The sequence below is a fragment of the Antarctobacter sp. genome (assembly GCF_034670325.1).
Lineage (GTDB): Bacteria > Pseudomonadota > Alphaproteobacteria > Rhodobacterales > Rhodobacteraceae > Antarctobacter.
This window is the reverse complement of the sequence record NZ_JAXMNR010000010.1, coordinates 1-113712: the sequence shown is the minus strand read 5'-3', so window position 1 is coordinate 113712 and position 113712 is coordinate 1. Positions and strand designations below refer to the sequence as shown.

Genomic DNA, 113712 nt, shown 5'->3' with positions numbered 1-113712 from the left:
CGGCTGGCCTTGCGTTCCGCATTGCGCAGCGCCTCTTCGCGCAACCGGTCGATGGAAAAGGCGCGTTGATGAATCTGGGTGCCGATCACCTGTTCGAATTGCCGTTTCAGGTTTTCCATCACCATGAAGGTCGGATCGCCATGCACCAGAACGCGGATCCCGCCCGCCACTTTCAGCGGTTCCGGCAAGACCTGGATCGGTTGGATCGAGCGGGTCGTCATGTAGGACCCGCCGAAATAGTAGTCGCGGTCCTCGGCCGTGCCGGCTTCGGTGCCAAAGTAGGTCTCGGTCAGCCTGCGGATGCGCCCTGCCACCCGCGCCCATTGGTCCAGCAGCTTGTCGCTGGGGTGCATCGAAAAGCTTTTGCCTGATTTCGTCCTTGGGCGCTGGTCGATCAGGCCTGCGTCGATCATCTCCTTCAGGCGCCGGTTCGCCGTTGCGTAGGGCACGTTCGAGGCGGCGATCAGCGACGTCGGCGTGATGATCTTTGCCTCCAGATGCCCCTTGATCACATGCAGCGCCATGCGGAACACCGGATTTGGCGCGTTCAGTTCGATCGCGGCTTCCAACTCGGCCTCGCATTCCTCCAGATAGGCAAGAATGCCCAGCATCTCGCCGGTCGCCGGTTGGGACTGCATCCGGTCTTCGGTATGAGGGCCCATGGCATTCATCTGTCGGGTCGACGCCTTTCCTGCGGTTCGCGGGTCATCGTCCGCCGAACTGTTCAAATCGGATGTTCCGGACCGGCGCATCGCGATACCTCCTAAAGTGTTCAAAATGGCTGACGCAGCGTAGCGCCAAAGTATCCAGAATGGACTTTGTTTTGTCCATTTTGGACAATTTGAAAGGGTGTCGAAGGGCGCGAATGGCTCACATTCACTGCAATCGTCCGGTGCGCCGGATGATGATTCCCCCGGGAGGTGGGGGATTGGACGTCTATGACAATCCGGGAGGAAACTGGAATGAAACTTCGTACCGTACTCTGCGCAACCGCAGCGTCTCTAGCACTGTCCGGCGCAGCCTTTGCCGAAAGCCATGCCAGCTACAAGATCGGCATCACGCAGAACAACGTCGGCGTGGACAGCTATCAGACCACCTATGAAAAGGCCTTCATCGCCGCGGCAGAGGCCAACCCCAATGTCGAGGTCGTCGTGCTGGACGGCGGCGGCGACGTGGCCCGCCAGATCGCCCAGATGGAGGATCTGATCCAGCAGGAAGTTGATGCGATCATCATCTGGCCGACGAATGGCGAGGCCGTGATCCCCGCGGTGCGCAAGGCGCACAAGGCCGGTATCCCGGTCATCGTTACCAATTCCAACATTGCCGACGCCGGGTTTGACTTTGTCAGCTCCTTCTCGGGGCCCGACAACATCACCCAGGGCGCGCGGTCGGCCGAGATCATGTGCGACAAGTTCAAGGACATGGGCATCGAGGATGAGGCGCAGGTGGTGCACATCACCGGCCAGCCGGGCTACACTACGGCAATCGAGCGCGCGAAGGGCTTTGACGACCGTCTGCCCGAGGTCTGCCCGAACGTGACCGTCTTGGAAACCCAGCCGGGTGACTGGAACCGCGAAAAGTCGCAGCAGGTCATGGAGGCCTTCCTCGTCAAGTATGACGATATCGACGGCGTCTATGCCGGTGATGACAACATGGGTGTCGGCGCCTTGAATGCGGCCAAGGCCGCCGGCCGTGACGGCATCATCTTTGTCGGCGCCACGAACTTTGCCGTCGGCTACGAGGCGATGGAAGCGGGCGAGTACTGGGGGTCGATCTACCAGTCGCCGGTCGATGACGCCGAGGCGGCGCTGAAAACCGCGCTGGACGTTCTGAACGGCGAAGACGTGCCGTTCCTGAACTACTTCGATACGCCGAAGATCACCCAGGACAACATGGGCGATTACACCAAGCCGGTCTTCTGAGACCACTTTGGAAACCGGGCGCGGTCTGCCGCGCTCGGTTTTTTACGACAATTCAAGACATTTTTGGGAGATCGCCATGGGCCGCGTGTCTGGACGATCCTGCATTGTCACCGGGGCGGCCCAGGGGATCGGGCGTGCCATCGGCGAGGCTTTGCTGGACGAGGGGGCGGATGTCTGCTTTGCGGACATCGCCGAACACAAGGTTGCCGAGGTGGCCGAGGCAAACCGGCCACGCGCCGCGCAGAACGAGGCCCAGGTGACATACGCCCATGTCGACGTGACCGACCGGTCCGCCGTTCAGGCCATGATCGCCCACACGGTGGAAATCTTTGGCAAGCTGGATGTGAAATTCAACAACGCCGGCGTGAATAGGCCGATGAACTTCCTCGACGTGACCGAGGACAACTGGACCTTCATCATGAACGTAAACGGCCTGGGATGCCTGATCGGCATGCAAGAGGCCGCCCGGCAATTCATCCGGCAAGGCTCTTCCGGCAAGATCATCAACACGGCCTCCGTCGCCAGTCGGCAGGGCTTTGACAATGTCGCGCCCTATTGCGCGTCGAAATGGGGCGTGGTTTCGCTGACGCAATCCGCGGCGCGGGACCTTGCAAAACACGATATAACGGTCACGGGCTTTGCCCCGGGCGTGGTCGCGACCGAAATGTGGGAGCAGGTCGACCGCGATCTCATGGACATCGGCGCGGCACAGCGCCCGGGACAGGCGATGGAGGCGTTTTCCTCGGACATCCTGAAGGGCCGCGTCGCGACACCTGCAGATATCACCGGGACGACCACGTTCCTCGCGTCGAAGGACAGTGATTACATGACCGGTCAGATCGTCATGATCGACGGCGGCATGACATTGGTCTGAGGTCCGGTCGAAAGGAGCGGAAAGCGAAATACTTGCCGGACAAATTGCACACGGCCAACGACCTTAGGGAGGGGATCATGGCTACACTCACCAGACAACAGATCGGAACCGTTCTGGCCCGTCAGGGCATCCTGATTGCCTTTGCGGTCTTCATGATCGCCTTTACCCTCGCCAACCCCAAGTTCCTGACCGTCGACAATCTGTTCAGCGTTGTCCGCTCGTCCGCGATCCTAGGGGTCATGGCGCTGGGCGTGACCTTTGTAGTCATCAGCGGCAACCTCGATCTTTCGGTCGGGTCGATGATGTCCTTTTCGACCATCGTCGTGCTGGACCTGCATGACAAGATCGGCCCGCTGCTGGCCATTCCCGCCATGTTCGGCATGACCCTCTGCCTGGGGGCTTTCATCGGTTTCCTGGTGGGGTATCTCAGGCTTAACTCGCTAATTGTTACGCTGGGGATGCTATCGGCGATCCACGGGCTGACGCTGACCTATTCCGGCGGTCAGAACATGGACATCGCCGACAAGGAAGGCACCTGGTTCGCCGTCTTCGGCCAGGGCTCGGCGCTAGGCATTCCGGTACCGATCCTGATCTTCGTGGGGCTGGCAGCCCTGCTGGGGCTGGTGCTTGCCAAGACCGCCTTCGGGCGCAAGGTCTATGCGGTGGGCGGCAACGGGACGGCGGCGACCTTTTCCGGCATCCGGCGCGCCCGAACGGTCTTTACCTGTTACCTGCTTTCGGCGGGCTGCGTGGCAACGGCCGGCGTCATGCAGGCCAGCCGCTCGCTGGGGTCGCAGAACACGGTCGGGCAAGGGATGGAACTCGAAGTTCTGGCGGCGGTGATCCTTGGCGGTGCATCGCTTCTGGGCGGGTCCGGCACGATCTTCAAAACGGTGATCGGGGTCCTGATCCTCGGGTTCATTCAGAACGGCCTGCTTCTGCTGGGGCTGCAATTCTACGTCCAGTTCGTTGTGACCTGGATCATCATCATCCTAGCTGTCTGGCTCGATATCGCGGCCAAGCGCGGCAGGCTCTGGTCATCGATGGCGTAAGGGGAGGGGAAACATGCAATCGGGAGCATTGTCCAAGGCGCTGAAAAGCGGCGCCATCTGGGGCTTCATCGTGCTGGAGCTGATCTTCTTCAGCATCGCGGGAGAATACCTCTCGCTCTCCGAAAAGGCGTTTATGGACTGGGAAAACATGCTGCTGCTGCTCAAGCAGTCAGCGCCCATCGGAATCATCGCCATGGGCATGACGATCGTCATGGTGAACGGCAATATTGACCTCAGCGTTGGCGCCACCTTTGCCATTGCCGCGATCGTCTTGCTCGACAGCATGACCTGGCCAATCTTTGCCGGTCTCGGCGACTGGGTGATCCCGGTGGCCTGGCTGCTGGCCTTGCTGGTTGGCACCCTGTTCGGGGCGCTCAACGGGCTGATCGTCTGGAAAACCGGGGTCGACGCCTTCATCGTGACGTTGGGGTCAATGCTGGGCTTTCGCGGCATCGTCTTCATGTTCAACGGTGAAAACCCGACCAGCCACCTGAACTGGACGCTGGTGGATTTCGCCGAGGCGGAGTTCCTCGGCCTTGCCACAGCGTCGTGGTTTCTGCTGGGGGTGACGCTGGTGATATGGTTCGTGATGGCCCGCACCGTGCATGGCCGCAACGCCTATGCCATCGGCGACAACCGCGAGGCGGCGGTCAATGCCGGCATCCGGGTCGGGCCGCACATGATGATCAACTTCGCCATCATCGGCTTTCTCGCAGCGCTGTCGGCGGTGGTCTTCTACTCTGAATCCGGCTCGGTGAACCCCAACGACGGGCAACTATACGAACTTTGGGTCATCACCGCCGTCGTGCTGGGCGGCACCAAGATTACCGGCGGCGCGGGCAATGTCATCGGCACCTTCGGCGGTGTCATCGCCATCCAGCTCTTGCGCAAGGGACTTGGCCATATCGGGGCGGATACCTCGACGGTCAACCTCGTGATCGGCCTGATCCTGATCGTTGTTCTGGTTCTCGACCGTCAGTTGAACATCAAGGGCAAAGAGGAGCTGAAGGTATGACCGAACCGGTTCTCAGACTCGAAAACATCGTCAAGACCTTTCCCGGCGTCCGTGCCCTCGATGGGGTTTCCTTTGCGGTCATGCCCGGTGAGGTCCACGCGCTGATGGGCGAAAACGGCGCGGGCAAATCCACCCTGATGAAGGTTCTCGGCGGCATCCACCAACCGACCGAAGGCGCGATCTACATGGGGTCCGAAAAAGTCGCCATGGCGGGGCCGCTGGAAGCCAAGGCCAAGGGCATCGTCTTCATCCACCAGGAACTCAGCCTTGCCGAGGAATTGAGCGTGGCCGAGAACATCTACCTGGGGGAATTGCCGCGCAAGAGTTTCGGGCGCGTCGACTGGGCTACGCTGACGGCCCGGACGGACGCCATCCTGAAAAAGCTGAACGTCGGTTTCGACGCCAAGACCCGTGTCGGTGACCTGTCGATCGCCAACCAGCAGATGGTCGAAATTGCCCGCGCGCTGACGGTAGATGCCAAGGCGGTGATCTTTGATGAGCCGACAGCCTCGCTAACCGATGCGGAAAAGGTCGTGTTGTTCGACGTGATCTCCGATCTGAGGGCCTCGGGTGTCGGGATCGTCTACATTTCCCACCGGATGGAGGAAATTTTCAAGATGACCGACCGCATCTCGATCCTGCGGGACGGTCAGTACCAGGGCACGGTCGCCACTGCCGAGACGGACGAGGAATCCGTGACGCATATGATGATCGGCCGCAAGCTCGACCTAAGCCGCAATGCCTCTCATCATGAAATGGGCGAGGTCGCGCTGGAAGTGCGGGGCCTCAGCTGCGGCAAGCTATATCAGGACATCGACTTTTCCGTGCGGCGCGGCGAGGTGCTGGGCTTTTACGGGTTGGTGGGGGCCGGTCGGACCGAAATCGCAGAGACACTCTTTGGCCTGCGCGCGCCCTCTGCCGGGCAGATCCTGCTGGACGGCGAAGAGGTGCGCATTCATTCGCCGGTAGACGCCATCGCCCGGGGGATCGGCCTTGTCCCCGAGGATCGAAAGGGGCAGGGTCTTGTACTGGGCATGAACTGCCGGGACAACATGACCCTGCCGCAGGTGGATGATCTCAAGGCAGGCCCGTTTGTGGCCGAGGGCGCAGAAATCGCGATTTTCGATCAGTATCGCGACCGGCTGGACATCCGCACACCCGGCTGGCGGCAAAAGGTCGGCAACCTGTCGGGCGGCAACCAGCAAAAGATCGTCATCGGCAAATGGCTGTCCATGCATCCCAACGTGCTGATCGTGGACGAACCCACGCGCGGGATCGACGTCGGTTCCAAGTCCGAGATCCACAAGCTGCTGCGCGATCTTGCCGCCCAGGGCTATGCGGTGGTGGTCATCAGCTCTGAAATGCCCGAGGTGCTGCACGTCGCGGACCGGATCGTGGCCATGTATTCCGGCCGGATCATGCGGACCTTCACCTCTGAGGAGGTGACGGAGGACAGCTTGATTCAGGCCATCTCCGGCCTTGGCGGCGAACACGTGGCCTGACGCAGAACTCAAATCTTCCAGACTGGAGACATTATGAAACTGCTTCGCTACGGCCCGGCCGGGGCCGAGAAACCCGGCCTTTTGGACAAGGATGGCAATGTCAGGGACCTGTCGAACGTGGTCCCCGATATCTCCGGTGAAACCTTGCGCAGCGCCGCGCTGTACGCCTTGAAAGAGATTGATCCTGCCTCTTTGCCACTTGTCCCGGGAACGCCGCAGGCGGACCTGCGCCTTGGCCCCTGTGTCGGCAACATCGGCAAATTTGTCTGCATCGGCCTGAATTATGCCGACCATGCAGAAGAGGCCGGAATGCCCATCCCGGAAGAGCCGATCATCTTCAACAAGTGGACCTCTGCGATTTGCGGACCAAACGATCCAATCCAGATCCCGCGCGGCAGCGTCAAGACGGATTGGGAGGTCGAACTCGGCGTCGTCATCAGCGACCCCGGCGCCTACATCAAAGAGGCCAACGCTATGGACCACGTCGCGGGTTACTGCGTCATCAACGATGTCTCCGAGCGCGATTTCCAGCTGAACCGCGCCGGGACTTGGGACAAGGGCAAAGGGTGCGACACCTTCGGTCCCACCGGTCCCTGGCTGGTGACCCTGGACGAGGTGAGCGACGTGAGCGATCTTTCCATGTGGCTCGACGTGGACGCAGAGCGCATGCAGGACGGCACGACAGCGACACTGATCTTCAAGATCCCGAACCTGATCGCCTATTGCAGCCAGTTCATGAGCCTACAGCCGGGCGACGTCATTTCTACGGGAACTCCGCCTGGTGTGGGCATGGGGCAAAAGCCCGCGCGCTATCTGGCTGGCGGAGAGACAGTCTCGCTGGGCATCGACGGCCTTGGCGAACAGCGGTCCTTGGTGCTGGCAGCAAAAACCTGACATTTAGCATCCAGAACCATGAAGCGTCTCCAGAATTCCGGGTCGGTTGGTATGAGCATAGGAAGAGAAGAAAACGAGGTCACGTCCGTCAAGCTGGTGTGATTTCCCAGATGGCCTGAGGTCATGATCAGGCGGCTTGGGTTGTTATGCTGAGAATGGGATCAATCTCCTCGTGGTCGATCTGGGCGAACGCCTCGACCTGGATGTAGCGGCTTGCAGTCTGCCATTCGTCGTTCTGCTCGGACAGGACGGCACCGATGAGGCGGGTGATGGACGCCTCGTTGGGGAAGATCCCGACGACGTTGGCTCGCCGCTTCACCTCCTTGTGCAAACGCTCGATAGGGTTCGTGCTGTGCAGCTTGGTCCGATGCTGGCGAGGGAACGCCATGTAGGCCAGGACGTCTTGCTCGTTCTCATCCATTAGATCCGCCAGTTTTGGTCAGCGTGAGCGGAGCTGGTCGGCGACACGGCGCCAGGTTTCCCCTGCGGATTTTCGATCGGGTTAGTCGAAATCCTGGCAGATCGCGGCGACGACAACGGTGTGCTGTCCGCAGGAGACATGTGCGAGGGCGTTGCGCATCCAGTGGAGGCGACAGGTCTAGTTCGTATTGGCAACAGCGGGAACAACGTCCTTTTGGGCCGAGGCGGCAACGATACCATGAGCGACGACGGCGGACCACCTGATCGGCGGGCTCAGTGCAGAGGTGCTGGACGGCTCGCCCGGCTGCAGTGACACGATCGACTATTCCGCGGCCACCAGTGCCATAATCCTGGGGATGCGGAACAACACGGTCTCCGGCGATCCGCTGGCTAGCGGCGATACGATCCTCAACTTCGATAATGCCGAGACTGGCACAGGCCATGACCTGATTGCGGGCAATGATCTGGATAACTCGCTGACGGGCAATGGCGGCAACGACTCCATCCATGGCTACGGCGGGGAGGATATCTTGGATGGCGGTGACGGGACGGATGTCATTCGTGGTGTCATTGGCAATGACACGCTGTCCGGCGGGCCAGGGCTGGATTACCTTTACGGCGTAGCTGGTAGCGATATCTTCGTCTTCGGCAGTATTGTCGAAGCGGGCATAGGGGCCCTGCGTGATCAGATCATGGATTTCGTATCCGGAGTGGACTTGATCGACGTTTCCGCAATGGCGTCAGCTGCCTTCGGCTTCCGCGGAGCGGCCGCTTTCGCGTCCACGGGCAACGCCGAATTGAGGCTGTACGAAACCCCCAGCGGATCGACGATTGTGCAGTTGGATGTGGATGGCACCGGAGCGATAGATGCCGAAATCCGAGTGGGCGGCGTTGTCGGATTGGCGGCCAGCGATTTCGTCTTGTAAGGGAACCGGCAAGAGAGGCATCCAAGAATTAAATATTTAAAATCAATAACTTTAAACCCAGAGAAGGTTCGACGGCAGTCGCGTCCGCTCCGCCACTTGCCCTTTAGAAACGGTTCTCCCGATCCGGCTGCGACCGGGTTTTTCCGTTATATTCAAGAGTTATGCGGGCAAAGCTGAGCACCTTCCCCGGCGCTAAGTAGTCCAAAATCGGTCTCTGAGGGCCCGCGTTCTCCGGACCTGATGACTGCGCCCATTTGGTGAATTTATTGCAAGCTGCTGTAACAAAGAAACTTTTCTCACGACGTGCCTAAACACTTCGACCGAAGTCGCGTTCGACCACATGGAACTGAAATCGAACGTAAGCGGTGTCTGCGCCCCACGTTGCCGCTGATGGCGTAGGCTGCCAGGTGATCCCCATCTTATGATGGGGAGTGCTGTTGATTTCCACCCAGAAGTGACCCGGGTTTTCCATCGAGAACTGACCCACCTTTAGGTTATGTTTCGGGGGTCAGGCTTTGGTCAAGGCATGAGTATCCTCCTTGGTTTTCCGCGTAGCTGCGACCGAACTGGCCTTGAAACGGAAGCTGTCGTTTCCGGTCTCCAGGATGTGGCAGCGGTGAGTTAGCCGATCGAGCAGCGCGGTTGTCATCTTCGCATCACCGAAGACGGTGGCCCATTCGCTGAAGCTCAGGTTCGTGGTGATGACGACGCTGGTGCGTTCGTAGAGCTTGCTCAGCAGGTGGAAGAGCAGCGCGCCGCCCGAGGCGGAGAACGGCAAGTAGCCCAGCTCGTCCAGAACCACGAGATCGAGCTTGGTGAGGCTTTCGGCAAGCTGCCCAGCCTTCCCCTTGGCTTTCTCCTGTTCAAGGGTGTTGACCAGCTCGATAGTCGAGAAGAAGCGGACCTTGCGGCGGTGATGTTCGACGGCCTGCACGCCAAGGGCTGTCGCAACATGGGTTTTACCGGTGCCGGGGCCGCCGATCAGGACGACGTTCTGCGCCCCGTCCATGAACTCGCCGCGATGCAGTTGGCGCACCGTGGCCTCGTTGATCTCACTGGCCGCGAAGTCGAATCCCGAGAGGTCCTTGTAAGCCGGGAAGCGTGCCGCCTTCATGTGATAGGCAATGGACCGGACCTCCCGTTCTGCCACTTCGGCCTTCAGCAACTGAGCGAGCATCGGCACCGCAGCATCAAAGGCCGGCGCCCCCTGTTCCATCAAGTCGGTGACTGCTTGTGCCATGCCGTGCATCTTCAGACTGCGCAGCATGATGATGATGGCACCGCTGGCGGGATCATGACGCATGGCGGCCTCCGGCGGTCAGGGCCCGCAGGCCATCATAGCGTTCGACATTCGCCTTTGGCTCACTGCGCAAGGCCAGTGCCTGTGGTGTTTCGATGTCCGGCCCGCCGATCGTCTTTCCGTCGATTAGCCGGTGCAGAAGGTTCAGCACATGGGTTTTTGTGGCGACACCCTCGGCCAGCGCCATTTCCACGGAGACCAGCACGGCCTGTTCATCATGGTGCAGGACCAGCGCCAGGATATCGACCATCCACTGCCCGGCAGGGCATTGCTCAGCAATGTCCCGAGAGGGACCCGGTCACCGCCCGGCTTGCGGAGCATGAGGTCCTGGAGCTGTTTGAAGGCCGGAGGGAATTCCGCGAAGGGCGCACCGTTGCGTAATGCGCCGGGCTTGCGCTGAAGGACGGCCAGGTAATGACGCCAATCGTAAATTGTGCGTGGCGGGAGGTGGTGGCTGCGCTGGATCACCCGCACATGCTCACACAGGATCTGTCCTTCGGCTGCGACCACCAGCCTGTCCGGATAGACGCGGAGACTGACAGGGCGGTTCGCAAATGACGCCGGAACGCTGTAGCGGTTGCGTTCAAAGCTGATCAGGCAGGTGGGCGAGACCCGCTTGCTCAGTTCGACAAAGCCATCGAAGGCGGGTGGCAATGGCATCAGCGCAGCTTGTTCTGCGGTCCAGACGTCGGCAACGTTGCCCGGCGGTGTTCCATGCGGAATGTCAGTCCACAACGCGACACAGCGCTGTTCCAGCCAGTCGTTCAGCGCCACGAGATCGGGAAGCTCGGCATGAGTTGCCACAGACGATGGCGCGCGTCCTGCACGTTCTTCTCGACCTGTCCCTTCTCCCAGCCCGCGGCCGGATTGCAAAACGCTGGTTCGAACACGTAGTGGTTTGCCATGGCAAGGAAGCGCATGTTGACCTGCCGGTCCTTCCCGCGACCGACGCGGTCAACTGCGGTCCGCATATTGTCGTAGATGCCGCGCTCCGGGATGCCGCCGAAAACCCGGAACCCGTGCCAGTGGGCATCGAACAACATCTCATGCGTTTGCAGCAGATACGCCCGGACCAGAAAGGCCCGGCTGTGCGACAGCTTGATATGGGCGACTTGCAGCTTCGTGCGCTCGCCGCCCCCAGCATCGCATAATCCTCGCTCCAGTCGAACTGGAATGCCTCGCCCGGGCGAAATGACAGTGGCACGAAGGTGCCGCGGCCTGTCGTCTGCTGATCTCGCTGCCGATCTGCCCGCCAATCACGCGCAAAAGCCGCAACCCGGTTGTATGACCCGTCAAATCCGAGAACCACCAGATCGGCATGCATCTGCTTCAGCGTCCGCCGCTGCTTACGAGATTTGGCCGATTCCGTCTTCAGCCAGCCAGCCAACTGCGTATTCCAGACGATGGTGGGCAGGTTTTCCACGGGATGATGGGCAAGCATTCCGCGTGATCATGGGCACGGATTCCAGACGATCGTGGGCGGGTCAGACCGGCAGTCTGACCTTAGGAGTTCTTTCCAGAAATGGAGAGGACCCGAATGCCAACGAAACGATTGCTGATGCGCCGAATTCGAGATGTCTTGAGGCTGAAGCTGACCCAAGGGATGAGCGACCGCGCGATTGCCGCGTCGCTGGGCCTGTCGAAGGGCAGTGTGAACAACTACGTGACCCGGGCGCGACAGGCCGGGTTGGAGTGGCCCCTTCCGGAGGGTCTTGATGACGACAGCCTTGAGCTGCTGCTTTTCCCGGACTTGAAGTCACTGCCGACGCCCGAGCGGCCCATTCCGGACTGGTCGTTGGTTGATCGTGAGTTGCGCAAGCGGAACGTGTCGGTGCTCACCGCCACCGAACGCCGTGATCTCCTGGAAATCTTCGAGGACCGGCAGGGTCGCGGCTCAACCATCGTCACAAGCCAGTTGCCGGTCGACCAATGGCACGAGGCCATCGGCGATCCAACTCTCGCCGACGCCATCCTCGACCGCCTGGTTCACAACGCCCACCGCCTCACCCTGACCGGAGAAAGCATGCGCAGAAAGATGACAACCGCAAAACCGCTTGACCAACTTGGGCAAGCTTGATCCCATGAACGCGTCGGTCACCTGCCCAAGTTCATGGAATAGGTGCCCACGATGCCGTGGAATCGCTGCCCACGATCGCGTGGAATGACCGCCCAACTTCTCTGGAATGCGCAAATCATCCAGCGGCAGTAACGTGTGCCGCCGGAATGCAACGATCATTGCCTCCTCTGCTTCGGTGAGAACGGTTGAGCGCGGCTCCTTTGGCCCGGTCTTCTAGTCCTCGACCGTCGCACGCTTACGCCACTTCGCAACGGTCTTGGGGTTGATACTCAGCTCCTTGCTTAGTTGCGCGAGCGAAGCTTGCAATCGCTGTAATGCAGCTCTGACGGCGTGCGTTGTCGTGGCGCTCCCGTGACGGACTTGTCCCAAAATGCTTCCTTCCAAGCCTGAGAAAGGATCGCACCATCAAATCGTGGGATCAAACACCTAGATCTCTAGCTTGTATCCGATATGGGTCGGTTCAAAACCCAGACGGTCATAGAAGCGATGGGCGTCTGGCCGGGCCTTGTCGGTGGTGAGCTGAACCAACGAACACCCGTGTGCCCGGCATTCGCTGATCGCCCAAGCAAACATTGCTTCGCCTAGCTTGCCGCCCCGACGGTCGCTCGCGATCCGCACCGCCTCGATCTGTCCTCGCTTGGTGCCATTGCGAGAGAGGCCCGGGATGAAGGTGAGTTGCAGGGTTCCGACAATTTGCTGCCTGTCCTCGACAACACAAAGAAACTGGTTCGGGTCGGCATCAATCTCCGCAAATGCAGCCAGGTAGCAATCATCTACAGCTGGCGAAGCGTTTTCCCGCGACGCACCAAGCACGTCATCGGCCAGCATCGCGACGATGGTTGGCAGATCGACCTCCCGCGCGGGGCGCATCTTCAATACATTTCCAGACATGCGCCCACCTCCTTTATGTGGATCACCAGATATGACGCCGGAGAGCCGGGTCCTCGCGCGTCACCTCGACCCAAGGCTGGAGGCCGATGTCCTGCATCAGATGCGGTGGCAGGTGACGCGGCACGTGGAGCTGTTTGTGGCGCTTGCGCCGGGCTTCGGGATTGGGTTTGAGCAGGTTGAACATGCGGTTTCCTTTCGTGGTCTTGGAAGGTGGGTGGCATCGCCAACCGCTGGAGGCCCGCCCGCGTTCAGGCACCGAGGACCTCCTGCGGATCATGCGGGGCTGGCCAGCGCGAGGGCCGCACCGAGATAACAGACGGACGCGGCCAGAGCCGTCGCCCAGCGCAGGTGGTTCCAACGGGTCCAGTCGCGCTTGTAGGTCTTCCAGTAGTCGTGCGCGTGCGCGCTCAAGTGTTCGACATGGTCGAGGCGTTGGTTCATCGGTACGTTCCGGCGGCCGGTCACGGCCATCACGCCGAGCACGTAGAGCGCCCCGGCTGCCGCTAGCCAATAGGCCACGGCCCCGCCGATCAGCACGGCGCCCAGAACCGCGAGGCCGAGTGAGGCGAAGCTCATGCCGATCAGCAGGACCATGAACAGCGAGCGATAGACCTCGCGGTTGATCCATTGCATCGCCTCGATCCCGGCCGCGGGCTGCGCCCGGCCGAGGCCGCGCATCACGAAGTCGGAGAACGTGAGGAACACGCCGGCGATGAGGCCCGTGGCCAGCGTGGCAGCGACAAGTGTGATTTCGAAGAGCTCGGACAACATGCGGTTTCTCCTTTGGAAAAGTCGGTTTGAGATGGCGGCGGCACGGAGCAGATGGCCACTGTCGGTGATCTGCTGGTTGAGGAACTTGGCGATGTCGGCCCGGGCGACCGTGAGCGAGAGCCCCCGTGTCGGGGCTGGCCAGCGCGAGGGCCGCACCGAGATAACAGACGGCGGCGGCCAGAGCCGCGCTACAGCGCGGGTGGTTCCAGCGGGTCCAGTCGCTTTTGTAGGTGTCGCAGTAGGCATGCGAGAGGGTGCCCCAATTCTCGACATCGTCGAGGCGTTGGTTCAATGGCATGTTCCGACGACCGGTCACGGCCATGACGTGGAGCACGTTGAGGGCGGCGGCAGGACGTCGAGGGCCACGCCGCCGTGACAGACTCAGCGCGCGGGCTGAACCGTGGAGAGGCTGGGCGCCGGCTTCCAAAGTCGCCGGCGGAAGGCTGCGAGGCAGAGCGCGGCGATGATCAACTCCACGATGAGAGCGCCGATGACGCTGGCGGAGGGCATCCCGTCCACCGCAAGCCCGACCAGCCGTCCGGCCGGAAAGGCGATGAAGACCGTCAGGGCCACAGCCATGGCAACGGGCAGGGCCGCAAGCCGCCAGATGCCGCGCAGCATCAGAAGGCCGAAACCGGCGAGGCCCGCGCCGGGGGCGCGCAATTCGCTGAGCAGGTTCGCGCCTTGGCCCAGCGTGATGCCGTAGCTGGCGTAGAAGGTCTGCGGCGCGCACAGGATCAAAGCGCCGATGGTGAGCGCGGTGAGGCCGGAGACACCGAGCGCGAATTTCTCAAACAGGGTGGGTCTCATGTCATGGTCCTTTCACTGGGGGCGTCACGCGGCGCTTGTCCATGCGCCGGATTTGGCGGCGGCGCGGGCAAAGTCGGCAAAGTCGCGGGGGCCGCGGCCGAGGGCGCGCATCACGCCATCAGTGGTGTGGGCGTTGCGTCCGTCCAGGGTTTCGCGTGCGATGGCGGTGAAGACGTCGGCGACGAAGGGGCCACCAGCCTGCGCGACGTTCGCGTGGAACTCCTCGAAGCTGATTGGGATATGCCGGATCTCGCGCCCGGTCGCCCGCGAAAGCTCACCCGCCATGTCCGCGAAGGACATCAGCCGCGGACCGGTCACTTCGTAGAGTTCGCCCTTGTGTCCCTCCTCGGTCAGCGCCGCGACGGCAACATCGGCAATGTCGTCGATGTCGATGATGGGCTCGGCGACATCGCCGCCGGGCATCGGAAGAATGCCGGCCAGCACCGGATCGCGCAGGTAGCCTTCGGAGAAGTTCTGCGCGAACCAGGCGGCCCGGACGATGGTGAAGTCGACGCCGGAATTGCGCACCACCTCTTCGCCCAGCCGCGCATGATGCTCGCCGCGGCCGGAGAGCAGTACGAGATGCTCGACGTCCATGTCGCGGGCCGTTTCGCAGAGTGACTCCAGCTTTTCCACGGCTCCGGGAAAGGCGAGATCGGGAAAGTAGGTGACATAGGCCGCACGGGCCCCGCGCAAGGCCGGGGCCCAGGTCTCCGGCGCCTCCCAGTCAAAGGGCGTGGCGGAACTGCGTGAGCCGCGGCGCACGGGCAGGCCACGCGCCGCGAGGCGGCGGGCGACGCGGCGACCGGTCTTGCCGGTTGCGCCGATGACGAGGATCGGTTGGTCTTGCATGGGGTGTCTCCCTGGCTTGTGTATCGGTAGCCCAAGGATAGGCGCGGGGATGCTGCGCGGTATTGACCGGCGCTGCCAGCCCTTTGACCGCCGTCGCCAATACGAGCTTCAGCGGTGGGACATATCCTTGCGGTAGGTCGCGGGCGTCGTGCCGACCCAGCGCTTGAACGCGCGGGTAAAGGCGCTCTGCTCGGAGAACCCTGTGAGAAACGCGATTTCGGCCAGGGAATGCCGCTCGTCCTGCAAGAGCCCCTCGGCGAGGTCGCGGCGGGTTTCTTCGGTGAGGCTCTGGAAGTTCATCCCCTGCTCGGCGAGGCGCCTGTGAAAGGACCGCACGCTGAGCCCGAGGCCGCGGGCGATATCAGCCATCTTCGGCGTCCCCTCGCTGAGAGCCTGGGCGATTGCGGCTTGGGCCTGCGTGACAAGCGCGGGCGCCCGGGTGAGCTGGGACAGTTCCGCGTCGAGATGCGTGGCGAGGTATTTCGAGATCCCCTCGTCCCCGAGGATGTTGGGCCGGGCCAGCGTCTCGTCGGCATAGAGGATCGCGTCGAGGTCTGCGCCGAAGCGTACCGGACAGCCGAACCAGTCCTCGTGTGCGGTGATAGAGCACGGGGCGGGATGACTGAGCAGCACCTCCACCGGCGCGAGCGGCACCGGGCAGACCTGCCTTGCGATTGACACGGCGCTTGCAAGGGTCGCCTCGTTCGACAGCCGCATCCCGAGGCGCCGCTCGCCCGCCCGGTGCAGGATGAAGAGCGTGCCCCCAGCCGCCGGCCGCAGTTCGTATTCGACAACGCTGGTCCAAAGACGCGCATAGCGTTCCACACGCCCATAGGACGCCTTGAGCGTCGTTGCAGCCTTGAAGGCCAGCCCAAGCGCTCCGTATTCGTCCGGCCGCATGGAGGCGCCCGTCCGCACCGGCAGGTCGGTCACGTCGATCTGATCGGCGATCCTTTCGAGCATGTCGTAGTAAAGCTCGGCCGGAACCATCTGCCCGGCGTCAAAGGAATCGTCGGGGGCGATCCCGACGCTGGCCAGCATCGCCTCAGCATCGACCTCACCACCCGCCGCGGCGACCACCTTGCGCGCGAAAAGTGACGTCACATATCCCATGCCCGGCATTCTAAGATACGCGTGGTGAGCAGCCAAGCTTGAGGTGGATCTGGGCGCGAAGCGGACTGGATGTCCTCTTTTCGCTAAATCTTGCATGCAGCCTGTACGTGCGGCGAACGACCGCTTTCCTGAAGGTTTTTCGATGCGGGTCGCGGCGCGACGTGGGCGGCCGGGAGGTGGCGGTCCGCGTTGACAAACCTCGGAAGGAGGAAGCCGCAGGGGTCTTGGATCATTTTATGGGGAAAGTGCGCAGGCGGTCGGAGCGGCGGCTGCATCCGGGGTGCGGCTGATGGCGAGCCAGGTGCCCGAGACGATCGCAAACCCGGCCAGTGATCCCGACAAGGCTGTGCGTTTCGGAGTTGCTGCCGCCTTTGGCCGCGCTGGACATGGGAGCGCACACGCTGTTCGGATCGGAACTGCGGATTGTAGCCGGTGCTGCTTCGCGTCGGATGACGGGCGATATGTCATGCGGCCTGCTCCCTGGGTGGCGCGCGCGACATCGGTTTTTGCCCGCGCCGGAAGACCTCGATGATGCGTATGGGGCCGCCGCAACAGGGACAGGGTTCGCGCAGGGTGAGCGGGGTGATCTCGGTCTGTGGTTCCGGCACGGCGACCAGTTCAGGCCGCTGGACGCAGAGCAAGGCGCGGATCTTGGTGATGTTGGCTTTGCGGGCGGCGCTGGCGAGCAGCCCGTAATGCCGGATGCGGTGGAAGCCGTCAGGCAGGACGTGGATCAGGAACCGGCGCATGAACTCGGGCGTGGCCAGCCACATGACCTTTTGGCGATCGCCGGATTTGATGCGGTAATCCTTCCAGCGGAAGGCCACGGTATCGGCATCGGCGCTGACCAGGCGGGCGTTCGAGATCGCGACCCTGTGGGTGTATCGGCTCAGGTAGGCCAGCACGGCCTCCGGGCCGCCGAAGGGTGGCTTGGCATAAACCACCCATTCGGATTTGCGGAACGGAGCGAGCCAGGTGGCAAAGGCATCTGCATGCGTCAACCGTTCGAGATCGCTGAAGAAGGCCAGCTGTCCGGCGCGGTGCAGATCCATCAACCCTTCCAGAAACAGGCGCCGGAACAGCCGCGACAGCACCCGCACATGCAGGAAGAACCCAGGTTGGCAGGCGACCCACCTGGTGCCGTCGGGCGACAACCCGCCGCCTGGCACGATCATATGGATGTGCGGGTGGTGGGTCAGTGCCGAGCCCCAAGTGTGCAAAACGCTGGTCATGCCCACCCGCGCGCCCATACGCTTGGGATCGGCCGCGATGGTTATCACCGTTTGTGCCGAGGCCCTGAACAGCAGACCATAGACCTCCCGCTTGTTCCAATAGGCGATCTGCGCGATCTCGGCCGGCATCGTGAAGACGACGTGGAAGTATTCCACGGGCAGCAGATCCGCGGCACGCGCCTCCATCCAGTCGCGCGCCGCTGGCCCCTGACACTTCGGGCAGTGCCGGTTCTTACAAGAATTGTAGGCGATGTGATGGTGGCCGCATTTGGTGCATCCCGCCACGTGCCCGCCGAGCGCCTCGGTTCGGCAGGCTGCAATCGCCGACATCACCTTGAGCTGGGAGAGGCTGACATGCCCCGCATTGGCCTGCCGCCACGCAGGTCCGTATCGTCGAAAGATGTCAGCGATCTCCAGCTTTGGCCGGGCCACTGGTCCCGGGCGCTATTGCATCCGTCGTCGCAGGGTCTCGTCTTGCAGCAGCTTGATTTGCTCACAGGGGCTGACGGTGCTGCAGATCGTCTTGGTGGCCACATGGGCGTAACGCGCAGTGGTTGTCAGCTTGGCGTGGCCGAGCAACACCTGAATGACCCGCACGTCCGTGTTCGCCTCCAGCAAATGGGTCGCGAAGCTGTGGCGGAGCGTGTGCAGCGTTGCCGCCTTCTTGATGCCCGCCATGTGCTTGGCCGAGGTGAACGCCCGGTTCAACTGGCGCGGCGACAGCGGGTTGATTTTGGGCTTGCCCGGGAACAGCCACCCCTCCGGACGGGAATTCACACCAGTAGTCGCGCAACAACGCGAGCAGATTGGGCGACAGCATCGCTTTGCGATCTCGACCACCCTTGCCGTCATCGACATGGATCAGCATGCGGTCGCTGTCGATGTCCGTTACCTTGAGGTTGCACACCTCGGAGGCGCGCAGCCCCGCCCCGTAGCTGATGCCAAGGGCGGCGCGATACTTGAGCCCGAGGCCGGGAACGGCGGCCAACAGATCGGCCACCTCCTCGACACTTAGCACTATGGGTAATTTGCGGGGTTTGCGGTGAAACTGCATGAATCGTTTCATGTCTTCACGTCCGCAGGTGGTGCCGAAAAAGAAGCGAAGCGAAATAATACGCACGTTGAACGTACTGGCCGACACGCTGTCCTCGGTCATTTTGAGCTGATACGCGCGCAATTCCTCCGGCGTGGCCGTGTCAGGCGGCCGCCCAAGAAACGCCGCGAAATGCTTCACGTTGCGAATATGGGCTTTCTGGGTCTTCTCGGCCAAACCCCGAATGCTCATGTCTTCGATCATCCGCTGGCGTAGCGGGCTTACTCTCTCCTCTGTCATGGGAGCCTCCTGTCTGATGATTGAGAAGGCCCCAATCGTCAGCCAGGTCGCCGAGATCACAAAACGCGCAGACCCCATGAGGGCCGGGCGGCAACATTAGCCAAGCGCGCCAATGCCGCGGAGCGGCTTAGTCCCTCCGCCCATCCTACCGCAGCCGTGCTCAACGCGAACGGCCCGTCGCTGCCTTTCACGGCATGAGCCGTCGCTGCATTGCGGCTTCGCCGAAGCGGACGTTGAGCAATATGGGCAGCATTTCAATCGGTCAGACGCCCAGTACCCTTACTTCTGGATCTCAGGCAAACAAAGGGCGGTTCAGTCGTCTACGGCCCGGGATCGTACAACAGCATCCTGTTTATTTGCCGCAATAGAAGGCTCAATGAGATTGTGGGCCGGGTTCACACCACTATCAAGCAGATACGCACTCGGAGCGTCTGAGACAGGCCATTGCACCCGATTTGCGAAGTCGTCGATCCACGCAATCTGTTTATCGTCGTCAAGCGTATCAAGAATGAAGGTCGGAGTATCAGTCGCCAGTCGCAGTTCCATAATCGCGAAACGAGCAAACAGCATGATCTCAATCATCGTGCGGTTGGCATAGACAGTAATTACTACATGTTCTGGGAATTGCAGGCGCTGATCTACAGCCGCACAGCACGCATCTAACCGTACAGAAAGTTGTTCGAGGTCGGAAACTACGAACGTGACGCACCAAACCTTTCACCACTTCCTATGCATGACCGGAATCCTCATGGCTGAGCAATGCAGTATCCGGCGATCTGGGAGAAAGGCTGAAAATTCATCGTTGACTTTCAAAAAGATCTACATCTTGTGCCGCGCGCCAAAATTCTTTCGATATTATTTTGGTGCTTTATTTTATATATAAGTCAATGGCTTACGTTATTTTTCGGCGAGAGGGTATCGATCAACGTTGACGCGGAGGGTGGCTTTTCCCTATTCATCCTACCAATGGATTCGCAACAGGCCAGGGAGGAGGGGCTGTGGCTGACTCGGGCGATAAACGGTGGAAGTCCGGCTCGGCGCAAGTGGCCGAGGGGATAGGGAAGGCTATCATCCAGGACATCTACGGCGTCGGAGAGAAGCTGCCTCTGGAGGCGGAGCTGGCGCATCAATACAATGCTTCGCGCAACACTCTGCGCGAAGCCATGCGGCTGCTCGCGGCGAAGAACCTCGTGGAAATCGCCCCGCGACGCGGTACCGTCGTTCGCCAGCGCTCGGCGTGGAATGTTCTCGACCGCGACGTACTGGAATGGTCCGCCGACCAGCTGCTCGACGATCCGACTTTCATGGAAGAATTCGTGCGGATGCGCTTCGTGATCGAACCTGCTGCCGCACAGGAGGCGGCGCGCAACGCGACCGACGCGGAGATCGCGACCCTCCGCACGGCCTACGAGACCATAGAGCGGCTTGTCGATCAGCAGGATCTGCCTGAATGCCTTGAGGCCGATCTGGCCTTCCACATCGCCGTTGCGAACGCGACAGGCAACAGGTTCCTGATATCCGTGGCCCATTCGATCGCTTACGCGATGCGTCTCAACTTCCAACGTCTTTTCGAGGCACCCCACAACCTCAAGGACAATCTCGAAAACCACCGCCTCGTCATGGAGGCGATTGCGAACCGCAATCCCCACGAGGCGCATACGGCGGCGCTGGCATTGCTCGCACGCGCGCACGCGGCCACGCGCAACCTTTTCGACGACCCACCATAGAGGCGTCCGTCGACCAACGACCAAACCAGAAAACCATGGAAAATAAGGAGATAACCCATGAAAAGAAACGCACTCGTATCCACCGTTGCCGCACTCGCCGTTCTGGCGGGGCCGGCCTTCGCCGACTATCCCGAACGCCCCATTACCCTGATCGTGCCGTGGTCTGCGGGCGGGGGCACGGATGCCGTCGGTCGCATGATCGCCGAAGGTCTGAGCGGCGAACTGGGCACGCCGGTGAACGTTGTGAACCGCACAGGTGCCGGCGGCATCGTCGGGCACACCGCGATGATCGAAGCCGATCCCGACGGGTATACCATTGGTCTGGCTACGGCGGAAATCACCACCTATGCCGCTATCGGAACTTCTGCGATTTCCGCCGATGGCATGACGGCCATCGGGCTGGTGAACTTCGACGCCTCGGCCTTCAACGTGCGCGCCGATAGCGAATGGGCTGACGCCAAGGAAGCGCTCGCGGCTATCGCGGCCAATCCAGGTGAATACAAGGCGTCGGGCTTCCCCGTCGGCGCGGCCTATCACCTCGCATTTGCCTCTTTCCTCAACCAGAACGGCGTCGATCCCACCAACGTGGTAGTTGTCCCCAGCCAGGGCGCCGCTCCCGGCTTTCAGGAGCTTGTTGCGGGCGGTGTATCCATCGTCCCGTCCTCCCTGCCCGAAGCAGCATCGATGCGCGATGCGGGTCTGGTGAAAACCTTGGCTGTGCTGTCGGCGGAACGTCTGGATGCCTATCCCGATGTTCCGACCGCCGAAGAGGCTGTCGGCAAAGCCTTCGCGGGCGGCACGTGGCGCGGTGTCGTGGGGCCCAAGGGGCTTGACGGCGAGATCACCGTGACTCTCGAAGAGGCGCTGTCCAACGTTTACCAAAGCGAGGAGTTTCAGGAATTCATGGCCAATCGCGGTTTTGGAGTGAGCTGGCTCGGCGCCGAGGACTTTGCCGCGTTCATGACGGAGGCAACGGCAAACAACGCCGATGTCATCGGTAAGCTCGGCCTGCGCCAGTAACCTCAGGGGGTCCGCAAATGAAACTGAATGACGCCATACTCGGGACGGTTTTTATACTGATCGCAGCATTGGTGCTGTTTCAGGTGCGGACCTTTCCCACCCTTCCAAACCAACCCTACGGGCCAGGCACTTTCCCGGGCATCATCGCGGCGGTCATGGCGCTATGCGGCGGCGCGATGATCCTTAACGGTGTGAGATCGCAGGCCCCGCTTGTGACCCTGTCGGACTGGATTCGCACTCCTGGTGCGGCGGGGCGCATGGCGGCGATGCTTGCCTTCGTGGTGCTCTACATATTGCTGAGCAAACCCATTGGCTTCCCGCTGCTCGTTCCTGTGCTCCTGATCGCGCTCCTGTGCATCATGCAGGTGCGCGTGGTGCTTGCGGTGCCAATTGCGCTCGTGACGACTGGGGCCATCTGGCTGCTGTTTGCGAAACTCCTGATGGTGCCGCTGCCTTTGGGGCTGCTCACTGAGGTGATTTACTGATGGACGGATCTCTTCTCGCGGGCTTCGCTCAAGTCCTGCAACCGAGCGTATTCCTGATCATTCTGGGGGCGGCGACCTACGGGTTGCTGATTGGCTCGATCCCCGGACTGACCGCAACGATGGGCACGGCACTGTTGGTGCCGCTGACCTTCTTCCTTGACCCGATCCCGGCGATCGGAGCGATTGTCGCCGCGACCACCACGGCCATTTTCGCGGGCGATATTCCGGGGGCTTTGCTGCGCATTCCGGGCACGCCAGCCTCCGCGGCTTATACAGACGAAGCATATAAGATGCGCCAGAAAGGACAGGTCGAGTTGGCGCTTGGCGTGAACCTGATGTGTTCGACCATCGGCGGGCTTGTTGGGGTGGTGATCCTGATTATGGCCGCGCCGCAAATCGCCCGTTTCTCGCTGGGATTTTCCAGCTATGAATATTTCTTCCTCGCGCTTTTGGGCCTGTCCAGCGCGATCCTTGTCAGCAACGGGCCGCGCGTCAAAGGCGTGCTCTCGCTCTGCGCGGGGCTGATGCTGTCGACCATCGGCATCGATGTGGTGATGGGCATCCGCCGCTTTACCTTCGGCGATACCGAATTGATCGGCGGGATCTCGATTATTCCCGTGCTGATCGGGATGTTCGCGATCACCGAGATCCTGCGCAAATCCGCCGCCCCCTCCGACCTGCCGCCCACGCCGCCCCTGCGGGTGCGTGCGGCTATTTCGGGTGTGCTCGGAACGCTGTGGACTTATAAGGGCGGGGTCGCGCGCTCCTCGCTGATGGGCAGCGCCATCGGTGCCCTGCCCGGAGCGGGGGCGGATATCGCCTCGTGGATTGCCTTCGCCCTGTCCAAGAAGTTTTCCCGCACGCCTGAGAAATTCGGAACGGGCCATCCCGAAGGCATCGTCAGCGCCTCTAGCGCGAACAACGCGGCCCTGTCGGGGGCATATGTTCCCAGCCTTGTCTTCGGCATTCCGGGCGACACGATCACCGCCATCCTGATCGGCGTCCTGTTGATGAAGGGGATCACCCCCGGGCCGATGGTCTTCGTCATGGACACGGGGCTGGTGAACGCGATTTTTGCCGTGTTCATCCTCGCCAACCTGCTGATGTTGCCGCTGGGTCTGGGCGCCATCATGGTCTCGCGCCAACTGCTCTCGCTGCGCCAGAACATCCTGTTCCCGATCATCCTGCTCTTTTGTGTCGTCGGGGCGTTCGCGGCCAACAACACCCTGTTCGATGTCTGGGTGCTGCTGATCCTCGGGCTTGTCGCCTTCGTGCTGGAGGAGAACGAATTCCCCCTGGCGCCCATGATCCTTGCCCTGATCCTCGGACCTCTGATCGAAGAGAATTTCATGAAGTCGGTGATCAAGGCAGATGGCAACCTGCTTGAATTCTTCGCGCGTCCCATTGCGGGCACGCTTGGCACGATCACGCTGCTCCTCTGGGTGCTGATGCTTGTGCTGTCCCTTCGCCAGAGTTTCAAAACACGCACAAGGAAATCGACGACATGACGCGCAAAGTAGTGGTTATCGGCGGCACCAGCGGCATTGGTCGCGCTATTGCGACGGGGTTTCTTGACGCCGGTGATGAGGTCACCGTGACGGGCCATGAGGCGGTGGACGACTTGCCCGATGGTATGGCGCAGGCCGTGTTGGATGTCAGGGATAGCGCGGCTGTGACGGACTTCTTCGTGCCAATGGATCGGCTTGATGTGCTGGTCAATTGCGCGGGCGTCATTCGGCGCGGCGGGGCGGAGTTTACCCACGACGGGTTTGCCGATGTGGTGGATATCAATCTCAACGGGTCGCAGCGCTGCTGCGTCGCCGCCCATAGCGCGCTCAAGGCGGCGTCGGGATGCGTGATCAACACCGCGTCGATGCTGACCTACTTCGGCTCGGCGGTCTCACCCGCTTATGCCGCCTCCAAGGGCGGGATCGGGCAACTCACGCGGTCGCTGGCTCTGGCATGGGCGGGCGATGGCATTCGGGTAAACGCGCTTGCTCCCGGCTGGATCGCCACGCCGCTGACGCAGGCTCTGGGAGAGGACGCCGAACGCTCTGCCACGATCCTAGGACGGACCCCCATGGGTCGCTGGGGGCGGCCCGAAGATCTTGTTGGTCCCGCCATGTTCCTTGCGTCTTCGGCCGCAGGTTTCGTGACCGGAGCAATTTTACCAGTCGATGGCGGATACGCCGCTGCTTAAGAACATAGGGAAATAGACTATGAGTAAACTCTACGATAGTGACGAGGCGCTTTTTGCCCTGATGCGCGAGCGCCTGTTCACGGCCGTTATTGGCGATGTGATGGACGTTATGGGCCTGCGTAAGCAGTTCCTGCCCGCAGGCATTTCGCCCCTGCAGCAGGCCAGCAAGATGGCTGGGCGCGCGATGTCTGTGCTTGAGGCGGACATCTTTGATGACGGGGACGAGGACTCGCGCGGGCCGTTGGCGAACAAGCCTTTCGGTCTCATGCTGGAGGCGCTCGACGATCTCAAGGCGGGCGAGGTCTATGTCGCAACAGGTTCGTCGCTGCGCTACGCGTTGTGGGGCGAGTTGATGACTACGCGTGCGCTTCACCTCAAGGCGGCGGGGGCGGTGCTCGACGGCTATGTGCGCGACGCAGACGGTATCGAAAGCCAAGGGTTTCCGACCTTCTGTCGCGGTGTTTACGCGCAGGATCAGGGGGTGCGCGGCAAGGTCATGGATTTCCGAACCGCCATCGAAATCGACGGCATCCGGATCGAAACAGGCACATTGATGTATGGCGACCGCGAGGGCGTTCTGATCATCCCGAAAGATGCCGAAGAGGAAGTCATACAGCGTGCGTTGGAGAAGGCCGAAACGGAAAACACGGTTGGCGAGGCGATCCGCAAGGGCATGTCCGCCGTCGAAGCGCTCGAAACATATGGCGTGATGTGAGGTGGAACCATGACACAGACCGATGACGAAAAAAGAATGTCCTACCAACTCGAAATGCCCAAATACGCAGCGGAGGATATCGTCATCCCCCACGCCGTGCCGCAGGACGAGCGGGTCTGGGTGCCGCAGGCGGAGAACGTCTATTTCCGCCCCCTGTGCCTCAACGTGTCACAGGGCTATTGGGTGAATGTGCTAAAGGTAACAAAAGGCGGCGTGCTCAGCCGTCACCGCCACCCGCAGCCCGTGCATGGCTACGTTCTCAAGGGGCGCTGGCACTACCTCGAACATGACTGGACCGCCGAAGAGGGTGGCTATGTCTACGAGCCGCCTGGTGAGACCCACACCCTCGTCGTGCCCGATGACGTACCTGAAATGATGACCCTGTTTCAGGTAAACGGCGTGATGTGTTACGTCGACCCTTGGGGCAAGCAGACGGGTTTCGAGGATGTGTTCACCAAGGTCGACATGTGTCGTGCGCACTACGAGGCCGTCGGCCTCGGCGCGGATTATGTCGATCAGTTTATTCGCTAGCCTTTGTGCCCTTGGCGGCCTCTAGGTGTTCCGTCCCGTCATCAGGGCTTTGTCGGGTGTGAATCCCGGAGACAAAATGCCCACAGAAACGGTCTGATGATCTGACCGTCGCGGAGTAAAATTCCGCAGTCTGACACCTGAAGCCGATGAGCGGAGGGTGGGGAGATGCGTTGTGTGGGCTTCTACAACCGTATCCGTCGGGGGTGCCATGTTGATGGTATGAGCAAGAGTGCAGCTGGCCGTCTTTGTGGGATCGACCGCAAAACGGTGGCAAAGATCCTGCGGCATTCCGTGCCCCCAGGGTCTCTGCCCAAGGCACAGGTCGAGACGACGGACCCGGCCAGCTACAAGGTGCTGATGCCCGGGGCCGCGGCATGACCGATCCCCCCGCAGGAACATCATCTCAAGAAGCTGCGTCTGCCGACCTTCAACGGCGAGTACGACAAGCGGGCCCGGCAATGCGCGGCGGAGAACAAGGACCATGTTCACTACCTGCTGCGGCTCTGTGAACTGGAACTGATCTAGCGCGAACGTCGGATGATCGAACGCCGGATCAAGGCCGCCAAGTTCCCGGCGACCAAGAGCCTGGACAGCTTCGACTTCAAGGTCGTCGCCTCACTCAACAAGCCCCAGACCATGGAACTGGCCCGCTGCGCGTTCGTGGACCGGCGCGAGAACGTCATCGCCCTGGGTCCGAGCGGCACCGGCAAGCCCGATGTCGCCCTGGGGCTCGGACTGGCGGCCTGGCAAAAGGGTCTGAAGGATCGCTTCACGACCGCTGCCGCCCTGGTCCACGAACTGATCGAAGCTGCCGACGAACGGGGCCTGCAGCGAATTCAAAAACTGCTGATCAGCCAAGAGCTTCTGATCATTGATGAACTCGGCTTCGTTCCGCTCAGCAAGACCGGCGCCGAGTTGCTGTTCGAGGTCATCTCCCAACGCTACGAGCGCGGCTCCATCGTCATCACCTCAAACCTGCCATTCGACGAATGGACCGAGGGATTCGGCTCAGAGCGCCTCACGGGAGCAATTCTGGATCGCCTGACCCATCACGTCCATATCCTCGAAACGAACGGCGAAAGCTTCCGGCTGCGCAAAAGCCGGAAAGCCCAAACCTGAACTCCACAAACCCAGGACTAAAAGGGCTGGCCTGCGGCCAGCACGCCATGGCACGCGCCAGCTATTTGGAAAGCACGCGCGCCAACGGCCCGACCAATCTTCAGAGCAGCCATTGGCCGAGCCGGCCCTGCGGAACGGCCCGTGGTTAGACCGGGCCGGTGGCGTAGTCGTCAGCGACCTTTAGCTTCACCAAGTCGCAGCCGTTAAGCTCGCCGTCGAAGGCGAGGTTGAAGAGCGCGACGTCAAGGAGCTTCTTCGCAATTTCTTACCTTACGCGGATCGCCCCTGCGTGCTTCGGTATAGGGTGCCGCCTCTGGCCGACGGCGCGGGCCAGCGAGCCCACCTTGCCGAACATGCAGCTGCAGAAATTTGCTACCGCAGCGAAAATCGCGTGAGTATGGACGGCCCTTTGCGGATGAGGTGGATGGCTCCTGCTCCACCCGGCGTCGCAATGCGCCATACTGCAGTTGTCATCGACTGCTGCGAGAGGAGCCACCCAATGACACTTAAGACAGTTGGCCTGGATCTGGCCAAGGACGTGTTTCAAGTTCACTGCGGTTCCGCCACTGGTCGCCGGATCATCAACATGAAGATCAAACGTGCAAAATTGCTCCCTTTCTTCGCGAGCTTACCGCGCTGTGTGGTTGGCATAGAAGCACGTGGTTCAGCGCATCATTGGGGTCGCGAACTGCGCAAACCTGGTCACGACGTTCGTCTGATGCCTGCCGCCTACGTCAAACCCTATGTGAAGCAGGGCAAGACGGATGCAGCAAATGCGGAGGCGATCTGCGAAGCGGTTCGCCGCCCGACTATGCGCTTTGTTGAAACCAAATCCGAGCCGCAGAGCGGACACGCTGCCGAGGCTTTGGCGGACCGGGAGTGGATTCGGACCGCGTTCCCAACACGCTCGACCCGGTCGGTCTTGATACCTTCTGGCGGTTAATCTTGGCGTGAAACCTGCGCCGCCATCGGTAACACCCTCCAAAAACCTGCCGATATGTTGCGCTTAGCTTGATGGACTGCACCAAATCTGCTTCAGAGCCAAAACGGCATGCCCGTAAACACATTCGGGTAAGCTGTTCCAACCATAGGCTGCGCCTATTTGCGCGAATTCTGCGATCCGTATTTCTTCTGGGGCAATTACTGCTCAACAGGAGAGACCAAAATGCAATCACCCACCACCCTGATCAAAGGCGGCCTGCTGGCGGCCAGCCTCGCGGCCTTTGCGCCGTTCGCGGCATTGGCAGCCGATGTGACCATCCGGCTTGGCCATGTCCTGCCGGAAAGCCACAGCTGGCACACCGCCGCGACCGGGTTCGCGGACGAGGTGAACAGCCGCACCGAAGGCCGCGTCCAGATCGACGTTTTTCCCTCTGGCCAGCTCGGCAGCGAGAAGGATGTGATCGAAGGTCTTCAATTCGGCTCGGTTCAGGCCGGTCTGATCGGCTCTGGTTCGTTTCAAGGCATCGAGCCGCGTATGGGCATCATCGAAATGCCCTATGCTTGGGGCACCCGCGAACAGGCGTTTGCCGCGCTAGACGGCGATCTGGGTGTGGCGTTGGCCGACATGCTGGACGGCAAGGGCATCAAGGTTCTGGGCTGGTGGGAAAACGGCTTCCGCAACATCACCAACAACGTCCGCCCGGTTGAAAAGCCCGAAGACCTCGCCGGTCTGAAAATTCGCGTCACGCCGGACAAGGTGCGTCTGGCCACGTTCGAAGGACTTGGTGCAGAACCTGCGCCGCTGTCCTTTGGTGAGCTTTATTCCGCGCTGCAACAGGGCCTGTTCGACGCGCAGGAAAACCCGCTGGCGATCATCTATTCGGCGTCTTTTTTCGAGGTTCAGAAATACGTCTCGCTTTCCGAGCACATCTGGGGCGCGGCGACACTGACCATGTCAAAATCCGTGTGGGACAAGATCTCGCCCGAGGATCAGGCCATCGTGATGGAGGCCGCCACCTCCTGGGGTCTGAAACAGCGTGACATGGTTGCCGCTGCCAATGACGAGTTGATCGCGCAGCTTGAAGCAAAGGGCATGGAGTTCAACGAAGTGGATAAAGCCGCCTTTATTGCAGCGGTCGAGCCGATCTGGGAAAGCCAAAAGGATGTCTATGGCGAAGAGCTTCTGAACATCCTCAACCAGTACCGCAAATGACCCTGCGGCCGGAAATAACAGAAGTTGCATCGGTGGAGCCGGTGCAACTTTATGACTTCTCGCAGAAGGTGCTGTTTTCGCCTGCGGCGCGCGGTGAAGGCTTTATCAAGCTGAGCGTGACCACGGGCAAGAAGGGCGCGAAATCCACCGCCCACAGCCATCCCCGCGACGAGGTGACCCTGACGCTGAAAGGTGAGGCGATCCTGCGTGCCGGGGGCGAGGAATACCAGATGACCGAGGGCACCGCCGTGCGCCTGCCGCCCGGTCTGGATCACACGGTCGAGGTGATCTCGGACGAATGGGTTGTCGTGGCCGCCTATTGCGACGAATGCATGCTCTGCCGCGGACCGGAAGGATTTCTGAAGCCATGACACTCGGGACCGGGTCGCTGCGCGCGGCCACACTCATCGACCGGGCCGCGCGCTGGTCTGGCGCGGCGCTGGTGGCAGCATTTGCGATAATGGTCGTCTACGTCATCATCTCGCGCTACCTATTCTCCTCCACGCCGCGCTGGGCCGAGGAACTGCCGCGGCTGGCACTGGTCTGGCTCACCTTTGTGGGCGCGATCTCGGGTTTCGTGCGCGGCTCGCATTTCCGCGCCGGGTTGCTCGACCTGGTCTCTCTGCCACCGATGTTGCGCCGTGGGCTGGCCGTCCTGGCCTGGCTGGCGATCGCCGTCTTTCTCGCGGTGTTCATCTGGACCGGCTGGAAACTGACGCAGATCACATGGTCGCATCAAACCACCGCACTGTCGCTGCCGGCCGGGATCTTCTACCTCTCGCTGCCGGTCTGTTGCGGGTTCGCCCTTGCGGGCTTGATCCTGAAAGGGGGCCGGGCATGAGCCTTGCGCTTGCTCTTCTTCTCGTGGCCTTCGTGGTCTTGGTGCTGCTGGATGCGCCGATTGCCGTGGCGCTTGGCCTGTCGTCGATGTTCTATCTTCTGATTTCCGATGCCGCGCCGATGATCGTGGTGGCGCAGAGGGCCGTGGCGGGGATCAACAGCTTTACCTTGCTGGCAATCCCGCTGTTCCTGCTGGCCGGTCTATTGATGGTTCACGGCGGCCTTGCCCCCCGGATCATCGCACTGTGTTCGGCGTTGATCGGGCGGCGCACCGGCGGTTTGGCGATGGTGATGATCATCGCCTGCATGATGTTCGGCTCGCTCTCGGGTTCGGGGGTGGCTGACGTGGTGGCCATCGGCACGATGATGCTGCCCGCGATGAAGGATCAGGGGTATGCGCCCGGCTTCTCGGCCTCGGCTTTGGGTTGCGCGGGCTCGCTTGGCACCGTCATTCCGCCGTCGATTGTGTTGATCGTCTATGGCACGGCCACCAACAGTTCGATCGGCCAGCTTTTCGTTGCCGCGATCCTGCCGGGCATCCTGCTGGGCCTCGGGCTGATGCTGGTGGCCTGGTGGATTTCCCGTCGCAACGGCTGGCAAGGAGGCGAGCCGTTCTCCTGGGGGGAACTGGGCCGCGCCGCCAAGGGCTCGATCCTTGCCATGTTGGCGCCGATTATCATCGTGGGTGGCATCCGCCTTGGCATCTTCACCCCGACCGAGGCCGCCGGGATCGGCGTCGCCTACGCGCTGTTCATCGGGGTCTTTGTCTATCGCGCGCTGTCGCTTGCCACCTTGATGCGGCTGTTGCGTGAAACGACTGAAATGACCGGCGTGATCCTGCTTGTCATCGCCTCGGCCTCGGTCTTCGGCTGGATCCTCGCCGCCGAACAGGTGCCGCAGATGGCCGTCAACGGCATCACGCAGACCACAGATAGCGGAACTGTCGCGCTGTTGCTGATGATGGCGGTTCTGCTGATCCTCGGCACCTTTATGGAAAGCATCGCGATCATCCTGATCCTTGCGCCGGTCTTCCTGCCGATCCTTGGCCATTACGGCATCGACCCTGTCTATTTCGGCATCTTGCTGACCATCAACCTCGCCATCGGCGCCAACACCCCGCCCTTGGGCATCGACCTGATGGCCGCCTGCCGCGTTGGGGAAATCCCGCTCAGTGCGTCGTTCAAATACCTGATCCCCTTCCTTGGCGTGATGGTCGGCGTGCTGCTGCTGCTTGTCCTGTTTCCCGCTCTGATTACCGATCTCCCGGGCATCCTGTTCTGATCCCGGCCCTCGAAAGAAAGAAGGTTCTCATGCCGATTACCCCCGATACCCGCGTCGACCTTGACCGCTTCTGGTCCACCATCGAAGCCTCTGGCGAGATCGGCAAAGGCCGCCCCGGCGGGCTTTCACGACTGACGCTGAGCGATGACGACCGGACCATGCGCGACCTGTTTCGCAGTTGGTGCGAAGAGGCGGGCCTTTCGGTCGAAGTGGACGCCGCGGGCAACATCTTTGGCCGCCGCGATGGCGCTGACAACGACCTGCCGCCGATCTTGATCGGCAGCCATCTGGACACCCAGATCAACGGCGGGCGGTTCGACGGGATCGCGGGTGTTCTGGCCGGGCTGGAAGTGATCCGCAGCCTGAATGACGCGGGCCATGTCACGAAGCGCCCCATTGTCGTCGTCGACTGGACCAATGAGGAAGGCGCGCGGTTTTCGCCGCCGATGGTCGCCTCGGGCTGCTTTATCGGCAAATATGACATCGACTGGGTGCATGACCTGATCGGCGACGATGGCGCGCGGTTCGGCGATGAGCTGGAGAGGATCGGCTACAAGGGCGACCTTGCCTGCAAGGCGGGTGAGATCGACGCCTATTTCGAGCTGCATATCGAGCAGGGGCCGATCCTGGATGCCGAAAACCGGCAGGTGGGGATCGTCACCGGCGGCTATCCGGTGCGCGGGATGCGGGCGTCGTTCAAGGGACAGACCTCGCACACCGGGCCGACGCCGATGGACCTGCGCAAGAACGCGTTGGCGGCGGGCGCACGCTGGCTGACGGCCGTGGATGACATCGGTTGGGATTTCGCGGTCCATGACGGCAAGGCCACCGCAGCGCGCCTGACCGCCTGGCCGAACAAGCCGGGGATCCTGTCCGACACCGCCGAGGCCGTCTGTGACGTGCGCCACCCTGATCCGATCACCACCCGCGCGATGGCGGAAAAGATGCGCCGGGCGCTGTTCGAATCCGCCGCGCGCTGTGGCTGCGAGGCGCAGATCGAGGATGAATGGGAATGGGGCGGCGACATATTTGACCACGAGATGATCGACGGCATTCGCGACGAGGCAATCCGCATGGATTTCAACTGGCGTGATATCCAGAGCCAGGCGGGCCATGACGCCTATTTCCTTGCCACCCATTGCCCGACCGCGATGATTTTTGCGCCCTGCGAAAACGGCATTACCCACAACAACGAAGAAAACTGCACATCCGGGGATTTCGTCGCTGGTCTCAACATCCTGTTGCATGCCGTCGTGAAACGGGCCGATAGATGAGTACGTTGATCGGACATGAGGCGCTTGAAGCCGTGTTGGACTGGCCCGATCTGATCGGGCAGTTGCGCGACTGGTACCGCAGCAACGCGGTGCAGGCCCCGGACCGGCAGGTGCTGAGCATTGCCCAGCCTGACGGCAGCGAGGCATCGCTCCTGATCATGCCCGCCTGGGTTCCGGGGGACAGCATTGGCGTCAAGGTGGTGACTTTCTTTCCCGACAACGCTGCCAAGGGCCGCCCGACGATCAACGCCGGCTACTTGCTGTTTGATGGTGAGACCGGGCAGATGCAGGCGGCCTTGGATGGCGATGTATTGACCGCGCGGCGCACGGCGGCTGCGTCAGCACTGGCGGCGGATTTTCTCGCGCGCAAGGATGCCCGAAACTTGCTGATCGTCGGCACCGGGCAACTTTCGCTCGCCGTGGCGGCCGCGCATTGTGCGGTGCGGTCTTACACCTCGGTTTCAATCTGGGGGCGCAGCGGTGAAAAGGCAGTGGCTGTTGCCGAAGCGCTCAGGACACAGGGCCTGCCTGCGCAGGCAGCGCGTGACCTCGGAGCGGCGTGCCGCGCGGCGGATGTGATCAGTACCGTCACCGCCTCCACAAGGCCCATCATCCATGGCGAATGGCTCAAACCCGGCAGCCACCTCGACCTGATCGGAGCCTTCAAGGGCGACATGCGCGAAAGCGACGATCGGGCGATCACGCAGGCCGAGGTTTTCGTCGATCTGAGGGCAGGGGCCTCGTTGGCGGGCGATCTTGCGCAGCCGCTGGATGCAGGCCGGATCAAACCGGACCACATCCGCGCCGATCTGGCCGAATTGTGCCAGGGGGCGCACCCCGGTCGCAAGGATGACAGTGCCCGTACCGTGTTCAAATCCGCGGGCATGGCGCTGCAGGATTTGGCGACGGCCAATCTGGCCCGCGATCACGCCATGTCGGGGTAAAGCGCCAGAAGCTCTTGCGCGATGTCGACGAATCTCTGCTCCGAGGTCGACAGTTTTTCTCTCGGGGCATGAACCAGATAGACATCGGCGCCAATCGTCTCGTCCGTGATCCTGAGCGGCCAAAGATCGCCGCGCCTGATGTCGTCCTGCGCGGTCATCAGCGGCAGGATCCCAATACCCATCCCGGCCACGATCATTCTGCGGACCTCTTCGATGTTGGTGCTCAGCCCGTTGATGCGGTTGCCCAACCGGGTGCCTTCGCGCAAGACTGACATAGGCTCCAGTCCCATGCCTTCGGTGGCGCAGGCAAAACTGATGAAGGGCTCGCGCTGCAGATCACGGAGCGCGACGCTTTCCTGCCCGAACAACGGATGCTCGGCGCCGCAGAAAACACAGAACTCCTCTCGAAACAGGCGGATCGATGGCAGGTTGACCAGCGGTTTGGCCAGCAGACAGAACCCGATCGTGCCACGCCCCTGCTGGATTGAACGGACGATGGCCTGGCTGTTCTGGACCTCGCTCTGAAAGGCCACCGACGGATATCGCTGATGATAGAGCCGCAGCAATTCGTCCATCATCGGTGACACCAGGTTACTGATGATTTGATACCGGACTTGCCCGCGTTCCTCTTCTTCGGCGTCACGGACCAGCAGGTTGATCCGCTCGGCGCTGTGAAAGATATCGCGGCATTCCTGAAAGATCTTGTCGCCGCGCGTCGTCAGTTCAAAGTGGCGGCTGTCGCGAAAGACCAACTGGCAATCAAGCTGCGCTTCTAGCTTTTGCAGGGCGTTGCTGACCGAGGGCTGGCTCAGGCCAAGCCGTTTGGCGGCCTTGGTGATGCTCTGCTCTTTCGCAATCATGTAGAACATGCGCAGCAGGTTCCAGTTCAGGTCGGATTGCAGCTGGGTGGTCATGTTCATGATTCGACTTGTTGTTCGGGTTGGCCAAGAGTGCCCTATTTTTCATCACCCTCCACATAGTCAATGCGAATACCTGTGATCGACGCTGGCTATGGTGCTCAACTGTGCGCATCGTCAGCGTTCGGCTAAGCTTGCCGCTCATTTCATCGGAAAGCGAAAAACATGAACATCACCCGTTTGCACCCCGGCCCGCGCATGAGCCAGGTCGTCACTCATAACAACACCGTTTACCTCGCTGGTCAGGTTGGCACCGCCGGTGCCGATGTCGCGACCCAGACCCAGGATTGTCTGGACGCCATCGACCGTCTTCTGGAGGAGGCCGGCAGCAGCAAATCCAAGCTGTTGCAGGTCATCATCTGGCTGGCAGATATGGCAGACTTCCAACAGATGAACGCGGTCTATGACGCATGGATTGATCCCGGCAATCCGGCGGCGCGCGCCTGTGGCGAGGCCAAGCTGGCCACGCCGGATTACAAGGTGGAGTTCATCGTCACTGCTGCGGTCTGAGCACCGTTTTCGGACCGGGGGTTATACTTGTCATAACCCCCGGCTATTTGACCCATTCGCTCTCTCGCCGCCATCCTTTTCCCAGAAATCAGGCAACAGGACAGGGCATGACATCTCAACTCGACCTCTCGGACATCGAAACAGCGACGCTGGGCCATTTCCTTGAAACCGGCTTCATGGTGCCCGCGCTGCAGGGGCTGCTGCCGGATCGTCGGATCTTTGGCCCTGCGCTGACCGTGCGGATGCAGGGCGACGACGGCGCGATGTTGACCGATGCGCTCTCTGCCGCGAAACCCGGGCAGGTCATCGTCATCGACCGTTGCGGCGACCTGCGCCATGCCTGCTGGGGCGCAGTCACCACTGCCGCGGCCAAGGCGCGCGGCGTGGTGGGCGCGGTGATCGACGGCTTTGCCACCGACCGCTCTGCCCTCGAGCAGGAAGACTTTCCGGTCTGGTGCCGCGGCCGGTCGCCGCTGACCACCAAGCCGCGCGGGCTGGGCGGCGATTTCAACGTGACCGTGGGCTGTGGCGGCGTCTCCGTCCGGCCTGGCGATATGATCCTGGCCGACGAAAGCGGCGTTGTCGTGCTGGACAAGGATCAGGCCGCAACCCACGCGGCGCGCGCCCGTAAGATGCAGGAAGACGAGGTCACAATCATCGAACGGCTGCGCGCGGGCGAGACCTTGGCCGAAATCACGCGGGGCAAAAAGCACCCCGCCTAGAACCGGAAAACCGGCGTAACCCTATTTCACTTTATCCAACTGACAGAGAGACCCATGACTCAAACTGTATCCAGAAAACTCCTCACCGGGATGGCCGCCCTTGCCGCCAGCACTGCGCTGACGCTGGCCACGCCCGCTTCGGCTGACAAGGCGTCCAACACGCTCAACGTGGCCTTCGCCGCCGAGCCCGAGCCGCTCGACACCTACAAGATCGCAGGTCGCCAGGGTCTGATCCTCGCACGGCACATCTATGACGGGCTGCTTTACAAGAACCTCGATACTGGTGAGATCGTGCCCGCGCTGGCGGAATCCTGGGAATTCACCGGCCCGCTTACGATGGAATTCACCCTGCGCCAGGGCGTCAAGTTCCACAACGGCGCCGATTTCACCGCGGATGACGTGGTCGAGACACTCAACACCGTGATCACCCCGGAATATGGCACGCGGTATTCGATCTCGGTCGACTGGATCGACAGCGTCGAAAAGTTGGACGACTACAAGGTGCGCATCAACATGGCCAAGCCCTTTGCCGGCGCGGTCGAGATGCTGGCCGATGCGCTGCCGATCTATCCGCACGAATTCTTTGCCGAAAATGGCTCGGCTGGCATGGCCGCCACGCCTATCGGCACCGGCCCTTACAAGCTGGTGAGCCAAGAGCCCGGCATTCGCTACGAGATGGAGCGCTTTGCGGATCACTACGCGGGCAGCCCCAAATCCGGTGCGACCATCGATAAGATCACCGTGCGCACCATCCCCGAGATGAACACCCAATACGCCGAGCTGATGTCCGGCTCGCTTGACTGGATCTGGCGTATTCCCCCGGATCAGGCATCGCGTCTGGAAGGCCGGGTGCAGATCATCAGCGCACCGATCATGCGTATCGGTTATGTCGGTTTCGCCCCCGAGGCGATGGCAGGCGACACGCCGATTGCCGACAAGAGGGTGCGTCAGGCGCTGATCCACGCCACCAACCGGGGCGCAATCGTCGACGCCTTCGCAGGCGGCGCGTCCAAGGTGCTCAACACGGCCTGCAACCCGGCGCAATTCGGCTGTGAGCAGGACGTCGCGGCCTATGAATACAACCCGGAGAAAGCCAAGGCTCTGTTGGCCGAGGCGGGATACGAAGACGGTTTCGAGTTGGAAATGGTGTTTGCCGCCATGCCCCGCCCGACGGCCGAGGCGGTGGCCGCAGACCTCGCCAAGGTCGGCGTGACACTGGAGCTGAACGAACAGCAGTATTCCTCGGGTATCGGCAAGTGGCGCGCCAAGGAGCTTCCGGCGTTCTTCTCGAACTGGGGTAGCTACGGCATCGGTGACACCGCTTTTATCCTGTCGAACTTCTTTGGCGGCGGCGCGGATGACCTCGTGCAGGATGCCGAACTGGCAGCTTGGTTGACCGAGGCGGACACCGCATCAGACCGCGACGTGCGCGCCGAGAACTACGCCATGGCCGTCAAGAAGATCGCGGAAGAGGCCTATTGGATGCCCATGTACAACTTCAACGTTAACTACGGGCTGTCCAACGACCTAGACTTTACTCCGCATCCGGATGAGTTCGCCCGTTGGTGGGCTGCCAGCTGGAAATAAGCTGACCCTGCCAACGTAACGGGCCGGGCGGTCTGCTCCCTGCCGTCCGGCCCCAATAACGGAAAGATCCATGCTCTCTTTCATCTCCAAACGTCTGCTCGTGGCGCTGCTGGTCTGTTTGACCGTCTCTGCGCTCAGCTTCGGGCTGATGTTCCTGTCGGGCGACCCGGCGATTGCCATCGCTGGCGCTGGCGGCCGGGCCCAGGACGCGGAGGCGATCCGTGTCGCTTATGGCTTTGATCGGCCGTTGATCGTGCAATACCTTGACTGGATCGGAAGTGCCTTGACCGGGAACCTGGGGCAGAGCATCTATTTCAACGTGCCGGTGACCGAGATCATCGGCAACCGTGTTGGCGTCACGCTGACTTTGGGTTTCGTTTCCTTCATCGTCGCCCTGGTGATTGCGGTGCCTCTGGGCATCGCGGCGGCCCTGAGGCCGAACGGCTGGATCGATCGCCTCGCGCTGGTCATCGCCGTGTCGGGTCAGGCGATCCCGAGCTTTTGGCTGGGGCTGATGGCAATCGTCGTCTTCGGCGTCTGGTACGGCATGGTCCCGATTTCGGGCGCGGAGACATGGCAGGGTTACATCCTGCCGGTGATCGTGCTGAGCTATTACGCCATCCCCGAACTCATGCGCATAACCCGCTCGGGCATGATCGACGTTCTGGCCACGGATTACGTCCGCGCGGCGAAAGCCAAGGGACTGCCCATGCACATGGTGATTTCACGCCACGCCCTGCGCAACGCGGTCCTGCCGCTGGTATCGCTCGCGGCGGTGCAATTGGGCCAGCTTCTGTCCGGCTCCATCGTGATCGAGAGCGTATTCGCGCTAAACGGGCTGGGGCGGCTGGCCTGGGAATCGCTTTTGCGCAGCGACTTGCCAGTGGTGCAGGCGATCATCCTAATCCTGTCACTGCTCTACGTGGTCCTGACCACGCTGGCGGACGTTCTGAACGCGGTGCTTGATCCGCGCCTGCGGGGGGCCTCTTGATGTCCGAAATTTCCGTGGAAACCGCCCGCCCCAGCCTTTGGCGCAAGATGCGCGGCAATACCGGGGCGCTGATCGGCGGCACGCTTTTGGCGGTGATCGTGCTGATTGCGCTCTTCGCGCCATTGCTCGCCCCGCATGACCCGATTGCGCAGGATCTGACACGCCGCCTGCTGCCGCCTTTCTGGCATGATCGCTCGGTGCCGGAACACCTGCTCGGGACCGATCACCTTGGCCGCGATTACCTGTCGCGCCTCATCTACGGGGCGCGGGTGTCGCTGGGTGTCGGGCTGGGGGTGATCCTTGTCTCGGGTGCCATCGGCATCACGCTGGGCCTGCTAGCCGGATATTTCGGCGGCTGGATCGACATGGTCATCAGCTTCGTCATCACAACGCGCCTGTCGCTGCCCATCGTGCTGGTGGCACTGGCGGCGGTGGCGCTGGGTGGCGCGTCGCTGACCACGCTTATCACCGTGCTTGGCCTGCTTCTTTGGGACCGGTTCGCAGTTGTCACCCGCGCTGCCGCGCAAAGCCTGCGGCATCAGGAATTCATAATGGGTCTGCGGGCCATCGGGGCCAGCCGCGCGCGGATCCTGTTTCTTGAGATTCTGCCCAACATGCGCGCCACGATTCTTGTCGTCGTCTCTTTGGAGGTCGCAAACGTGATCCTTCTGGAAGCGGCGCTGTCCTTCCTCGGGCTGGGGGTGCGCCCGCCGACGCCAAGCTGGGGGCTGATGATTTCCGAGGGCCGCGACAACATTCTGTTCGACCCTTGGCTCATCGCTCTTCCCGGATCGGCCCTCTGCCTGCTGGTGCTGGCGGTGAACCTCTTTGGCGACGGAATGCGCGATATCACGGGGCCTGCACGAAAATGACCGAGATGATGCTTGATATTCGCAACCTGCGCGTGTCGATCCCTACCGACCGGGGCAAGTTGAACGCGGTTCGCGGTGTGGATCTGCAAATTGCCAAGGGAGAGACGCTCTGTCTTGTTGGCGAGTCGGGCTGCGGCAAGTCGCTGACAGCGACCTCGATCATGGGGCTGCTGCCGCGCTACGCCAAAGTCACCACCGACCGATTTGAAATGGCCGGGCAGGATCTGACCATCAAGACTGATGCCAAGCTGGCAAATCTGCGCGGTCGCGATGTGGCGATGATTTTTCAGGATCCAACCAGCGCGCTGAACCCGACGCTGACCATCGGGCGACAGCTGACCGAAGGCGTGATGCGCCACGAAAAGCTGAGCCGCAAGGACGCCGACGCTCGCGCAATCGAGATGCTCGACCGCGTGGGCATCGCCAATCCGGCGGCGCGGCTGACGCAATATCCGCACGGGTTCTCGGGCGGTCAACGCCAGCGCATCATGATCGCCTCGGCGCTTATGGGGCGGCCCAAGCTGCTGATCGCGGATGAGCCGACGACGGCGCTGGACGTGACCATTCAGGCGCAGATCCTCGCGCTGCTCGGCGAGTTGCAGGACGATCTCGGCCTGTCGCTATTGCTGATCACGCATGATCTGGGCGTGGTCGCGGCCATCGCCAACGATGTCGCGGTGATGTACGCCGGACGTATCGCTGAACGCGCGTCTGCGGCCGATCTCTTTGCCGCGCCGCGCCATCCCTATACCCAAGGCCTGCTTGCGGCGATCCCTGTGCCGGGCGTTACCCCGCGCGGCAGCGCATTGCCTGCCATTCCGGGGCGCGTGCCGGGGCTGATCGGAACGTTGCGGGGTTGCGCATTTCGCGACCGGTGCGCCCTAGCGGGACCAGACTGCGCCAATGACCCGGTGCCACGCATCGACACCGGGCCGGGCCGGTTCGTTGAATGTGTCAAGGCAGCGGAGGTGGCAGTATGACTCCCCCTATGATCCGCATGACCAACATCCGCAAAGCCTATCGCCTGCGCCGCGGCATGTTCGCGCCGACCGAGGAACTGGTGGCCGTCAACGACCTGTCACTTGAGGTGGCCGAGGGCGAGACGCTTGGTCTTGTTGGTGAATCCGGATGCGGCAAGAGCACGGCGGTCAGCATCATGCTGGGCCTGTTGCAGCCCGATCAGGGCGAGGTCGAGATCGCGGGCCAGAAGATCGGCGCCATGCCAGTGGCCGACCGCGTGCGGCTGATCCAGCCGGTGTTTCAGAATCCCAATGCCTCGCTCAACCCGGTCAAGCGCATCCAGACCTTGGTCGGTCAGCCGCTGCGCCTGCACGGCGGCACGAATGTCGACGCCGAGGTCAAGCGGATGCTCGATCTGGTGGGGCTGCCTTCGCGGTTGGCCGATGCCTATCCGGGCGAGCTATCGGGCGGACAAAGGCAGCGTGTCGCCATCGCCCGGGCGCTTATCCTCGGGCCGCGCGTCCTGATCTGTGACGAGCCGACCTCGGCACTGGATGTCTCGGTCCAGGCGCAGATCATCAACCTGTTGCTGTCGCTCAAGAAAGAGCTTGGCCTGACAATGGTTTTTGTCAGCCACAACCTGGCCGTGGTGGAGCATCTGGCCGACCACGTAGCTGTCATGTACCTCGGGCAAAAGATCGAGGAAGCTGGGACCGATGCGCTTTTCGCGGATGCCTGCCATCCTTACACACGTGCCCTGCTGTCTGCGACCTTGTTGCCCGACCCGCAAGTGGGACTGCCGGAGCAAAAGCTGGGTGCCGCGGCGGCGGACCCGTTTGCCGCGCGCCGGGGTTGTCTTTTCGCTCCGCGCTGTCCGGATGTGAGAGAAAGCTGTATCGAAGACCCGCAAGAGCTTCGGAAACTGCGCGATAGCTTTGTCAGGTGCGAAAGGGCGATGTGACGTTTGGTTTCCGCTCCGGCTGGACGTCAGGGGGGGGCTCTACTGCGTGCAACCTAAATGCTAGACAGCAGGACACTTGTCTCGCTGTTGAGGACGCCGTCGACCAGACGCACTTCGCGCAGGACGCTGTCGAATTCTGACAGGTTCTCGACCAGGACTTCGGCGATCAGACTCCAATTCCCGCTTGTCGTATGCATGGCCGTAAGTGCCGTCAGGTTGATGACCTGAGTGGTGTTTCGCCCCCACACTTCGATCATCGTGATCGCGCGGATCTGGTTGATTCCATAGTCCTCGTGGACCCTAGCGATAAAGCCCCAAAAGGCCCCTGATGCCAGAAGTCGGCCGAGCTGCGTCTGCACTGTCGCGCGCGAAACTCCGATGATTTCGGCAGGCTTGGATACTGGGGCTCGCCCGTCCTTTCGCAAAAGGCCGATGGGGGTCATGTCATGGTTGTCGAAGACGAATTTTGTCGGAGAAAGTTTTGCCATCGCGCCCGACAATTTGTTCAAGTTGGTTGTGCAGTTTTCTAAATTGGCGCCAAAATACATGAAAAGTTAGCCGTATTATTTGCAGTTTCAATAATCGGTATTGCCGCTCAGGATCCATATCGAGGTTTATCATGACAGCTTTCGAACCCTCCAGACTTGCTTTTGTGCCCTTCGTCAGCGTCGCAAACATGATGCGTCTCATCCACCGTATCGGCATTTCCGAGATACTCAGCGGTATGGAGGCCTATATCGAAGAGTATTTTCGCCGCTGGGAGCTTTTTGATACAACACCGCGCGTGGCATCCCACTGTGGGGGTCATCGAACTACTGCCAACGTCGGATGGGGCCGTCTATGGCTTCAAATACTCAATGGCTATCCTAAGAATACGGCGGAGGGGGTTCAGACTGTGACGGCCTTTGGCCTTCTGGCCGATGTCCCGACCGGCTATCCGGTTCTCTTGTCCGAAATGACGGAGCTGACCGCGCTGCGGACCGCAGCGACCTCTGCCTTGGTGACCAAGTATCTTGCGCCGGAAGGGGCCGATACAATGATACAATCTGGATCGCGCCGGGTCTGTCGGAGACCGTGAACTTAAGCAAGGATGACGGTTCTGACGAAAAGCGAAATGGCAAATCGCTACTCGCCTGAGGTCCGCGCATGTGCGGCTAGGGTCAGGACCCATTGATTTCCGGGAAGCTGCATGATTCACCGCTGGAAAAACGAGCGATGACGAGTCTGATCTTTTCTGGTTGAGCGATGCGCAGATGGCGCGTCTGGAACCTTTTTCCCGAAGTCCCACGGCAAGCCACGTGTCGACGACCGACGCGTGCTGAGTGGGATTATCTTCATCAACCGCAATGGTTTACGGTGGCGTGATGCGCCGAGGGCGTACGGTCCTTACAAGACGCGCTACAACCGTTGGAAGCGCTGGAGCGATAAAGGCATCTTTGCGCAGATGATGGTTGGTCTGGCTGCCAACCACGGCGAAGAGAAGACCGTGATGATCGACGCAACCTATCTCAGGGCCCACCGGACAGCGACCAGCATGGGCGTAAAAAAGGGGGGGCGTGGACGCCTGATTGGCCGGACCAAAGGCGGCATGAGCACCAAGTTGCACGCCATCTGCGACAGTCAGGGGCGGCCACTCAACTTGTTCGTCACCGCTGGACGGTCAGCGACTACATCGGGGCACGGGCCTTGCTGAGCAGCTTGCCCAAGGTCGAATGGTTGCTTGGGGATCGAGGCCATGACGCCGACTGGTTCAGAGACGCGTTGAAAGACAAAGGGATAAGATCATGTACCCCCGGTCGGAAACAGCGCAAGATCCCTGTCAACTATGACAAGCGCCGCTACAAACGCCGGAACCGGATCGAGATCATGTTCGGCAGTCTCAAAGACCGGAGACGCGTGGCCACACGATACGACAGATGCCCCAAGGTTTTCCTCTCCGCAATCGCACTCGCCGCCGTGGTCATCTATTGGTTATGAGTCCGGAGCCTAGGACCCATCGGGAACATCTCGCCAGCCGAGGCCGAAGAGAATTTTATGTGCACAGCACGACGTGCTCGATATGGTCGAATAAGATGAAGCCAAAGGTCTCCGACAGACCCGGGGCGATTCAGAAACCCCGCCCACCGCAAATGTCGCGTCGTGTCCCGTACCAGAGTGCCGCAACCTTTTCACATCGAGCGCCGATAGCTCCTTGGAAACTCGCGGCATCTTTGCGCCCCTCAACCTACCCACCAAAAAGAATGCGCCGAGCTGCCGCGTCATACAAGGGGTTGCGACGACGCAATTCGCAATATCCCAATAATACTAGGACATATTGCGGCGCCAAGCGACGAACTACGCCGCGACAATAGCGGGCTGAGCCTCCGCCAATATTGACAGCCAATTGACTAACAGGACTTCGGAAATGACTTCTGTCTGGCGTGATTTCCGCACCGGTGTCCCCATCTCTGTCCGAAAGGCAGAAGTGTGGGGCGTGACACAGGCCCTTTTGACTTGGTGTACAGCCCCGGCATCAGAAGGATCGGACTGGGGATGAATCGATCTGGTTCTAACACTCGGATTTTGCCGATTTATTCGCAAAGCGTGAGACCGCCGAGTGTCTTTATCTGGTGTGTGAAGGTATCGTCCGCCATGAAGTCGGCAACATGGTGCCGCGAACGACGCGGTGTCTGACAGCCCGATCACCCGCGAAGTCGGGGCTGGTTGCACATCCGGCATGTCGACCACCCCCCCGATGGCCTCCGTGGGAGGCCCGGCCCAGCGGGGGCGGACGGTCAGTCCAGCGCCTTTTCGATGGCTTGGATCAGAACACTTCTCCCGATCGGCTTCATCAGTCGGATGTCTTCGGGGCGCAAACCGTTTCCATGAACGGTCGCTTCGCTGGCGTAGCCAGACATGAAGATCACTTTCAGGTCGGGACGCAAGGCGCGCAGGGTTTTGGCAAGCGAGGTGCCCTGCAGGGCACCGGGCATCACAATGTCGGTGAGCAGGAGATCGAAATTCTGGTCAGCTTCAAAAATGTCGCGCGCAAGGTCCCCTGAACTTGCGGTTTGGATGTCATAACCGGCTTTGGTAAGGGTGGATTGCAGCACAGCAAGAACCCCGGTGTCATCCTCCACAACAAGTATCCGGGCAAGACCGCGCGACACCGGCAAAATGATTTCCGGATCGACCTGTTTCGAGACATCAGAGGTCAGGGCCTTGAAATAAAGTTTGAACGTGGTTCCAACGCCGGGTTCGGAATAGACCCTGACGCTGCCGCCGGATTGCTTCATGAAACCCAAGATCATGGAAAGACCAAGCCCGGAACCGGAGCCGGGCGGTTTGGTGGTAAAGAACGGTTCAAAGATATCTTCCAGAATGTCTTCCGGAATGCCCTGTCCATTATCGCTGACCGCAAGCATGACATAGCGGCCCGGTTCCATGTCCTCAAAGCGGCTTTCAATATAGTCCTCGTCTATTCGAACATTAGACGTCTCAATGGTCATCTTTCCGCCATTTGGCATCGCATCCCGGGCGTTGAGGACAAGATTCAGGAACGCGCTTTCCGTCGAACTGGCATCGGCCTCTATTTTCCACAATCCCGCCAAAAGCGACGTTTCGACAGAGATATTTGCCGGCAACGTTCGCCCGATCCAGTTCTTGGCCTTTCCGGCCAGATCGTTGAGATCCAATACCTCCAGATTCAGCCGGGATTTTCTTGCGAATGCCAGCATGTTTCTGGTCAGATCGGCGCCTCGACGTACGGCGACGATTCCGGAGTCTATCAGGTCAATCTGGTCCGGCACGTCTATTTCGTCACGCAAGAGCTCCAAGTTGCCCAATATAACGGCCAGCAAGTTGTTGAAATCATGGGCGATACCGCCGGTCAGTTTGCCAATCGCCTCGAGCCTTTGCCCATGTGCCAATGCTTCTTGGGCCGCGTGCTTTTCGGTCGCATCAATCATGATGCCTTCCAGTTCGATGTTGCCATCAAGCGTCTTGACTGGTCGACCTCGATCGGAAACCCACTTTTCGGACCCGTCCTTCAGAATCACAGGGTATTCTATGGCGTAAGGTTGATTGTGTATGACAGCACGACGGAGAGATTTTTCAATTCGACGGCGGTCCGCGTCATCCATATTCAAGGTTGGGAGATTCTGATCATTTGGCCAGCCGGTTGACGTGGCTTCGGGATCGACAAAGAGGTTTAGATAGCCACCGCTATGATACACGCTTGTGAAATTCTTATCATATTTAACCCGGTAAGCGGCCCCGGATATATTGTCGATGATACTCTTCAGCCGTTCTTCTTGGGTTTTTAGTCGATCTTGCAGGTCGGCTTTGTCCGTTATGTCAAGAAGAACACCTGAGATTGCAACAAGCGTTCCTGCCGAGTCGACTATAGGCTCTGTTGTCTCATGCAGTGTGCGGACGGACCCATCGTCCAGAACGACCCGAACGATGATGTCATAACCCGTTTTATTCTTTGTCGCTTTTGCAGATACTTCGGCATACATTTCCCGGTCATCCGGGTGATACCAGTTCAGGTCTTCCTCCCAACTGGAAGACCGCCGAAGAAATTCCTCTACGGAGACTCCGAATATGTCCGCCAGCTCTGGCGAACAATAGGTGCATTTTTCATCTATCTTGTCCCAGGTCCAACTGGCCAGTTTTGCCAGTCGTGCTGCGTTTTTGTATTTCTGTTCGCTGGCGGCAAGGTCCAGTTCATGTTGAACGCGTTGCGTGACGTCCTTGGCTGTTCCCCAGTAGCCACAAAAGTTTCCGTCCTCGTCGAAGGTCGGAACCCCGGCAATCTCGGCGGAATGGAGATTTCCCTCTGAATCCCTGGCTGACACCACAAAATCGAAAATGCGTTTCCGCTCTGCTACGCGTTTTTTCAAGCCATCCCATGTTCCCGCCAAGGGGGTCAGGATCGGAACCTCCCACAGCTTTCGGCCAACATAGTCGGCAGGCATTTGGCCGTCCAACGCGCGACTTCCGTGCAGCCGCTCAAACCTGAACGTGGTATCTGTCTCCCAGAACCAGTCGGTTGCAAGATCGGTATAGAGCTTTAGGCGGTCCTCAAGATCGCGTGCGGCTTTTTCCGCGATGACACGTTCGTTGTGTTCGATCGTAAGGGAAATCAGGCCCGCAACGGCCGTGGCAAAGCTGATTTCTTCGGCGCTCCACAGTCTTGGCTGGCCGGTGTTTTCGATACAGACGACGCCCGCCAACCCGCCGAAGGTTCGCAGCGGACAATCCAGCAATGCGCGCACATTTGAGTTGGGAAGGTAGTCTTGGGCCAGTTCGACGCAACGAGGATCGGTCAGGGCGTCGTTAATGACGACCACCAAGTCCTGAACAACCGCCTTGAGATATGTGGCCGCGTTTTCAGCGGTAAGATCGTCCCCCGGTGCGGTGGCACCTGTTTCGCGGTCCCACATCAATTTGCCGATGAGGGCGTCCTTCGACTCATTCAAAAGCCAGATACCGACGCGGGAGACGCGCAGTGCGTCGGACACGGTCTTGCAGAAGAACAAAAGTGCGTCTTCAAAACCGAGGTCACTGAATTCCCTTTTTGTCAGCAAGTCCCGAAGAATCTGGTCAAAGCCGGAGTCGGACATGGGGGGGACTTGGGACATAAACTGATTTCTCACTCCGCGTCTGTGGGAACCTTCATCGCAAAAGTGGGTCGCGCTGTCGCGCAAAAACTGTTTTCCGCAGCGCGTCCAGCGCGTCCAGCGCGTGCCGTTGTGCGAAAGACGCTGGCGTTGAGCACGAATGGCCCGCATTCGTCAGCAGGTCAGCCTTTACGACGCAGACTGAATTATTGGGGTCATGCGCCTAGGCGCAGTATTCTTGATGGCCGGTCAGAACGGCGGTCAGGTTGTCGCTGAGTTCGTCACACAGATAGCCGCCCTCCTGCACAAAGAGGCAAGGCAGGTTCAGCCCGGCAATCGCCGCGCCAATTCGGCCAAATCCGCTGGTGGTGACGGCCAGGCCCTTGAACGGATCGTCGACAAAGGCATCCAGCCCCAGCGCGACGACAACCACATCCGCACCAAATGCCCTGATCCGCTGGAGCGCCACATCGAGCGTTGCAAGATAGGCGTCGTCCGGTGTGCCACGCGCAAGCGGCAGGTTCAGGTTATAGCCCAGACCCGGACCCGTGCCGCGCTCATGGGCTTGCCCCCAGAAGAAGGGGTAGAACCGCTCCGGGTCGGCATGGATCGACACGGTCAGCACGTCACTGCGATCATAGAATATGCCTTGCGTGCCGTTGCCGTGATGCACGTCCACGTCCAGAATGGCGGGGCGCAGGCCCTGCGCGCGCAACCGCTCTGCCGCGATGCCCGAATTGTTCAGAAAGCAAAAACCACCGGCGAGATCGCCAAAGGCATGGTGGCCGGGAGGGCGCGACAGGACGTAGGCGGATGTCTCACCGCCAAGGATCAGGTCGGCCCCGGTGATGGCGCTTTGCGCGGACCAATAGGCGGCCTGCCACGTCCCTTCGGCAATCGGGCAGGCGGTGTCGGCCTGATGATAGCCCGCCTGACCGACGGCGGATTTGGGATAGCTGTCGGCGCGGTTGGCGGGATGGATGTTGGGAATGACCTCTTCGCCCGCACCCTCGATCCGTCGCCAGCGGGTGTGGATGTTTTCCAGAAAGGTCAGGTACTCGGGCGAATGCAGCGCCGCAATCGGCCCCAGACCCGCGTCGATGGGTGCCTCGACACTGCAACCGGCGGCCTGTGCGCCGGCCAGCAGCCGGTCGATCCGCTCTGCCTGTTCCGGGTTGGGCAGGATGGCACCATTGGCCATGAAATGGCGCGGCTGGTGTTTCCATTGGCGGTCGTCAAAGATGGCTTTCATGTCGGCTCTTTCAGAGGTCTGTGGGCAGTTCGGGACAGGGGTGGTTTGGCTCGCTAAATTGCGGTGCGGTCCGCGCCTTTGAGGTGCAGCATCTCGCGCGCCTCGTCCGCCGTGGCGATGGTGCGGCCCAGATCCTCGACGATGCGGCGGATCTTGGTCACCTGTTCGGCGTTGTTCTTCGCCAGCACACCGCGCGAAATCATCAGGCTGTCCTCCAGCCCGACCCGGACGTGGCCCCCCAGAATGGCGGCCATCGTGACCAGCGGCATCTGGTGTCGTCCGGCGGCCAGAACGGAAAACGTGTAGCTGTCTCCGAACAGCTTGTCGGCGATCATCTTCATATGGGTCAGGTTTTCCGGGTCGGTCCCCATGCCGCCCAGCACGCCAAAGACAAACTGGATGAACAGCGGTCCGCGCACCAGCCCGCGATCCACAAAGTGCTTCAGCATGTAGAGGTGGCTGAGATCGTAACACTCGAACTCGAACCGTGCGCCGCGCTTTTCGCCCAGTTCCTGAAGGATATAGGCCATGTCGCGGGGGGTGTTCTTGAACACCAGATCCTCTGAGTCCGCAAGGAACGGCCTTTCCCAGTCGTATTTCCAGTCGGTGATCTTGTCGATCGCGGGGAAGAGCGCAAAGTTCATGGTGCCCATGTTGAGCGAACACATCTCGGGTTCAGCGCGTTTGGGCGCGGCAAGCCGGTCTTCAAGCGCCATCGTCGCGCTGCCTCCGGTCGAGATGTTCAGTACTGCGTCGCAGCGTTGTTTGATCTGCGGCAGAAAGGCCATGAAATGCGCGGGGTCGGCCGAAGGGCGGCCATCCTCCGGGTCGCGGGCGTGCAGATGCAGGATCGTGGCCCCTGCGTCGGCGGCACCGATTGCGTTGTCGGTGATCTGTTGTGCCGTGATCGGCAGGTGAGGTGACATCGAGGGCGTGTGAATCGACCCGGTGATGGCGCATGTGATGATGATCTTGGACATGAGTGTTCCTTACGCCGCGCCGGAAAATTTGGGGATTTCGGCCATGTAGCTGGCCAGTGACCGATCCAGCCGGTCGGTGATATCGTCCAGTTGCGCCTCATCGACGATCATTGGTGGGCAAACAAGGAAGTGATCGCCAGAGGTGCCGCCGCGGGTGCGCCGCGAATAGATGATCAACCCGTTGTCATAGGCGATATCGACCAGCCGCGCGTGCGCGTTCAGATTGGCGGGCAGGGGGGCCTTGGTGGCGCGGTCTGCCATCAACTCAAACGCCATCAGCAAGCCTTTGCCACGGACGTCACCGATTAGCGGATACCGCTGCATCAACCCGCGCAGCCGGTCGGCCAGTGCGTCGCCCATGCGCGCGGCATTGCCGGTCAGGTCGTTGTCTGCGATCTGGTCCAGCACCGCGCAACCCGCCGCACAGGCCAGCGGGTTGCCGGCATAGGTAAAGCCGTGGATGAAGCCACCCGCACCCATCACCGCCTCGACAATATCGTCGCGCGCGATCATCGCGCCCAAGGGGACATAACCGCCGCCGAATCCCTTGGAGAGCGAGATCAAGTCAGGTGTCACGTCCCAGTGTTCGGCCCCGAAGAACCTCCCGGTGCGTCCACCGCCGGTCATGACCTCATCGTGGATCAGCAGCACGCCGTATTGGGTACAAATCTCGCGGACACGCTGCATGTACCCGGTGGGGGGCACCAGCGCCCCGGTCGAGGCGCCGCCGACAGGTTCGACGATAAAGGCCAGCACGGTGTCGGGGCCTTCCTCAAGGATCTTGGCCTCCAGCATGTTGGCATAGTGATACCCGGTGGCCTGGTCGGTCGGGTCCAGCCCGTCCAGATAAGCGCGCGGGGCAGGGACCTTGGGCATCCGCATCATCATCGGATCAAAGGGCGCGGTCATCGGCGCATAGCCGGTGATCGCCAGCGCGCCCAGCGTGCAGCCATGATAGCTGGGATAGCGCGAGATGACCTTGAACCGCTGCGGCTGGCCCTGGGTCAGCGCGTATTGCCGGGCCATTTTCAGCGTGCTTTCCACCGCCTCTGAGCCGCCGGAGACAAAGAACACCTTGTTCAGTCCTTCCGGTGCCAGCGCCGCCGTCTTGGCGGCCAGTTTCTCAGAGTTTTCGGTCTGAAAGTGAAGCCGATAGCCAAAGGTGGATTTGTCCATCTGGTCGCGCATCGCGGCCAGCACGGCGGGGTTGGAATGGCCGATATTGCTGACCATCGCGCCGCTTGAGCCGTCGATATAGCGTTTGCCGTCAGTGTCCCACATATAGATACCTTCCGCCCGGTCGAGCGTGGGGCGGGGGGATTTCGTCTGGTAGAACAGGTTGGTCATGTCTGTCGAGCTTTCAGCGACTAAGGTGCTTGCGCAGGAAATTGCGGGTGCGTTCGTTTTCGGGGGCGTGGAAGATGACCGAGGGCGGGCCTTCTTCGACCACAACACCCTGATCCATGAACAGGACGCGGTCACAGACGGAAGCCGCGAAATCCATCTCATGGGTGACGATGATCATGGTCATGTGTTCTTCGGCCAGTTGCTTCATGACCAGATTGACCTCTTCGACCAGTTCGGGGTCCAGCGCCGAGGTCGCCTCATCGAACAGCATCACCTTGGGTTTCATCGCCAAGGCGCGGGCGATGGCGACGCGCTGTTTTTGCCCCCCCGACAGGCGTGAGGGGTATTCGTCGATCTTTTCCGACAGACCCACCTTGGCCAGTTGTTCTTCTGCCAGCTTGTTGGCGTCGGCCTCTGACAGACCTTTGAGCATCCGGGGCGCCAGCGTGATGTTGCCGCGCACCGTCAGGTGCGGGAACAGGTTGAAGTGCTGGAACACCATGCCGATGTCCTGACGCACCTGATTGACGTGGGCCTCATACTGGCGATGCGGCAGCTTCTTGTTGATCTGTACGTCTTCCAGCCAGACCTCGCCCGAGGTCAGGGGGTCCAGTTCATTGATGGCGCGCAACAGGGTCGATTTGCCAGAGCCGGACGGACCGATGATGGCGACGATCTGGCCGCGCTCGACGGTCAGGTTGATGTCCTTGAGGACCTCAAGCGTGCCATAGCTTTTGGCGGCGTTCTTGATGGTGACAAAGGCCTGATCGGTCATGGAGGCGTTCCTTTCTCAGCGCGAGGCGGCGATGCGGCGTTCCAGACGGCGCAATCCCGCCTCCAGCGCGAGGTTGACGATGTAATAGCAAAAGGCGGCGGCGAGGTAGAACTCGAACGGGCGATAGGTGCGGCTGATCGCCTGTTGCGCAGCAAGGGTCAGTTCCATCACCCCGATCACCGACACCAGCGCGGAATCCTTCAAGAGCGCGATCATGTTATTGCCCATCGGCGGCACCACGGCGCGGACCGCCTGCGGGATTACCACCTTGCGCAGGGTCTGTCCGCGCGACAGGCCCAGCGTGCGCGCGCCCTCATACTGGCCCTTGTCCACCGCAAGGATCGAGGCCTGAATCAGTTCGGAGTTATAAACCGCAAAGTGCAGGCCCAGCCCGACCACCCCGGCGACAAAGGCAGGCAGGTCGATGCCGATCTGGATCAGACCGAAATAGATCAAGAACAGTTGCAACAGCAGCGGCGTGCCCATGAACAGGAAGGCAAAGGCGCGGAACGGCCAGCGCAGCGACCAATGGCCATAGAGCGCGACAACCGCAAAGACGATGCCGCCGAAAAAGCTGAGCAGTCCAGCGCAGATCGTGATGGCGACGGTCCATCCGGCCCCCATCAGGAGCGCCCCGAAAAAACCGGGCACTACGGTGAAATCAAGACCCATGGCGGCCCCCTGTCGTGCTGTCTGCAACGGTCATGTGATGCGCGCCCGACGGTCGAGCCAGTTGATGCCCTGACCCACGGTGTAAATGATCAGCATGTACAGAACCCCCGAAAGCAGGAACATCTCAAAGGGCTTGTAGGTCGATCCGATAAAGCGTTGCGCGGTGTAGGTCAGTTCCACCACCGAGATCGGGGCGACCAGCGCCGTGCCTTTGATCAGTGCGTTGATGTTGACGCCAAGGGGGCGGATCATCAGGCGCGCGGCCTGTGGCAGGACCACCTTGCGCATCGCCTGCCATCGGCTCATGCCCAGCGTGCGGGCGGCCTCGGTCTGGCCCTTGTCGACTGACACGATGGCACCGCGAATGGTTTCAGTCATGTAGGCACCGATGTTCACCCCCAGCGCGATGGTGCCGGCGGCAAAGGAATCCAGCTGGATGCCCACCTGCGGTCCGCCGAAATACAAGATAAACACCTGAATCAGCGCGGGTGTGCCCCGGATGACGCTCACATAGACCGCCGCGATCCATCGAAAGACCGCCAGACGCGACAGCCGCGCCGCCGCGCCGAGTGCGCCACAGGTCAGGCCCAGAACAGCGGTCAGGACCGACAGTTGTATCGTCACCCAGGCCGCTTCCAGAAAGAAGGGGTAGACGCGCAGGATCAGTTCCGTGTCCAAGTCGGCCGCCTTTCAATGATGGTCATGGCGCGGCAGGATCGGCAACGCGCGGATTTCGCGGATCAGGGCGGTGGTTTCTTCGATCGCGGCATCGAGGAATTTCTTGCCGGTCTCGGCGTCGGCCACCGTCGGGTCTCCCATGGTGCCGTCGGGCGACACCTCGGACCACCAGCGCATCAGCATCGCGCCGCCGCCGCCGCCCGCCAGATCAAGGTTGAAGAACTTGCTGTCCGGGTTGTGCAGATTCTGCGTCGCCGATTTTTCGATATGCACGCGCTCGGGGTGCAGATGCATGTACATCGCGGCCTCGAACTCTCCGGCATGGGCGATGCCGCCGATGTCGGATTTGCGCACCTCGTTGATCCGCGCCGACATCAGGTTCCAGTATGAGGCAGAGACGCAGATGATGCCGGTCTCGATCACCGTCTTGCGCGCGGCAAGGTCAAGGCAAGGATGGTTCGATCCGTGCGAGTTCAGCAGCAGGATGCGGCGGAACCCGTGGTGGGCCAGCGATTTGGTGATGTCGGTGACAAAGGCAATCAGCGTTTCGGGCTGAATCCAGATCACACCGGGAAAGTCCTTGTGGTGTTCGTTGAACCCGTAGGGCACGGGCGGCATCACAAACACCTCATCGGGGGCGGCGCGGGCCACGCCTTCGGCCACGGCCATGCCCAGCACCGTGTCGGTGTCCAGCGGCATGTGCGGGCCGTGATCTTCGGTTGCCGAGACGTTCAGGATCACCACGCGATCCTTGTCGGCATCGCGCACGTCTTCCCATGTCAGATGGCCATAGGTTGTTGTCATGTGGGCAGGTTCCGCAAAAGAAGGGGCCTGCCGAGATTGTCCCGGCAGGCGTGGCAATTCAGCGGATGTCGCCGCCAACCCATTCGTTGGCGATGGCCAGATAGGTGCCGTCCTCCATCATCGAATCCAGCGCGGCCTGCATGGCGGCGGCCAGATCCGGGTTGCCTTCACGGATGGCGATGCCTGCGCCGATGGGTTCGGCTGCGGGGTCGTTGACCATGGCCAGATCGTATTGACCGGCCTTCATCGCCAGCAGCACCGGGATCGAGTCGTTCACGATGGCATCGACCCGGCCATTGTCCAGTTCCAGCAGCAGCTCTGGCAGACCCTTGTAGGTCTTGATGTCATAGCCCTGATCGCGGGCCCATTGTTCATGGGTTTCACCCAGCGTCACGCCGACCTTGGCATCGTCCAGCTGTTCGACGGTCGTGATGTCAGAGCCTGCCTTGGTAAAGATAGCTCGTTTGGTGTTGTAGTAGGGGCCGACGAAATCGATCACCTTGTCGCGCTCTTCGGTGATCGACATGGAGCCGACGACCGCGTCGTATTTGCTGGCCAGCAGGCCGCCGATGATCCCGTCCCATGCGGTGGTGACGATCTTGACCTCCAGCCCCATGCGTTTGGCGATTTCGGTGCCGATGGCGGGGTCAAATCCGACAACCTCGTTCTGTTCGTTGACGAAGTTGAACGGCGGATACTGCCCGCTCATGGCGATGCTCAGAACGCCACGCTCTTTGATCTCGGCCAGTTCATCGGCGCTGGCGGCCATCGGGGCAACGCTCAGGCCCATCATGGCGACGCCGCCCATCAGGACGCTGCGACGGAGGATGTTCATTGATTTTTTCATGTCTGGTTCCCTGTTGTTTTTTCGTTTTTTGGACCGCGCACGGCGAAGCGCGGTCCAAAGACACAGTGACTCACAGGTTGCGCCGCGTTGCATCATAGGGCAAATAGATAAGTGCAATCCCTAAGATAGTTTTGATCTATGCTTAAGCCCTACGCGCAACGCTTTCCGTGGAATCTGGATTGGAATCTGCTGCGCACTTTCATGGTTGTGGTGGATGAGGGCGGCATCACGCCTGCCGCGCATTTTCTGGGCCTCAAACAGCCGACAATCAGCGCGGCGCTGAAACGGCTCGAAGACATCATGGGTCGCAAATTGGTCAATCGGTCGCCCAAGCATTTCAGCGTCACGCCCTGGGGGCGGGTGCTGTATGCCGAGGCAAGCACGATTTTCGGCGCGGTCGCGCAACTGCCGGATCTGATGGGAGGTCTGGAAGAGGAAGTAACCGGCCAGATCAGCATCGCGGTGGCCAGTCACGTGGTGTCGACCCATTTCGATTCGGTTCTGGCGCGCTTCAACGCGCAGTACCCAAGGGTGAGCTATACGATCTCGACCATGGACAGTGAGGATGTGATTGCGCATCTGCAACAAAACCGCGTCACCTTTGGGGTCTGCCTGTTGCAACAGGATCCCGTCGGGCTGGAGGCGCGTGTGCTCTATCGCGAGTTTTTCGGCTTTTACTGCGGACCCTCGCACCGGTTGTATGGCCGCGAGTCGATCGACCATGCCGAACTCAGGGACGAAGACGCGGTGTCCTTTCAAACCGATGAACTGGAGGGGTCATTGTCCGGGGTCGCGCAATGGCGCAGGCGTCTGGGGATGCGGTCAGATCCCAAGGGCCTGTCGTCCAACTTGCCCGAAGTGCGCCGCATGATCGTGGCCAATATCGGGATCGGGGCCTTGCCGGTGCATATCGCCAGCAAGGACGTGCAGACCGGTCTGTTGTGGCAGGTGCCGCCTTATACCGCGCTGCCTGCGGTCGATATTCATGTGCTGACCAACGCAAAGCGCAGCATGAACCGTGCCGAGATGGCCTTGCTTGAAATGTTGCACGACGAAATGGATTCTGTCCCGCTCACCGAGCGCACGTATCACGCCTGATCGCCTGTACGGTCCAATCGGATTTGAAGGGCGGGCATGGTGGTCTGCCAATGGAAAGCCGTCATGGTCTTGACGCCCACCTCTGGCGGGACAAATGCCACGCACCCGGATCAGGCAATGGCATTTCAGGTGCCACGCGCCTGAGACCGTCGACCTGATGGCCGGTTGACGCAGGTCAAGGCAATGGGGGGCGTCTGCACGCAATCTGGTCCGCATCGAAACCGCAGCCTTGTCCCCGGCCCATGTGGCCTGCCCGCCGCAAACGGGAACCGCCGGGGACACCTGCGCCAGCGAAGCGGGGCGAGACATGCGACGACTGTATCGGACAAAGGACATCGGGTTGGCGGGCGTGCTGATCCGTGCTGCCGCATTGGCTCTGTTCTGGCTGACACCCGCCGCCCAGGCACAGGATTTCGTCCCGACCGAGTTTGAGCTACGATTGTGCGACGCGCGGCGGACCTGGGATGTTCTTGAGGCAGAGGTCGGCGATCTCCGGACACTGCGATCCCAAAGGGCCATGACCGCCGATGACGCCGACCGGCTGGTCGAACTGTCTCAGGCCGCTCATGCGGCCAAACTGGCCTTTGAGGCGATGTATTTCAAACCGGATGGCACGGCCTTTTTCATGGCCACCGAAGATGACGTTGACCCGGTGAAATACGCCCGCTTCGACCGCTGGCAGGTCTGGTGCCTCAACCTGACACCGAGCAAGACGCCGTCGGATGTCATGGGGCTCAGGACGGGCGTTTTCTACAAGATCACGCTGTTCATGCCGCAGGCGGCGGACTTCGCGAAATCGCAGGTCGTCGTGTTCAGCGGGCGCAAGGAGGTATTCGATTTCAGCCGCGCGCAGATATCGGGGCGGGCGACGTGGCAGACCACCTTTTACGAGGGCCCCGCCAGTCATCAGGTGATCAAGGCGGTCCTGTGGAAGGTCGAGGACGGCGTATTGGATTATCGCGCCATCGACGTAGGGCAAACGGATGCCGATGGGCGTTTTGCCTTGGTGTTGCCAATCCGGTCTTCGTCCAGTGCCAGCAGGTTGTTTCAAAAGGACATCGCGCGCGGGCTGATCAGCGGGTTCTTTCCTGACGGGTTTATCCCTCCGGCAGGTGACCCGCAGGCGGCGGCGCTCAAGGCGCTGGCCAAGGAACTGCCCCCCAAACGCGATTTCACCAAGTTCTCGATCCAGAGCGTGACCAAGCTTTATGCCGTCTGGAAGGATGCTCAGTGGATTCAGTCGGGGAAGCCGGGCGCACCCAATCTGGACCAGTGGCGGCGCAATCATGCCACGGGGCGGGACAACATCAACGCGCTGGCGATGCTGATCGACGTGGCGACCTCACCGGCCACCGCCCATGCGCAGGTCGCTGACGCGGCGAACAATTGGTACAAACGGCTGACCGGCAGCCCGCTGCCCGGCGTCACCGAGATGACGCCCGCAGAAAAGGCCGACCTCAAGACATATTACGCGCAGGTCTGGGACCACATCGGGTTGACGAAGTTCGTCGCCGAACACGGTTGTTTGCCGGACGAGGATGACATCAGGGGGCTGATCGAATGACCGGTATACGCATGACCACTGTGGCTGTCTGGCGCGCCTGCGGGATGCGCCTGTTGGGCGGGCTGCTTGCGCTGGGGTTGAGCGCGGGTGCCGCCCTGTCGCAGCCCGTCTTGGACGCCGCCGGGACAGAGGATTTCCTGACCGGCTATCTTGCCAATGACCTTGGTCTGGGCGGCGCGTCGGTTGTCGTCGAGGACCGGACCGTGCACATCGCGCTGGGCTTTGCCGATGTGGCCGAGGATGAGGTGGTGGGCAAGCTGGCGCTGGTTCTGCTGACGGCTGGGGCCGCCGCCCACTGGACCGATACGGTTCATGTCACTGGCTATGATCTGGCGTCACCGTTGTTTTCCATGCATGTGCCGACCGCCGCCATCACGGCTTATGTCAATGATGAGATCACCGGCGCGGACTATCTGGCGTCCTGGGTCTTTGCGGGGCTGGACAATCCGCCAGCGGGGGATGCCGCCCCGCCCATCGTTTTGCCGCCCTCTGGTGACACACATGTCTATGCCTACAACTGGCAGGGCTGGAACCGCGCGAATTGGGGTCGCTATCATGTGCTGGGGGCGGGCTGGCATCCGGCGGGGGGGGAAAAGCGCAGTTTCCTGATCTTTGACCTGTCAGGCGTTGATCTGGCCAAGGTGCGCCGGGCCGAGTTGCGCCTCTATCATTATCACACGTCCGGGGATACCGCGCAGCCTTTGGGTGTCTTTCGGGTCGTCGAGGCGTGGCAAGAAGGGCGCGGCACCTACCAGCCCGCCACCCCCGCGCGGGTGGGCGAGACAACATGGGAACACCAACCGGCCTTTGACCCGCGCCCCGTGGTCCGGCTGGACCTGCCGCGCCCGCCAGAACGTCTGATCAAACTGGATGTTACGTCGCTGGTTCAGGGCTGGGCCTCTGGTCTGCCCAATCGGGGACTGATGCTGGGCACGCTGGGGCGTCCGGGACCGGACACACCCGAGGCGATGTACGGTTTCTATGCGCGTGAACACCCGGACCCGGACAAACGGCCGGTTCTGGTGCTCTATGCGGATGCGGGCGCGCCGGAACAGGTGGTTACGGCGGAACCTTCGCACTGGGTGGTGATCGACGGAACCATCTCGGGGGATGCGGTGACCGACTATGAGCTGGAATTTGACGGTGACATCCGTCAGGTTGACGGACCATTAGAGGGGTTTGTGGCGACCGCGACAGGTGACGACCGGATCCTTGGCGATCGGGTCATGGGCCGGGTCGGGAATGGCATTGACGGCTTTCGAGTGACGGGCACGCTGCGGACGCTCACGCTGTCGGCACCCGAGGCGGCGCGTGTTGTCATGGATGGCAAACAGATATGGGCCCCGGTTCCGGCCTCGGCCGCGCCAGAGGCCTATGATGAACCGGCGCGCGGATCGGCAGAGCGCAAGGCGATCATCGACGCGGTGCGCGGGCCGGTGTCCGCCGAGATCGGCACGGCGCTGGTCTTTGACGTCGCACGCCTGCGCAGCGACGGTGCATGGGCCTTTCTGGAGGCCACGCCGCTGTTGCCCGATGGCAGCAAGGTGGATTGGAGCAAGACACCCTTCGCCAATGCCTGGGCGCATGGCATGTTGTCCGAGACCATCTTTGCGCTGCTCTATCATGATCCCGGCGGTTGGCGCGTGGTGGATCACGTGATCGGGCCAACGGATGTCTACTGGTTGAATTGGGTCGAACAATTCGGCCTGCCGGTTCCGGTGTTTTACGACCCCTGACCGGCCTCTCTGCCCTTGGCATCCGGGCAGGATGTGGCATTCTGCGCGCCATTGTCATCGACGTGGGCCATCGCCCGCCAACGGAGCGCCGGGATGGACAAGCTATCCGTCATGAACGCCTATTGCCGGATCGTCGAGCGGGGCAGCTTTGTCCGGGCGGCAGAGGATCTGGGCGTGTCCTCGGCGCTGCTTAGCCGCGAGGTCAAGCTGCTGGAGGAAAGCCTTGGTTGCCTGCTGCTGACGCGCTCCACGCGGTCGATGTCGCTGACCGAACAGGGGCGGCACTATTACGAGGAATCGCGCGCGCTGCTGCGCGCGGTCGGTGAGGTCGAGGACCGCATCCGCGCCGGGGTTGGCAGCGTGCGCGGCCACCTGAGGATCAATGTGCCCTCGTCCTTTGGCCAGATGGTGATTGCCCCCATGCTGCCCGGCTTTCTGGAGCAATTTCCCGATCTGCGCTTTACCATGTCGCTCGACGACCGGGTGGTGGACATGGTCGAGGGCGGGTTCGACCTGTCGATCCGCATTCGCCCGACCTTGCCGGATTCGGCGCTGATCGTGCGACGTATCGGTCACGTGCGGCAACGGATATTTGCGGCCCGGTCCTATCTGGACCGGGCCGGAATGCCGCAAGGGCCTGCGGATTTGACCCGGCACCGATTGCTGGGGTTCATGATGGCCGACCACCTGACACGCTGGACCCTGACCGGCCCCAAAGGTGACACGGTGCTGGATATCGACCCGGCGGTCCGTGTCGGCAACAGCCTTGTCCTGCGGGATCTGCTGATCGCAGGGCAGGGGATTGGCACCCTGCCAGACTTCGTCTCTGACGATCCCGAAGCGCGCGGGTTGCTGGTGCCTGTCCTGCCGGACTATGAATTGCCGGGGCCAGAAGTCTTTGCCGTCACCGCCTCACGTCTGGGCATGGATGCGCGGGTGAATGCCTTTCTTGAACATCTGCAAAAGGCGATGGGCGACAAGACAGGTGGCCGTCCCTGATCATTTGAATGGACGCCGGTGGTGGTCGCGGTCGCCCAAAGTTTGCGGGTCACGGTTATGGCGGTTCGGGCGATCTTGGCTTAGGGCTATACGAACGTATACCCAAGGAGCATACCCATGACCCCGTCAGTGCGCCCAGCCACTCTTGTCGATCTGGACATTCTGGCTGATCTGCTGCTGCGCGATGCAGAGCAAAGGCAGGTCGCCGATCCCATTTTGTGGAAACTGAAGGCCGACGCCCGCGACCAAATCGTCTCGGCCATCAAAAGAGCGATGGAGAGTGAAAACCCGCCGTTTCGCCAACAATGGCTCTTGGCCGAGGCGGATGGCGCTGTGGTTGGGGTGATCCACACGATCCTGTTGCCGGTGCCGCCGATCTACGCGGGTGAATTCGGGGCGCCGGGGTTGATCATGGAAGACAGCTTTGTGTCCGACGACGCGCCGGATGGCACGCGGTCTGTGTTGCTGGATGCGGCAGAGGCCGACCTTGTCGGCGCCGGGGCAAAGGTTCTTGTGGCGTCGTCTGTCGTCGGTGGCGACTGGGCGCAGGACTATCAGGCACGCGCCTATGACTCGCTGACGCTGTATCTGGCGCGGTCTGGTCTGCGGGATGCCCCCGCCGTGACGTCCGTGCGCAAGGCGTCCGATGCGGATGTGACCGCGATTGTGGGCCTCAGCGCAGATCACAGGCAGATCCTGTTGGACCTGAATACTTTCTGGAAACCCCATCCCGACGCGGATACCCGGTTTGGCAACTGGATGGTCCGCAGCCTGACGTTGCCGGATCGCGACATGTTCGTGGCCGACCCGGAAGGAGAGGTTGAGGGCTATGTCATCTCACAACCCGCGACGGCCCTGCATTTCCCGCCCGCGCATGACATTGCCGCGACCGGGTTCATCGACGACTTTCACCATACAGACCTGCATGATCCGACCCGCCTTGACGGTTCCGGAACCGGCGCGTCAGATCTGTTTGCTGCGGCAGAAGGGGCGTTGGCCAAACGGCAGAACGATACGGCGCTTGTCGTCTGTCCCGCGGCGTGGACCTCGAAAAAGGATCTGCTTGAATCCGCAGGGTATGAGACCGCTCTGGTCTGGTACATCAAACGCTAACCGGGGCGTGCATTCTTCAACCAGCGTAAAGAATGACTTGAGAACGGGCCGGTTATTCCCGGCCCCCGTCTGACCGATCTTCTGCATATCGCAATGCAACGCAGGAAAGATCCCATGACCCGCATTCTTGTTCTTTACTATTCCAGCTACGGCCACGTCCGCGATCTGGCCCGCGCCGAGGCTGAGGGCGCGTTGAGCGTGCCCGGCACCCATGTCGATATTCGCCGCGTGCCTGAAACGGTGCCAGAGCCGGTGCGCCACTCGGCGGGCTATGTCGCGGATGCGACCCCGGTCGCGGCCCCGGCGGATATGACGGCCTATGACGGCATCATCTTTGGCACCCCAACCCGGTTCGGCCTGATGGCGGCGCAGATGAAACAGTTCCTTGATCAGGCAGGCGGACTTTGGGCCAGCAACGCGCTGGTCGGCAAGGTGGGGGCGGTCTTTGCCTCGACCGGATCGCAGCACGGCGGGCATGAGGCGGTTTTGCTCTCCGCGCATATCCCGCTGATGCATTTCGGAATGCTGATCGCCGGGCTGCCCTACACCTTTGCCGGGCAGACCTCTGCCGAGGGTATTCTGGGTGGCACGCCCTACGGGGCTGGGACCATCGCCGGGGCGGACGGTTCCTTGATGCCCACGGCGACAGACCTTGAGGGCGCGCGGTTTCAGGGCGCGCATGTGGCGCGGATCGCGGCGCGCATGGCGGCGGGTGCGGCGCGGGAGGCGGCGGCATGACCCTGTTCGCAAAGCCCGGAAACCCGTCGCCCCGGACCGCCCGCAGGCAGTTGCACGGCATGTCCGACCACCTTCTGCGCGACATTGGTTTGAATCCGGATCCGACGCCGCCGCGTGTTCCGCACCCGCACCTTTGGTGACCTGACAGGAGACCCGACATGACCCGCACGACGGATATCGTTCTTACAGCGCTTGCCCCGGCCATCTGGGGCAGCACCTATCTGGTCACGACCGAGGCTCTGCCGCCCGGCCATCCGGTGACCCTTGCCATGCTGCGCGCACTGCCCGCTGGCCTGCTGTTGCTGGCCGTGACGCGCTGCCTGCCGCCGCGCGCGTGGCTGGGGCGGACCTTTGCGCTGGGCGCATTGAACTTTGCGCTGTTCTGGGTGCTGCTGTTCGTGGCGGCCTATCGCCTGCCCGGGGGTGTGGCGGCGACGCTGGGCGCGTTGCAGGCGATGATGGTGATCGGCATGGCGCGCGGCTGGCTGGGCACGCCTATCCGCGCGGGTGCGGTGATCGCAGCGGCCTGCGGTATTGCGGGGGTGGCGCTGTTGTTGCTGGGGCCGGATGCGTCGCTTGATCCATTGGGTGTGGCCGCCGGACTGGGCGGGGCGGCCTCTATGGCGGCGGGCACGGTGCTCACCCGCAAGTGGCAGCCGCCGGTCCCGGCGCTGAGTTTTACCGCGTGGCAATTGACCGCCGGAGGACTGATCCTTGTGCCCCTTGCGCTGTTGCTGGAGCCGCCATTGCCGGCGCTGACCATGCTCAATGTTGCCGGTCTGGCATGGCTTGGCCTGATTGGCGCGGCGGCGACCTATTGGCTGTGGTTTCGCGGCGTTGCAAGGCTGGAGCCGGGGGCGGTGTCCATGCTGGGCATGATGAGCCCGGTGGCAGCCGTCATTCTGGGCTGGCTTTGGTTGGGTCAGGCGCTGACGGTTGTCCAGTTGGCCGGGGCGGTGATTGTGCTGGGATCGGTCCTTGCCGGTCAGTTTGCCAATCGTCCGGGCGCCGCAAGATCACTGGAATCGGTGTCCCTTGGCCGTGTGGCGACATGCAGAAACGGGTGACGCGGTGAGGGGCCGCGCGATGCCGTGGCGTTCATCGCAGATCGGCTGGCCCATCTGTTGTTCCCTTGTCCCTGCATTATTCGGTCCAGGGACCGGTGCCGGGCGACGAAAACGTCGCCCGGCACCTTGGCCGCGCTTGTGATGGGTCTTCGCCATCTATCCTGAGACGAGCACCTCTGGACGTTGAAACCGGAGCAAGGAGAAATCACCGTTCAAGGCACTCTCCAGCCCGGCGGCCCGCGCCATGGACCATGCCAAGGCAAGGTTGCTGCCAAAGACCGGCAGGCCCAATTCCCGCTCAAGCGGTCCGATCACATCGAGGGTCCGCAGGTTGGTGCAGGACAGAAAGATCCCGTCCACATCGCCTTGGCGGGCGACCTCACGCGCGGCGGCCATCACACTGTCGGCGGTGATGCGCGCCACATTTGCCTCCACCTCTTCGCCGAAATGGACGGCGCGCGTCACCCGCAAATCGTCGGTTTCAAAGGCGTCGCTGACCGGCTGCGCCACATCCGCCCGGTAGGGGGACACCAGCCCCAGTCTGCAAATACCCAGGTGTGCGCAAACCGACCGCGCCGCGCTGAGCGGATCGCAGACCGCATCGGTCCGGCGGCCCGACCGGATCAGCTCCGCCACCTGGTCGACGCCGATCAGCGTTGTGCCAGAGGTGCAGCCATAGCCGACCGCCGCATAGCGCGGACTCTGCGGCAGCATCGACGCGGCCTCTGGCAGGTCCAGCGCCATCTGCGCAATCATCGCGGGCGTCACGGCGGCCCCCGCGCGTACGCGGCTGACATAGATTCTGACGGCGCTGTCACCGAACAGCCGAAGAATGTCGCCCTCGATCGTTTCATCCGTCTGCAGGACGATCAGGCCCATGACGGGCGCTCCGGGGGCCGACAAATCATAGGGAAAGTTGCTCATATCTCGATCTCCGGCAACGCGCAGGGGGCGCGGGGCGACAGCAATTCCGGACCGTCGGCGCGCAGGACGATGTTTTCTTCGTGTACCATGATCTTGCCCGGCGCGATCTCGACCGATGGCTCTAGCGTCAGGACCATGTTTTCGCGCAAGACGGTGGTGTCGCGGTCGGTGAACGAGGGCCATTCGGTCAGCGTCACGCCCAACCCGTGCCCCAGCCGCCCGCCACAGGGGGTGGCCCCCTGCGCGGTCAGACTTTCTGTCAGCAGACGGTGCGCATCGCGAGCGGTCATGCCGGGCCGCAGGTGCGCCAGCGCCTGTTCCGTTGCCTCATACAGCGCCGCCTGCGCCCGGCGGGCAGCACCGGACGGCGGGCCGATGGCAAAGTTGCGGTCGAAATCGCAGAAGTACCCTGCCTTCACCGCGCCGGTGTCCAGCATCAGGATATCGCCGCGCTGCAACGGGATCGGCTGCGCCGGAGAGATCACATCGCCATAGCCGCCCGGACCCGCGCCGCCAGCAGTATAGCTGACCCAATCCGCACCGGCCTCCAGCAGGGCGGCCTGAAAGTGCCGGAACACGGTGTCCAGCCGCCGGTCGCTGGCGACGATGGTCGGCACGGCATCAAAGGCACGCCCGGCGATGGCGCAGATGGTGCGGATTGCGGCGATCTCCTGCTCTGACTTGATTTCACGCACCCGTTGCACGGTGTCGGTGGCATCGACAAAGGCGCGCGGTGCCAAGGCGGCACTCAAGCGCAAGTAGTCGCCCAGCGGCATCCGCAGGCTGGTCTCCAATCCCATTGGCAGACCGATGCGGCCATGTTCGGGGACCAGACCGGCCAACGTGTCGGTCAGCAGACCGATGCCGTCATCCACCGGGTCCGGCGCGGGCCATGTCAGGATGTCGCCCACATGACATTCTGCCATCAAAGGCGCGCCAATCTCGGGGATGACCGCCACCGGCGCACCGGTGTGCGGCAAGATCACGAACCACGGTCGTGCGGGGCTTTCCCAGAACCGGGTCAGAAATCCGGTGAGGTAGAACACATCGGCGGGCGAGGTCAGCAGCAACGCGTCCTGTCCCGCGTCGGCCATGCGCGCCTGCATCGCCTGCCAGCGGCGCGCGTATTCGCCTGTGCCAAAACCGGGTCGCGCGTCAGCCATCTTCGGGCCCTTCGCTCAGCACCGCCAACACCCGCGCCTGTGGTCCGATCCCGGGCAATCCGGCGATCAGCGCGGCCAGCCCCGCCCCGCCAGAGGGCGTGGTGGCAAAGCCGTGCCGGTCCAGCAGGGCGACGCCTGCGTGCGCCTCGTCCTCGGAGATGGTCACAAAGCTGTCGGCGTCGCGGGACAGGCCCGCAAGCGCGATCATCGACGGCGTTTTGCAATCCAGCCGCCCCATGCAGGACACCGGGCCGGGGGCGGTCACCGCCTGTCCGGCGCGGATGCTTTCGATCAACGCGGGGGCGGCCTCTGGTTCGACCACGATGATCTGCGGTTCGTCGCCCCAGGCGGCGCGGAAATGCGCAGCCAGTGCGGCGGCCATGCCGCCCACGCCCGCCTGCAACAGGATATGGCTTGGCGGGGCGGGCATTTGCGCAACGGCCTCACCGGCCAGTTGCAAATATCCCTCCATCACCGCCAGCGGCGGGTCGATGTAGCCCTGCCATGAACTGTCGGACAACAGAGTCCAGCCGTTGTCCGCAGCGGCCTGTTGCGCGGCCTCCATGCTGTCCTCATAGGTGGCACCTGCGCGGACGACCTCGGCCCCCTTGGCGCGGAGCCGTTCGGCAAAGGCCTCGGGTACCGTCTGGGCCAGATAGATCACGGCGCGCGCGCCAAAGACCGCTGCCCCGGCCGCCACAGACAGGCCGTGGTTTCCCGCGCTGGCCGCGACATAGGTCTGGCCCGGTGCGGCGTGTTCGGCCCCGTTGGCACTGGCGTCCTTGGCAATCGCATATGCTGCGCCAAGCGCCTTGAAACTGCCCAGGCCCATGCGTCCGCTTTCGTCCTTGATATGCAGGGCCGCCACGCCACAGGCCTGCGCCAGATCGGGTGCGGATCGCAGCGGTGTCACGCCATGTTTCGGGCACTGCTCCAGCAGGGTTGCGACCGGCGCCGGATCGTCCTTGGGCATCGGCCAGTCCGTCAGAAGGCCGGTGCCCCGGATGGGGTTGGGAAAACTCTCGGGCATGGGGCGGCCTCCGGTGACAATGGGATGACCCGCCGAGCGTAGGCGCATTAGAAAGGGCGCGCAAACCACGTCACCGGCAGTCTTGGGGCTGAATTCGACCTGCGCGGCATACGGGCGCTTTGCCCTGCCTTTTTCGGTGTCCGTTGCGCCAATGTGGTTGGCCGGACGGAATGGGCCACGCGCGGCGCGATAGATCTGAAGGCCGCGGTCCCGCCATCATCGGTCTCTGCCCGGCGACCAAGGATAAGATCCTAAAGGATTGGTCGCATGACGCAGGCAAAATGACTGGTGAACCGTTGGCGAATTCAAGCCCGTTTCGCCTCAGGCGGGCTTTGTCGCGACCGCGCTGATGAACAGAATCGCCCCGAAAAACGTGCCGTTGGTGATGCGCCGCGTGGCTTCGGTCTGAAACGCCTCTGACAGGTTTTGCCCGATCTCTGCGGCCTTGGCGGCGGCGTTAACGCCGCGCGAAATCAGTGACCGGAGATAATCCGCCCGCTGCGTCTGGACAAAACCATGTGCGGTGCACTGCGGCGGATGAAACCCCGCATCCTCCATTAATGCGGGCAGTCGGCGCATGATATAGCAATCGTGGATCAAGTTGCGCTGCGTCGCCGTCATCGCCGCCTGTAGCGGGTCGCCGTCAAACAGCGCGACGGTGTTTGTGGCATAGTCCCCGTCAAAGACGGCCAGCGTGCCGCCGGGTTTCAACACGCGAAACGCCTCTGCCAGTGCCGCCGCAGGATCAGGGAGATGAGAGTAGACCGTATGCGCGACCACCAGATCGAAAACCGCGTCCGACTGCCGAGTGTCCGCGGCGTCCCCGGTGGCAAAACGCAGGCCGTCCCGACCGTGAAAGCGGGCGCGCGCACGGACCAATAGTCCCTCAGAGGGGTCGACGCCGGTCAAATGGGCGGGAGAGGTGGCTTGCAACAGCGCCTCGGTACTGGCCCCGTTCCCGCACCCGATTTCCAGCACCCGAGCGCCCGGTCCCGGCAGTCGCCCCATGTAACTGGCGCAGATTTCCTGCATGGCTGGATCTTTGGCCCGGTCGTCCATCGACGCGGCGATGGCGTCAAGGACGGCCTCCGGTTGTTCGGAAATGCTTAGATACAGATCGGTCATGAAATGCCCCCGTTGGGGGCAGTCTAACGCGAACAGCGCTTTTGTGATACGCCCACGCGCGCAGGCAGGCCGTTATCTCAGGCCGTTTCTGTCTGCTCCTCCAGCAGGCAGGCAACCTGTCGACCGTTGCGTGTCACCAACGGCGGTCGGATATGGGCGCAATCGGGGATACGTTTGGGGCATCGCGACTGAAACAGGCAGCCCTTGGGCAGATTCATCGGGCTGGGCAAATCGCCGGTCAGAATCTGCGGCTGCGTGCGAACGCGCGGGTCTGGCACCGGCACCGCTGACAGCAAAGCCTGCGTATAGGGGTGGCGCGGATCGTGGACGAGGTCGCGCGCCGGGGCCATTTCCATCATGCCGCCCATGTACATCACCAGAATGTCGTCCGAGATGTGGCGCACCACACCCAGATCATGGGCGACAAAGATCAGCGTGAGACCCATTTCGGCCTGCAAATCCTTGAGCAGGTTGATCACCTGCGCCTGAATCGACACGTCCAAGGCCGAGACCGGCTCATCGCACAGCAGGATCTGAGGGCGCGCAATCAGCGCCCGAGCGATACCGATGCGCTGGCACTGACCGCCGGAAAACTCATGCGGAAAGCGGTTCATGTTGCGCTGCGGGATGCCGACGCGGTCCAGCATCTCGACCACTTTTTGCCGGCGCTCATTTGCCGAAAGCTCGGGGCAAAAGTAGATCAGAGGTTCGGCCACGATCTCACGGATCGTCATGCGCGGGTTGAGCGAGGCCATCGGATCCTGAAAAATCATCTGCATCCGACGGCGCAGGCGCTGCATCTCGGCCCGGCGGCGATAGTCGATCTCTGCGCCCTCCAGCGTGACGGTGCCGCTGTCGCGCGGACCCAGTCCGGCGATGGCGCGGATCAGGGTGGATTTGCCGCAACCGGATTCGCCGACCACGCCCAGCACCTTGCCCGGCATCAGGTCAAAGCTGACACCGTTGACCGCATGCAGGCGACCGGGCGGGGACCACGGAAACCGCTGCCCCTGACGGTGCGGGAAAGTGACGTGCAGGTCGCGGACGGAGAGGATTGGGTTGGTCATGTCAGGTCCTCCACCGGGCGGATACAGGCGCGCCCGCCTTGCAGGGTTGGCAGGGTCCGGTGGCATTCGGCAATTGCATCGACACAGCGTGGCGCAAAAGGGCAGGCTGTGGGGGCGTCGGTCTGGTTCGGCGGGCTGCCGGGGATCGCCGACAATTCAGCGTCGTCGTCGGTGATCCGCGGCACGGCGCGCAGCAAGCCACGCGTGTAGGGATGGCCGGGCGCGTCAAAGATCGACAGCGTCGGCGCGGCCTCCATCATCCGTCCACCGTATAGCACCATGGTATCCTCGCAGAACCCGGCGACCACACCCAGATCATGGGTGATCAACAGAACGGCGGTGCCCATGTCGCGCTGGATGTCGTCCAGCAGCGCCATGATCTGCGCCTGAACGGTCACGTCCAACGCGGTGGTCGGCTCATCCGCAAGGATCAGGCGCGGTTTGCAGATCAGCGCCATGGCAATCACGATCCGCTGCCGCATCCCGCCCGAGAACTCATGCGGATACGCCTTCAGCCGGTTCTTGGCATCGGGGATCTTGACCGCGTCCATGACCTCCAGCGCGCGTTTGCGCGCGTCGCTGCGGCTGGCTCCCTCATGCAGGGTGACCACCTCACCCAATTGGCGTTCGATGGTCATGTAGGGGTTCAGGGAACTCATCGGATCCTGAAAAATCAGAGCGATTTCCTTGGCGCGCAGGCGGTTCAATTCGGAGGTGGGCAGTCCGATCAGGTTGCGCCCGTTGTACAGGATGTCGCCCTCGACCTCGGCGTTGCGGGCGAGCAGCCCCATGATGGCCAGTGCGATCTGGCTTTTGCCCGATCCGCTTTCGCCCACCAGCGCCAGTTTCTGCCCCTGCGCCATGTCAAAGCTGACATCGTTGACTGCGTGGATCTTGCCGTCGCCGGTGCGGAAACGGATCTTGAGGTTCTGTACGGACAGCAGGGTCATCGGCGATCCTTGGGGTCGAGGGCGTCGCGCAATCCGTCGCCGATGTAGTATAGAGACACCTGAGCGATCACAAAGAAGGCGGCGGGATAACCCAACTGCCACAGGGTGCCGAACGTCATGGTCTTTGCCCCTTCGGAAATCAGCGCGCCCCAACTGGTGTTCGGTTCCTGAATGCCGACGCCCAGAAAGGACACAAGGCTTTCGGCCATGATGACCTCCGGGATGACAATCGAGGTATAGATCACGATCACCCAAAGGATATTGGGGGCAAGGTGTTTGAAGATGATGGCGAAATCGCTCATCCCCAGCATCCGGGCGGCATCGACGAACTCGCGGTTCTTCAGCATCATGACTTGACCGCGCACGATCAGCAGACCGGCGGTCCAGTTCACAAGGATGATCACAATGATCATCTGCGTCAGAGAGCGGCCAAAGAAGGCCTGCCAGACGACGAAGAAGATGATGTAGGGAATGGAAATCCAGATCGTGTAAAAGCCGACGATGATCTGGTCCAGCCGCCCGCCAAAGTAACCCGCCAGCGCGCCCAGCGTGGCCCCCAGCAGCACCGCCAGAGGCCCGGCAACAAAGCCCACCATCAGCGACGTGCGCGACCCTTGTACCACGCGGGCGAACAGATCACGGCCCAGTTCATCGACGCCGAAGTAGTGGCCGTTTTCCCAGTTCGGCCCGCCCTCTGTCTTGATCAGGCCAAGCAGGTTCCAGTCGATCTCTTCATAGCTCCACTGTGCAAAGGCGTGGCCAAAGACGGCAAACAGCAACAGCGCCACCAGCATGAAGATCGAGAACACGGCCAGCCGGTGGCCCAGAAAGCGGCGGCGTGCGTCGGCCCAGAAGGACCGCGATACGATCATCTCTTCGGCGACGGTTTGGGCGAACTCTTGGGAATTCAGGCGTTTCTTGGCGTCTGTCACAGGTTGCTCCGCACCTTGGGGTCGATCCAGGCGTACATGAGGTCAAGCAATAGGTTCAGCGTGAAGGTCAGCAGGCTGTACAGCACCGCAAGGCCCAGCAGCATCGCATAATCGCGGCTATAGGCCCCGTCGATAAAGTCTTGCCCGATCCCGCCGGTCGAAAAGAAGACGTCGATAAAAACCGAACCGGTGATCATGTAGACAAAGACCGGCCCCATGTAGGTCAGCGTCGGCAGCAGCGCGGGTTTCAGCGCGTGCCGCCAGATGATGGTGCGCTCCGGTAGCCCCTTGGACCGCGCGGTCAGGATGAAGGGCGCGTTCAACACCTCTAGCAAGGAGCCTCGCGTCAGGCGTGCAACACCGGCCATATAGGACGTCCCAAGTGCAATCGCCGGCATGACGATGTATTCCCATTGCCCGCCGTTCCAGCCACCGCCGGGCAGCAATCCCCATGACAGGGTGAACAGCAGCACAAGGATCGGGGCGAGGACGAAATTCGGAAAGATCTGGGAAAAGATGGCGAGGCCCGTCATCGTGTAATCCCAGAAGCTGTTGTGCCGCAGCGCCGCGACGATCCCCAGCGGGATGCCCAGCACCAGCACAAAGACCGCTGACCAGAACCCATAGGTCAGCGTCACCGGAAAGCCCTGGGCGATCACGTCGTTCACCGTCCGGTCCTTTTGGCTGAAGCTGGGGCCAAAATCAAAGTGGAAGACGATGTTCTTGATGTAGGTCCAAAGCTGGACATGCAGCGGCTGATCCATCCCGTAGCGTTCCAGCACGTTCTGCATAACTGCGGGCGGCAAGGGTTTCTCAGAGGTGAATGGCCCGCCGGGGGCCAGCCGCATCAGGTAAAAGGAAAAGATGATCAGCACCAGCAGCGTCGGAACGACCGTCAGGATGCGGCGCAGGGTGTAGTTGAACATGAAGGGTCCAGTGCAAAGGGCGTCGGGCGCGAAACCCCGTCCCGGGCCTGACCCGGGACCTCTTGCCAGCAGCAAAAGGCCCCGGATCGGCGACAGGGCAGAGACCCCGGATCAGGTCCGGGGCGGTGGGCCGTCAATTGGCGCTGTCGTGCCTATTCGGCGACCTTGTAGAGGTCCTTTGCGTACCATGTCTGTTCGACGTTGTTGATCGGCCAGCCCTGGATCGCGTCGCTCAGCATGATGTTGGTCGAGTAGTGGTAGATCGGGATCACCGGCATTTCGTCGGCGAGGATCGCCTCGACCTCGGCATAAAGCGGATTGGTGTCCTGCGAGGATTTCGCCTCTGCCATCAACTCATCCACGCGGGCATTGCTGAACTTGCCGTCGTTGTAGCCCGACTGCGAGGTCAGCAGGTCAAGGAAGGTCGACGCTTCGTTGTAGTCGCCGCACCATGCGCCGCGCGCCAGCTCAAAGTTCTGGTTGCCGCGGGTTTCAAGGAAAACCTTCCATTCCTGGTTTTCCAGCGTCACCTCGACGCCCAGCTTTTGCTTCCACATCTGGCTGGCCACGATGGCGATCTGCTGGTGGCTCTCGGACGTGTTGTAGAGATAGGTGAACGACAGTTTTTCGCCGTCCGGGCCGTAACCGGCCTCTGCCAGAAGTTCCTTGGCCTTCGCGTCGCGCTCTGCCTGGGTCATGTTGGCGTAGGCGACCTCGGGGATCTCGAACCCGTCGGTGGCACCGGGGGTAAAGGTATAGGCCGAGAACTGGCCGCCTTGCAGCACACGATCGACGATCACATCGCGGTCCAGCGCATAGGACAGCGCTTGACGCACGCGGACGTCCTGAAACGGCTCTGGCCCGTTCTTGACATTGAAGGTCATGTAGTAGTTGCAAAGACGCGGCAGGGCATAGGCCTCTGTCGGGAACTCTTCTTTCAGGGTCGGGTACTGGCCCGAGGGGATCTCTGTCTTGTCGACCTCACCGGCGCGCCAGCGGGTCAAGCCCTGCGCGTCGTCGCCGATGACCAGTGTCACAACCTTGTCGAGCACGGTCTTGTCATTGTCCCAGTACATCTCGTTGCGCTCACGCACAGAGCGTTCCTTGGGGACGTGTTCGGTCAGGACATAGGCACCGTTGGTGACGATGTTCTCGGGGCGCGTCCACTCGGACCCGTGTTCGTCGATCACCCATTTAGGCGAGGGGAAGGTGGTCGCATGGCTGACCATCTTGGCGAAATAGGGCAGCGGCTGCGACAGTTGCACAACCAGCGTGTGATCGTCAGGCGCCGAGACGCCCAGATCGGTGATCGGCTTTTCGCCCGCGATGATGGCGGCGCCGTTCTCGATCGACATCAGTTCCATGTACCACGCATAGGGCGAGGCCAGCTCAGGTTCGACCGCGCGCTGCCATGCGTAGACAAAGTCACCGGCGGTGACGGGGGTGCCGTCCGACCACTTGGCATCGTCGCGCAGGGTAAAGGTGTAGGTCTTGTTGTCTTCGCTGACGGTGTGGCTAAGGGCGACGCCGGGCACGATCTCGCCCTCGGCGTTCTGGTTGTAGAGACCTTCGAACAGGTCGCGCACAACCTCGGAGCCGTTCACATCCTCGACCACCTGCGGATCGAACGACGAAAACTCGTCCAGCACCCGGTAGGTAAAGACCTGCTCGGCGGCAAGCTGCGTGCCATCGGGGACATCGGCGGCAAAGGCTGCAGTGACCAGCGTGGTCGACAACAGCATCGGAACAATCGCGGAACGAATTTTCATGGTTCTCCCCTTGGTTTGATGATTTGGCCGAAGCGTGCCTCAGTTGACCGCCGAAGCAAAGGCTTTTCTCCGGTGGTCGTGGCACGTCGTCGGGTCAACCATAAGGGGTGTGCCTCGGCGAAAGAGATCGGACTCTGTCTTGGCAAGAAACCGCGTCTATATGTGGTGGCCGAAAATGGTATCCGGGCCGACTATGCCGGGTCGCAAATCAGTGGGATATTGGCCAAGTTGGCCCAGTAGGCGGCGACATCCGGCATGTTTTCAATCATGAGGATCAAGGCCACGGGCCCTGATTCCGAGCGAGTAAGTCCAAGTGCCAAATCGGGATGCGATTGAGGGGTGAAGAAGAGAATTTCGTTGTTTCGTAAAGGATTATCAGGGGTCGCTAAAATGGTGAAAGCCTTGTCCGCAAGCTTGGCCATATTGTCCGGAAGGTCTGCGTCTGGCTGTATCGGCAAAGCGGCCTGACCGGGGCGGAAAATTGCGATCAGAACCTCTTCGGCTGCGTCGATCAGGTGGGCAATCCGGTCAGTGACGGCGCTGTCAAACGGCGTCAGCCCCAGTTGATGCAGGATTGCCGGGCAGGTCAGCCCTGTCTGCGCCGGATCGGGTGCGGTTGCGGGTGGGGCAGTCGAAAACGTGATGATTTGCTCCCCCGGGAACGCCTGCGACAAGAGCGCCGAAACCGGTCCGATATCCGCCGCCAGCAACGAACGACTCAGCAGGTCCGTGGACCCCGCGCGCAACCTTGGGGTGATGTCGATCAGGCGGATCAGGTTTCCAGCGGCGGCCTCCAGCACCAGCAGCGGGCCAGAACCGTCAAGGATCGTCAGGCTGCGGGGCGCAACGCAGGCCGCGACCGTATCCAGCACCGCGCCAAGCGCCTCTTCCGGTGTTGCGGCCTCAACCCTGCGGCCCGAAGTGCCGAGCGCTGCCGCCTTGGACAGGAGGGTGGCAAGATCGGCGGGCAGAGCGTCCCCGGTCATTCCACAGGGTCCTGCTGAAAGAGGTCCAGACCAGTCGCGCAGGCCGCGCCAAGGTCCGCTGACGGCCCGAACAGCCCGCATAACACCTCTGCCGTCTCAACGGGCGATTGCAGAAAGACCCGGCTGCCGGTGGGGCCGGACAGGATGGCGGTGCCGGACGCGGGTAAATCGCCAGCAAAGAGCGACCGGGCCAAATCGCAAAGGTGATCGAGCCGTTCCTGCCCGAAATGCACATCGCTGTTGGACATCAACACCGTGCCCGTCGACAGATCGACCAGCATCAAAAGCTCGCAAGTGGCAAAACCGGCGCGAAACCGGGTAAGATCATCATGGGTCATGGGGCCGCCCTCACGCCCCAGTCATGCCCTGACGTCCGTTAATTTCGCCTTACGACTGGCCCGATTGCGATGACGCTCAGGCGGGCCTATGCTCAGATCCGGCGCGGTGTCCGTGGGATTTGCTGCGTGTGATCCGGCGCGGCACGACCCGGCCGGGGCTTTTGGCACCTGGGGCTGCCCGGTTCTCTGTCCGCGTTTTCGGGGCAGGTTGATCGGCAGGTGGCAACGTGCGGCGCGCGGGCGCGTCCAGCCCTTCGAGCGCGTGGCACAAAAACTGCACAAGGGCACCCGCGCCGGTCGCGGCCAGCACCGCGTCGTCGTCCCGTCCCGCCAGCGCGCCGGTCAGCGAGATCGGCAACACGTCGCGAAACAGCGCCCCGGCCTCACCCTGCACGCGGGCCATGACGCGGGCGCGGTCCCGTTCGGTCTGCATCTGGTCGATGCGGGTGATCAACAGCAGGCTTTTGGTCCAGAGCAGCGGCGGCACCTGTTCCCACAAGGCGGCCTCAGACTGTCGCCATGCCTGATTGGCGGGGGTACACCAGATCGCAAGATCCACCTGTGGCAGGAACTCTGACCAGAAATCCGGAGCCATGTTGGGGTCTGCCGTGCCCGGCATGTCGATCAGGTCACACGCGTGCAGGATGTCCGCCTCCAGCGCGACGGAGATCATGCGCGTATCGTCGGGACGCACCTGTGACCAGTTATCCATTGGCAGCGGTTCCGATGCCCCGTCACTGGCGATGCGCAGCACCTCTGGCGCACCTTGCCTGTACCAGACCGGCGGCAACTGGGTCGCCGTCACCTGCACCGGAGACCTGTCCTGCCCAAGCAACAGGTTCGCCAGCGTGCTCTTTCCGGCGCTGAATTCGCCCATCAGGGCAACGCAAGGTTTGCGGGGTTTCGGGACGGGCGGGGACTCTTGTGTCATCGGACAGACCTCTGGAGGCGGTTCAAGGGGGCGGCAGGCGGAAGATCGACACGGGGCGGGGCAGCCCCCTGTTGTGCCAGTCCCAGCAGGATATCGCGCTGCCCCTGAATGAAGTCGGCAAGTGTCTTGCGCAAAGCATCTGTGAAGGGGGCGGCGCATTGGTGGTGCAGCGTGTCCACCACCGGTTTGGTCTCTTCGTGGATCAGCCGGGCGAAATCCTCTGAAAAGGCTTCATACCCGCGCTGGCGACGCCAAAATCGCGCCCACCAACTGCCGCGCAGATCAAGGGCGATGGTCTGGCCGAGGCTGATCGGCGCAGGTACGGTGGGCAGCGGCGGCGGCGCAATGGACGGCCCGTCTGTGGCCAGCCCAAAGGCATGCTGGTAGAGCGCGCTGATGTCGCTGGCAGCGGTTGTCAGCACATCGGTTCCGGTCTTGCCAGCGCCTTGGGCAAAGACTTTGTAGGCACTGCGCAGCAGCATCCGCAGGCCGGAGGGGTCATAAGTCCAGATTTCCGCCTCGCCAAATTGTTCAAGGTGTTTGACCAGCGACCCGGTCGCCCGACCCAGAAAGGCGCGGCGGGCATTGTCGGTGCGTCCGGCAAAGCTGTGATGGATCTTCTCCAGCCCGGATTCCAGCGCGGCGCAGGCGCGGTCTTCGATCTGATCGAACTGTTGGAGCAGATCCTGCGGCGCGATTTGCAGAGGGCGTGGCGTGGTGCTGCCGCTGGTGTCCGGTTGCGTTCGGGCGGCCAAACCCGTCCGCAGGTTTCCCAGTGCCACGCCAAGCGACTCTTCGATCCGCGCCCCGGGGCCTTTTTCGATCCGCTCTGAAATGGCGTCCCCCAGCACGCGCAGACCGGACAGATGCCAGATGATCTCACGCGGGGACAATTGCGCCATTGCGCCGTCCACATGCGCCTCGGCCCAGGACACCAGCGCCTGTGCGCTGTCCGCGCCCAGATCGCCAAAGCTGCCCGCGACCGCATGGTGTGCCCAGTAGCCGCTGCCAAAGAGGATTTCGGCCTCTTGCGGGCCGTCGAACTTACGCAGCGTGTCGATGATGCTGGCGCGGATCTGCGGCACCGCGCGGACCGGATCGGCGAGTTCGTCGATCCGATTGACAAAGATGATGACCTCACGCGCCTTGACGTTGGAAATCAGCCGGATCAGCCCAAGGTCCACCGAGGACAGCGCCTGCTGCGCCGACAAGACCACCACGCACAGACGGCTGCCGCGCAGCGCGTTGACGGTGATCTGCTCGCGGATCATGAAGGTGTCGTTCACCCCCGGCGTGTCGCGGAGACACAAGGGCAGGGGCAGGTCCGGCCCGGCAAACCACAGATCGGCGGATTTGGTGATATCGGCAAAGCGGCCCTGATCGGGGCTGCCGTCGGCTTCTTCCCAGAAATCGTCGCCAAGGCAGACATAACGCTGGATTAATTCCTGATCAAAGGTCTCATAGTCGTGGGTCTGGCCCAGTAGCATCTGGAACTTGCGCCCCAGCCGTGCCTTTGATTTCTCGCGCATCTCGTCCAGCTGCGCGCGGACCTTTTCCAGTTCGTCCTCGGCTCCGGCACGGGCGGCGATCTCTCCCACCCGGCCGCCTTGACGGATCAGGTTGTCCCATTCCTCATTGGTGAAAAACCGGAACGACGACCGCCGGTCCTGCGGGCGCAGGTGCGGCTGCATGTGCAGCGAAGTGACGACAGAGGTCCACGGATTGACGTCGGCAGGCAGCAGGTCGGGCCAGCCGGTGAGCGCGTTCACAAGGGTTGTTTTGCCGGCCTTCACTTGACCGATCAATGTGACCGAGGGTTCGAACCCACGCAACTGACGGCGCAATTCTCGCGCTTGATGGGCAATTGACTCTTCGCCACATCCCGCCAGAGCGACCAGAGACTTGTCCAGAGCGCCAAGGCGGGTGGCCAGTGCGCCAAGCCCGGAAAACGCCCCCAGCGCGGGCTTGTCCTGAGGGGCTGCGGGGGCCTGCGGTGTCATCTGTCTTGCCTCATGTCTTTTTCGCGGTTTCGTCTGTCGTGGTTCTTTGCGGGCTCAGGCGGCGAGCCGCTCTTCGATGTCGTAGCGGACCTGCAACAGCAGGCGCGCGGCGTCGCCCACCTGTTCCGCGCCGCCCTCGATCCGCAACAGCAGGGCGAGGTCGTGGGCCTCGATCACCTGTGTCGCCAGATCGGGCCATGTCTCATGCAGGGTGTCGAACCCGGCGACCCGGTCAGCCAGTGTCTCAAAAACCTCTTCGAAACGCGCCAAGAGCGTGTCGGCGTCGCCTGCGCTCCCATCTTGAACGCTGTGCATCAGGTCGCCGGCAGCGGTGCGGACCGCCTGAAACAGCCGCGCCAGTTCGCCCGCAGCCTCGGGCGGGACCTGCCGTTCCACGGTCCGCGCAGCGGGATGGGGGATGACGGTGGCCTCGGTTTCCACCTCTGTCGGTGGCGCAGACCTCGTCGGCGTTGGACGGGCCGGCGGGGCACCGTAGCGTTGCAGGAACATCTGGGCAGCATGGATGTCGTGCAGGCTGGCCTCTTGGATGGTTTGGTCAAGGTAGGCAGTCAGTTTTGTATAGACCGCGTCACCAGTCTGGGGGGCGCTGTTGAACTGCGCTTCGAACCCATGCGCGACCAGATTGTTGGCAATATCCCTGACACCTGTGGTGAGCAGGATTGCATGGTTGCGCAGGCTGTCGGGCGCGGCATCCCAGATGCGCCGCTCTGCCTCTGTCCAGTCGACCGTGCACCACAGGGCCATATCCACCCGGGGCGCGGCCCAGATCAGGCCGGCGCGCAGATCCTCGGCGCTGGCCTCGGTCGAGGCCAGCAGAACACTGCGCCCCATCAGCACCGCAGCGGGCGACGTCACCTGCAAAAAGACCGGCTGCTGTGCCAATAGCGCGGGCGTCGGCAAATCTGTCGTCGCAAGCCTGCTGCCGTCTGCCAGTATCGCCGTCGTCGCGGCGCTGGCGCCATACGAGACCTCTACAGTAGGTGGCGCACCGGCCAGCGGGTCAAGGGACAGATCACTCAGAGCGTGCAGCACCGCGCGCTTGCCGACGCGTGGCAGACCAAACAGGCCAATTCGCACCGGCCTGTTCAGCTTTTCGACCAATGAGGCACAATGCGCCTGCGCCCGCGCCGCAAGGTCACCGCGTTGTCGCACGGCGTTCAGATCTGCCAGCGTTGCGGTTTTCAAGGCCGTCTGATCCGTCATGGACCGGCCCTCCGGCCCACAGCGCGCGGGGTTTGCAGGCGGAATGGCAACAGCCGCCGCGCCAGATCGGCGATGTGGGCCGGTATGTGTGCGCCGGACAGCGACGTGGACGCCGCAGGCGCAACCCGTATCACGACAAGCGAGATATTGTCTTGCTGCGGGGCCTTCCGTTCGCGCACGGCATCCAGCAAGGCGCGCGTGACCGCTGCGCTGCCGTCGCGGGTGTGCCGCTGGAGGATGCAGGCGATTGCGGTGTCTTCAAGGACATTCAACCCGTCGCTGGCCAGCAGAACGATGTCACCGGGCGTAAGCGTCAGTGCGTCGGCGGGGCAGTCGATGTGCGGAATCTGGCCGCCGGTCACCGCAGAGGTCAGGCAGTGGCGGTGCGGATGTTGGGCGGCGTCGCGGGCCTCCATCGCGCCGTTTCTGACCATCAGATCCAGTTGGATGGCCATGGAGTGCATTTGGTTCAACTGCCGCAGCCGACCGTCACGATAAAGGTAGAGCGGACTGTCACCGACCGATATCCAGCGCAGCGCGTTGCCCTCTACGGTGACGCACAGCAGCGTGCCGCCAGTGTCGTTGCTGATGCATCCGGCGTCGATATGCTGTTTCAGGCGGGCATTGGTGCGGGCCAAAGCCTCTCGAAAGATCTCTCCGGGCGTGTCGTGCCCACCATCCGCGCGCGCCGAGGCCAGAAAGACCTCGCCGAACATTTCGCTGGCAAGGAGGCGACCGGCAAGATCCCCGTCGTCATGGCCACCCATCCCGTCCGACAGAACCGCGACGCCGGGCAGGTCGCCTTGTGGGAACTGCGCGATAACCGCGTCCTCTTGGCGGCTGCGATCTCCGATGTGTTGACCGCTGGCGGCCTCTGCCACAAGCTTAGCCATCCCCGACCCCCTGCGTGTCCGCGTCAGCCCACGAAAAGCCATCGCCGCATAGCCCGACAAAACGCAGCACGGTCTTGCCGATCTTGATGCTATCGCCGTTTGTCAGTTCCTCGGTGGTCAGGAGCGGTTTGTCGTTGTGACGCACGATGTTGGTCTTGCCGCCGTGGCCGATATAGGTCCGGTTTTCTTCGTCGTCATGCGCGATGGAAATATGTCTCTCGCGAGAGATGCTGGTGTCGCCAAAGTCCAGCGCGACCGTCTGATCCGCGTCGCGCCCGACGGTCGACAGGCCCGCCGTCAGGGTAAAGGACGCGCCGCGGCCCGGCCCCTCGATCACAACGATCCAGCCAATGGGAAAGCGTGGCGCGCTGGCGGTGCCACTGGCGGCGGGGGCGGCGAAGGGGTCCGGGCCAGCGGTCTCTGTATGAAAGCCCAGAAGACGTGTCTTGACCCGCTCAGAGGCTGGACGCTGGGCGGCAGGAGCGGCCAGCCCGGCGGCGCTGCGCGCAAGCGCCGAAGGCGCAGGTTCCGCCTGCGATTGCTGCGGCTGGGACGGGGCGGGACCGGCGTCCGGGGTCGGGGGGTCCAGATCCCAAATCTTTGGCGTGCCGCCAGCGTCGCTCTGGGCCGGCGCGTCCGCTTGCGGGTCTGGCACGGTGAGATCGGCAAGCTCTGCCGCCGAAGGTGTCCATTCCTTGCGGGGCATCGGCTGAGGCCGTTCGGGTCGGGGGACATAGTCACGCGCGGCGCGCGCTTCGTCGATCGCGCAATCCCGGTGGCCCGCAGGCGTGGTCACACGGGCCTGCAATTCTTCCCAAGGATCGATCAGCGGATCGGCGTCGGTCTTGGGCGCAGGTTCCGATACTGGCCGTCTCCGTGCAATCAGGTTCCTGATGCCCTGCATTCTCCGTAACCCTTCTTTCAAACGTTTGTCTGTATGGAGTCGCGCGCGCTGCGAGAGGGCCACGGCAATAGGGCGCTCAGCGAAAACCGGCGCTGCCGTCGTTTCGATGCGGCCGGTTCTTCGACTTCGGACGGCGCCGGGGCAGGCTCTGGTTCGGGGGCCCAATCGGCGGGGTCCTCGTTCAGGATGGCCCAGTATTCCCGTTCCGCTGCGCGTTTCTCGGCCTCCGGGTCCCTGACCGGAACCTGTGTCGGCGCGCGGTTTGGGCGCACTGCGTCTGCCTTGATCGCCTGATGGTTGCTGGCCACCAGTTCGGCGATTTTCAACTCGATCTCGGGATCTTCCTGTGGCGGCTGCTCTGAGGTGGCGGGCGACACTGCGACAGCCACCGAAGGCTGGCGTCCGGCCAGCGCATCCAGCCAGTCATCGGCGCTTTGTAGGCGGTCCTTGGCGAACAGGCTCATGCACTTGTCAATTGCCGCCAGCAGCCGTGGGTCCTGCTGCGGAAAGCGTCCAAGAAGGGGCTGATAGGGGTCCGGTTTCTGCTCGGCCACGGCGGCCAGCCGAAGGCTGCTGTTGGGGGGCGGATGACCCTCGATCAGATGTACGAAGGTTGCGGCAAGGGCGTATAGATCGCTGGACCGCGACTGCGCGCTGCCCGCAATGTAAAACTCTTGCGGCGAATACCCGTCTTTGACCGTGTGGACGCGGGACAGGACGCGGCTGGCCTGTGATGCGCCCTGCCGGGCAGCGCCGAAATCGATCAGGACGGGTGTGCCCATCGTGTCCAGCAGGATATTGTCGGGTGAGATGTCGCGGTGCAGGATGCCGTTGCGATGCACATAGCTGAGCGCCTGCAACAGGATCACCGCAAGTTCGCGGATCGCCTCGGGCGTCAGCGCGTTGGGGCTGTAGTCGATCATGTCGAACAGGTCGGTACCCTCGACAAAATCCAACGCCATGTAGGCGGTGCCGTTGGCCTCGAATATCTGGTGCACGCCGACGATGTTGGAATGCTGCAGATGCGCCAGAGCGCGCGCCTCTTTCTGGAACAGCTCGACCGCGCGGGTGAAATCCACGTCAAAGGTCTGTGACCGCAGGCGCACGGCCTCACCAGCGCGGCAGCAGATCGCGTTGGGAAAACATTCCTTGATGACCACGCGGCGACCCAGACTGTCGCGGGCCAGATAGGTGATCCCAAAGCCCCCGGCGTTCAGGTATTTGTCGATGATGTATTGCCCGTTGCAAAGCGTGGTCCCCGGCGGCAGCCCGTCCCCGACGTGCTGCGCGGCGGCAGAAGCCTGGATAGTCGACTGATGCGTCATACCGGGTCCTCCTGTGCGAATGGGACGGGCTGTGGTCACGTCTAAACGGGGTGTCTTGTAAGGACAGCGTGCGAAGACAGGGAAATTGCGTTGGCGGATGAGGTCAAATCACCAGCAAATGCGGTCCGGGCCGTGTTCGAAAATGGACGAAAACATGTCGCTTGGTTCGAGTAAAATTAAATATTTACAATAGTTTATCTCAAGGGTGATTGCGGATCATCGCGGTTTGCGACTTTTGCGCAATTTCAGCACCAATAGCCCTGCAAGTGTCACCGTCATCGCGGCAGACGCGATCATGCCTGACCAGTCGGTGACGACCTCTGTCAACTCTTCAAGGCGGCTGCCAAAGGCAAAGCCAAGCGTCACGTAGGCGGAAACCCAGATCGTTTCGCCTGCGACGTCCCAAAGCGTGAACCGCCAGCGGGCCAACCGCGCGGCCCCCGCGATCAGGTTGACCCAAGGTCCCAGCGGCGCAAACAGCCATGTCGAGAAAAAGACCCCGACGCCACCCCAACGTTGAACCGTGTCGCGCGCCTGCCCGATCATCTTATGGCGGCCCGTGCGTCTGGCGATGGCGTCGATCATCGGGGCACCGCCCCAGCGACCGATATGAAACCCGGTCTGGTCACCGGCCACGGCCGCCAGCCATGCGATGCCAAGCACCTGCCAAAAAACCAGATCACCGGCCGCCGCGAACCCTCCGGCGGCCAGCATGATCACTGCGGTCGGGATCGGGATCGCAAGGCAGGACAGAAAGGCCGACCCGGCAACGACCCAAAGTCCATAGGTCGATACAAGCGCAAACAGGGTGTCGGTCACGGATGCGCCTCGCGGTGTGCGGCGATAGCGGTCTCTAATTCTGCAATCAACGTCTCTACCGGCACGCCACGTTCGGCGGCGAGTTGGCCCAGCGTGATCCGCCCCTCTCTGCGGTCCTGCGAGAGTGCTAACGCGTCGGCCACCAAGTCCGGCGGCAGGTGCCAGGAATGCGCGACAAAGCGCGGCGTCATCCAGGGCGCGGGCGGCACATCGCGGTGCGCCGGGTCCGCCCAGAAAATCGCGCCCATCACAAACCGGCCTGCGAAGAAAAGCGTGAAAGCACAGGCCAAGACAAAGGCTCCGCTCAACAGCGGTGCTTCCCGCCACATCCGCTTGATTATCCCCGGTCGGGCTGCTGACATGTGTCTCTCCTTTTCGCGCCACACTTGGTCGGCGCTTTGGGTTTCCTCGTCGGGCGCTTGCCGCTACAAACCAGCGAGGCACAACAGGGTGCCGGCGCGACACCATCTTCGAGGATATCCGACATGATACGCAACGGCGGACAACTTTTGGTCGATTGCCTGATCGCGCTGGGCGCGCGCAAGGGCTTTGGCGTTCCGGGCGAAAGCTATCTGGCCGTGCTGGACGCGTTGCACGACACGGGTGGCAAGCTGGATTTCGTGCTCTGCCGCAATGAGGGAGGCGCGGCTTTCATGGCCGCCGCTTGGGGCAAGCTGACCGGCAGTCCTGGCATCTGCTTTGTTACGCGCGGTCCGGGTGTCACCAATGCGTCGATCGGAATTCACACGGCGATGCAGGACAGTGCGCCGATGCTGGTCTTTGTGGGGCAGGTGGGCACCGACATGAAAGGGCGCGAGGCCTTTCAGGAAATCGATTACGCGGCGGTCTTTGGCACCATGGCGAAGTGGGCGGTCGAGATTGACGATGTGACCCGTATCCCCGAGATTCTCGCCCGGGCGTGGAAAACGGCGGTGACAGGCCGCCCGGGACCGGTGGTGATCGCGCTGCCCGAGGACATGCTGACCAGCATGACAGAGGTCGGGCCAATCACCGGCCCCTCGGATATCCGTGAGCCATCGGTGGATGCGGCAACAATTGCGGACGTGGCAGAACATCTGCGCGCGTCCAAGCGCCCGTTGATCCTGATGGGCGGCTGCAACTGGACGGATGAGGGGAGGGCCGCCTTGCAGGCCTTTGCCGAAGCCTCTGACATCCCGGTTATCGCGGCCTTTCGCTATCAGGACCAATTCGACAATCTCTCACCCGTCTTCGTCGGTGAGGCCGGGGTGGGGATGCCGCCCCATGCCCGCCGTCTGATGACAGAGGCAGACACGATACTGGCCATCAACGTCCGCTTTGGCGAGATGACGACCGACGCCTATACGCTGCTGGACGTGCCGGAGCCGCGCCAGAAGGTGATCCATGTCCATGCCTCGGATGCTGAGATTGGCAAGATCTATGTGCCTGCGCTGGGCGTTCAGGCTGGGCCGAATGCTTTTGCCAAGGCTCTCAGCCCGGTGCAGGGCGGCTGGGCCGAATGGCGCGCGCAGGCGCGCGCGGATTTCGACGCAAGCCTGGATTGCCCGCCACAGCCGTCCCCGGTCGATATGGGGGCTGTCATGCGCCACCTGTGGGAGGTGCTGCCAGAGGACGTGATCCTGACCAACGGCGCGGGCAATTTCGCGGTCTGGCCGAACAAGTTCTTTCAATTCGGCCCCAAGGCGCGCCTGCTGGCACCGCAATCGGGCGCGATGGGCTATGGCCTGCCCGCCGCCATCGCGGCGCGCGTGGCGTTTCCGGATCGCATGGCGCTGTGTTTCGCGGGGGACGGTGATTTCCAGATGAACCTGCAGGAACTGGCGACGGCGGCGCAGGCCGGGGCGCACCCCATCGTGTTGATCCTGAATAACGGCATTTACGGCACCATCCGCGCCCATCAGGAACGGCACTTTCCGGCGCGGGTTTCCGGGACAAACATGGTGAGCCCGGATTTTGCCATGCTGGCGCGGTCCTATGGCTTTCACGGGGAACGGGTAGAGCGGACCGAAGATTTTGCCGCCGCGTTTGAGCGCGCGTGTACTTCAGGAACCGGGGCGGTTCTGGACCTTGTGATCTCCGAAGAGGCGCTGACCCCGCGCCGCACGCTGAGCCAAATGCGTGAGGCAGCACTGGCAGCACAGGGCAAGCCATGACCGGAAACCGTGACGAGAAACCCGGTTTCGACCCGTCCACCGACGGGGCGAAGATGGGCTTTGCCGACGCCATGTCCTATGGCGACTATCTGCGGATCGAAACGCTGTTGGGGCAGCAACACTGCCTTAGCGACGCGCATGACGAACTGTTGTTCATCATCCAGCACCAGACCTCGGAACTCTGGATGAAACTGGCGATCCATGAGCTGTCGGCGGCGCGGGACGCCCTGCTGGCGGATGACACGGCGCAGATGTTCAAGATGCTGGCCCGCGTCAGCCGTATCTTTGAACAACTCAACAACCAGTGGGACGTGCTGCGCACCATGACGCCCGCCGATTACACGCGTTTCCGCGAGTCGCTGGGTCCGTCCTCGGGGTTCCAGTCGTATCAGTACCGGCAAATCGAATATATCCTTGGCAACCGCAACACCCACATGATGCAGCCGCACGAACATGTGCCTGAGGTCCGTGCGCTGCTGGAGGCGGAACTGGCGCGGCCAAGCTTTTACGATGAGGTGGTGGCGCTGTTGTTCCGCACGGTCGATGGCAACGACGCCGCCATACCCGCCCTGCAACTGGACACACCGCACGCCGCCGTTCCGGAGATTCAGGCGCGCTGGAAAGTGGTCTACGAGGATATCGATACCTACTGGACGCTCTATGAACTGGCCGAAAAGCTGGTCGACCTTGAGGATTATTTTCGTCGTTGGCGCTTTAACCATGTGACCACGGTTGAACGGGTCATCGGTTTCAAACGTGGTACCGGCGGCACCTCTGGCGTGGCCTATTTGCGGCGCATGTTGGGCGTCGAACTTTTCCCCGAACTTTGGCACCTGAGAGGTGAGCTATGACCAATTTGCCCCGTAAGGAGCTGTTTCACCTGCCTGAGGGCGTGATCTATCTGGATGGCAACTCTTTGGGAGTGCTGCCAAAAGGCGCGGTTGAGCGAATGCATCAGGTCATGACGGCGGAATGGGGGCAGCAGCTGATCCGCGCGTGGAACACTGCCGAATGGATGGCGCTGCCTGCCAAGGTAGGTGACCGCATCGGTCGTCTGATCGGCGCGCCCGCCGGGACGGTCGCCACCGGCGACACGCTGTCGATCAAGGTTTATCAGGCATTGGCGGCAGCATTGAAGATGCGCCCCGACCGGCGGGTGATCCTGTCGGACGCCGGGAACTTTCCCAGCGATCTGTACATGGCGCAGGGGCTGATCGGCACCATCGACAAGGGGTATGAGTTGCGCACGCCCGCGCCAGAGGAAGTCGCCGAGGCGATCACCGAAGATGTTGCCGTGGTGATGCTGACGCAGGTCGATTACCGCTCTGGCCGGATGCACGACATGAAGGCAATCACCGAACGCGCCCATGCGGTGGGGGCCGTGATGATCTGGGATCTGGCCCATAGCGCGGGGGCGGTGCCGGTCGACGTGGCGGGCAGCGGCGCAGAGTTTGCCGTGGGCTGCACCTACAAATACCTCAATGGAGGACCGGGTGCGCCTGCCTTTATCTACGCGCGTCCGGACATTGTTGAAACCATCGAGCCGGCACTGTCGGGCTGGCTGGGCCATGCGGCGCCTTTCGCGATGGAGCCGGGCTACCGTCCCGCCATGTCGACCGAACGAATGCGCGTCGGCACGCCGCCGATCCTGCAACTGGCGGCGCTGGACGTGGCGCTGGACGCGTGGGAGGGCGTCGACATGGCGGACCTGCGCGCCGCCTCTGTCGCGCTGTGTGAGCGGTTCATCACCGAGGTCGAGGCGCGCTGTCCGATGCTTACCCTCGCCTCTCCGCGCGACGCGGCACAGCGTGGGTCACAGGTGTCTTTCGCCTTTGCCGAGGGATACGCGGCGATGCAGGCGCTGATCGACCGTGGCGTGATCGGCGATTTCCGCGCGCCTGACATTATGCGCTTTGGCTTTACGCCTCTCTACATCGACGAGGCGGATGTGGTCGCGGCGGTGGATGTGATGGAGGAAATCCTGCGGGATGAGGTCTGGCGCGAGGCGAAATACCAGGTGCGATCGCGCGTGACCTGACGGCTCAGGTCAGGTCACCTTTTTCCCCGGTCTTGAGCAGCATTTGAAGACGTTTTGACGGGACCGGCGGGCGCGCGGGGGTATGGGGTCCAAGGTCGATCAGGGCGGCCCCGGCGGCAAAACGGACTTCGGGCGGCTGGTCCAGCATGTCCTGCGTAACCAGCAGGCTGTCCGTCCATAGCCCTTCGGCCAGCAACAACTCATGCCGGTCGAACAGCAGTTGCACAAAGGTGGTGGGACTGTCGGAAAGCGCGGAAACGCCTTTTAGTCTGGACAGTTGGGTTGCGGTCACCGTGGCTTCTGCCAAGCCAAGAAGATGGCGCAGACGCACGCCGCCAACAAGGAAACGCTGTTCGGGGGCGACAAGCAGGACATGTTCCGGCACCCCGCGCCCCAAAGCGCCCTTGCGTATTCGGATCGTCGTCACCGGGGCCGTGCCGGGGGCGATCCGACCAGTCCAGCGCAGCGGTTGATAGCCATTGTCGCGTGTCAGGATGAGGTCGCCGGGACGCAGGTCACCGGCCCGCCGCTCTCCGCGCAGGGTCTTGATCCGCGCGCGACTGGACAGACCGTTTGTGATGGCCGCCAAGCAGGGCTGCGCGCGCGCCGGATCCACGCCGGAGTCGTCCGTGACATCCACCGGAAACACGCCGCTGTCCGGAAAAGTGCCACTGCGTTCCATCGCTGCCCCGTATACTGCTTGCCGGTCACAGTGCCCCGCGAAGGGTCAGGAATTTACCAACAAGACAGCGCGAAACGCGTGGGTTTTTAGGCGAAGTTTTTGCGCTCTGGGTCAGGTCCGGATTGCGCCGCCTGAGAGTTCGGTGATTTCCAGCGCCGCTTCGGCCACGCGGCGGCCAAGGTCGGCGACGCGTTCGCCGCTGAACCGGACCGTCGGCCCAGAGACGGAAACCCCGGCACAGGGTTCTCCCTGATCGTTCAGGATGGCGGCCCCGATGCAGGACATCCCGGCATAGCGTTCCTCGCGGTCATGCGACCAGCCACGCGCGGTGATGCTGTGCAGATCGGCGGTCAGACCGGACAGCGTGACATGGGTGCTGGCAGTAAAAGGCGTCAGGGCCATATCCTCGATCAACCGTTGCATGGCTTGCGGGCGCATGGCGGCAAGGATCGCCTTGCCCGTCCCGCTGGCGTGCATCGAGGTGCGCGTGCCGGGCGGAAAGAAGGCGCGGATCGGGTTCGGCGTCTCGACCTGTCCGACAAAGACCACCTCTGGCCCGTCCGGCACGGCAAGGTTCGCGGTCTCGCCAGTTTCCTTCATCAGGCGGCGCATGATGGGGCGGCCGACCTCGACCACGCTGTTGCGTTTGAGAAAGGCGGTGCCGGTGCGCCATGCCTCGATCCCCACGGCCCATTCCTGACGCTCTTCGTCAAAGGTGACAAAGCGGTGGTTTTCCAGTGTGGTCAGGATGCGGTGGGTGGTTGCTGTAGGAATATCGATTTCGCGCGAAAGGTCCGACAGGGTTGTTCCCTCATCCCGCGCCAGCGCGATCAAAACGCCAAGCGCGCGGTCAAGTGCCTGAAGCGTTCCGGCAGAGCTTTCCTTGAAGGCCGACTTGGGGCGGCCGCGGGGGCGTTTGGCGGTGGACATGCCAGGTTCCTTTCGAAAAATGTTTTCGCTGCATTTGCGAAGCCGGTAGAGTGAGAAACTGAAACTGAATTTGAATCAGTGGCTTGAGACGATGATTCCGTAAATGAAAATGTTTTTCAAGAAAATTGCACGGGCGAGTGGAATGCAGGATTATGAGAATGAGAAGGAGATCAAGCCATGACTGACCAGAATCCGGTTTTCATTCCCGGGCCGACCAACATGCCCGACCGCCTGCGCCGGGCGCTGCAGGTGCAGACGCAGGACCACCGCGCACCCGATTTTGTCGACACCTTTGCCCCGGTGCTGACGGATACGCTCAAGGTCTTTGGCTCCACCGCGGGCAAGGCCATTACCTTTCCGGCCAGCGGCACCGGCGGCTGGGAGGCGGCGATTTGCAATACTCTGTCGCCCGGAGACAAGGTTCTGGTCGGACGCTATGGCGTTTTCAGCCATCGCTGGATCGACATGTGCCAGCGGCACGGGCTGGACGTGCAGATCGTCGATGTCCCGTGGGGGCAGGGCGCGCCCGCCGACCGCTTTGCCGAGATTCTGGCAGCCGACACAGCGCATGAGATCCGCGCCGTCCTGACCACGCATAACGAAACGGCGACCGGCGTGCGGTCGGACATCGCCGCCGTGCGCAGTGCGATGGACGCGGCCGATCACCCGGCACTGCTGTTTGTCGATTGCGTCAGCTCGCTGGCCTCGATGCCGTTTGAATTTGACGCTTGGGGCGTGGATATCGCCGTCGGCGGGTCGCAGAAGGGGTTCATGTTGCCGACCGGCATGGCGATCCTGTGCGTGTCGCCCAAGGCGCTGGAGGCGATCGAAACGGCCAAGCTGCCGCGCACTTTCTTTGATTTCCGCGACATGATGAAAGCCAATGCCACCGGCGGTTTCCCCTACACGCCACCTTTGCAGTTGATCTACGGGATGCGCGAAAGCCTGACGATGCTGTTCGAAGAGGGCCTGGAGAACGTCTATGCCCGCCACTTCCGTCTGGCCGAGGGCGTGCGCCGCGCAGTCGATGCTTGGGACATGCACTTGGTCGCCAAGACGCCGGACCTGTATTCCGACACCGTCAGCGCGGTCTGCGTGCCTGAAGGTTTTGACAGCAACGCTCTGACCGATCACGCCTACCGTGCCTACAAGGTGTCCTTTGGCGTCGGCCTGGGAGAGTTGAACGGCAAGGCGTTCCGCATCGGCCACCTTGGCAGCCTGACCGACGTCATGGTTCTGTCCGGTCTCGCCACCATCGAGATGGCCATGGCGGATCTGAACTATCCGATCACCCTTGGCAGCGGTGTCGCCGCCGCGCAGGAGTATTATCGCCACAGCAGCGCCGTTGCGCTGAAATCCGCAGCCTGAGGAGGGGGAACACATGCTGGACGCCATGACACAGGCACATGCGCTGACCATCGACGACATGCGCGCCGCCCACGCGCGGATAAAGCCGCATATCAACTACACGCCGGTGCTGCGCTCACAATATCTGGACGATCTGACCGGCGCGCACTTGTTCTTCAAGTGTGAGAACTTTCAGGAGGCGGGTGCCTTCAAAGTGCGCGGGGCCTGCAATGCGGTCTTTGGTCTGTCGGATGAGGCGGCAAAGCGGGGCGTCTGCACGCACAGTTCCGGCAACCACGCGCTCTCGCTGTCCTATGCGGCGGGTCGCCGGGGCATTCCCTGCAACGTGGTCATGCCGCGCACCGCGCCACAGGCCAAGAAGGACGCGGTGCGCCGCTATGGCGGGATCATCACCGAATGCGAACCCTCGACCACCAGCCGCGAGGCGGTCTTTGCCGAGGTGCAGGCGCGCACCGGCGGGGAGTTCGTGCATCCCTACAACGACCCGCGCGTGATCTGCGGGCAGGCCACCTGTTCGGCAGAGATGCTGGAGCAGATCGACGGGCTGGATGCTGTCGTGGCCCCCATCGGCGGCGGCGGTATGATCTCGGGCACCTGCTTGACGCTGTCGAACTTCGCGCCAGAGGTCAAGATTTACGCTGCCGAGCCAGAGCAGGCCGACGACGCCTATCGCAGCTTCAAGGCTGGGCACATCATCGCAGATGACGCGCCCGAGACCGTCGCCGACGGGCTGAAGGTGCCGCTGAAAGAGAACACCTGGCATTTCGTGTCGCATTTCGTGACCGATATCCAGACGGCCTCGGAGCAGGAAATCATCGACGCGATGAAGACCACGTGGAAGCATCTGCGCATTGTGATGGAGCCCAGCTGCGCCGTGCCGCTGGCGGTGATCCTCAAGAACCCCGACGCCTATCGCGGCAAGCGTGTGGGGGTCGTGATCACCGGCGGCAACGTCGATCTGGACAAACTACCTTGGATGGTGGGTTGAAAACCCACCCTACGCAGGACCGCAGGGCAGAACCCGGCCTGCGTCACCCGACAACAGGAGCAATGACATGAAAGACGTGACCAACCTAGACGATTTCGAAGTCGGCTATGACATCCCCGCCGCCATCGGCATGGATGAGGGTGAGATTCAGACGCCTTGCCTTGTGCTCGACCTCGACGCGCTGGAACGCAACATCAAGAAGATGGGCGATTATGCCCGCGCACACGGAATGCGCCACCGGGTGCATGGCAAGATGCACAAATCGGTGGACGTGGCCAAGTTGCAGGAAACCCTTGGCGGGTCTTGCGGCGTCTGCTGTCAAAAGGTGTCAGAGGCCGAGGTGTTCGCCCGTGGCGGCATCAAGGACGTGCTTGTGTCGAATCAAGTCCGCGACCCGGCCAAGATCGACCGGCTGGCGCGGATGCCGAAACTGGGCGCGCGCACTATCTGCTGCGTTGATGACGTGGCCAACGTGGCCGACCTGTCGGCGGCGGCAGTCAAGCATGGCACCCAGATTGAATGCCTCGTGGAAATCGACTGCGGGGCAGGGCGCTGCGGCGTCACGACTACGCCGGAGGTGATCGAGATCGCCAAGGCCATCGACGCAGCGGAGGGTCTGAAGTTCGCCGGTATCCAAGCTTACCAAGGCGCGATGCAGCATCTCGACAGCTACGAGGACCGCAAGGCCAAGATCGACATTGCCGTGGCGCAGGTGAAAGACGCGGTCGACGGGCTGAAGGCCGAGGGGCTGGAGTGCGATATCGTCGGCGGCGGCGGCACCGGGTCGTACTACTTTGAGTCGACCTCCGGCGTGTACAATGAACTTCAGTGCGGGTCTTACGCCTTTATGGATGCCGACTACGGCCGCATCCACGACGCAAACGGCAAGCGCATCGATCAGGGCGAATGGGAGAACGCGCTGTTCATCCTGACCTCTGTGATGAGCCACGCCAAGGCGGACAAGGCCATCGTCGATGCGGGCCTCAAGGCGCAGTCGGTGGACAGCGGCCTGCCGGTGATCTTTGGCCGCGACGACGTTGAATACGTCAAATGCTCGGATGAGCACGGCGTCGTCTCTGACCCGAATGGCGCGCTCAGGGTCAATGACAAGCTCAGGCTGGTGCCGGGTCACTGCGATCCCACCTGCAACGTGCATGACTGGTACGTCGGTGTGCGGGGCGGCAAGGTCGAAACGATCTGGCCGGTGTCCGCACGCGGCAAGGCCTATTGAGCCACCGGGAACGGCACGGAACGACAAGACGCCGGGTTTGTCCCGGCGTCTCCATTCGCGACAGAAGGACAAGGAAAGATGAAGGACATGCCGCAATCCAAGGAACTCGTGATCGTGGGCGAGGCAGAGTGCGAACGGCTGGTCGGGCGCAAGGATGCTTTCGACGCGGTTCAGGCGGTCTTTGCCGCGATGGCCAAGGGCGACGCCCGCAACTTTCCGGTGGTGCGTGAGGCGCTGGGCCATGCAGAGGCTCTGTACGGCTTCAAATCCGGCTTCGACAAGGCGGGGATGGTTCTGGGGGTGAAATCCGGTGGCTACTGGCCCGGCAACATGGCCAAGGGGCTGACCAACCATCAGTCGACCGTCTTTCTGTTTGACCCGGACACCGGGCAATTGTCGGCGCTGGTGGGCGGCAACTATCTGACGGCGGTGCGCACGGCGGCGTCCTCGGCGGTCTCCATCGCGCATCTGGCGCGCAAGGATGCAAAGGTGCTGGGGATGGTCGGGGCAGGCCACCAGTCCACGTTCCAACTGCGTGCAGCGGTGGAACAGCGCGATTTTGACAAGGTCGTCGCGTGGAACCCGCATCCTGACATGCTGCCCAAACTGGGGGCCGTGGCCGAGGAACTGGGCCTGCCGTTTGAGGCCGTCAGCCGTGAGGACCTGGGCGCGCAGGCGGATGTCATCATCACCATCACTTCGGCCTTTGAACCGCTACTCATGAAGGACTGGATCAAGCCAGGCACCCATATCGCCTGCATGGGCACAGACACCAAGGGCAAGCAGGAGGTCGACGCGGCGCTGGTGGCCTCGGCCACGGTGTTCACCGATGAGGTGGCCCAGTCCATCACCATCGGAGAGGCGCAGCACGCGATTGCCGATGGCAGCGTGACCGAGGATCGCATCACCCCCATCGGCGCGGTGATCAACGGGGACCATCCCGGGCGGTCCAGTGACGATGAGGTCACGCTGTTCGACGGCACCGGTGTCGGCTTGCAGGATCTTGCCGTGGCCTCTGTCGCGGCGCGGCTGGCCGAGGCGGACGGATCTGCGCAGCGCGTCAGCCTTTGATCGCAGAGGACAGGGGCGATTTCGCCCCTGTTCATCGTGCCAGTCCTGGTCAAGTATCCCGTGACAACCGCGCGTGGGCCATGGCCGTGCGCGGACCAGACGACAGGGAGGATTTGGGGTATGGCGGGGACATTTGCGGACCTGATGGCAGCGCATCCAGAGGCGGCACCGGCGATTGGCGCACCGTCAAAGGAGTGGCTCAGCTACGGTGGATTGCGCGCGCTGTCGCAGGAGGTGCGCGGGCAGTTGCGCGCAGCGGGTGTGGGGCCGCAGGACCGGGTGGCGATTGTGCTGCCGAACGGGGCCAGCATGGCGACGGCCTTTGTCACGGTGGCCGGCGCGGCAACGACGGCTCCGCTTAACCCGTCGTACCGCGAGGACGAATATGCCTTCTACCTTGAGGATCTGAAGGCCAAGGCCATCATCCTTGAGGCGGGGTATGACGGCCCGGCACTGGCGGCGGCGCGCCGATTTGGCCTGACGATCCTGCGGCTGTTTGAAGATGCGCAGACCGCGGGCCTGTTCCGGTTGCAGCCCGAAGGCGCTGTCACGGCGGCAAAGGACGGCACGCCGGGGCCAGAGGACATCGCCCTGATCCTGCACACCTCCGGCACCACCTCACGCCCCAAGATCGTGCCGCTGATGCAATCCAACCTTGCCGCCTCGGCGCGGCATATCGCGACGTCACTGGCGCTGACGCCGCAGGATCGCTGCCTGAACGTCATGCCTCTGTTTCACATTCACGGGCTGCTGGCGGCGGTCTCTGGCTCGCTTTCGGCGGGGGCTTCTGTCTTTTGCGCGCCGGGGTTCAACGCACTGAATTTCTTTGCCCAGATGCGTGAGGCGCGCCCGACGTGGTACACGGCGGTGCCGACCATGCATCAGGCGATCCTGTCGCGCGCGCCGCGCAACTCGGATGTGATCCGGGACGTGCCGCTGCGGTTCCTGCGCTCGTCCTCGGCCTCACTGCCCGCGCAAGTCATGGCGCAATTGGCCGAGACATTCGGCGCGCCGGTGATCGAGGCCTACGGCATGACAGAGGCGGCGCACCAGATGTGTTGCAACCCGCTGGACGTTCAAAAGCCGGGATCGGTCGGTGTGGCAGCCGGGCCGGAGGTGGCGATTGCCCATGAGGTCGAGAACCGCCTGATCGACGGCGTGGGTGAGGTTGTAATCTCTGGCCCCAACGTGACGCCGGGCTACGAGGCGAACCCGGAGGCGAACGCCAAGAACTTTTTCGAGGATGGCGGCAAGCGCTGGTTCCGCACCGGCGATCAGGGTGCCTTGGATGCGGATGGGTTCCTCAGTCTGACCGGACGTCTGAAAGAGATCATCAACCGGGGCGGCGAAAAGGTCTCGCCGTTGGAGGTGGACGGGGTGCTTATGGATCACCCCGCGGTGGCGCAATGCGTGGCCTTTGCCCTGCCGCACCCCAAGCTGGGCGAGGAAGTCGCCGCGGCGGTGGTGCTGCGCGAGGGGACACAGGCGACCGAGCAGGAAATACGCGCCTTTGCCATCGAACGCATGGCCGATTTCAAGGTGCCGCGCCGGGTTGTGATCCTGGAGGAGATCCCCAAGGGGGCGACGGGCAAGATGCAGCGCATTGGCATGGCCGAAAAGCTGGGACTGGTTGAGACGACCTGAGCTTTTGCTCCGGCGGCGGCATGTGTGGCTGGCGTCGGAGCCTCCGGCGGGAGGTATTTGGACCAAGAAGAAGCACAAGGTGTGCGAGGGGACGGGATGAAGATCTGCATTTTCGGGGCAGGGGCGATTGGTGGCTATCTGGGCGTCAAGCTGGCGCAGGCGGGCGCGGATGTGAGCCTTGTGGCGCGCGGGCCGCATCTGGCAGCGATGCAGGCCGATGGGCTGAGGTTGATTGAGGACGCGGGCGAGACTTGTGTGTCGGTGCGGGCGTCCGACGATCCGGCAGCGCTGGGCGTTCAGGATTATGTGATTGTGACCCTGAAGGCGCATTCGGTGCCGGCCTTGGTGCCGAAGATGGCGCCGCTGATTGGGCCGGAGACGACCGTGGTCAGCGGGGTGAACGGCGTGCCGTGGTGGTATTTCCACGGCGTTGGCGGGGAACTGGAGGGCACGCGGCTGGCCACGGTCGATCCGGGCAATGCGCAGTGGGAGGGGTTTGGGCCTGATCGGGTGCTGGGTTGTGTGGTCTATCCGGCGGCGGAGGTGATCCGGCCGGGGGTGATCCGGCATGTGGAGGGCAACCGGTTTTCGCTGGGGGAGCCGTCGGGGGAGAAATCGGAGCGGGCGCTGGCGCTGTCCAAGGCGCTTGCCTCGGCGGGGTTGAAGGCGCCGGTTCGGCCGCGGTTGCGCGACGAGATCTGGGTCAAGCTGTGGGGCAATCTGTCGTTCAATCCGATCTCGGCGCTGACCCATGCGACCTTGGATGTTTTGTGTACCGATCCGGGCACGCGGGGGGTGGCGCGGGGGATGATGGGTGAGGCGCAGGAGATCGCGGAAAAGCTGGGCGTGAAGTTCCCCATCGATGTGGAGCGGCGGATTGATGGCGGGGCGGCAGTGGGGGCGCATCGGACTTCGATGTTGCAGGATCTGGACGCTGGGCGGCCGATGGAAATTGATGCGTTGGTTGCCTCTGTTCAGGAGCTGGGACGGATCACGGCGACGCCCACGCCGACCATCGACACGGTGCTGGCGCTGGTGCAGTTGAGGGGGCGTGTGGCGGGGCTGTATGGGTGAGTGTCCACATGTGGCGGCAAAGGTGACGTCGCGTCTTCAATGGCTTGCAGAGGTGAATTTACGTTTCGTTAGGATGTGACGCCTCTCAGGTCCAGCTTTTGGCCCTTGGCGGCGGAGGTGTAGATGGCGTCCTTGATCGCGATGACGGGCAGGTAGCTGCGGGCCGTGTTTTCGGGTGGCTCACCGCTGCGCAGGCAGGACACCACATGGCTTTGCAGGGCAAAGACGCAGTCGCCGCCGAAGGTGCCGGATGTGTCGGGGGGCAGGATCGTCTGGACCTCTAACGTGCCAAAGCGGCGCAGGTGCAGCGCGCCGTCGCCGGTGAGGGTCAGCGTGCCTGTGGTGCCTTCGGCCAAAGCCTCTCCCATGGTGCAGCGGGTATTGGTGGCGGCGTGATCGAGATGGCGGTTGCCGTCGAACAGAGCGCGCGCGCCATTGGGAAAATCGAACAGGATATAGCCTGCGTCCTCACCGGCAATCACCGGGTTCACCTGTCGCAGATCGGCATAGACCGCCGTTGGTGCGCCCAGCAGATAGCGGAAGGTGTCGATCCAGTGGACGGCGGTTTCATGTACCAGAAAGCGCGGCATCTGCTGAAAATAGGGCTGCCGGTCAAGATAGGCATCGGGGCCCTGACCGTCGCCGGGGCGCAGGCGAAAGGTGATCTGCTGAACGGTGCCGATCTCTCCTGCGTCTAGGCGCGCTTTCATCACGCGATACCACGGTTGAAAACGGAAGTTTTCATGGATGACCAGCAGCGCGCCTGCGGCCTCTGCCTCTTGGGTGATGGCCTGCGCCTCTGCCGGGGAGGTGCAAAAGGGTTTCTGACAGATCAGCGTGCGGACCCCGGCGGCCAGCGCGGTGCGGATGGCCTGTGCCTGTGCCGGGGGCGGCACGATCACGTCAAGCAGGTCGGGCGCGGTGTCGGCCAGCATGGCGGCCAGATCGTCAAAGGCGGGGGCGCCGGTGTCGCGCGCCTTGGCGATGTCGACATCGCAGGCACCGACCAGATCGACACCGGCAATGCGCCGCCAGCCGTCATAGTGAAAGCGGCTGAAGTACCCTGCGCCAAGGCAGGCCACCCGCAAGGGGTCAGGGAAATTGCGCGGCATGTGTCCTCCGGTTTTCCGAGCAGCATAGACCTGCGCGAAGGGGCTGCCTACAGTGTGCGCGAGGCAAAGGGAGGAAAGCCGATGTATGCCGTGACCGTCCGTTTCGAGATCAAACCGGAAACGGCCAGCGCCTTTCTGGACCTGATCCGCCAGAACGCCCGCGCCTCTGTCCGCGATGAGCCGGGATGCCACCAGTTTGACGTCTGCACCGACCCTGACAGCCCCGGCGAAGTGTTCCTGTATGAGCTTTATGACGACCGGGCGGCCTTTGCGGCGCATATGACCACGGCGCATTTCATCAGCTTCGAGGCGGCCAGCGCGCCATTTGTCGTCGCCAAGGACGTGCGTTGCTATGCCGAGGTGCATCAATGAGCGACTGGGAGGTCTTTGCCATCCGCTATGCCGACCGCGCCGCGCGGGTGCGGGCGGACAGTTTCATCTTTGACGACAACCACGACGCGCCGCACCCGATGGATTATTACATCTGGTTGCTGCGGCGCGGCGCGGAGGTGATCCTTGTCGACACCGGCTATGACGCCGCAGAGGGACAGGCGCGGGCGCGGCCCATCCGGCTGGACCCGGTGGCGGCGCTGGCCCCTTTGGGCGTGACGCCGGAGGCGGTGACGCAGGTGATCGTGACCCATCTGCATTATGATCACGCGGGCGGGCTGCATCTGTTTCCCAACGCGGTGCTGCATATGCAGGCCGCCGAGATGGCCTATGCCACCGGGCCTTGCATGTGCCATGACGTGCTGCGGATGCCCTTTACCGCCGGTCATGTCTGCGAGGCGGTGCAGCGGCTGTATTCCGGCAAGGTGGTCTTTTACGACGGCGACGCAGAAGTGGCCGAAGGCGTGACGGTTCATTGCATCGGCGGCCATTCGCGCGGCTTGCAGGCGGTAAGGGTACGCACGCGGGCGGGGTGGATGGTGCTGGCCTCGGACGCGGCGCATTTCTATGAGAACCTCTGGCGGCGCAAACCCTTTCCCATCGTCGTCGATTTGCAGAACATGCTGGACGGATTCGACACGTTGGAGCGGCTGGCTTCGTCCCGCGATCTGGTGGTGCCGGGGCATGATCCGCTGGTGCGGCGGCTGTTTCCCGCAGGTCCGGCGGCGCATGTGATCCGGCTGGACCCGGGTCCGCAAGAGGCGATCACACCGGCGCTGTTTACGCCCTGAAATGGCCTGAGACATGCGTGATACCTTTTGAACGCGCGACTCGCATGAATGAAAGAAAAACGTGCAAAGCGCGGTTGGGTGGCTTGACCGAACCACCCCTTATTCTTGCATATCCGGTCAACCCTGCGGCGTCGAAACATGCCGTCGAGGTCTATTCCGGGAGAGAGACATGACACTAGGATTTGCTATTCTGGGCGCAGGCCGGATCGGTCAGGCGCACGCCCGCGCGATCTCGGCCACGCCGGGGGCGCGCTTTGTCGCGCTGTCCGAGCCGATGAAGGCAGCGGCAGAGGACATGAAGGCGCGCTATGGCTGCGACTTGCGCACCATTGATGAGATCGCCGCAAGCGACGATATTCAGGCGGTGGCGATCTGCACGCCCACCGACACCCACGCCGACCTGATCGAGAAGTTCGCCAAGGCGGGCAAGGCGATCTTTTGCGAAAAGCCGGTGGATCTGTCGGCAGAGCGCGTGCGGCAGGCGCTGGCCACGGTCGAGGAGACCGGTGCCAAGCTGATGGTCGGGTTCAACCGCCGGTTTGACCCGGACTTCATGTCGGTGAAGGCGGCGATTGATGCGGGCAGCATTGGCGACGTCGAGATGGTGGTGATCACCTCGCGCGATCCCGGCCCGCCGCCTGTCGCCTATATCAAGGTCTCGGGCGGGATTTTCCGCGACATGACCATCCATGACTTTGACATGGCGCGCTGGCTGCTGGGCGAAGAGGTCACGACGGTGGTGGCGCAGGGGTCGGTTCTGGTCGATCCCGAGATCGGCGAGCAGGGCGATTTCGACAGCGTGAACGTGATCCTGAAGACCGCCAGCGGCAAGCAGGCGGTGATCACCAACTCGCGCCGGGCGACCTATGGCTATGACCAGCGGATCGAGGTGCATGGCTCTGAGGGGATGGCCTCTGCGGCGAACCGTCACGAGAGCACGGTCGAGGTGTCGGGCGGGGCAGGGTACACGCGTCCGCCGCTGCTGAACTTCTTCATGGATCGCTATGCGGCGGCCTACAGCAATGAGATCGCGGCCTTTGTCGCGGCGGTCAAAGACGGCACCGCGCTGCCGACCACGGGCGAGGACGGGCTGAAGGCGCTGGAACTGGCCGATGCGGCGCTGGAATCGGCGCTGACCGGCAAGGCCGTGATGCTGGGCTGATTCTGTTTGCGCGCCCGGGAGGCCGGGCGCGCGCACCTCTACCATTGCGTGTGTTGCGTCCTGCGGGCCTCACTTGCGCGAATGGTAGCGCCGCAACTGGTGCGGACTCCCCCTCGAAAATTGTTTCCTAGTGGATTAATCTGGACATTGAAGTCCGGACCTGCTCCTTTGTGTGCGTGTCTCAGGCCTCTGTGGACAGCGGTCTTTCGACGTCGTAAAACCGACCGCACGGGCGGGAAATGCATTGCGATATAGTGCAGCCTGTGCAAAATTATGCATAAGCCTCGGCACGGCCGGGGTGCGTTCTGAAGGGGAGGTCAGGATGGGCACTATCGTTCCACGTTCAAATCCCCGACAGGCAGGTTGTGCGCACAATTGCTTCGTTGCAAATGCAACGGAGCGGTGTATCACTGCTGACGGGGCAAGGGAGACCCTCGTCGTTCTGCCGCGCGGAACGCAAGAATTAAGGTCATTCAGGGAGGTAAGACATGACCACACGTAGAACAGTTCTGGGAATCGCCGGGGCCGCACTGGCCGCGATGATGACCACCACATCCGCCATGGCGCAGGAGGTCACGCTGACGCTGCACCAGTTCCTGCCGGCACAGGCCAACGTGCCGAAGCTGGTACTGGACGTCTGGGCCGACCGCGTCGAGGAAGCCTCGGGCGGGCGGATCGAGATCGAGCGTTATCCCTCGATGCAGCTGGGTGGCAGCCCGCCCGAGCTGATGGATCAGGCGGCCGACGGCATCGCCGATGTGGTCTGGACCGTGGTCGGCTACACGCCGGGGCGCTATCCGACGACCGAGGTCTTTGAACTGCCCTTTATGGTCGAAGACGCCCGCGCGGCCTCTTACGCCTATTGGAAGATGTTCCAGGAGCACATGGAGAACGACGAATTCGCCGATCTCAAGATCCTTGGCACATGGGTCCACGGACCGGGGATGTTCCACACCAACAAGCCGGTTGTGGTGCCCTCCGATCTGGAAGGCATGAAGATCCGCGGCGGCTCTCGTCTTGTGAACGACCTGCTGACCCGCGTTGGCGCAGAGCCGATCGGCATGCCGGTTCCGGCGGTGTCCGAGGCGCTGTCCAAGGGTGTCATCGACGGCACCACGATCCCGTGGGAAGTGACTGCCGCGCTGAAGGTTCCGGAACTGGTGACCAACCACACCGAATTCGACGGTCCGGCGCTGTATAACCTGACCTTTGTGCTGGCGATGAACAAGGATCGTTACGAAAGCCTGCCCGAAGACCTGCAAAAGGTGATCGACGACAACTCTGGCCTCGCCTTCTCGATCTTTGCGGGCGGCACGCAGGCGGACGCCGATGGTCCGGCCCGCCAGATTGCCGTTGATCTGGGCAACAACATCATCACCGTGTCCGAAGAAGACGCGGCGGAATGGGACGCTCTGGTCAACCCGATCTATGAAACATGGATCGCGGACATGAAGGAAAAGGGCCGCGACGGTCAGGCGCTGATCGACGAAGCCCGCGCCCTGATGGCGGAATACACGTCCGACATGGACACCTTCGCCAAGTAAGGCACTGAAACAGGGGGTCGCGGACAGCAGTTCGCGACCCTTTTTCGAGACAACGAGGGGGGACGCCAGCGATGAACGGTCTGCACCGCATCGTATTGGGACTTGCGCGCGTCATGGCGCTGCTGGGTGGGGTCGTTCTGACCTTGCTGGTTCTGATCACCTGCATTTCGATCCTTGGCCGCGTCGCCAACACCGCCCTGCATTCGGACCTGATGATGTCCGTCGCGCCGGGACTGGCCACTTGGCTGATCGACATCGGCGTGGGCGCGATCCGAGGCTCTTATGAACTGGTCGAGGCGGGCATGGCGTTTTGCATCTTTGCCTTTCTGCCTTTCTGTCAGGTGACCATGGGCCATGCCTCTGTCGATATCTTCACCAATGCGCTGCCGCGCGGAGTGAACCGGTTCCTTGAGTTTCTGATCGCATCGCTGTTTGCCGTCGCCCTTGTGACCATCGCGATCCAGTTGAACGCAGGTATGCTGCGCAAGTTCAGTTCGGGGCAGACCTCGCTGTTGCTGGAGTTCCCGATCTGGTGGGCCTTTGCGGCCAGCCTTGCCGGTGCCGCACTGGCCGCCGTCACATCCGTCTATGTCGCCGTCATGCGGCTGTATGAATTCCTGACCGGGCGCATGATCGCCCCGAATGCCGTGGGAGCGGATCATTGAGCAACCTCGAAATCGGGATCTATTCCTTTCCGGCCCTGCTGCTGCTGATCTTTCTGCGTGTGCCTATCGGACTGGCGATGTTCACTGCCGGCTTTGCGGGGTTCTATTTCGTGATGGGCAGCGCGCGGCTGCCGCTGGCGCAGTTGAAAGACCTGACCTATTCGACCTTTTCCAACTATTCGCTGTCGATTGTGCCGATGTTCCTGCTGATGGGGTATTTCGCCACGCTGGGCGGCATGTCTCAGGCGCTGTTCAAGGCCGCCGAAAGCTGGCTGGGCCATCGCAAGGGCGGCGTCGCGATGGCGGCCATCGGGGCCTGCGCGGGTTTTGGCGCGATCTGCGGGTCGTCGCTGGCGACCGCCGCCACCATGAGCCGCGTGGCCCTGCCGGAACTGAAACGCTATGGCTATGAGGGCGGGTTTTCCACCGCCACGCTGGCCGCAGGCGGCACGCTGGGCATTCTGATCCCGCCCTCCGTGGTGCTGGTGATCTACGCCATCCTGACTGAGCAGAACATCGCCAAGCTGTTCCTTGCGGCCTTTGTGCCCGGCGTTCTGGCGGCCATTGGATATATGATCGCCGTGTCGATCTATGTCCGCATCAACCCCGACTCCGCCGGTGTCCGGGAACCGGTGCCGATGGCGCAGCGGTTCCGGGCCATCATCGACGTCTGGCCGGTGCTGCTGGTCTTTATCGCGGTGGTGGGCGGCATCTATGGCGGCATCTTTACCCCGACCGAAGGCGCGGCCGTGGGCGCGCTGGGCACCGGCGTTATCGCGCTGGTCGGCGGCGGGCTGACGTGGCGGACGCTGCTGGACAGTTTCACCGATACGGCGCGCTCCTCCGCGATGATCTTTTTCATCGTCTTCGGGGCGGCCTTTTACAACCTGTTCCTTGCCCGCACGCGGGTGCCGCAGGAACTGTCAAGCTGGGTGGTCGAGCTGGGCATGTCGCCGATTGCGGTGCTGTCGCTGATCCTTGTCATTTACCTGTTGCTGGGCTGTTTCATGGACAGCCTGTCGATGATCCTGCTGACGATCCCGATTTTCTATCCGGTGATCTCGGCGCTGGATTTCGGCATGAGTCAGGAACACGTGGCGATCTGGTTCGGCATCCTTGTGCTGATCGTGGTGGAGGTCGGGTTGATCACGCCGCCGGTGGGGATGAACCTGTTTGTGATCAACGCGATGGACCCGGAGACACCGATGGTCCAGACCTACCGGGCGGTGATCTACTACGTTGCGTCCGATCTGGTGCGGGTGGTGATCCTTGTGGCCTTTCCGGCGATCACGCTGTTCCTGATACCGGGGTAGGTGGGGGCGTCATGCCGGAGGCCACGCTTCCTGCAGGACTCCTCGTCGCCGATGGCGATACCCCCAAGATCATTTTGAAACCTGAAGAACCCGGAAATGCGGGAGGAGAAAGTCATGGACATCAAGGGTCATGTTGCCATCGTGACGGGCGGGGCAAGCGGTCTGGGCGCGGCGACGGCGCGGCGGCTGGCGGCCGAGGGCGCGCGGGTTGGCATCCTCGATTTCGACGCAGAGCGCGCGGCTGCGGTGGCCGCCGAGATCGGCGGCCATGCGGTGCGCACGGATGTGGGCGACGAGGCATCGGTCGCGGCGGCGGTGGCCGAGATCGTGGACAAGCTGGGCGCGCCGCGGGTGGCGGTGAGCTGCGCGGGCATCGGGCTGGCCGGTCGGATCGTGGGCCGCGAGGGCAAGCTGTCGACCGATCTGTTCGAAAAGACCATCCGGGTGAACCTGATGGGCACCTACTATGTCATGTCGCACGCGGCGCGTGAGATGATGGCGCTGGACCCGCTGGACACCGGAGAGCGCGGGGTGGTGATCAACACCGCCTCCATCGCCTTTCAGGACGGGCAGATCGGGCAGTCGGCCTATGCGGCCTCCAAAGGCGCGATTGCCGCCATGTGCCTGCCCGCCGCGCGCGAGATGGCCAAGCAGGGCGTGCGGGTGATGGCGATTGCGCCGGGGTTGTTCAACACGCCGATGATGGAGGGGCTGCCAGAGGAAACCACTGCGGGCATCGTCGCCAATGTGCCGTTCCCGCATCGGCTGGGCGATCCGGCGGAGTATGGCCAGATGGTCAGCCAGATCGTCGCCAACCCCTATCTCAACGGCACCACGATCCGTCTTGATGCCGGTGTGCGTCTGCCGCAGCGCTGAGGAGAGCGTCATGACCCAGTATCGCGCGCATGCCGTCACCCGCGAGGACCGGGCCGATGGCTCTATCCTGTTGCGGTCGGGCTATGAGATGTCCCGACCCGCGACCCGGACCGGCGACTGGCTGGACCACTGGTCCGAGATCACGCCGCATGCGGTGTTTCTGGCCGAACGGTCGGGGGCGGGCTGGCGCGAGGTGACCTACGGTGAGGCGCGTGACGCCGTGCGCCTGATCGCGGCCAGCCTGCTGGAGCGCGGCATGAACGCCGACACGCCGATCCTGATCCTTTCCGGCAACGGGGTGGATCACGGGTTGCTGACGCTGGCGGCGCAATACGTCGGGGTGCCGACCGTGCCGCTGGCCGAGCAGTACGCCCTGATCCCTGGCGCTTGGCCGCAGTTGGAACACTGCGCGCAACTGGTGAAACCGGCGATGGTCTTTGCCGACGATGGCGCACGGTTCGCCACGGCGCTGGCGCATGACCTGTTCGACGGGGTAGAGCGCGTGGTGGCGCGCAACCCGCAGGCGGGCGCGACAGAGCTGACCGCCATGCTGCGCGCGGGCGACGGGCTGGCGGTGGCGGCGGCGGCGCTACAGGTCGGGCCGGAGACGGTGGCGAAATACCTGATGACCAGCGGGTCAACCTCACACCCCAAAGGCGTGATCACGACACAGGCGATGATGTGCGCCAATCAGGCGCAGATCGCCGACGCGCTGCCCTTTCTGCGCGCCCGCGCGCCCCGGATCGTCGACTGGCTGCCGTGGAACCACGTCTTTGGCGGGTCGCACAATTTCAACATGATGCTGGCCAATGGCGGCGCGCTGTACATCGACGGCGGCAAGCCGATCCCGGCAAAGATCGCCGAGACCATCGAGAACAACCGCCTGATGAACGGCACCATGGCGTTCAACGTGCCGGTCGGTTTTGCCATGTTGCGCAATGCGCTGAAGGCGGACGCCGACCTGCGGCGGCAGTACTTCGAAGACCTCGATATGTTGTTTTATGCCGGGGCCTCGTTGCCGCAGGATGTCTGGACGGATCTGGAAGAGATGGCGCGCGAGGTGCGCGGCGAGGCGCCTTTGATGAACTCCTCTTGGGGGCTGACAGAAACCGCACCGGCCTGCCTGATCCAGCACGAACCCACCACCATGTCCGGCATCATCGGCGTGCCGATGACCGGGGTCGAGGTCAAGCTGATCCCCGACGCAGACCTGCGCTGCGAAATCCGCGTGCGCGGGCCGAACATCATGCCCGGCTACCTCAACGATCCGGCGAAGACGGCAGAAGCCTTTGACGATGAGGGGTTCTTTCGCACCGGCGACGCGGTGAAATTCGTCGACGCGGGCGATCTGACCAAGGGTATGCGCTTTGACGGGCGCATCTCAGAGGACTTCAAGCTGTTGACCGGCACATGGGTGCGCGCGGCGACGCTGCGTCTGGAGCTGATGATCGAATATGCGCCTTTGGTGCAGGATATCGTGGTCTGCGGCGCGGACCGGGGGGAGGTGGGATTGATGATCTTTCCCTCGGCAGAGGCGCTGGCGCTGGCGGGTGACACGCAGGACCACGGCGCATTGATGAGCGCGGCCTTGCGCGACGCCCTTGCCGCGAAGCTGGCGCTGCGGACGGATCACGGCTCTGCCGCGCGGGTCACGCGGGTGATCGTGCTGGCCGAGCCGCCCTCGCTGGGCGATGGCGAGATCACGGCCAAGGGCAACCTGAACTACCGCAAGGTGCTGTCGCGGCGGGCGGATCTGGTCGACCGGCTGTATAGCGCGAATGATCCGGCGGTTGTGCAGCTTTGACAGACATGCGGGAGAGGCGATTTTTCGACGAAAAATCGTCCCTGCCTTGATCTGGGACAAAGACCGGCACTTAGCAGCAGCTATCCTTGGGGTTCGACTCTTCTGATGCGAACAGGAAGACCCCCATGCACGCAGACCGTCTGATCGGCCACGCCCCGCGCAGCCGCGCCTTTGGCGAGAAACTTCATTCCACCCCCGGCACCTGCATCGGGTGCAAGGATTGCACCGGGCTGTGTCTGGCGCTGATCGAAGTGCTGATGGTTCCGGAAACGGTTTTGGGCCGCGACTGAGCCGCTGACCGCACGAATTTCGCAAAGACCTGCAACATTGCGCGCGTGACGTGGCGTCGTCACGGCAAAAACCGTTGCTTTCCAGCGCGATCCAATTCCTTTATGCACTATAGTTCATAGCATTGGGCATAGCGCGAAAGGGATCGCAGTGGCGGTGGAATTGCAAGGACAGGGCGCGGCGGATGACGCGGTAGCCACGCTGATGACCCGCGTTGGCGGGCGTGTCCGGCAGGTCCGTGAACAGCGCGGCATTTCGCGCCGCGTCTTGTCCGAAACCTCTGGCGTGTCGCCGCGCTATCTGGCGCAGCTTGAAAGCGGGGCGGGCAATATCTCGATCGGGCTATTGTACCGGGTCGCCGAGGCGCTGGATTTCCGCATCGACTGGCTGTTGGGCGAAGAGGACCCCTGGACCTCGGAGGCCCTGCAAATGGCCGAGATGTACCGTCAGGCTGAGAGTTCGGTGCAGGGGCAGGTGCGGGCGCTGCTGCTGGACGGCGCGCCCGGGGGACGGCGGGCGCATCGGATCTGCCTTGTCGGTCTGCGCGGCGCGGGCAAGTCCACCTTGGGGCGGTTGGCGGGGGCTGCGCTGGACCTGCCTTTTGTCGAGTTGAACCACGAGATTTCCGAGGTCGGCGGTATGCCGGTGGCCGAGATCATGGCGCTGTACGGTCAAGAAGGCTTTCGCAAGCTGGAGGCGGATGCGCTGGACCGGGTGATCGCCACGCATGAGCAGGTGATCCTTGCGGTGGGCGGTGGCATTGTCGCCGAACCCGCCACCTACAACCGGCTGCTGTCGCATTTCCACACTATCTGGCTGAAGGCCGCGCCAGAAGAACATATGGCGCGGGTGCGGGCGCAGGGCGATGAGCGGCCCATGGCGGGGCAACCCGAGGCGATGGGGCAGTTAAAGTCCATCCTGCAGGCGCGCGAGGCATTGTATGAGCGCGCCCACGCACAACTGAACACCTCTGCCGCCTCTCTGGACGACACGCTGGAGCGGCTTTTGGCCCTGATCGCGAAAGAGAAATTCCTTGGCTGAGACATTGGTCGAGCGTCTGCGCGGCCCGTTCCGGGACGCGGCAGAGGCGGTGTTCCTGCACGGGTCGACCCCTTGGGAGGTGGATGAGGCGCTGGAGGCATTCGGGTTCACCGAGGGGCCGTTTGCGGCGGAGGATCGCATCGGGCTGGAACTGGCGTGGGCGCGGCAGGGGGCGGACGGCGGGCCGATCCTGCGGCGGATGATGGAACTGGGCAAGCTGGGCCGCAAGGCCGGGGCGGGCTGGTATCGCTATCCCGGCGGCGGCGGCAAGGTGGACGACCCGATTGTGGCGGACCTTGCGCTGGAAGAGGCGCATTTTCACCGGATGACGCGGGTGGATTATTCCGAAGAAGAAATCCGGGCGCGGCTGTTGGCGGCCTTGGTCGTGGCGGCGGTCGAGTTGCGCGGGCAGGGCATCGGCGCGGAAGAGATCGACCGCGCATCGGTCGAGGGGCTGGGGTTTCCGGCGGATAAGGGCGGTGTGCTGGTCTGGGCGCGGGCGATGGGCGCGGCCCGACTGGGTGCGATGATCGGTCCGGTGCGGGACGAGGGCCGGGTGCCGCTGCGCCCGGCGCGCTGGCTGGATGACGGGCGGTGGCCTGCGGGCTAGTTCAGGTCCTCCAGCAGGCGACCGTGGCGGCGGGTTTCGGCGATCACCGCGCCAAAGGTGGTCAGGCCGCGCGCCTCCAGCATCGGCAGCATTCTGACCAGAACCTCGGCAGTGGCGCGGGCGTCGCCGAGCGCGGTGTGGCGCAGTGCCTCGGGGATGGTCACGTCCAGACGCGCGCAGAGCGCGTCCAGCGTGTGGGTTTCCGACGCACCGAACAGCACCGCCGACAGCAGGACAGTGTCGAGGATCGGGTGATCCCAGACGACGCCCATCCGGCCCTTGTGACGTTGCAGAAAGGCCATGTCGAAGGGCGCGTTGTGCGCCACGATCACCGAATCCCGCGCAAAGCCGTGGAACTTGCGCCCGGCGCGGGCAATGCCGGGCTGTCCGGCGACCATCGCGTCGGTGACCTTGTGCACCTTGGTCGAGGCGGGGGGAATCGGGCGACCGGGATCGACCAGTTGGTCGATCACCTCACCGGGGATGATGCGGCCGTTTACCACCCGCACCGCACCGATCTGCACGATCTCGTCCTTGTGGGGCAAAAGGCCGGTCGTTTCGGTATCGAAGACGGTGAATGTCAGTTTGCCGATTGGCGTTTCGTCGAGGTTCGAAGCGCCGCGGCGCTCCATCAGGTCGAAATCATAGACCAACGGGCGGGCGGCCTCTGGCGGGATCTCGATATGGGCGGCGTCGATGATCATCATGAAACCACCGCCCTCGACAGGTTTGAACCGCGCGTCATAGCTTTGCTTGCCGTCGAGACCGTGCAGCGCGCGGCTGACATCCTTGCCGGCCTTGTTCATCGCCTTGCGTGCCGCCTTGACGCCCGCGGGATCAAAGTAGTCGGCCAGCGGGGCGTTCAGACGGGGGACGGCCTGCTGGGCCAGCACCTCGGCGGCCTGACCATCATAAAGCACGATCTGGTCGTCGGCGTTGATCAGCAGCGTGGCCACCGGGATTTCTGTCAGCAGTGCGGTCAGTTGCGCCTTTTCGGCGGCCAGTCGGGCGGTCGACGAGGCAATTCGTTCGGCGGTCGAAACCGCGTTCTGGGACAGGGCAGAGGTGATGGCATCGGCGGCGGGGGCAAGATCGCCCAGATAGCGGGCGCTGCCAGTGTCCACGGTGCTGCCTGTCCCGGCATGGGCGCGGGCGCGCATCTGGGCGGACAGCCGTTCAATCGGTTTGGCGACATTCTCATCGAACAGCAGCCAGACGCCGGTGCAAAGCGCAGCAAACCCGAAACTGGCGAGAATACCGGCAAAGACAAAGCCGTTGGCCGGGGTGGTGGCAATGGCGCGGGCATGGCCGACCCAGAGCGCACCCAGCACGATGCCGACGCCGCCAAGCGCCAGAAGGCAGAAGAACAGAAAAATCCGCAGGCGCAGGCTGAGCTTGCTCATGGGATCAGACCTCGGCGCAGACAGTCTTGACGACCGGATCGTCAGGGCCGACATCGCGCCACAGCGGCGGCGAGCCATCCCCCAGAACCGGATCGGCGCGGCGGAAGCCTGTGCAATCGACCATGACCTGCACGATCTGGTTGGGCCGCCAGCGCCCGTAGAAATAGAGGTTCACAAGGTACAGCCCCTCTGTCTCGGCGTTCTTGAGCGGGCTGCCGGTGTCGACGGCGACAAAGCGGTCGGTGAGCGGAAAGAGATAGGTCCACGGCCGCCAGAGCGCACGGCTTTCGACCGTCTGGGCGATGCTCAGCCCGTCGGGCAGGCTTTGTGCGGTGCGGTTATACCAGCTGTATTCGCTGGCGATCCCGGCGGTCAGCATGGCCGCCCCGGCCCCCAGCGGCACGATCCAGCGCGGCAGACGGCGACCGGTCAGCGACGACAGGATCATCATGAGACCCGCGCCGACAAATCCCGCCACAAAGACGGCGATCAGTTCCAGAAACATCTTTAATCTCCTCCTCGGGGCGCGGGTTATGTCCCGTTTGCCCCCTTGTGGCCTGTGCCGTCGTGCTAGCCAAGCATCCCCTTGCCGTGACCTACCGCCGATTGCAGCGATTTGACCACGACAAACGCGTTTCGCAAATGACTCCGCTCAAAATCGGACAGGTCTGCGGGCGCAAGATAGTTGTCCGGTGCCCCGCCTGCTTTGATCTGACGCGCCTGATGTTCCAGCCGAGTCTCGGCGATCAGGTCGTAGGCATCCAGCAGGTCTTGCCCGCCGGACTGGCTGAGCACGCCTGCGGTTATCGCGCCTTCAAGCCGGGCGCGGGTGTTGACCGCTGCCAACGATCCTTGCAGCGCGTAGACGCGGCCAAGGTCGACCACCGGCACAACACCGTTGTGTTTCAGGTCCAGCTGGTTCTTGTGCTCACCCGACCGGATGGTGGCAAAACCGCGCAGCAGGCCAAGGGGCGGCGTGTGTTTCAGCGAGTTCGAAATCATGTGCGCCACAAAGATCGAATTTTTGGCCGCCTTGGCAAGGGTCTGGTCCTGAAGGTTGTCGAACAGGGTCGCGGTGCCGCCGATGGGGCGCAGGTCGAACATCACAGAGGCCAGCATCTGCGCCTCCGGGACCGGTTTAGAGATCCACTTGTCGAAATACCCGCGCCAGACGCGCAGCGGTTGGCACCAGCGCGGGTTTGAGGCCATCATCTCGCCGGGGCAATAGACATAGCCGCAGGTGTTCAGCCCGTCGGTGACGATTTGGGCGAGTTTCTCAAAATAGGGGCGCATGTCTTCGGTGAAATCGTCTTGCAGGATCAACACGTTGTCCTGATCCGATACGCCGGTTTGTTCCTGTCGTCCCTGACTGCCGCAGGCGGCCCAGAGATAGGGGACGGGCGGCGCGCCGAGGTCCGCCTCTGCCAGCGTCAGCAGGCGGCGGGTGGCGGTGTCGGCAATGTCGGTGATCAGGCGGGTGACCACCTCATGCCGGTTGCCGCCTGCCACCAGTTGCACCAGCAATTGCGGGATGCGGGCAGTGACGCGGGCCATATCCTCTGCCGTGCGGGCATGGGCCAGTTCCGAGACCAGTTCCGCCGAGGTCGTCGCCTGAAAGCGGGTAAGGTCGGTCTGGGTGACCATCCCCACCAGCTTGCCCGCCTCGACGACGGGGACGTGACCGATGCGGCGTTCCATCATCATGTGCAACACGTCAGAGCCGATGGCCGAGGGCGGCAGTGTCAACGGATCGGCGGTCATGATGTCCGACAGGGGGGTGTCGTAGGACAGCGCGCCGCCGACCACCTTGCCCGAGATGTCGCGGATGGTGGCGATTCCGCGCAGCACCTTGCCTTCGGTGATGCAGACCGATGAAATGTGGCGCGACTGCATGAGCTGCGCGGCATCGCGCACCGGGGTGTGCGGCGGGCAGGTCAGCGGGGCAGGGGCCATCAGCGTCTCGACCCGGGTGGTCGACAGATCGGCGCGTTTGGGTTTCGCGGGGCGCTGGCGGTCAAAGAACTTTTTCACCGCAGGCTGGGTGTCCATAAGGTGCCGGAACTCTGCCGGGGGCAGCACCAGCAGGCGCGTGTCCTCGCGGGTGCGCGCCGAGGTGGCGGCCAGTCCATCGCGGACAAGGCCGCGCTCGCCAAAGCTGTTGCGCGGGCCCAACAGCGAAATCTGCGCGCCGTTGCCGTCGCGCACTTCGACAGCGCCTTTGTGGATCAGGTAGAGGCCGTCCAGCGGCTGGCCGAGGGTATAGATGTTCTGACCGGCCTCCAATGTCTGCTGGTGGAAGGCGGGTAGCAGTTCCTCCAGTACCTGCGGATCAAGCGCATCGTAGGGATGGACAGCGGACAGAAAGCGATGAAGGTCGGCGCGGTCGATGGGCATGGGTCATCCTTGCGCGGGAATGGGGATGTCCCGCCCGGCATGGGCCGGACGGGACTGTGTGATGATTGGGCGGGACTGGCCCGCGGTCCCCGTCCCGGCGCGTGGGCCGGAACGGGATGGTCTTAGTGGTCGGCTGCTGCGGCACCGGCACCGCGCGGGACGCGCACCGATTCCACCAGCTCTTCGATCTCTTTCGGGATCGGCTGGGTCATCTTCGACACCGTGAAGGCGACGCAGAAGTTGATCAGCGCACCGACGGCCCCGAAGGAGGTCGACTTGATGGTGCCCAGCATCGGGTTGGCGTCGGTAAAGCTGTTGGTATCGGGGATAAACAGCCAACCTTTGTGCAGGAAGATGTAGATCACCGTCACCAGCAGACCCGAGACCATGCCCGCAACCGCGCCTTTGTTGTTCACCTTGGTAAAGATGCCCATCATCAGCGCCGGGAAGATCGAGGCCGCCGCAAGACCAAAGGCCAAGGCCACGGTTTGCGCCGCAAAGCCCGGAGGGTTGAGGCCAAGGTAGGTGGCCACGGCAATGGCAACCGCCATGGCAACCCGTGCGGACATCAACTCGCCCTTTTCCGAGATCTGCGGGTTGATAGAACCCTTGATCAAGTCGTGGGACACGGCGGAAGAGATCGCCAGCAGCAGGCCAGCCGCTGTGGACAGCGCGGCGGCAAGACCACCTGCTGCGACCAGACCGATGACCCAGCTGGGCAGGTTGGCGATTTCAGGGTTGGCCAGAACAAGGATGTCACGGTTGAAGTTGGTCAGCTCGTTGGCATCCCCCCAACCGGCGGCTTCCATCTTGGCCACGGTGGCTGCATCGGCATCGTTGAAATACGCGATCTTGCCGTCACCGTTCTTGTCTTCCCAGCCCAGAAGGCCGGTCTTTTGCCAGGTTTCCATCCAGTCATAGCGGGTGTCCCCCTCGATCATCTCAACGGAGACAGGCTCACCGGCGGCGCCATTGGGCCACATCATGTCGGTGATGTTCAGGCGTGCCATCGCACCAACAGCCGGGGCCGTCAGGTACAGCAGCGCGATGAAGACCAGCGCCCAGCCAGCGGACCAGCGTGCGTCAGCCACGCGCGGCACGGTGAAGAAGCGCATGATGACGTGGGGCAGACCGGCGGTGCCGATCATCAGCGACAGGGTAAAGAGCACCATGTTGAAGGTGTCACCGTGATGCGCCGTGTACTCGTTAAAGCCCAGTTCGGCCACGATGGCGTCCAGCTTGGCCAGCAGAGGCTCGCCGCTGGCGGCATGATCGCCAAACAGACCCAGCGCGGGAACCGGGTTGCCGGTCAGTTGCAGCGAGATGAACACAGCCGGAATGGTGTAGGCCATGATCAGCACGACATACTGTGCGACCTGCGTATAGGTCACGCCCTTCATGCCGCCGAAGACCGCGTAGGCAAAGACCACGCAGGCACCGATCAGCAGGCCGGTTGTGTTGGAGACCTCAAGGAAGCGGCCAAAGGCCACGCCAACGCCGGTCATCTGACCGATCACGTAGGTGAGCGAGGCCACCAGCAGCGCGATCACTGCCACGACCCGTGCGGTCGGCGAATAAAAGCGGTCGCCGATGAATTCCGACACGGTGAACTTGCCGAACTTGCGCAGGTAGGGCGCAAGCAGCAGCGCCAGCAGCACATAGCCACCGGTCCAGCCCATCAGGAAGGTCGAGTTGTCATAGCCGGTGAAGGCAATAAGACCGGCCATGCCGATGAAAGAGGCCGCAGACATCCAGTCCGCCGCCGTGGCCATGCCGTTGGTGACCGGGTGAACGCCGCGACCGGCGGCGTAGAATTCCGATGTGGAACCCGCACGGGCCCAGATCGCGATGCCGATGTAGAGCGCGAAAGACGCGCCAACAAACAGCAGGTTGATGGTAAACTGATCCATAACGTCTTACTCCTCCTCGACGCCGTATTCACGGTCGAGCTTGTTCATCCGCCAGGCGTAGAAGAAGATCAGCGCCAGAAAGACGATGATCGACCCCTGCTGGGCAAACCAGAAACCCAGATCGGTGCCGCCAACCTGAATGCCCGCGATCAACGGGCGCAGCAGGATGCCAAAGCCGAAAGATACCAGCGCCCAGATGATGAGGCTGATGACGATAATGCGCACATTGGCCGCCCAGTAGCCCGCGTCGGACTTTGCCTGTTCAGCTTGTGAAGTGTGATCCGCCATGATGCGGTTCCTCCTCTTTCCTCCAAGGAACCCGCCGCGCAGGGAACGCGGCGGGCAGTTCTTTCGGCTCCGCTCAGGCGGTCGCCGTCTTTACGATCGCGGACAGCTTGCCCGCGATATCGTCGATGTCGCCCATGGCGTTGATGCCGATCAGCGCGCTTTGGGCGGCGTAATGTTTGATCAGCGGGGCGGTTTGGGCGTGATAGGCGTCAAGCCGCGAGGCCACTGTCTCGGCGTTGTCGTCGGCGCGGCGGTTGAAGTCGGTGCCGCCGCACTTGTCACAGGTGCCGCTGGCCTTGGGTTGCTTGAAGGCGTCGTGATAACCCTCGCCGCACCCGGCGCAGGTGTAACGGCCCGAAATCCGCGTCACCATGGCGGCGTCGTCCACCTCCAGACTGACGGCGGCGTTGATCTTTTGGCCGTTTGCAGCCAGCAGATCGTCCAGCGCCTCGGCCTGTGCGGCGGTGCGCGGGAAACCGTCAAGGATGACGCCCTTGGCGCAATCCGCGTCGGCCAGCCGGTCGCGCAGGATGGCGATGACGATCTCGTCCGAGACAAGCTCGCCCGCTTCCATCACGGCCTTGGCCTGCTTGCCCGCGTCGGTGCCTGCGGCCACGGCGGCGCGCAGCAGATCGCCGGTCGACAGTTGCACAAGCCCAAAGGCGTCTTCCAGCATCCGCGCCTGTGTGCCTTTGCCGGCCCCCGGGGGGCCAAGCAGGATCAGCACCGGGGCGGCGGCGGTTGTTTTGCTTCCGTCCATCATGTCCCTCACGCCTTGTTCATTCTGTTATCGATAAGATCGTCGACGACGCTGGGGTCGGCGAGGGTGGAGGTGTCGCCCAATGCGCCGTAGTCGTTTTCGGCGATCTTGCGCAGGATGCGGCGCATGATCTTGCCGGAGCGGGTTTTCGGCAGGCCCGGCGCCCATTGGATCAGGTCCGGTGAGGCGATGGGGCCGATTTCGGTGCGGACCCAGGTGCGCAGTTCCTTGCGCAGCTCCTCTGTCGGCTCGACGCCGTTCATCAGGGTCACGTAGCAATAGATGCCCTGGCCCTTGATCTCATGCGGGTAGCCGACAACCGCCGCCTCGGCGACCTTTTCATGCGCCACCAGCGCCGACTCGACCTCTGCCGTGCCCATGCGGTGGCCCGACACGTTGATCACGTCGTCGACCCGCCCGGTGATCCAATAGTCGCCGTCCGCATCGCGGCGGCAGCCATCACCGGAGAAGTAATAGCCTTTGTAATCAGAGAAGTAGGTCTTTTCGAACCGCTCGTGATCCCCCCAGACGGTGCGCATCTGGCCGGGCCAGGAGGCCTTGATCGCCAGCACGCCCTCGGTCGGGGAGGCGTCGATTTCAACGCCGGACTGCGGGTCCAGCACCACTGGCTCCACGCCAAAGAACGGCTTCATCGCGGCACCCGGTTTGGTTGCATGGGCACCGGGCAGCGGGGTCAGCAGGTGGCCGCCGGTTTCGGTCTGCCACCAGGTGTCGACGATCGGGCAGCGGCCGCCGCCGACCACGTCGTTGTACCAGTTCCACGCCTCTGGGTTGATCGGTTCTCCCA

At 62.5% G+C, this 113712-nt stretch carries 107 protein-coding genes and 10 pseudogenes (1 of these 117 only partly in view); 62 read left to right on the top strand and 55 right to left on the bottom strand.

Annotated features, from left to right (window positions below):
* Positions 1–671 carry the beginning of an extracellular solute-binding protein gene (locus VOI21_RS21235; protein WP_323771999.1) on the bottom strand. 1078 nt of this gene lie to the left of the window's left edge, so the window shows 671 of its 1749 coding nt (coding positions 1–671); it begins with the start codon at positions 669–671; its stop codon lies off the left edge, out of view.
* Between the two features lie 291 nt (positions 672–962).
* On the opposite strand from VOI21_RS21235, the gene VOI21_RS21230 reads away from it, so the two are divergent.
* From VOI21_RS21230 to VOI21_RS21205, 6 genes are all read left to right on the top strand, one after another.
* On the top strand, positions 963–1922 hold the full coding sequence (locus VOI21_RS21230) for a sugar ABC transporter substrate-binding protein (RefSeq protein WP_323771963.1): 960 nt from the start codon (positions 963–965) through the stop codon (positions 1920–1922).
* Between the two features lie 76 nt (positions 1923–1998).
* Positions 1999–2796 carry an SDR family oxidoreductase gene (locus VOI21_RS21225; protein WP_323771962.1) on the top strand — a complete coding sequence of 266 codons (798 nt, stop codon included), beginning with the start codon at positions 1999–2001 and terminating at the stop codon, positions 2794–2796.
* A 77-nt stretch (positions 2797–2873) separates the two neighbouring features.
* Positions 2874–3848 carry an ABC transporter permease gene (locus tag VOI21_RS21220; protein ID WP_323771961.1) on the top strand — a complete coding sequence of 325 codons (975 nt, stop codon included), beginning with the start codon at positions 2874–2876 and terminating at the stop codon, positions 3846–3848.
* 13 nt (positions 3849–3861) lie between these two features.
* The gene (locus VOI21_RS21215) at positions 3862–4863 is read left to right on the top strand and encodes an ABC transporter permease (RefSeq protein WP_323771960.1); all 1002 of its coding nucleotides are present in this window, start codon (positions 3862–3864) and stop codon (positions 4861–4863) included.
* Positions 4860–6365 carry a sugar ABC transporter ATP-binding protein gene (locus VOI21_RS21210; RefSeq protein WP_323771959.1) on the top strand — a complete coding sequence of 502 codons (1506 nt, stop codon included), beginning with the start codon at positions 4860–4862 and terminating at the stop codon, positions 6363–6365. Before VOI21_RS21215 ends, VOI21_RS21210 begins: the two co-directional genes overlap by 4 nt.
* Positions 6366–6398: 33 nt before the next feature.
* Entirely contained in the window at positions 6399–7259 is an 861-nt protein-coding gene (locus VOI21_RS21205) for a fumarylacetoacetate hydrolase family protein (protein WP_323771958.1), read from the top strand.
* Positions 7260–7386: 127 nt separating this feature from the next.
* Here the strand turns inward: VOI21_RS21205 and VOI21_RS21200 are convergent.
* Positions 7387–7854 (bottom strand): annotated as a pseudogene (locus VOI21_RS21200) (transposase); the annotation flags it as partial.
* Positions 7855–7963: 109 nt separating this feature from the next.
* On the opposite strand from VOI21_RS21200, the gene VOI21_RS21195 reads away from it, so the two are divergent.
* The gene (locus tag VOI21_RS21195) at positions 7964–8605 is read left to right on the top strand and encodes a M10 family metallopeptidase C-terminal domain-containing protein (RefSeq protein WP_323771957.1); all 642 of its coding nucleotides are present in this window, start codon (positions 7964–7966) and stop codon (positions 8603–8605) included.
* A 508-nt stretch (positions 8606–9113) separates the two neighbouring features.
* Here VOI21_RS21195 and istB (VOI21_RS21190) read toward each other — a convergent pair.
* Both istB (VOI21_RS21190) and istA read right to left on the bottom strand, forming a co-directional pair.
* Positions 9114–9908: an IS21-like element helper ATPase IstB gene (istB, locus tag VOI21_RS21190; protein ID WP_323771956.1), complete on the bottom strand. Its 795-nt coding sequence runs from the start codon at positions 9906–9908 to the stop codon at positions 9114–9116.
* A pseudogene (gene istA / locus VOI21_RS21185) lies at positions 9898–11295 on the bottom strand (IS21 family transposase); the annotation flags it as partial. The gene istB (VOI21_RS21190) and the pseudogene istA, both read right to left, overlap by 11 nt.
* A 147-nt stretch (positions 11296–11442) precedes the next feature.
* Here istA and VOI21_RS21180 point away from each other — a divergent pair.
* Positions 11443–11736, top strand: a pseudogene (locus VOI21_RS21180) (sigma factor-like helix-turn-helix DNA-binding protein); the annotation flags it as partial.
* Positions 11737–11742: 6 nt separating this feature from the next.
* Positions 11743–11982 (top strand): annotated as a pseudogene (locus VOI21_RS21175) (ATP-binding protein); the annotation flags it as partial.
* A gap of 114 nt (positions 11983–12096) precedes the next feature.
* Here the strand turns inward: VOI21_RS21175 and VOI21_RS21170 are convergent.
* The 11 genes and pseudogenes from VOI21_RS21170 to VOI21_RS21125 form a co-directional block, all read right to left on the bottom strand.
* Positions 12097–12351 (bottom strand): annotated as a pseudogene (locus VOI21_RS21170) (IS481 family transposase); the annotation flags it as partial.
* A gap of 57 nt (positions 12352–12408) precedes the next feature.
* The gene (locus VOI21_RS21165) at positions 12409–12873 is read right to left on the bottom strand and encodes a GNAT family N-acetyltransferase (protein ID WP_323771955.1); all 465 of its coding nucleotides are present in this window, start codon (positions 12871–12873) and stop codon (positions 12409–12411) included.
* A 22-nt stretch (positions 12874–12895) separates the two neighbouring features.
* Positions 12896–13057, bottom strand: coding sequence for a hypothetical protein (locus VOI21_RS21160; protein ID WP_323771954.1), 162 nt, complete (start codon positions 13055–13057; stop codon positions 12896–12898).
* Positions 13058–13146: 89 nt separating this feature from the next.
* Complete coding sequence (locus VOI21_RS21155; RefSeq protein WP_323771953.1) at positions 13147–13644, bottom strand: DUF1772 domain-containing protein; 498 nt, start codon at positions 13642–13644, stop codon at positions 13147–13149.
* Positions 13645–13819: 175 nt separating this feature from the next.
* Positions 13820–14071: pseudogene (locus tag VOI21_RS24245) on the bottom strand (hypothetical protein); the annotation flags it as partial.
* On the bottom strand, positions 14026–14454 hold the full coding sequence (locus VOI21_RS21150; RefSeq protein WP_323771952.1) for a DUF4345 domain-containing protein: 429 nt from the start codon (positions 14452–14454) through the stop codon (positions 14026–14028). The pseudogene VOI21_RS24245 and the gene VOI21_RS21150, both read right to left, overlap by 46 nt.
* 24 nt (positions 14455–14478) lie before the next feature.
* Entirely contained in the window at positions 14479–15306 is an 828-nt protein-coding gene (locus VOI21_RS21145) for an NAD(P)H-binding protein (RefSeq protein ID WP_323771951.1), read from the bottom strand.
* Between the two features lie 108 nt (positions 15307–15414).
* Complete coding sequence (locus tag VOI21_RS21140; RefSeq protein WP_323771950.1) at positions 15415–16419, bottom strand: AraC family transcriptional regulator; 1005 nt, start codon at positions 16417–16419, stop codon at positions 15415–15417.
* 464 nt (positions 16420–16883) lie between these two features.
* Positions 16884–18083 carry an IS91 family transposase gene (locus VOI21_RS21135; protein ID WP_323771949.1) on the bottom strand — a complete coding sequence of 400 codons (1200 nt, stop codon included), beginning with the start codon at positions 18081–18083 and terminating at the stop codon, positions 16884–16886.
* 12 nt (positions 18084–18095) lie between these two features.
* Positions 18096–18984: pseudogene (locus tag VOI21_RS21130) on the bottom strand (tyrosine-type recombinase/integrase).
* A 312-nt stretch (positions 18985–19296) separates the two neighbouring features.
* The gene (locus VOI21_RS21125) at positions 19297–19566 is read right to left on the bottom strand and encodes a hypothetical protein (protein ID WP_323771948.1); all 270 of its coding nucleotides are present in this window, start codon (positions 19564–19566) and stop codon (positions 19297–19299) included.
* Positions 19567–19982: 416 nt separating this feature from the next.
* Between VOI21_RS21125 and VOI21_RS21120 the strand changes: the two genes are divergently transcribed.
* From VOI21_RS21120 to VOI21_RS21045, 16 genes and pseudogenes are all read left to right on the top strand, one after another.
* Positions 19983–20711 carry a FadR/GntR family transcriptional regulator gene (locus tag VOI21_RS21120; protein ID WP_323771947.1) on the top strand — a complete coding sequence of 243 codons (729 nt, stop codon included), beginning with the start codon at positions 19983–19985 and terminating at the stop codon, positions 20709–20711.
* A 57-nt stretch (positions 20712–20768) separates the two neighbouring features.
* Positions 20769–21731, top strand: coding sequence for a tripartite tricarboxylate transporter substrate binding protein (locus VOI21_RS21115; RefSeq protein WP_323771946.1), 963 nt, complete (start codon positions 20769–20771; stop codon positions 21729–21731).
* A 17-nt stretch (positions 21732–21748) separates the two neighbouring features.
* Positions 21749–22216 (top strand): tripartite tricarboxylate transporter TctB family protein, encoded by a 468-nt coding sequence (locus VOI21_RS21110; protein ID WP_323771945.1) that lies wholly within the window; start codon positions 21749–21751, stop codon positions 22214–22216.
* Complete coding sequence (locus VOI21_RS21105) at positions 22216–23724, top strand: tripartite tricarboxylate transporter permease (protein ID WP_323771944.1); 1509 nt, start codon at positions 22216–22218, stop codon at positions 23722–23724. Before VOI21_RS21110 ends, VOI21_RS21105 begins: the two co-directional genes overlap by 1 nt.
* On the top strand, positions 23721–24416 hold the full coding sequence (locus VOI21_RS21100) for an SDR family NAD(P)-dependent oxidoreductase (RefSeq protein WP_323771943.1): 696 nt from the start codon (positions 23721–23723) through the stop codon (positions 24414–24416). Before VOI21_RS21105 ends, VOI21_RS21100 begins: the two co-directional genes overlap by 4 nt.
* Positions 24417–24435: 19 nt before the next feature.
* Positions 24436–25131, top strand: a complete 696-nt coding sequence (locus VOI21_RS21095; RefSeq protein WP_323771942.1) for an RraA family protein — start codon at positions 24436–24438, stop codon at positions 25129–25131.
* A gap of 9 nt (positions 25132–25140) precedes the next feature.
* Positions 25141–25662, top strand: a complete 522-nt coding sequence (locus VOI21_RS21090) for a 2,4'-dihydroxyacetophenone dioxygenase family protein (RefSeq protein WP_323771941.1) — start codon at positions 25141–25143, stop codon at positions 25660–25662.
* Between the two features lie 219 nt (positions 25663–25881).
* Complete coding sequence (locus tag VOI21_RS21085) at positions 25882–26040, top strand: hypothetical protein (protein WP_323771940.1); 159 nt, start codon at positions 25882–25884, stop codon at positions 26038–26040.
* A gap of 3 nt (positions 26041–26043) precedes the next feature.
* A pseudogene (gene istB / locus VOI21_RS21080) lies at positions 26044–26781 on the top strand (IS21-like element helper ATPase IstB).
* 499 nt (positions 26782–27280) lie between these two features.
* Positions 27281–27637: pseudogene (locus VOI21_RS21075) on the top strand (IS110 family transposase); the annotation flags it as partial.
* A 309-nt stretch (positions 27638–27946) separates the two neighbouring features.
* A complete protein-coding gene (locus VOI21_RS21070; RefSeq protein WP_323771939.1) occupies positions 27947–28936 on the top strand; it encodes a DctP family TRAP transporter solute-binding subunit in 990 nt (329 codons plus the stop codon).
* On the top strand, positions 28933–29307 hold the full coding sequence (locus VOI21_RS21065; protein ID WP_323771938.1) for a cupin domain-containing protein: 375 nt from the start codon (positions 28933–28935) through the stop codon (positions 29305–29307). The genes VOI21_RS21070 and VOI21_RS21065 overlap by 4 nt, the downstream gene beginning before the upstream one ends.
* Positions 29304–29777 (top strand): TRAP transporter small permease, encoded by a 474-nt coding sequence (locus VOI21_RS21060; protein ID WP_323771937.1) that lies wholly within the window; start codon positions 29304–29306, stop codon positions 29775–29777. The genes VOI21_RS21065 and VOI21_RS21060 overlap by 4 nt, the downstream gene beginning before the upstream one ends.
* Positions 29774–31057, top strand: coding sequence for a TRAP transporter large permease (locus tag VOI21_RS21055; protein WP_323771936.1), 1284 nt, complete (start codon positions 29774–29776; stop codon positions 31055–31057). Before VOI21_RS21060 ends, VOI21_RS21055 begins: the two co-directional genes overlap by 4 nt.
* A gap of 29 nt (positions 31058–31086) precedes the next feature.
* Positions 31087–32331 (top strand): Zn-dependent hydrolase, encoded by a 1245-nt coding sequence (locus tag VOI21_RS21050; RefSeq protein WP_323771935.1) that lies wholly within the window; start codon positions 31087–31089, stop codon positions 32329–32331.
* A complete protein-coding gene (locus tag VOI21_RS21045) occupies positions 32328–33275 on the top strand; it encodes an ornithine cyclodeaminase family protein (protein WP_323771934.1) in 948 nt (315 codons plus the stop codon). The genes VOI21_RS21050 and VOI21_RS21045 overlap by 4 nt, the downstream gene beginning before the upstream one ends.
* Here VOI21_RS21045 and VOI21_RS21040 read toward each other — a convergent pair.
* Positions 33257–34189, bottom strand: coding sequence for a LysR family transcriptional regulator (locus VOI21_RS21040; protein WP_323771933.1), 933 nt, complete (start codon positions 34187–34189; stop codon positions 33257–33259). The two genes, VOI21_RS21045 and VOI21_RS21040, sit on opposite strands and share 19 nt — an antisense overlap.
* Before the next feature lie 168 nt (positions 34190–34357).
* On the opposite strand from VOI21_RS21040, the gene VOI21_RS21035 reads away from it, so the two are divergent.
* The 7 genes from VOI21_RS21035 (at position 34358) to VOI21_RS21005 (ending at position 40795) form a co-directional block, all read left to right on the top strand.
* The gene (locus VOI21_RS21035; protein ID WP_323771932.1) at positions 34358–34702 is read left to right on the top strand and encodes a RidA family protein; all 345 of its coding nucleotides are present in this window, start codon (positions 34358–34360) and stop codon (positions 34700–34702) included.
* A gap of 107 nt (positions 34703–34809) precedes the next feature.
* Positions 34810–35424: an RraA family protein gene (locus VOI21_RS21030; protein WP_323771931.1), complete on the top strand. Its 615-nt coding sequence runs from the start codon at positions 34810–34812 to the stop codon at positions 35422–35424.
* Between the two features lie 54 nt (positions 35425–35478).
* A complete protein-coding gene (locus tag VOI21_RS21025) occupies positions 35479–37011 on the top strand; it encodes an ABC transporter substrate-binding protein (protein ID WP_323771930.1) in 1533 nt (510 codons plus the stop codon).
* Between the two features lie 70 nt (positions 37012–37081).
* Positions 37082–38002, top strand: coding sequence for an ABC transporter permease (locus tag VOI21_RS21020; RefSeq protein WP_323771929.1), 921 nt, complete (start codon positions 37082–37084; stop codon positions 38000–38002).
* Complete coding sequence (locus VOI21_RS21015; RefSeq protein ID WP_323771928.1) at positions 38002–38874, top strand: ABC transporter permease; 873 nt, start codon at positions 38002–38004, stop codon at positions 38872–38874. The genes VOI21_RS21020 and VOI21_RS21015 overlap by 1 nt, the downstream gene beginning before the upstream one ends.
* Positions 38871–39854 carry an ABC transporter ATP-binding protein gene (locus VOI21_RS21010; RefSeq protein WP_323771927.1) on the top strand — a complete coding sequence of 328 codons (984 nt, stop codon included), beginning with the start codon at positions 38871–38873 and terminating at the stop codon, positions 39852–39854. The genes VOI21_RS21015 and VOI21_RS21010 overlap by 4 nt, the downstream gene beginning before the upstream one ends.
* Complete coding sequence (locus tag VOI21_RS21005; RefSeq protein WP_323771926.1) at positions 39851–40795, top strand: oligopeptide/dipeptide ABC transporter ATP-binding protein; 945 nt, start codon at positions 39851–39853, stop codon at positions 40793–40795. The genes VOI21_RS21010 and VOI21_RS21005 overlap by 4 nt, the downstream gene beginning before the upstream one ends.
* Positions 40796–40848: 53 nt before the next feature.
* Here the strand turns inward: VOI21_RS21005 and VOI21_RS21000 are convergent, their stop codons facing one another.
* A complete protein-coding gene (locus tag VOI21_RS21000; protein WP_323771925.1) occupies positions 40849–41343 on the bottom strand; it encodes an Lrp/AsnC family transcriptional regulator in 495 nt (164 codons plus the stop codon).
* Positions 41344–41414: 71 nt separating this feature from the next.
* Here VOI21_RS21000 and VOI21_RS20995 point away from each other — a divergent pair, with 71 nt between their 5' ends.
* Both VOI21_RS20995 and VOI21_RS20990 read left to right on the top strand, forming a co-directional pair.
* Complete coding sequence (locus VOI21_RS20995; RefSeq protein ID WP_323771924.1) at positions 41415–41873, top strand: hypothetical protein; 459 nt, start codon at positions 41415–41417, stop codon at positions 41871–41873.
* Positions 41874–42048: 175 nt separating this feature from the next.
* A pseudogene (locus VOI21_RS20990) lies at positions 42049–42772 on the top strand (IS5 family transposase).
* A gap of 797 nt (positions 42773–43569) precedes the next feature.
* Here VOI21_RS20990 and VOI21_RS20985 read toward each other — a convergent pair.
* From VOI21_RS20985 to VOI21_RS20945, 9 genes are all read right to left on the bottom strand, one after another.
* Positions 43570–46401, bottom strand: coding sequence for a PAS domain-containing protein (locus tag VOI21_RS20985; protein ID WP_323771923.1), 2832 nt, complete (start codon positions 46399–46401; stop codon positions 43570–43572).
* 220 nt (positions 46402–46621) lie between these two features.
* On the bottom strand, positions 46622–47650 hold the full coding sequence (locus tag VOI21_RS20980) for a histone deacetylase family protein (protein ID WP_323771922.1): 1029 nt from the start codon (positions 47648–47650) through the stop codon (positions 46622–46624).
* A 53-nt stretch (positions 47651–47703) separates the two neighbouring features.
* On the bottom strand, positions 47704–48630 hold the full coding sequence (locus VOI21_RS20975) for a 3-keto-5-aminohexanoate cleavage protein (protein ID WP_323771921.1): 927 nt from the start codon (positions 48628–48630) through the stop codon (positions 47704–47706).
* A gap of 9 nt (positions 48631–48639) precedes the next feature.
* Positions 48640–49977 (bottom strand): aspartate aminotransferase family protein, encoded by a 1338-nt coding sequence (locus VOI21_RS20970; RefSeq protein ID WP_323771920.1) that lies wholly within the window; start codon positions 49975–49977, stop codon positions 48640–48642.
* A 13-nt stretch (positions 49978–49990) separates the two neighbouring features.
* Positions 49991–50752, bottom strand: coding sequence for an amino acid ABC transporter ATP-binding protein (locus VOI21_RS20965; protein ID WP_323771919.1), 762 nt, complete (start codon positions 50750–50752; stop codon positions 49991–49993).
* Positions 50753–50767: 15 nt separating this feature from the next.
* A complete protein-coding gene (locus tag VOI21_RS20960) occupies positions 50768–51424 on the bottom strand; it encodes an amino acid ABC transporter permease (protein ID WP_323771918.1) in 657 nt (218 codons plus the stop codon).
* 30 nt (positions 51425–51454) lie between these two features.
* Entirely contained in the window at positions 51455–52102 is a 648-nt protein-coding gene (locus VOI21_RS20955) for an amino acid ABC transporter permease (RefSeq protein ID WP_323771917.1), read from the bottom strand.
* A 12-nt stretch (positions 52103–52114) separates the two neighbouring features.
* Positions 52115–52906, bottom strand: a complete 792-nt coding sequence (locus VOI21_RS20950; RefSeq protein ID WP_323771916.1) for a creatininase family protein — start codon at positions 52904–52906, stop codon at positions 52115–52117.
* A 58-nt stretch (positions 52907–52964) separates the two neighbouring features.
* Complete coding sequence (locus VOI21_RS20945) at positions 52965–53741, bottom strand: transporter substrate-binding domain-containing protein (RefSeq protein ID WP_323771915.1); 777 nt, start codon at positions 53739–53741, stop codon at positions 52965–52967.
* A 150-nt stretch (positions 53742–53891) separates the two neighbouring features.
* Between VOI21_RS20945 and VOI21_RS20940 the strand changes: the two genes are divergently transcribed.
* The 8 genes from VOI21_RS20940 to VOI21_RS20905 all read left to right on the top strand — a co-directional run bounded on the left by VOI21_RS20940 (position 53892) and on the right by VOI21_RS20905 (position 62068).
* A complete protein-coding gene (locus VOI21_RS20940) occupies positions 53892–54851 on the top strand; it encodes a LysR family transcriptional regulator (RefSeq protein WP_323771914.1) in 960 nt (319 codons plus the stop codon).
* A gap of 307 nt (positions 54852–55158) precedes the next feature.
* Positions 55159–56415, top strand: a complete 1257-nt coding sequence (locus VOI21_RS20935; RefSeq protein WP_323771913.1) for a hypothetical protein — start codon at positions 55159–55161, stop codon at positions 56413–56415.
* On the top strand, positions 56412–58151 hold the full coding sequence (locus tag VOI21_RS20930) for a DNRLRE domain-containing protein (RefSeq protein ID WP_323771912.1): 1740 nt from the start codon (positions 56412–56414) through the stop codon (positions 58149–58151). The genes VOI21_RS20935 and VOI21_RS20930 overlap by 4 nt, the downstream gene beginning before the upstream one ends.
* Positions 58152–58244: 93 nt before the next feature.
* Positions 58245–59150, top strand: coding sequence for a LysR family transcriptional regulator (locus tag VOI21_RS20925; protein WP_323771911.1), 906 nt, complete (start codon positions 58245–58247; stop codon positions 59148–59150).
* A gap of 117 nt (positions 59151–59267) precedes the next feature.
* Entirely contained in the window at positions 59268–60263 is a 996-nt protein-coding gene (locus tag VOI21_RS20920) for a hypothetical protein (protein ID WP_323771910.1), read from the top strand.
* A 114-nt stretch (positions 60264–60377) separates the two neighbouring features.
* A complete protein-coding gene (gene wrbA, locus VOI21_RS20915) occupies positions 60378–61001 on the top strand; it encodes an NAD(P)H:quinone oxidoreductase (protein ID WP_323771909.1) in 624 nt (207 codons plus the stop codon).
* Positions 60998–61141 carry a DUF1127 domain-containing protein gene (locus VOI21_RS20910; RefSeq protein ID WP_323771908.1) on the top strand — a complete coding sequence of 48 codons (144 nt, stop codon included), beginning with the start codon at positions 60998–61000 and terminating at the stop codon, positions 61139–61141. Before wrbA ends, VOI21_RS20910 begins: the two co-directional genes overlap by 4 nt.
* 18 nt (positions 61142–61159) lie before the next feature.
* Entirely contained in the window at positions 61160–62068 is a 909-nt protein-coding gene (locus tag VOI21_RS20905) for an EamA family transporter (protein ID WP_323771907.1), read from the top strand.
* Between the two features lie 156 nt (positions 62069–62224).
* Here VOI21_RS20905 and VOI21_RS20900 read toward each other — a convergent pair whose 3' ends face one another.
* The 19 genes from VOI21_RS20900 to VOI21_RS20810 all read right to left on the bottom strand — a co-directional run bounded on the left by VOI21_RS20900 (position 62225) and on the right by VOI21_RS20810 (position 81736).
* On the bottom strand, positions 62225–62992 hold the full coding sequence (locus tag VOI21_RS20900) for an Asp/Glu racemase (protein WP_323771906.1): 768 nt from the start codon (positions 62990–62992) through the stop codon (positions 62225–62227).
* Positions 62989–64155 (bottom strand): Xaa-Pro peptidase family protein, encoded by a 1167-nt coding sequence (locus VOI21_RS20895; protein ID WP_323771905.1) that lies wholly within the window; start codon positions 64153–64155, stop codon positions 62989–62991. The genes VOI21_RS20900 and VOI21_RS20895 overlap by 4 nt, the downstream gene beginning before the upstream one ends.
* The gene (locus VOI21_RS20890; protein ID WP_323771904.1) at positions 64148–65185 is read right to left on the bottom strand and encodes a pyridoxal-phosphate dependent enzyme; all 1038 of its coding nucleotides are present in this window, start codon (positions 65183–65185) and stop codon (positions 64148–64150) included. Before VOI21_RS20890 ends, VOI21_RS20895 begins: the two co-directional genes overlap by 8 nt.
* Before the next feature lie 321 nt (positions 65186–65506).
* Positions 65507–66346, bottom strand: a complete 840-nt coding sequence (locus VOI21_RS20885; protein ID WP_323771998.1) for a methyltransferase domain-containing protein — start codon at positions 66344–66346, stop codon at positions 65507–65509.
* Between the two features lie 41 nt (positions 66347–66387).
* Positions 66388–67377: an oligopeptide/dipeptide ABC transporter ATP-binding protein gene (locus VOI21_RS20880; RefSeq protein WP_323771903.1), complete on the bottom strand. Its 990-nt coding sequence runs from the start codon at positions 67375–67377 to the stop codon at positions 66388–66390.
* The gene (locus VOI21_RS20875) at positions 67374–68327 is read right to left on the bottom strand and encodes an oligopeptide/dipeptide ABC transporter ATP-binding protein (RefSeq protein WP_323771902.1); all 954 of its coding nucleotides are present in this window, start codon (positions 68325–68327) and stop codon (positions 67374–67376) included. Before VOI21_RS20875 ends, VOI21_RS20880 begins: the two co-directional genes overlap by 4 nt.
* The gene (locus VOI21_RS20870) at positions 68324–69259 is read right to left on the bottom strand and encodes an ABC transporter permease (protein ID WP_323771901.1); all 936 of its coding nucleotides are present in this window, start codon (positions 69257–69259) and stop codon (positions 68324–68326) included. The genes VOI21_RS20875 and VOI21_RS20870 overlap by 4 nt, the downstream gene beginning before the upstream one ends.
* The gene (locus VOI21_RS20865; RefSeq protein WP_323771900.1) at positions 69256–70185 is read right to left on the bottom strand and encodes an ABC transporter permease subunit; all 930 of its coding nucleotides are present in this window, start codon (positions 70183–70185) and stop codon (positions 69256–69258) included. Before VOI21_RS20865 ends, VOI21_RS20870 begins: the two co-directional genes overlap by 4 nt.
* 152 nt (positions 70186–70337) lie before the next feature.
* Entirely contained in the window at positions 70338–71954 is a 1617-nt protein-coding gene (locus tag VOI21_RS20860; protein WP_323771899.1) for a peptide ABC transporter substrate-binding protein, read from the bottom strand.
* 191 nt (positions 71955–72145) lie between these two features.
* Positions 72146–72940, bottom strand: a complete 795-nt coding sequence (locus VOI21_RS20855; RefSeq protein ID WP_323771898.1) for a hypothetical protein — start codon at positions 72938–72940, stop codon at positions 72146–72148.
* A complete protein-coding gene (locus tag VOI21_RS20850; protein WP_323771897.1) occupies positions 72937–73278 on the bottom strand; it encodes a hypothetical protein in 342 nt (113 codons plus the stop codon). Before VOI21_RS20850 ends, VOI21_RS20855 begins: the two co-directional genes overlap by 4 nt.
* A gap of 76 nt (positions 73279–73354) precedes the next feature.
* Positions 73355–74209: a hypothetical protein gene (locus VOI21_RS20845; protein WP_323771896.1), complete on the bottom strand. Its 855-nt coding sequence runs from the start codon at positions 74207–74209 to the stop codon at positions 73355–73357.
* Entirely contained in the window at positions 74206–76209 is a 2004-nt protein-coding gene (locus tag VOI21_RS20840; protein ID WP_323771895.1) for a dynamin family protein, read from the bottom strand. The genes VOI21_RS20845 and VOI21_RS20840 overlap by 4 nt, the downstream gene beginning before the upstream one ends.
* Positions 76210–76263: 54 nt before the next feature.
* Positions 76264–77433: a hypothetical protein gene (locus VOI21_RS20835; protein ID WP_323771894.1), complete on the bottom strand. Its 1170-nt coding sequence runs from the start codon at positions 77431–77433 to the stop codon at positions 76264–76266.
* On the bottom strand, positions 77430–78326 hold the full coding sequence (locus tag VOI21_RS20830; RefSeq protein ID WP_323771893.1) for a PP2C family protein-serine/threonine phosphatase: 897 nt from the start codon (positions 78324–78326) through the stop codon (positions 77430–77432). The genes VOI21_RS20835 and VOI21_RS20830 overlap by 4 nt, the downstream gene beginning before the upstream one ends.
* The gene (locus tag VOI21_RS20825) at positions 78319–79230 is read right to left on the bottom strand and encodes an FHA domain-containing protein (protein WP_323771892.1); all 912 of its coding nucleotides are present in this window, start codon (positions 79228–79230) and stop codon (positions 78319–78321) included. The genes VOI21_RS20830 and VOI21_RS20825 overlap by 8 nt, the downstream gene beginning before the upstream one ends.
* Before the next feature lie 17 nt (positions 79231–79247).
* Positions 79248–80555: a serine/threonine-protein kinase gene (locus VOI21_RS20820; RefSeq protein WP_323771891.1), complete on the bottom strand. Its 1308-nt coding sequence runs from the start codon at positions 80553–80555 to the stop codon at positions 79248–79250.
* Positions 80556–80771: 216 nt separating this feature from the next.
* The gene (locus tag VOI21_RS20815; RefSeq protein ID WP_323771890.1) at positions 80772–81374 is read right to left on the bottom strand and encodes a DedA family protein; all 603 of its coding nucleotides are present in this window, start codon (positions 81372–81374) and stop codon (positions 80772–80774) included.
* Entirely contained in the window at positions 81371–81736 is a 366-nt protein-coding gene (locus tag VOI21_RS20810; protein ID WP_323771889.1) for a hypothetical protein, read from the bottom strand. Before VOI21_RS20810 ends, VOI21_RS20815 begins: the two co-directional genes overlap by 4 nt.
* Positions 81737–81859: 123 nt before the next feature.
* Between VOI21_RS20810 and VOI21_RS20805 the strand changes: the two genes are divergently transcribed.
* Genes VOI21_RS20805 through kynU form a run of 3 tightly spaced genes read left to right on the top strand, consistent with a single transcriptional unit; the run spans position 81860 to position 85565 of the window.
* The gene (locus VOI21_RS20805; RefSeq protein ID WP_323771888.1) at positions 81860–83527 is read left to right on the top strand and encodes a thiamine pyrophosphate-binding protein; all 1668 of its coding nucleotides are present in this window, start codon (positions 81860–81862) and stop codon (positions 83525–83527) included.
* The gene (locus VOI21_RS20800; protein WP_323771887.1) at positions 83524–84378 is read left to right on the top strand and encodes a tryptophan 2,3-dioxygenase; all 855 of its coding nucleotides are present in this window, start codon (positions 83524–83526) and stop codon (positions 84376–84378) included. The genes VOI21_RS20805 and VOI21_RS20800 overlap by 4 nt, the downstream gene beginning before the upstream one ends.
* The gene (gene kynU, locus VOI21_RS20795; RefSeq protein ID WP_323771886.1) at positions 84375–85565 is read left to right on the top strand and encodes a kynureninase; all 1191 of its coding nucleotides are present in this window, start codon (positions 84375–84377) and stop codon (positions 85563–85565) included. Before VOI21_RS20800 ends, kynU begins: the two co-directional genes overlap by 4 nt.
* 4 nt (positions 85566–85569) lie before the next feature.
* Here the strand turns inward: kynU and VOI21_RS20790 are convergent, their stop codons facing one another.
* Positions 85570–86247, bottom strand: coding sequence for a Hint domain-containing protein (locus VOI21_RS20790; RefSeq protein ID WP_323771885.1), 678 nt, complete (start codon positions 86245–86247; stop codon positions 85570–85572).
* Positions 86248–86358: 111 nt separating this feature from the next.
* Entirely contained in the window at positions 86359–87177 is an 819-nt protein-coding gene (locus VOI21_RS20785) for an IclR family transcriptional regulator (RefSeq protein ID WP_323771884.1), read from the bottom strand.
* 177 nt (positions 87178–87354) lie between these two features.
* Between VOI21_RS20785 and bhcA the strand changes: the two genes are divergently transcribed.
* From bhcA to VOI21_RS20755, 6 genes are all read left to right on the top strand, one after another.
* Complete coding sequence (bhcA, locus tag VOI21_RS20780; protein ID WP_323771883.1) at positions 87355–88545, top strand: L-aspartate--glyoxylate aminotransferase BhcA; 1191 nt, start codon at positions 87355–87357, stop codon at positions 88543–88545.
* A gap of 13 nt (positions 88546–88558) precedes the next feature.
* Complete coding sequence (bhcB, locus tag VOI21_RS20775; RefSeq protein WP_323771882.1) at positions 88559–89533, top strand: beta-hydroxyaspartate dehydratase BhcB; 975 nt, start codon at positions 88559–88561, stop codon at positions 89531–89533.
* A 67-nt stretch (positions 89534–89600) separates the two neighbouring features.
* Complete coding sequence (gene bhcC / locus VOI21_RS20770; protein ID WP_323771881.1) at positions 89601–90764, top strand: 3-hydroxy-D-aspartate aldolase BhcC; 1164 nt, start codon at positions 89601–89603, stop codon at positions 90762–90764.
* A 78-nt stretch (positions 90765–90842) separates the two neighbouring features.
* Entirely contained in the window at positions 90843–91835 is a 993-nt protein-coding gene (bhcD, locus tag VOI21_RS20765) for an iminosuccinate reductase BhcD (protein ID WP_323771880.1), read from the top strand.
* A 120-nt stretch (positions 91836–91955) separates the two neighbouring features.
* Positions 91956–93479 carry an acyl--CoA ligase gene (locus VOI21_RS20760; RefSeq protein WP_323771879.1) on the top strand — a complete coding sequence of 508 codons (1524 nt, stop codon included), beginning with the start codon at positions 91956–91958 and terminating at the stop codon, positions 93477–93479.
* A gap of 96 nt (positions 93480–93575) precedes the next feature.
* Positions 93576–94553 carry a 2-dehydropantoate 2-reductase gene (locus VOI21_RS20755; RefSeq protein ID WP_323771878.1) on the top strand — a complete coding sequence of 326 codons (978 nt, stop codon included), beginning with the start codon at positions 93576–93578 and terminating at the stop codon, positions 94551–94553.
* Positions 94554–94621: 68 nt separating this feature from the next.
* On the opposite strand, the gene VOI21_RS20750 is transcribed toward VOI21_RS20755, so the two are convergent.
* A complete protein-coding gene (locus VOI21_RS20750; RefSeq protein ID WP_323771877.1) occupies positions 94622–95665 on the bottom strand; it encodes a Gfo/Idh/MocA family oxidoreductase in 1044 nt (347 codons plus the stop codon).
* A gap of 81 nt (positions 95666–95746) precedes the next feature.
* Between VOI21_RS20750 and VOI21_RS20745 the strand changes: the two genes are divergently transcribed.
* The 11 genes from VOI21_RS20745 to VOI21_RS20695 all read left to right on the top strand — a co-directional run bounded on the left by VOI21_RS20745 (position 95747) and on the right by VOI21_RS20695 (position 106149).
* Positions 95747–96037, top strand: coding sequence for a putative quinol monooxygenase (locus VOI21_RS20745; protein WP_323771876.1), 291 nt, complete (start codon positions 95747–95749; stop codon positions 96035–96037).
* Positions 96034–96846 (top strand): N-acyl homoserine lactonase family protein, encoded by an 813-nt coding sequence (locus VOI21_RS20740; protein ID WP_323771875.1) that lies wholly within the window; start codon positions 96034–96036, stop codon positions 96844–96846. Before VOI21_RS20745 ends, VOI21_RS20740 begins: the two co-directional genes overlap by 4 nt.
* A 169-nt stretch (positions 96847–97015) precedes the next feature.
* Complete coding sequence (iolG, locus tag VOI21_RS20735; protein ID WP_323771874.1) at positions 97016–98008, top strand: inositol 2-dehydrogenase; 993 nt, start codon at positions 97016–97018, stop codon at positions 98006–98008.
* Positions 98009–98496: 488 nt separating this feature from the next.
* Positions 98497–99552 (top strand): TRAP transporter substrate-binding protein, encoded by a 1056-nt coding sequence (locus VOI21_RS20730; protein WP_323771873.1) that lies wholly within the window; start codon positions 98497–98499, stop codon positions 99550–99552.
* Positions 99553–99623: 71 nt separating this feature from the next.
* The gene (locus VOI21_RS20725; RefSeq protein ID WP_323771872.1) at positions 99624–100217 is read left to right on the top strand and encodes a TRAP transporter small permease; all 594 of its coding nucleotides are present in this window, start codon (positions 99624–99626) and stop codon (positions 100215–100217) included.
* Entirely contained in the window at positions 100214–101530 is a 1317-nt protein-coding gene (locus VOI21_RS20720; protein ID WP_323771871.1) for a TRAP transporter large permease, read from the top strand. The genes VOI21_RS20725 and VOI21_RS20720 overlap by 4 nt, the downstream gene beginning before the upstream one ends.
* 114 nt (positions 101531–101644) lie before the next feature.
* On the top strand, positions 101645–102406 hold the full coding sequence (locus tag VOI21_RS20715; RefSeq protein ID WP_323771870.1) for an SDR family NAD(P)-dependent oxidoreductase: 762 nt from the start codon (positions 101645–101647) through the stop codon (positions 102404–102406).
* 10 nt (positions 102407–102416) lie between these two features.
* Positions 102417–104210, top strand: a complete 1794-nt coding sequence (locus VOI21_RS20710; protein WP_323771869.1) for a feruloyl-CoA synthase — start codon at positions 102417–102419, stop codon at positions 104208–104210.
* 125 nt (positions 104211–104335) lie between these two features.
* Positions 104336–104500, top strand: a complete 165-nt coding sequence (locus VOI21_RS20705) for a hypothetical protein (RefSeq protein ID WP_323771868.1) — start codon at positions 104336–104338, stop codon at positions 104498–104500.
* A gap of 148 nt (positions 104501–104648) precedes the next feature.
* The gene (locus VOI21_RS20700; protein WP_323771867.1) at positions 104649–105539 is read left to right on the top strand and encodes a helix-turn-helix transcriptional regulator; all 891 of its coding nucleotides are present in this window, start codon (positions 104649–104651) and stop codon (positions 105537–105539) included.
* Positions 105532–106149, top strand: coding sequence for a 3-hydroxyacyl-CoA dehydrogenase family protein (locus VOI21_RS20695; RefSeq protein WP_323771866.1), 618 nt, complete (start codon positions 105532–105534; stop codon positions 106147–106149). The genes VOI21_RS20700 and VOI21_RS20695 overlap by 8 nt, the downstream gene beginning before the upstream one ends.
* On the opposite strand, the gene VOI21_RS20690 is transcribed toward VOI21_RS20695, so the two are convergent.
* The 7 genes from VOI21_RS20690 to VOI21_RS20660 all read right to left on the bottom strand — a co-directional run.
* On the bottom strand, positions 106146–107552 hold the full coding sequence (locus tag VOI21_RS20690) for a 3'-5' exonuclease (protein ID WP_323771865.1): 1407 nt from the start codon (positions 107550–107552) through the stop codon (positions 106146–106148). The genes VOI21_RS20695 and VOI21_RS20690 overlap by 4 nt on opposite strands.
* 4 nt (positions 107553–107556) lie before the next feature.
* Positions 107557–108057: a hypothetical protein gene (locus VOI21_RS20685; RefSeq protein ID WP_323771864.1), complete on the bottom strand. Its 501-nt coding sequence runs from the start codon at positions 108055–108057 to the stop codon at positions 107557–107559.
* A 65-nt stretch (positions 108058–108122) separates the two neighbouring features.
* Complete coding sequence (locus VOI21_RS20680; protein WP_323771863.1) at positions 108123–109946, bottom strand: DUF294 nucleotidyltransferase-like domain-containing protein; 1824 nt, start codon at positions 109944–109946, stop codon at positions 108123–108125.
* Between the two features lie 122 nt (positions 109947–110068).
* Entirely contained in the window at positions 110069–111856 is a 1788-nt protein-coding gene (locus VOI21_RS20675; RefSeq protein WP_323771862.1) for a sodium:solute symporter family protein, read from the bottom strand.
* A gap of 6 nt (positions 111857–111862) precedes the next feature.
* Complete coding sequence (locus tag VOI21_RS20670) at positions 111863–112144, bottom strand: DUF4212 domain-containing protein (protein ID WP_323771861.1); 282 nt, start codon at positions 112142–112144, stop codon at positions 111863–111865.
* Between the two features lie 73 nt (positions 112145–112217).
* Complete coding sequence (locus tag VOI21_RS20665) at positions 112218–112904, bottom strand: adenylate kinase (protein WP_323771860.1); 687 nt, start codon at positions 112902–112904, stop codon at positions 112218–112220.
* A gap of 8 nt (positions 112905–112912) precedes the next feature.
* A partial coding sequence (locus VOI21_RS20660; RefSeq protein ID WP_323771859.1) for an AMP-binding enzyme occupies positions 112913–113712 on the bottom strand: 800 nt, incomplete at its 5' end.

Coding starts and splice junctions, on each gene's coding strand:
- VOI21_RS21230 (WP_323771963.1), top strand. CDS start 963: ATGAAACTTCGTACCGTACTCTGCGCAACCGCAGCGTCTCTAGCACTG.
- VOI21_RS21225 (WP_323771962.1), top strand. CDS start 1,999: ATGGGCCGCGTGTCTGGACGATCCTGCATTGTCACCGGGGCGGCCCAG.
- VOI21_RS21220 (WP_323771961.1), top strand. CDS start 2,874: ATGGCTACACTCACCAGACAACAGATCGGAACCGTTCTGGCCCGTCAG.
- VOI21_RS21215 (WP_323771960.1), top strand. CDS start 3,862: ATGCAATCGGGAGCATTGTCCAAGGCGCTGAAAAGCGGCGCCATCTGG.
- VOI21_RS21210 (WP_323771959.1), top strand. CDS start 4,860: ATGACCGAACCGGTTCTCAGACTCGAAAACATCGTCAAGACCTTTCCC.
- VOI21_RS21205 (WP_323771958.1), top strand. CDS start 6,399: ATGAAACTGCTTCGCTACGGCCCGGCCGGGGCCGAGAAACCCGGCCTT.
- istB (WP_323771956.1), bottom strand. CDS start 9,908: ATGCGTCATGATCCCGCCAGCGGTGCCATCATCATCATGCTGCGCAGT.
- VOI21_RS21165 (WP_323771955.1), bottom strand. CDS start 12,873: ATGTCTGGAAATGTATTGAAGATGCGCCCCGCGCGGGAGGTCGATCTG.
- VOI21_RS21160 (WP_323771954.1), bottom strand. CDS start 13,057: ATGTTCAACCTGCTCAAACCCAATCCCGAAGCCCGGCGCAAGCGCCAC.
- VOI21_RS21155 (WP_323771953.1), bottom strand. CDS start 13,644: ATGTTGTCCGAGCTCTTCGAAATCACACTTGTCGCTGCCACGCTGGCC.
- VOI21_RS21150 (WP_323771952.1), bottom strand. CDS start 14,454: ATGAGACCCACCCTGTTTGAGAAATTCGCGCTCGGTGTCTCCGGCCTC.
- VOI21_RS21145 (WP_323771951.1), bottom strand. CDS start 15,306: ATGCAAGACCAACCGATCCTCGTCATCGGCGCAACCGGCAAGACCGGT.
- VOI21_RS21140 (WP_323771950.1), bottom strand. CDS start 16,419: ATGGGATATGTGACGTCACTTTTCGCGCGCAAGGTGGTCGCCGCGGCG.
- VOI21_RS21125 (WP_323771948.1), bottom strand. CDS start 19,566: ATGATTGAGATCATGCTGTTTGCTCGTTTCGCGATTATGGAACTGCGA.
- VOI21_RS21115 (WP_323771946.1), top strand. CDS start 20,769: ATGAAAAGAAACGCACTCGTATCCACCGTTGCCGCACTCGCCGTTCTG.
- VOI21_RS21110 (WP_323771945.1), top strand. CDS start 21,749: ATGAAACTGAATGACGCCATACTCGGGACGGTTTTTATACTGATCGCA.
- VOI21_RS21105 (WP_323771944.1), top strand. CDS start 22,216: ATGGACGGATCTCTTCTCGCGGGCTTCGCTCAAGTCCTGCAACCGAGC.
- VOI21_RS21100 (WP_323771943.1), top strand. CDS start 23,721: ATGACGCGCAAAGTAGTGGTTATCGGCGGCACCAGCGGCATTGGTCGC.
- VOI21_RS21095 (WP_323771942.1), top strand. CDS start 24,436: ATGAGTAAACTCTACGATAGTGACGAGGCGCTTTTTGCCCTGATGCGC.
- VOI21_RS21090 (WP_323771941.1), top strand. CDS start 25,141: ATGACACAGACCGATGACGAAAAAAGAATGTCCTACCAACTCGAAATG.
- VOI21_RS21085 (WP_323771940.1), top strand. CDS start 25,882: ATGAGCAAGAGTGCAGCTGGCCGTCTTTGTGGGATCGACCGCAAAACG.
- VOI21_RS21070 (WP_323771939.1), top strand. CDS start 27,947: ATGCAATCACCCACCACCCTGATCAAAGGCGGCCTGCTGGCGGCCAGC.
- VOI21_RS21065 (WP_323771938.1), top strand. CDS start 28,933: ATGACCCTGCGGCCGGAAATAACAGAAGTTGCATCGGTGGAGCCGGTG.
- VOI21_RS21060 (WP_323771937.1), top strand. CDS start 29,304: ATGACACTCGGGACCGGGTCGCTGCGCGCGGCCACACTCATCGACCGG.
- VOI21_RS21055 (WP_323771936.1), top strand. CDS start 29,774: ATGAGCCTTGCGCTTGCTCTTCTTCTCGTGGCCTTCGTGGTCTTGGTG.
- VOI21_RS21050 (WP_323771935.1), top strand. CDS start 31,087: ATGCCGATTACCCCCGATACCCGCGTCGACCTTGACCGCTTCTGGTCC.
- VOI21_RS21045 (WP_323771934.1), top strand. CDS start 32,328: ATGAGTACGTTGATCGGACATGAGGCGCTTGAAGCCGTGTTGGACTGG.
- VOI21_RS21040 (WP_323771933.1), bottom strand. CDS start 34,189: ATGACCACCCAGCTGCAATCCGACCTGAACTGGAACCTGCTGCGCATG.
- VOI21_RS21035 (WP_323771932.1), top strand. CDS start 34,358: ATGAACATCACCCGTTTGCACCCCGGCCCGCGCATGAGCCAGGTCGTC.
- VOI21_RS21030 (WP_323771931.1), top strand. CDS start 34,810: ATGACATCTCAACTCGACCTCTCGGACATCGAAACAGCGACGCTGGGC.
- VOI21_RS21025 (WP_323771930.1), top strand. CDS start 35,479: ATGACTCAAACTGTATCCAGAAAACTCCTCACCGGGATGGCCGCCCTT.
- VOI21_RS21020 (WP_323771929.1), top strand. CDS start 37,082: ATGCTCTCTTTCATCTCCAAACGTCTGCTCGTGGCGCTGCTGGTCTGT.
- VOI21_RS21015 (WP_323771928.1), top strand. CDS start 38,002: ATGTCCGAAATTTCCGTGGAAACCGCCCGCCCCAGCCTTTGGCGCAAG.
- VOI21_RS21010 (WP_323771927.1), top strand. CDS start 38,871: ATGACCGAGATGATGCTTGATATTCGCAACCTGCGCGTGTCGATCCCT.
- VOI21_RS21005 (WP_323771926.1), top strand. CDS start 39,851: ATGACTCCCCCTATGATCCGCATGACCAACATCCGCAAAGCCTATCGC.
- VOI21_RS21000 (WP_323771925.1), bottom strand. CDS start 41,343: ATGTATTTTGGCGCCAATTTAGAAAACTGCACAACCAACTTGAACAAA.
- VOI21_RS20995 (WP_323771924.1), top strand. CDS start 41,415: ATGACAGCTTTCGAACCCTCCAGACTTGCTTTTGTGCCCTTCGTCAGC.
- VOI21_RS20985 (WP_323771923.1), bottom strand. CDS start 46,401: ATGTCCGACTCCGGCTTTGACCAGATTCTTCGGGACTTGCTGACAAAA.
- VOI21_RS20980 (WP_323771922.1), bottom strand. CDS start 47,650: ATGAAAGCCATCTTTGACGACCGCCAATGGAAACACCAGCCGCGCCAT.
- VOI21_RS20975 (WP_323771921.1), bottom strand. CDS start 48,630: ATGTCCAAGATCATCATCACATGCGCCATCACCGGGTCGATTCACACG.
- VOI21_RS20970 (WP_323771920.1), bottom strand. CDS start 49,977: ATGACCAACCTGTTCTACCAGACGAAATCCCCCCGCCCCACGCTCGAC.
- VOI21_RS20965 (WP_323771919.1), bottom strand. CDS start 50,752: ATGACCGATCAGGCCTTTGTCACCATCAAGAACGCCGCCAAAAGCTAT.
- VOI21_RS20960 (WP_323771918.1), bottom strand. CDS start 51,424: ATGGGTCTTGATTTCACCGTAGTGCCCGGTTTTTTCGGGGCGCTCCTG.
- VOI21_RS20950 (WP_323771916.1), bottom strand. CDS start 52,906: ATGACAACAACCTATGGCCATCTGACATGGGAAGACGTGCGCGATGCC.
- VOI21_RS20945 (WP_323771915.1), bottom strand. CDS start 53,741: ATGAACATCCTCCGTCGCAGCGTCCTGATGGGCGGCGTCGCCATGATG.
- VOI21_RS20940 (WP_323771914.1), top strand. CDS start 53,892: ATGCTTAAGCCCTACGCGCAACGCTTTCCGTGGAATCTGGATTGGAAT.
- VOI21_RS20935 (WP_323771913.1), top strand. CDS start 55,159: ATGCGACGACTGTATCGGACAAAGGACATCGGGTTGGCGGGCGTGCTG.
- VOI21_RS20930 (WP_323771912.1), top strand. CDS start 56,412: ATGACCGGTATACGCATGACCACTGTGGCTGTCTGGCGCGCCTGCGGG.
- VOI21_RS20925 (WP_323771911.1), top strand. CDS start 58,245: ATGGACAAGCTATCCGTCATGAACGCCTATTGCCGGATCGTCGAGCGG.
- VOI21_RS20920 (WP_323771910.1), top strand. CDS start 59,268: ATGACCCCGTCAGTGCGCCCAGCCACTCTTGTCGATCTGGACATTCTG.
- wrbA (WP_323771909.1), top strand. CDS start 60,378: ATGACCCGCATTCTTGTTCTTTACTATTCCAGCTACGGCCACGTCCGC.
- VOI21_RS20910 (WP_323771908.1), top strand. CDS start 60,998: ATGACCCTGTTCGCAAAGCCCGGAAACCCGTCGCCCCGGACCGCCCGC.
- VOI21_RS20905 (WP_323771907.1), top strand. CDS start 61,160: ATGACCCGCACGACGGATATCGTTCTTACAGCGCTTGCCCCGGCCATC.
- VOI21_RS20900 (WP_323771906.1), bottom strand. CDS start 62,992: ATGAGCAACTTTCCCTATGATTTGTCGGCCCCCGGAGCGCCCGTCATG.
- VOI21_RS20895 (WP_323771905.1), bottom strand. CDS start 64,155: ATGGCTGACGCGCGACCCGGTTTTGGCACAGGCGAATACGCGCGCCGC.
- VOI21_RS20890 (WP_323771904.1), bottom strand. CDS start 65,185: ATGCCCGAGAGTTTTCCCAACCCCATCCGGGGCACCGGCCTTCTGACG.
- VOI21_RS20880 (WP_323771903.1), bottom strand. CDS start 67,377: ATGACCAACCCAATCCTCTCCGTCCGCGACCTGCACGTCACTTTCCCG.
- VOI21_RS20875 (WP_323771902.1), bottom strand. CDS start 68,327: ATGACCCTGCTGTCCGTACAGAACCTCAAGATCCGTTTCCGCACCGGC.
- VOI21_RS20865 (WP_323771900.1), bottom strand. CDS start 70,185: ATGTTCAACTACACCCTGCGCCGCATCCTGACGGTCGTTCCGACGCTG.
- VOI21_RS20860 (WP_323771899.1), bottom strand. CDS start 71,954: ATGAAAATTCGTTCCGCGATTGTTCCGATGCTGTTGTCGACCACGCTG.
- VOI21_RS20855 (WP_323771898.1), bottom strand. CDS start 72,940: ATGACCGGGGACGCTCTGCCCGCCGATCTTGCCACCCTCCTGTCCAAG.
- VOI21_RS20850 (WP_323771897.1), bottom strand. CDS start 73,278: ATGACCCATGATGATCTTACCCGGTTTCGCGCCGGTTTTGCCACTTGC.
- VOI21_RS20845 (WP_323771896.1), bottom strand. CDS start 74,209: ATGACACAAGAGTCCCCGCCCGTCCCGAAACCCCGCAAACCTTGCGTT.
- VOI21_RS20840 (WP_323771895.1), bottom strand. CDS start 76,209: ATGACACCGCAGGCCCCCGCAGCCCCTCAGGACAAGCCCGCGCTGGGG.
- VOI21_RS20835 (WP_323771894.1), bottom strand. CDS start 77,433: ATGACGGATCAGACGGCCTTGAAAACCGCAACGCTGGCAGATCTGAAC.
- VOI21_RS20830 (WP_323771893.1), bottom strand. CDS start 78,326: ATGGCTAAGCTTGTGGCAGAGGCCGCCAGCGGTCAACACATCGGAGAT.
- VOI21_RS20825 (WP_323771892.1), bottom strand. CDS start 79,230: ATGCAGGGCATCAGGAACCTGATTGCACGGAGACGGCCAGTATCGGAA.
- VOI21_RS20820 (WP_323771891.1), bottom strand. CDS start 80,555: ATGACGCATCAGTCGACTATCCAGGCTTCTGCCGCCGCGCAGCACGTC.
- VOI21_RS20810 (WP_323771889.1), bottom strand. CDS start 81,736: ATGTCAGCAGCCCGACCGGGGATAATCAAGCGGATGTGGCGGGAAGCA.
- VOI21_RS20805 (WP_323771888.1), top strand. CDS start 81,860: ATGATACGCAACGGCGGACAACTTTTGGTCGATTGCCTGATCGCGCTG.
- VOI21_RS20800 (WP_323771887.1), top strand. CDS start 83,524: ATGACCGGAAACCGTGACGAGAAACCCGGTTTCGACCCGTCCACCGAC.
- kynU (WP_323771886.1), top strand. CDS start 84,375: ATGACCAATTTGCCCCGTAAGGAGCTGTTTCACCTGCCTGAGGGCGTG.
- VOI21_RS20790 (WP_323771885.1), bottom strand. CDS start 86,247: ATGGAACGCAGTGGCACTTTTCCGGACAGCGGCGTGTTTCCGGTGGAT.
- VOI21_RS20785 (WP_323771884.1), bottom strand. CDS start 87,177: ATGTCCACCGCCAAACGCCCCCGCGGCCGCCCCAAGTCGGCCTTCAAG.
- bhcA (WP_323771883.1), top strand. CDS start 87,355: ATGACTGACCAGAATCCGGTTTTCATTCCCGGGCCGACCAACATGCCC.
- bhcB (WP_323771882.1), top strand. CDS start 88,559: ATGCTGGACGCCATGACACAGGCACATGCGCTGACCATCGACGACATG.
- bhcC (WP_323771881.1), top strand. CDS start 89,601: ATGAAAGACGTGACCAACCTAGACGATTTCGAAGTCGGCTATGACATC.
- bhcD (WP_323771880.1), top strand. CDS start 90,843: ATGAAGGACATGCCGCAATCCAAGGAACTCGTGATCGTGGGCGAGGCA.
- VOI21_RS20760 (WP_323771879.1), top strand. CDS start 91,956: ATGGCGGGGACATTTGCGGACCTGATGGCAGCGCATCCAGAGGCGGCA.
- VOI21_RS20755 (WP_323771878.1), top strand. CDS start 93,576: ATGAAGATCTGCATTTTCGGGGCAGGGGCGATTGGTGGCTATCTGGGC.
- VOI21_RS20750 (WP_323771877.1), bottom strand. CDS start 95,665: ATGCCGCGCAATTTCCCTGACCCCTTGCGGGTGGCCTGCCTTGGCGCA.
- VOI21_RS20745 (WP_323771876.1), top strand. CDS start 95,747: ATGTATGCCGTGACCGTCCGTTTCGAGATCAAACCGGAAACGGCCAGC.
- VOI21_RS20740 (WP_323771875.1), top strand. CDS start 96,034: ATGAGCGACTGGGAGGTCTTTGCCATCCGCTATGCCGACCGCGCCGCG.
- iolG (WP_323771874.1), top strand. CDS start 97,016: ATGACACTAGGATTTGCTATTCTGGGCGCAGGCCGGATCGGTCAGGCG.
- VOI21_RS20730 (WP_323771873.1), top strand. CDS start 98,497: ATGACCACACGTAGAACAGTTCTGGGAATCGCCGGGGCCGCACTGGCC.
- VOI21_RS20725 (WP_323771872.1), top strand. CDS start 99,624: ATGAACGGTCTGCACCGCATCGTATTGGGACTTGCGCGCGTCATGGCG.
- VOI21_RS20715 (WP_323771870.1), top strand. CDS start 101,645: ATGGACATCAAGGGTCATGTTGCCATCGTGACGGGCGGGGCAAGCGGT.
- VOI21_RS20710 (WP_323771869.1), top strand. CDS start 102,417: ATGACCCAGTATCGCGCGCATGCCGTCACCCGCGAGGACCGGGCCGAT.
- VOI21_RS20705 (WP_323771868.1), top strand. CDS start 104,336: ATGCACGCAGACCGTCTGATCGGCCACGCCCCGCGCAGCCGCGCCTTT.
- VOI21_RS20690 (WP_323771865.1), bottom strand. CDS start 107,552: ATGAGCAAGCTCAGCCTGCGCCTGCGGATTTTTCTGTTCTTCTGCCTT.
- VOI21_RS20685 (WP_323771864.1), bottom strand. CDS start 108,057: ATGTTTCTGGAACTGATCGCCGTCTTTGTGGCGGGATTTGTCGGCGCG.
- VOI21_RS20680 (WP_323771863.1), bottom strand. CDS start 109,946: ATGCCCATCGACCGCGCCGACCTTCATCGCTTTCTGTCCGCTGTCCAT.
- VOI21_RS20675 (WP_323771862.1), bottom strand. CDS start 111,856: ATGGATCAGTTTACCATCAACCTGCTGTTTGTTGGCGCGTCTTTCGCG.
- VOI21_RS20670 (WP_323771861.1), bottom strand. CDS start 112,144: ATGGCGGATCACACTTCACAAGCTGAACAGGCAAAGTCCGACGCGGGC.
- VOI21_RS20665 (WP_323771860.1), bottom strand. CDS start 112,904: ATGGACGGAAGCAAAACAACCGCCGCCGCCCCGGTGCTGATCCTGCTT.